This is a genomic window from Cellulomonas sp. Leaf334, from assembly GCF_001424195.1.
In the GTDB taxonomy this organism is placed as follows: Bacteria; Actinomycetota; Actinomycetes; order Actinomycetales; family Cellulomonadaceae; genus Cellulomonas.
Map to the genome: position 1 here is coordinate 853,245 of NZ_LMOO01000001.1, position 115,343 is coordinate 968,587.

Annotated in this window: 88 protein-coding genes and 1 riboswitch (2 of these 89 cut by a window edge); of the genes, 24 read left to right on the top strand and 64 right to left on the bottom strand. The window is 73.4% G+C overall.

What is annotated here, in order from left to right:
* The 21 genes from ASF78_RS03870 to hrcA all read right to left on the bottom strand — a co-directional run.
* On the bottom strand, window positions 1-152 hold the beginning of the coding sequence (locus ASF78_RS03870) for an isoprenyl transferase (RefSeq protein ID WP_056585012.1). 631 nt of this gene lie to the left of the window's left edge; only the first 152 of its 783 coding nucleotides appear in the window; it begins with the start codon at window positions 150-152; its stop codon lies off the left edge, out of view.
* Window positions 153-884, bottom strand: a complete 732-nt coding sequence (recO, locus tag ASF78_RS03875; RefSeq protein ID WP_056585013.1) for a DNA repair protein RecO — start codon at window positions 882-884, stop codon at window positions 153-155.
* Between the two features lie 268 nt (window positions 885-1,152).
* Window positions 1,153-2,898, bottom strand: coding sequence for a 2-isopropylmalate synthase (gene leuA / locus ASF78_RS03880; protein ID WP_056588103.1), 1,746 nt, complete (start codon window positions 2,896-2,898; stop codon window positions 1,153-1,155).
* Between the two features lie 174 nt (window positions 2,899-3,072).
* Window positions 3,073-4,575, bottom strand: a complete 1,503-nt coding sequence (locus ASF78_RS03885; protein WP_056585014.1) for a PQQ-binding-like beta-propeller repeat protein — start codon at window positions 4,573-4,575, stop codon at window positions 3,073-3,075.
* Between the two features lie 5 nt (window positions 4,576-4,580).
* Entirely contained in the window at window positions 4,581-6,038 is a 1,458-nt protein-coding gene (locus ASF78_RS03890; RefSeq protein WP_056585015.1) for a PQQ-binding-like beta-propeller repeat protein, read from the bottom strand.
* Window positions 6,039-6,047: 9 nt separating this feature from the next.
* Window positions 6,048-7,205, bottom strand: coding sequence for an RDD family protein (locus ASF78_RS03895; RefSeq protein WP_082494779.1), 1,158 nt, complete (start codon window positions 7,203-7,205; stop codon window positions 6,048-6,050).
* On the bottom strand, window positions 7,202-9,472 hold the full coding sequence (locus ASF78_RS03900) for a transglutaminase-like domain-containing protein (RefSeq protein ID WP_056585018.1): 2,271 nt from the start codon (window positions 9,470-9,472) through the stop codon (window positions 7,202-7,204). Before ASF78_RS03900 ends, ASF78_RS03895 begins: the two co-directional genes overlap by 4 nt.
* Window positions 9,469-10,617: a DUF58 domain-containing protein gene (locus ASF78_RS03905; RefSeq protein ID WP_056585023.1), complete on the bottom strand. Its 1,149-nt coding sequence runs from the start codon at window positions 10,615-10,617 to the stop codon at window positions 9,469-9,471. Before ASF78_RS03905 ends, ASF78_RS03900 begins: the two co-directional genes overlap by 4 nt.
* Window positions 10,618-10,619: 2 nt before the next feature.
* Window positions 10,620-11,576: a MoxR family ATPase gene (locus ASF78_RS03910; protein WP_056585025.1), complete on the bottom strand. Its 957-nt coding sequence runs from the start codon at window positions 11,574-11,576 to the stop codon at window positions 10,620-10,622.
* A 52-nt stretch (window positions 11,577-11,628) separates the two neighbouring features.
* Complete coding sequence (locus ASF78_RS03915) at window positions 11,629-17,727, bottom strand: fibronectin type III domain-containing protein (RefSeq protein WP_056588107.1); 6,099 nt, start codon at window positions 17,725-17,727, stop codon at window positions 11,629-11,631.
* Entirely contained in the window at window positions 17,724-19,286 is a 1,563-nt protein-coding gene (locus tag ASF78_RS03920; protein WP_056585027.1) for a serine/threonine-protein kinase, read from the bottom strand. The genes ASF78_RS03915 and ASF78_RS03920 overlap by 4 nt, the downstream gene beginning before the upstream one ends.
* The gene (locus ASF78_RS03925) at window positions 19,283-20,695 is read right to left on the bottom strand and encodes an FHA domain-containing protein (protein WP_056585029.1); all 1,413 of its coding nucleotides are present in this window, start codon (window positions 20,693-20,695) and stop codon (window positions 19,283-19,285) included. Before ASF78_RS03925 ends, ASF78_RS03920 begins: the two co-directional genes overlap by 4 nt.
* Window positions 20,692-21,597: a PP2C family serine/threonine-protein phosphatase gene (locus ASF78_RS03930; protein WP_056585031.1), complete on the bottom strand. Its 906-nt coding sequence runs from the start codon at window positions 21,595-21,597 to the stop codon at window positions 20,692-20,694. The genes ASF78_RS03925 and ASF78_RS03930 overlap by 4 nt, the downstream gene beginning before the upstream one ends.
* A 113-nt stretch (window positions 21,598-21,710) precedes the next feature.
* The gene (locus ASF78_RS03935; protein WP_369816300.1) at window positions 21,711-23,255 is read right to left on the bottom strand and encodes an alpha/beta hydrolase family protein; all 1,545 of its coding nucleotides are present in this window, start codon (window positions 23,253-23,255) and stop codon (window positions 21,711-21,713) included.
* A gap of 47 nt (window positions 23,256-23,302) precedes the next feature.
* On the bottom strand, window positions 23,303-24,217 hold the full coding sequence (era, locus tag ASF78_RS03940; protein WP_056585036.1) for a GTPase Era: 915 nt from the start codon (window positions 24,215-24,217) through the stop codon (window positions 23,303-23,305).
* Window positions 24,214-25,548, bottom strand: coding sequence for a hemolysin family protein (locus tag ASF78_RS03945; protein WP_056585037.1), 1,335 nt, complete (start codon window positions 25,546-25,548; stop codon window positions 24,214-24,216). Before ASF78_RS03945 ends, era begins: the two co-directional genes overlap by 4 nt.
* Window positions 25,545-25,997, bottom strand: a complete 453-nt coding sequence (ybeY, locus tag ASF78_RS03950) for an rRNA maturation RNase YbeY (protein WP_055913350.1) — start codon at window positions 25,995-25,997, stop codon at window positions 25,545-25,547. Before ybeY ends, ASF78_RS03945 begins: the two co-directional genes overlap by 4 nt.
* Before the next feature lie 7 nt (window positions 25,998-26,004).
* Window positions 26,005-27,003, bottom strand: coding sequence for a PhoH family protein (locus tag ASF78_RS03955; protein ID WP_056585039.1), 999 nt, complete (start codon window positions 27,001-27,003; stop codon window positions 26,005-26,007).
* A 98-nt stretch (window positions 27,004-27,101) separates the two neighbouring features.
* Window positions 27,102-27,860 (bottom strand): 16S rRNA (uracil(1498)-N(3))-methyltransferase, encoded by a 759-nt coding sequence (locus ASF78_RS03960; RefSeq protein ID WP_056585040.1) that lies wholly within the window; start codon window positions 27,858-27,860, stop codon window positions 27,102-27,104.
* A 22-nt stretch (window positions 27,861-27,882) separates the two neighbouring features.
* The gene (gene dnaJ, locus ASF78_RS03965) at window positions 27,883-29,010 is read right to left on the bottom strand and encodes a molecular chaperone DnaJ (protein ID WP_056585042.1); all 1,128 of its coding nucleotides are present in this window, start codon (window positions 29,008-29,010) and stop codon (window positions 27,883-27,885) included.
* A 55-nt stretch (window positions 29,011-29,065) separates the two neighbouring features.
* Window positions 29,066-30,088 carry a heat-inducible transcriptional repressor HrcA gene (gene hrcA, locus ASF78_RS03970; protein WP_056585044.1) on the bottom strand — a complete coding sequence of 341 codons (1,023 nt, stop codon included), beginning with the start codon at window positions 30,086-30,088 and terminating at the stop codon, window positions 29,066-29,068.
* Window positions 30,089-30,220: 132 nt separating this feature from the next.
* Here hrcA and ASF78_RS03975 point away from each other — a divergent pair, with 132 nt between their 5' ends.
* Window positions 30,221-31,078, top strand: a complete 858-nt coding sequence (locus ASF78_RS03975; protein ID WP_056585046.1) for a DUF3097 domain-containing protein — start codon at window positions 30,221-30,223, stop codon at window positions 31,076-31,078.
* Between the two features lie 49 nt (window positions 31,079-31,127).
* Here the strand turns inward: ASF78_RS03975 and ASF78_RS03980 are convergent, their stop codons facing one another.
* On the bottom strand, window positions 31,128-32,249 hold the full coding sequence (locus tag ASF78_RS03980; protein ID WP_056585048.1) for a hypothetical protein: 1,122 nt from the start codon (window positions 32,247-32,249) through the stop codon (window positions 31,128-31,130).
* 178 nt (window positions 32,250-32,427) lie between these two features.
* Between ASF78_RS03980 and ASF78_RS03985 the strand changes: the two genes are divergently transcribed.
* On the top strand, window positions 32,428-32,805 hold the full coding sequence (locus ASF78_RS03985) for a DUF4870 domain-containing protein (RefSeq protein ID WP_056585050.1): 378 nt from the start codon (window positions 32,428-32,430) through the stop codon (window positions 32,803-32,805).
* A gap of 34 nt (window positions 32,806-32,839) precedes the next feature.
* Here ASF78_RS03985 and hemW read toward each other — a convergent pair whose 3' ends face one another.
* Together hemW and lepA are read right to left on the bottom strand one after the other, a co-directional pair.
* Window positions 32,840-34,054 (bottom strand): radical SAM family heme chaperone HemW, encoded by a 1,215-nt coding sequence (hemW, locus tag ASF78_RS03990; protein WP_056585051.1) that lies wholly within the window; start codon window positions 34,052-34,054, stop codon window positions 32,840-32,842.
* Window positions 34,051-35,931, bottom strand: coding sequence for a translation elongation factor 4 (gene lepA / locus ASF78_RS03995; protein WP_056585053.1), 1,881 nt, complete (start codon window positions 35,929-35,931; stop codon window positions 34,051-34,053). The genes hemW and lepA overlap by 4 nt, the downstream gene beginning before the upstream one ends.
* A gap of 112 nt (window positions 35,932-36,043) precedes the next feature.
* Here lepA and ASF78_RS04000 point away from each other — a divergent pair, with 112 nt between their 5' ends.
* The gene (locus ASF78_RS04000) at window positions 36,044-36,742 is read left to right on the top strand and encodes a maleylpyruvate isomerase family mycothiol-dependent enzyme (protein WP_056585055.1); all 699 of its coding nucleotides are present in this window, start codon (window positions 36,044-36,046) and stop codon (window positions 36,740-36,742) included.
* Window positions 36,743-36,745: 3 nt separating this feature from the next.
* Here ASF78_RS04000 and ASF78_RS04005 read toward each other — a convergent pair whose 3' ends face one another.
* The 3 genes from ASF78_RS04005 to ASF78_RS04015 are packed head-to-tail and all read right to left on the bottom strand — an operon-like array spanning window position 36,746 to window position 40,094.
* Complete coding sequence (locus tag ASF78_RS04005; RefSeq protein ID WP_056585057.1) at window positions 36,746-37,585, bottom strand: transglutaminase family protein; 840 nt, start codon at window positions 37,583-37,585, stop codon at window positions 36,746-36,748.
* Window positions 37,582-38,511, bottom strand: coding sequence for an alpha-E domain-containing protein (locus tag ASF78_RS04010; RefSeq protein WP_056585059.1), 930 nt, complete (start codon window positions 38,509-38,511; stop codon window positions 37,582-37,584). The genes ASF78_RS04005 and ASF78_RS04010 overlap by 4 nt, the downstream gene beginning before the upstream one ends.
* Window positions 38,505-40,094 (bottom strand): circularly permuted type 2 ATP-grasp protein, encoded by a 1,590-nt coding sequence (locus ASF78_RS04015; protein WP_056585061.1) that lies wholly within the window; start codon window positions 40,092-40,094, stop codon window positions 38,505-38,507. The genes ASF78_RS04010 and ASF78_RS04015 overlap by 7 nt, the downstream gene beginning before the upstream one ends.
* A 105-nt stretch (window positions 40,095-40,199) precedes the next feature.
* Here ASF78_RS04015 and ASF78_RS04020 point away from each other — a divergent pair, with 105 nt between their 5' ends.
* The gene (locus ASF78_RS04020; protein WP_082494780.1) at window positions 40,200-40,703 is read left to right on the top strand and encodes a type II toxin-antitoxin system PemK/MazF family toxin; all 504 of its coding nucleotides are present in this window, start codon (window positions 40,200-40,202) and stop codon (window positions 40,701-40,703) included.
* A gap of 233 nt (window positions 40,704-40,936) precedes the next feature.
* Complete coding sequence (gene rpsT, locus ASF78_RS04025) at window positions 40,937-41,197, top strand: 30S ribosomal protein S20 (RefSeq protein ID WP_055913307.1); 261 nt, start codon at window positions 40,937-40,939, stop codon at window positions 41,195-41,197.
* A gap of 198 nt (window positions 41,198-41,395) precedes the next feature.
* On the opposite strand, the gene ASF78_RS04030 is transcribed toward rpsT, so the two are convergent.
* Together ASF78_RS04030 and ASF78_RS22240 are read right to left on the bottom strand one after the other, a co-directional pair.
* On the bottom strand, window positions 41,396-42,718 hold the full coding sequence (locus ASF78_RS04030) for a helix-turn-helix domain-containing protein (RefSeq protein ID WP_056585062.1): 1,323 nt from the start codon (window positions 42,716-42,718) through the stop codon (window positions 41,396-41,398).
* Between the two features lie 91 nt (window positions 42,719-42,809).
* Window positions 42,810-42,953, bottom strand: coding sequence for a hypothetical protein (locus tag ASF78_RS22240; RefSeq protein WP_156374026.1), 144 nt, complete (start codon window positions 42,951-42,953; stop codon window positions 42,810-42,812).
* 216 nt (window positions 42,954-43,169) lie between these two features.
* Here ASF78_RS22240 and ASF78_RS04035 point away from each other — a divergent pair, with 216 nt between their 5' ends.
* Entirely contained in the window at window positions 43,170-43,898 is a 729-nt protein-coding gene (locus tag ASF78_RS04035) for an EAL and HDOD domain-containing protein (RefSeq protein WP_056585066.1), read from the top strand.
* An 87-nt stretch (window positions 43,899-43,985) separates the two neighbouring features.
* Window positions 43,986-44,609: an EAL domain-containing protein gene (locus tag ASF78_RS04040; protein ID WP_056585068.1), complete on the top strand. Its 624-nt coding sequence runs from the start codon at window positions 43,986-43,988 to the stop codon at window positions 44,607-44,609.
* Window positions 44,610-44,624: 15 nt separating this feature from the next.
* Here ASF78_RS04040 and holA read toward each other — a convergent pair whose 3' ends face one another.
* From holA to leuS, 5 genes are all read right to left on the bottom strand, one after another.
* Window positions 44,625-45,644: a DNA polymerase III subunit delta gene (holA, locus tag ASF78_RS04045; protein WP_056588111.1), complete on the bottom strand. Its 1,020-nt coding sequence runs from the start codon at window positions 45,642-45,644 to the stop codon at window positions 44,625-44,627.
* Window positions 45,645-45,663: 19 nt separating this feature from the next.
* Window positions 45,664-47,295, bottom strand: coding sequence for a ComEC/Rec2 family competence protein (locus tag ASF78_RS04050; RefSeq protein ID WP_156374027.1), 1,632 nt, complete (start codon window positions 47,293-47,295; stop codon window positions 45,664-45,666).
* Complete coding sequence (locus ASF78_RS22690) at window positions 47,292-47,990, bottom strand: helix-hairpin-helix domain-containing protein (protein ID WP_056585071.1); 699 nt, start codon at window positions 47,988-47,990, stop codon at window positions 47,292-47,294. The genes ASF78_RS04050 and ASF78_RS22690 overlap by 4 nt, the downstream gene beginning before the upstream one ends.
* A gap of 624 nt (window positions 47,991-48,614) precedes the next feature.
* Entirely contained in the window at window positions 48,615-49,580 is a 966-nt protein-coding gene (locus ASF78_RS04060; RefSeq protein ID WP_082494781.1) for a DegV family protein, read from the bottom strand.
* Window positions 49,581-49,585: 5 nt separating this feature from the next.
* Window positions 49,586-52,480, bottom strand: a complete 2,895-nt coding sequence (gene leuS, locus ASF78_RS04065) for a leucine--tRNA ligase (protein WP_056585073.1) — start codon at window positions 52,478-52,480, stop codon at window positions 49,586-49,588.
* An 88-nt stretch (window positions 52,481-52,568) separates the two neighbouring features.
* Here leuS and ASF78_RS04070 point away from each other — a divergent pair, with 88 nt between their 5' ends.
* The gene (locus ASF78_RS04070) at window positions 52,569-54,317 is read left to right on the top strand and encodes a helicase HerA-like domain-containing protein (RefSeq protein ID WP_056585075.1); all 1,749 of its coding nucleotides are present in this window, start codon (window positions 52,569-52,571) and stop codon (window positions 54,315-54,317) included.
* Here ASF78_RS04070 and ASF78_RS04075 read toward each other — a convergent pair.
* The 5 genes from ASF78_RS04075 to ASF78_RS04095 form a co-directional block, all read right to left on the bottom strand.
* The gene (locus tag ASF78_RS04075) at window positions 54,255-55,487 is read right to left on the bottom strand and encodes an MFS transporter (protein WP_056585077.1); all 1,233 of its coding nucleotides are present in this window, start codon (window positions 55,485-55,487) and stop codon (window positions 54,255-54,257) included. The two genes, ASF78_RS04070 and ASF78_RS04075, sit on opposite strands and share 63 nt — an antisense overlap.
* A gap of 87 nt (window positions 55,488-55,574) precedes the next feature.
* Window positions 55,575-56,252 carry a metal-dependent transcriptional regulator gene (locus ASF78_RS04080; RefSeq protein ID WP_056585079.1) on the bottom strand — a complete coding sequence of 226 codons (678 nt, stop codon included), beginning with the start codon at window positions 56,250-56,252 and terminating at the stop codon, window positions 55,575-55,577.
* A 25-nt stretch (window positions 56,253-56,277) separates the two neighbouring features.
* Window positions 56,278-57,831, bottom strand: a complete 1,554-nt coding sequence (locus ASF78_RS04085) for a D-alanyl-D-alanine carboxypeptidase family protein (protein WP_056585080.1) — start codon at window positions 57,829-57,831, stop codon at window positions 56,278-56,280.
* A 100-nt stretch (window positions 57,832-57,931) separates the two neighbouring features.
* Window positions 57,932-59,548, bottom strand: coding sequence for a metallophosphoesterase (locus tag ASF78_RS04090; protein WP_082494782.1), 1,617 nt, complete (start codon window positions 59,546-59,548; stop codon window positions 57,932-57,934).
* A gap of 30 nt (window positions 59,549-59,578) precedes the next feature.
* Window positions 59,579-60,355, bottom strand: a complete 777-nt coding sequence (locus ASF78_RS04095; RefSeq protein ID WP_056585082.1) for an LLM class F420-dependent oxidoreductase — start codon at window positions 60,353-60,355, stop codon at window positions 59,579-59,581.
* Between the two features lie 80 nt (window positions 60,356-60,435).
* On the opposite strand from ASF78_RS04095, the gene ASF78_RS04100 reads away from it, so the two are divergent.
* Window positions 60,436-60,804, top strand: a complete 369-nt coding sequence (locus ASF78_RS04100) for a VOC family protein (protein WP_056585084.1) — start codon at window positions 60,436-60,438, stop codon at window positions 60,802-60,804.
* Here the strand turns inward: ASF78_RS04100 and ASF78_RS04105 are convergent.
* Window positions 60,791-61,228, bottom strand: coding sequence for a MarR family winged helix-turn-helix transcriptional regulator (locus tag ASF78_RS04105; RefSeq protein WP_156374028.1), 438 nt, complete (start codon window positions 61,226-61,228; stop codon window positions 60,791-60,793). The genes ASF78_RS04100 and ASF78_RS04105 overlap by 14 nt on opposite strands.
* A gap of 80 nt (window positions 61,229-61,308) precedes the next feature.
* Between ASF78_RS04105 and ASF78_RS04110 the strand changes: the two genes are divergently transcribed.
* Entirely contained in the window at window positions 61,309-61,488 is a 180-nt protein-coding gene (locus ASF78_RS04110) for a hypothetical protein (RefSeq protein ID WP_056588120.1), read from the top strand.
* Here ASF78_RS04110 and ASF78_RS04115 read toward each other — a convergent pair.
* Window positions 61,475-63,205 carry a hypothetical protein gene (locus ASF78_RS04115; RefSeq protein WP_056585087.1) on the bottom strand — a complete coding sequence of 577 codons (1,731 nt, stop codon included), beginning with the start codon at window positions 63,203-63,205 and terminating at the stop codon, window positions 61,475-61,477. The genes ASF78_RS04110 and ASF78_RS04115 overlap by 14 nt on opposite strands.
* 104 nt (window positions 63,206-63,309) lie before the next feature.
* Window positions 63,310-63,427: riboswitch (TPP riboswitch) on the top strand.
* 133 nt (window positions 63,428-63,560) lie between these two features.
* Between ASF78_RS04115 and ASF78_RS04120 the strand changes: the two genes are divergently transcribed.
* Genes ASF78_RS04120 through ASF78_RS04140 form a run of 5 tightly spaced genes read left to right on the top strand, consistent with a single transcriptional unit; the run spans window position 63,561 to window position 68,056 of the window.
* Window positions 63,561-64,166 carry a YkoF family thiamine/hydroxymethylpyrimidine-binding protein gene (locus tag ASF78_RS04120; protein ID WP_056585089.1) on the top strand — a complete coding sequence of 202 codons (606 nt, stop codon included), beginning with the start codon at window positions 63,561-63,563 and terminating at the stop codon, window positions 64,164-64,166.
* The gene (locus ASF78_RS04125; RefSeq protein WP_056585092.1) at window positions 64,163-64,777 is read left to right on the top strand and encodes an ECF transporter S component; all 615 of its coding nucleotides are present in this window, start codon (window positions 64,163-64,165) and stop codon (window positions 64,775-64,777) included. The genes ASF78_RS04120 and ASF78_RS04125 overlap by 4 nt, the downstream gene beginning before the upstream one ends.
* Window positions 64,774-66,348, top strand: coding sequence for an ABC transporter ATP-binding protein (locus tag ASF78_RS04130; protein WP_056585094.1), 1,575 nt, complete (start codon window positions 64,774-64,776; stop codon window positions 66,346-66,348). The genes ASF78_RS04125 and ASF78_RS04130 overlap by 4 nt, the downstream gene beginning before the upstream one ends.
* Window positions 66,345-67,142 (top strand): energy-coupling factor transporter transmembrane protein EcfT, encoded by a 798-nt coding sequence (locus ASF78_RS04135; protein WP_056585095.1) that lies wholly within the window; start codon window positions 66,345-66,347, stop codon window positions 67,140-67,142. Before ASF78_RS04130 ends, ASF78_RS04135 begins: the two co-directional genes overlap by 4 nt.
* A gap of 41 nt (window positions 67,143-67,183) precedes the next feature.
* Window positions 67,184-68,056, top strand: a complete 873-nt coding sequence (locus ASF78_RS04140) for a CHAD domain-containing protein (RefSeq protein WP_056585097.1) — start codon at window positions 67,184-67,186, stop codon at window positions 68,054-68,056.
* On the opposite strand, the gene ASF78_RS04145 is transcribed toward ASF78_RS04140, so the two are convergent.
* The 3 genes from ASF78_RS04145 to ASF78_RS04155 are packed head-to-tail and all read right to left on the bottom strand — an operon-like array spanning window position 68,053 to window position 72,025.
* Window positions 68,053-68,694: a hypothetical protein gene (locus ASF78_RS04145; protein ID WP_056585099.1), complete on the bottom strand. Its 642-nt coding sequence runs from the start codon at window positions 68,692-68,694 to the stop codon at window positions 68,053-68,055. The two genes, ASF78_RS04140 and ASF78_RS04145, sit on opposite strands and share 4 nt — an antisense overlap.
* Window positions 68,695-68,738: 44 nt before the next feature.
* Complete coding sequence (locus tag ASF78_RS04150; RefSeq protein WP_056585101.1) at window positions 68,739-71,285, bottom strand: ABC transporter permease; 2,547 nt, start codon at window positions 71,283-71,285, stop codon at window positions 68,739-68,741.
* Window positions 71,285-72,025 (bottom strand): ABC transporter ATP-binding protein, encoded by a 741-nt coding sequence (locus ASF78_RS04155; RefSeq protein ID WP_056585102.1) that lies wholly within the window; start codon window positions 72,023-72,025, stop codon window positions 71,285-71,287. Before ASF78_RS04155 ends, ASF78_RS04150 begins: the two co-directional genes overlap by 1 nt.
* A gap of 215 nt (window positions 72,026-72,240) precedes the next feature.
* Here ASF78_RS04155 and ASF78_RS04160 point away from each other — a divergent pair, with 215 nt between their 5' ends.
* From ASF78_RS04160 to ASF78_RS04170, 3 genes are all read left to right on the top strand, one after another.
* Window positions 72,241-73,620: a DEAD/DEAH box helicase gene (locus tag ASF78_RS04160; RefSeq protein ID WP_056585103.1), complete on the top strand. Its 1,380-nt coding sequence runs from the start codon at window positions 72,241-72,243 to the stop codon at window positions 73,618-73,620.
* Between the two features lie 130 nt (window positions 73,621-73,750).
* Window positions 73,751-74,353: a sulfite oxidase-like oxidoreductase gene (locus ASF78_RS04165; protein WP_056585104.1), complete on the top strand. Its 603-nt coding sequence runs from the start codon at window positions 73,751-73,753 to the stop codon at window positions 74,351-74,353.
* Between the two features lie 42 nt (window positions 74,354-74,395).
* On the top strand, window positions 74,396-75,142 hold the full coding sequence (locus tag ASF78_RS04170) for a ferredoxin reductase (RefSeq protein ID WP_056588122.1): 747 nt from the start codon (window positions 74,396-74,398) through the stop codon (window positions 75,140-75,142).
* 19 nt (window positions 75,143-75,161) lie between these two features.
* Here the strand turns inward: ASF78_RS04170 and ASF78_RS04175 are convergent, their stop codons facing one another.
* On the bottom strand, window positions 75,162-77,846 hold the full coding sequence (locus ASF78_RS04175) for a phosphoenolpyruvate carboxylase (protein WP_369816301.1): 2,685 nt from the start codon (window positions 77,844-77,846) through the stop codon (window positions 75,162-75,164).
* 117 nt (window positions 77,847-77,963) lie between these two features.
* Here ASF78_RS04175 and ASF78_RS04180 point away from each other — a divergent pair, with 117 nt between their 5' ends.
* Window positions 77,964-78,962: a ketopantoate reductase family protein gene (locus ASF78_RS04180; RefSeq protein ID WP_056585107.1), complete on the top strand. Its 999-nt coding sequence runs from the start codon at window positions 77,964-77,966 to the stop codon at window positions 78,960-78,962.
* A gap of 64 nt (window positions 78,963-79,026) precedes the next feature.
* Here ASF78_RS04180 and ASF78_RS04185 read toward each other — a convergent pair whose 3' ends face one another.
* The 4 genes from ASF78_RS04185 to ASF78_RS04200 form a co-directional block, all read right to left on the bottom strand.
* Complete coding sequence (locus ASF78_RS04185) at window positions 79,027-80,421, bottom strand: endo-1,4-beta-xylanase (RefSeq protein WP_056585109.1); 1,395 nt, start codon at window positions 80,419-80,421, stop codon at window positions 79,027-79,029.
* Window positions 80,422-80,687: 266 nt separating this feature from the next.
* Window positions 80,688-81,110: a DUF3237 domain-containing protein gene (locus tag ASF78_RS04190; protein WP_056585111.1), complete on the bottom strand. Its 423-nt coding sequence runs from the start codon at window positions 81,108-81,110 to the stop codon at window positions 80,688-80,690.
* Complete coding sequence (locus ASF78_RS04195) at window positions 81,107-82,021, bottom strand: alpha/beta hydrolase (RefSeq protein WP_056585113.1); 915 nt, start codon at window positions 82,019-82,021, stop codon at window positions 81,107-81,109. The genes ASF78_RS04190 and ASF78_RS04195 overlap by 4 nt, the downstream gene beginning before the upstream one ends.
* 35 nt (window positions 82,022-82,056) lie before the next feature.
* Window positions 82,057-83,082 (bottom strand): LacI family DNA-binding transcriptional regulator, encoded by a 1,026-nt coding sequence (locus tag ASF78_RS04200; RefSeq protein WP_056588128.1) that lies wholly within the window; start codon window positions 83,080-83,082, stop codon window positions 82,057-82,059.
* A gap of 233 nt (window positions 83,083-83,315) precedes the next feature.
* Here ASF78_RS04200 and ASF78_RS04205 point away from each other — a divergent pair, with 233 nt between their 5' ends.
* Window positions 83,316-83,549: a hypothetical protein gene (locus ASF78_RS04205; protein WP_056585115.1), complete on the top strand. Its 234-nt coding sequence runs from the start codon at window positions 83,316-83,318 to the stop codon at window positions 83,547-83,549.
* Window positions 83,550-83,613: 64 nt separating this feature from the next.
* Here ASF78_RS04205 and ASF78_RS04210 read toward each other — a convergent pair whose 3' ends face one another.
* From ASF78_RS04210 to ASF78_RS04235, 6 genes are all read right to left on the bottom strand, one after another.
* Window positions 83,614-85,353 carry a hypothetical protein gene (locus ASF78_RS04210; RefSeq protein ID WP_056585118.1) on the bottom strand — a complete coding sequence of 580 codons (1,740 nt, stop codon included), beginning with the start codon at window positions 85,351-85,353 and terminating at the stop codon, window positions 83,614-83,616.
* A gap of 1 nt (window position 85,354) precedes the next feature.
* Window positions 85,355-89,437 (bottom strand): hypothetical protein, encoded by a 4,083-nt coding sequence (locus ASF78_RS04215; RefSeq protein WP_056585120.1) that lies wholly within the window; start codon window positions 89,435-89,437, stop codon window positions 85,355-85,357.
* The gene (locus tag ASF78_RS04220; protein ID WP_056585122.1) at window positions 89,434-92,238 is read right to left on the bottom strand and encodes a hypothetical protein; all 2,805 of its coding nucleotides are present in this window, start codon (window positions 92,236-92,238) and stop codon (window positions 89,434-89,436) included. The genes ASF78_RS04215 and ASF78_RS04220 overlap by 4 nt, the downstream gene beginning before the upstream one ends.
* Window positions 92,238-95,675, bottom strand: a complete 3,438-nt coding sequence (locus tag ASF78_RS22245) for a DUF6603 domain-containing protein (RefSeq protein ID WP_056585124.1) — start codon at window positions 95,673-95,675, stop codon at window positions 92,238-92,240. Before ASF78_RS22245 ends, ASF78_RS04220 begins: the two co-directional genes overlap by 1 nt.
* Window positions 95,672-98,500 carry a hypothetical protein gene (locus tag ASF78_RS04230; RefSeq protein ID WP_156374030.1) on the bottom strand — a complete coding sequence of 943 codons (2,829 nt, stop codon included), beginning with the start codon at window positions 98,498-98,500 and terminating at the stop codon, window positions 95,672-95,674. Before ASF78_RS04230 ends, ASF78_RS22245 begins: the two co-directional genes overlap by 4 nt.
* Window positions 98,501-98,592: 92 nt before the next feature.
* The gene (locus ASF78_RS04235) at window positions 98,593-98,988 is read right to left on the bottom strand and encodes a hypothetical protein (RefSeq protein ID WP_056585128.1); all 396 of its coding nucleotides are present in this window, start codon (window positions 98,986-98,988) and stop codon (window positions 98,593-98,595) included.
* A gap of 45 nt (window positions 98,989-99,033) precedes the next feature.
* Between ASF78_RS04235 and ASF78_RS04240 the strand changes: the two genes are divergently transcribed.
* On the top strand, window positions 99,034-99,786 hold the full coding sequence (locus ASF78_RS04240; RefSeq protein ID WP_056585130.1) for a DeoR/GlpR family DNA-binding transcription regulator: 753 nt from the start codon (window positions 99,034-99,036) through the stop codon (window positions 99,784-99,786).
* 6 nt (window positions 99,787-99,792) lie between these two features.
* Here ASF78_RS04240 and ASF78_RS04245 read toward each other — a convergent pair whose 3' ends face one another.
* Window positions 99,793-100,410, bottom strand: a complete 618-nt coding sequence (locus tag ASF78_RS04245; RefSeq protein WP_056585131.1) for a GrpB family protein — start codon at window positions 100,408-100,410, stop codon at window positions 99,793-99,795.
* A gap of 111 nt (window positions 100,411-100,521) precedes the next feature.
* On the opposite strand from ASF78_RS04245, the gene ASF78_RS04250 reads away from it, so the two are divergent.
* The 3 genes from ASF78_RS04250 to ASF78_RS04260 all read left to right on the top strand — a co-directional run bounded on the left by ASF78_RS04250 (window position 100,522) and on the right by ASF78_RS04260 (window position 102,415).
* Window positions 100,522-101,100 (top strand): helix-turn-helix domain-containing protein, encoded by a 579-nt coding sequence (locus tag ASF78_RS04250; protein WP_056585133.1) that lies wholly within the window; start codon window positions 100,522-100,524, stop codon window positions 101,098-101,100.
* On the top strand, window positions 101,097-101,888 hold the full coding sequence (locus ASF78_RS04255) for an SRPBCC domain-containing protein (RefSeq protein ID WP_056585135.1): 792 nt from the start codon (window positions 101,097-101,099) through the stop codon (window positions 101,886-101,888). The genes ASF78_RS04250 and ASF78_RS04255 overlap by 4 nt, the downstream gene beginning before the upstream one ends.
* A 92-nt stretch (window positions 101,889-101,980) precedes the next feature.
* Window positions 101,981-102,415, top strand: a complete 435-nt coding sequence (locus ASF78_RS04260; protein ID WP_056585137.1) for a DUF6069 family protein — start codon at window positions 101,981-101,983, stop codon at window positions 102,413-102,415.
* 1 nt (window position 102,416) lies between these two features.
* Here ASF78_RS04260 and ASF78_RS04265 read toward each other — a convergent pair whose 3' ends face one another.
* From ASF78_RS04265 to ASF78_RS04300, 8 genes are all read right to left on the bottom strand, one after another.
* Window positions 102,417-103,031 carry a hypothetical protein gene (locus ASF78_RS04265; protein WP_056585139.1) on the bottom strand — a complete coding sequence of 205 codons (615 nt, stop codon included), beginning with the start codon at window positions 103,029-103,031 and terminating at the stop codon, window positions 102,417-102,419.
* Window positions 103,032-103,081: 50 nt separating this feature from the next.
* Window positions 103,082-104,335 carry a M15 family metallopeptidase gene (locus ASF78_RS04270; protein WP_156374031.1) on the bottom strand — a complete coding sequence of 418 codons (1,254 nt, stop codon included), beginning with the start codon at window positions 104,333-104,335 and terminating at the stop codon, window positions 103,082-103,084.
* Between the two features lie 277 nt (window positions 104,336-104,612).
* Window positions 104,613-106,556: a glycosyl hydrolase 53 family protein gene (locus ASF78_RS04275; protein WP_056585143.1), complete on the bottom strand. Its 1,944-nt coding sequence runs from the start codon at window positions 106,554-106,556 to the stop codon at window positions 104,613-104,615.
* 175 nt (window positions 106,557-106,731) lie between these two features.
* Window positions 106,732-107,757 (bottom strand): LacI family DNA-binding transcriptional regulator, encoded by a 1,026-nt coding sequence (locus ASF78_RS04280; RefSeq protein ID WP_056585145.1) that lies wholly within the window; start codon window positions 107,755-107,757, stop codon window positions 106,732-106,734.
* Window positions 107,758-107,808: 51 nt separating this feature from the next.
* Window positions 107,809-109,845, bottom strand: coding sequence for a beta-galactosidase (locus ASF78_RS04285; protein ID WP_235518375.1), 2,037 nt, complete (start codon window positions 109,843-109,845; stop codon window positions 107,809-107,811).
* Entirely contained in the window at window positions 109,815-111,950 is a 2,136-nt protein-coding gene (locus ASF78_RS04290; protein WP_056585147.1) for a beta-galactosidase, read from the bottom strand. The genes ASF78_RS04285 and ASF78_RS04290 overlap by 31 nt, the downstream gene beginning before the upstream one ends.
* Before the next feature lie 18 nt (window positions 111,951-111,968).
* On the bottom strand, window positions 111,969-114,974 hold the full coding sequence (locus ASF78_RS04295) for a glycoside hydrolase family 2 TIM barrel-domain containing protein (RefSeq protein ID WP_056585149.1): 3,006 nt from the start codon (window positions 114,972-114,974) through the stop codon (window positions 111,969-111,971).
* Window positions 114,971-115,343: the final stretch of a carbohydrate ABC transporter permease gene (locus ASF78_RS04300; protein WP_056585151.1), read on the bottom strand. Its footprint extends 440 nt past the window's final position; only the last 373 of its 813 coding nucleotides appear in the window; the start codon falls outside the window, past its right edge; its stop codon occupies window positions 114,971-114,973. Before ASF78_RS04300 ends, ASF78_RS04295 begins: the two co-directional genes overlap by 4 nt.

Genomic DNA, 115,343 nt, shown 5'->3' on the forward strand with positions numbered 1-115,343 from the left:
CCCGCGGCGTGACCGGCCGTCCGGGGCAGACCGCGCGCGTTGGCCCACCGGCCGTTGCCGTCCATGACGACGGCGACGTGCCGGGGCACGAACTCCTTCGGGATCGCGGGAGCGCGTTCGCCGCTGGGGTGCGGCGGGGGTGGGACCGGCATTCAGACCCTCTCGACCATCGGGAGCGAGCGCAGCTGGCGCTCGAGGTGGAACTGGCAGAACGCGGCGACCAGGCCGTTGCCCTCGCCGCGGTGCCGCTCGGCGCTCGCGTCGGCGACGGACCAGTCTCCCGCAAGCAGCGCCGCCAGGAGCGCGAACGTCTCCGGAGCGGGTGCGGCCGCGCCGGGGGGTCGGCACCTCCCGCAGACGGCGCCACCCGATGCCACCGCGAACGCGGCGTGGGGGCCGGGCTCCCCGCACCGGGCGCAGTCGGTGAAGCTCGGTGCCCACCCGGCGACCGACAGCGCCCGCAGCAGGTACGAGTCGAGCACCAGGCCCGGCGCGTGGTCACGGCCCGCAAGCGCCTTCACGGCACCGACCAGGAGCCAGTACTGCTGCAGGGACGGTTCGCGCTCGGCCTCGACGAGCCGGTCCGCGGTCTCCAGCATGACCGTGCCCGCGGTGTAGAGCGTGTAGTCCTCGCAGATCCGGCGGCCGAACGGTCCGAGCGTCTCGGCCTGCGTGACGATGTCGAGGTTGCGTCCCGTGCTCAGCTGCAGGTCGACGTACATGAACGGCTCGAGCCGCGACCCGAACTTCGACGACGTGCGACGCACCCCCTTGCCGACGGCACGGACCTTCCCGTGCGACCGGGTCAGGAGGGTGACGATGCGGTCGGCCTCCCCCAGCTTGTGGGTGCGCAGGACGATCGCCTCGTCGCGGTAGAGGCTCACGCGTCCATTGTCTCCCCCGCCACCCACACCTCGGTGTCCCGCGCCGTGGGCGCAGGCGTCCGATCCAGCCGCACCTGGGACGCGTGAGTCGGCCGTGGGCGGATGAGGCGCCACTCGTGCCACTCCTGACCCAGGTGCGGCTGGGTCAGCGACGGGTTCCCGGAGGAAACCCGGGGAGGAGTGCGGGCGGGATCGCCGGACGCACCCCTCCCCGGGGCACACCGACCGGGGGGGTGTCCGCCTGGTCGGTGGTCTGGGGCGGGAGCGCTCAGCGCTCGTGCCGGTTGACCGCCGAGATGATCGCCTTGAGCGAGGCGGTCGTGATCGAGGGGTCGATGCCGACACCCCACAGGATCTCGTCGCCGATCGCGCACTCGACGTAGGCGGCCGCGGTGGCGTCCCCGCCCGCCGAGAGCGCGTGCTCGGCGTAGTCCAGGACCGCGACGTCGACCCCGAGGGTCTTCACGGCCGCGACGAACGCCGCCACCGGACCGTTGCCGGACCCCTGGAGCGTGCGCTGCACCCCGCGGTCGACAAGGTCGATCTCCAGGGTGTCCGGCCCGTCCTCGACGCTGGTCCCGCGCGTGCCACGCAGCGAGAACCGGCCCCACGGCGCGAACGGGCTCCCCGCCTCGACCGGCAGGTACTCGTCGTTGAAGATGTGCCACAGCTCGTCGGCGGTGACCTCGGTGCCGTGCTGGTCCGTGTGCCGCTGCACCACCTGGGAGAACTCGATCTGCAGCCGACGCGGCAGGTCCAGGTCCTTCTCGGACTTCATCAGGTAGCTGATGCCGCCCTTCCCGGACTGCGAGTTCACGCGGATGATCGCCTCGTAGGAGCGCCCCACGTCCTTCGGGTCGATCGGCAGGTACGGGACCGCCCACACGATGTCGTCGACGGTCTTGCCCTGCCGCTGCGCCGAGGCCTCGAGCGCGTCCAGGCCCTTCTTGATCGCGTCCTGGTGCGACCCCGAGAACGCGGTGAACACCAGGTCGCCGCCGTACGGGTGCCGCTCGTTGACGGGCAGCTGGTTGCAGCGCTCGACGGTGCGACGGATGTGGTCGATGTCGGAGAAGTCGAGCTGCGGGTCCACGCCCTGGCTGAACAGGTTCATGCCCAGGGTCACCAGGCAGACGTTGCCGGTGCGCTCGCCGTTGCCGAACAGGCAGCCCTCGATCCGGTCCGCGCCTGCCAGGTAGCCCAGCTCGGCGGCAGCAACGGCCGTGCCGCGGTCGTTGTGCGGGTGCAGCGACAGCACGACGCTCTCGCGGTAGCGCAGGTTGCGGCTCATCCACTCGATCGAGTCCGCGTACACGTTCGGGGTCGCCATCTCGACGGTCGCCGGCAGGTTGATGATCACCTTGCGGTCGGGCGTCGGCTCCAGGACCTCCAGCACCGCGTTGCACACGCGCAGCGCGAACTCGAGCTCGGTGCCGGTGTAGGACTCAGGCGAGTACTCGTAGTACACGTCGGTGTCCGGGACGAGCTCCTCGTACTTGCGGCAGAACCGTGCACCCGACACCGCGATGTCGACGATGCCGTCCTCGTCGGAACGGAACACGACCTCGCGTTGCAGCGTCGACGTCGAGTTGTACAGGTGCACGATCGCCTGCTTCGCCCCCGCGATCGCCTCGTACGTCCGCTCGATCAGGTGCTCACGCGCCTGGGTCAGCACCTGGATGACGACGTCGTCCGGGATGCGGTCCTCCTCGATGAGCATCCGCACGAAGTCGAAGTCCGTCTGTGACGCCGAGGGGAAGCCGACCTCGATCTCCTTGAACCCCATCTGCACCAGCAGCTCGAACATCTCGAGCTTGCGGGCGGGGTTCATCGGCTCGATCAGCGCCTGGTTCCCGTCGCGCAGGTCCACCGCGCACCAGCGGGGAGCCTGGGTGACCCGGTTGTCGGGCCAGCGGCGGTCGGGCAGGTCCACCCGGATCTGCTCGTGGAACGGGCGGTACTTGTGCACCGGCATCGACGACGGCTGCTGTGCGCTCGTCTCCAGATAGGTCATGGTCTTCTCGTCCTTCGGGCGGTTCGGCGGGGAGTCAGCCGGCACACACGACACCGCGACGAGGATGCGGCCTAGAGGGCCTCGTCGCGGCAGCGAAGAAGGAGGGTGACTGCGAGCACGATGTCACCGTACCCCGAACGACCGGACGTTCCGCAACCTCGCGGGCAGGTCGTCTCACCGCAGGGCGACCAGGCGCGAGTCCCCGACCGCGTACAGGTGCGGGCCGAGCCGCAGCGGCCGGGGAGCGTCGACGGGCAGCAGCGCGTCCCAGACCGTCGCGCCGTCGGCGAGCGAGAGCGCCGTGAGCGACGGCAGCCCGCTCGGCGCCTCCCGCTCCACGACGAGACGCTCGCCGTCCGTGAAGGTGCGCCCGATCGTCGGGCCGAACGACCGGCGCCAGACCTGCTCACCGGTCCGCGCGTCCAGACCGACGAGCGCGCCACCGCCGCGCAGCACGACCCGGCCGGCGACGTCGGCGGCCACCTCGGGCGCCGGGACGAGCGCCCGCCAGACGGCCTCCGCGGAACCCGTCGCGTACGCCCGCACCCGGCCGCCCAGCGGCCCACCCGTCAGACCGCTCGCCGCGAAGACGAGACCCGACGTACCGTCGCTGACCCCGGGCTGGACCAGCGACCCGCGAACGCTGAACGACGGCTCGCGGTCGCCGGTGGACAGCTCGGAGACGGCGTCGACCCCCGCCTCCCGCACCCGGAACCGCGTGCGCACCAGGGTGCCGTCCTCGAGGAGCCGCACCTGGTCGGCGGCCGTCGAACCCTCGGGGCGCGGCAGCCGGTCCCCCGTCCGCGCGTCGAGCACCAAGGTGACCTCGTTGCCGGTGGCGGTCACGAGGTCACCCGCGGCGACGAGCCTGACCCTGCTGCTGCCGGCCGACTGGAAGGTCGACCACCGCTGCGTCGCCCACCGGGTGGCGCCGGTGGTCGGGTCCAGACGGCGCACGGCGAGCATGCCCCACGCGTACGTCGCGACGACGACGTCCGACCCCGCCTGCGCGGTCGCGACCACCCAGCCCTCCACGTCGCTGCGGGACAGGACCTCGCCGTCCCCCGGGTCGATCCGGAGCAGCACCGCCGTCCCCACCTCGGCCGCGGGGGCGTCCGGGCCGGCGGGTTCGTCCGGGACGAGCCTGCGTCCGTCGGAGGGCGGCTGCGCTCCGACGACGCACACGAGCTCCGCGTCGACCGGCCGGCACAGCACGGTGTCCGGGACGACGGCGTCGTCCAGCGGGACCTGCCACCGCTCGTGGCCCGCGACGACGTCCAGCCCGACGATCCTCCGGTCGGTCGTGGCCCCCTGCACCACCACGACCACGTCGCCCGAGACGACTGGTGCGACCGCGCCGTCGACCGTCGCCGACCAGCGCTCGCGCGGCGCCGTCTCGAGCAGCCGGACCGCACCGGGGAACGCGGCGGCACCGAGCACCGAGGCACGCTCGTGCCCGCTGACCCACGACGGCACCCCCACCGCCAGAGCCGCGGCGACCGCGACCGCGCACACCGAGGCGACTGCCGCACGAGCCGGGCGTCGGGCCGCCCAGGATTCGAGCCGCATCGCACCGGCCCGCAGTCGCTGCGGGCCCGAGCGGACGCGGTCCTCGGCCCCGACGCCGTCCTCGTCGAGCCCGACGCGCTGCATCACCGGCCGCAGAGCCGAGGACATGGTCGTCAGCCGTAGACGATCAGGTCGTTCTCGGTGCGGACGACGAGGTGACCGCCGACGGAGTCGACGGTGCGGACCCCCTCCGGCAGCGGGACCGCCCAGTACCGGACGCCGTCCTGGAGCCCCAGGCCCCACAGCTGCGGCCGACCGTCGGGGCCCGTGCCGGGACCGAGGACGAGCGTGCCGTCGGAGACCGGGTCCCACAGGAGGACGTCACCCGTGTCGACGTCCCAGAGCATCGAGCCGTCCGTCACGTCCATCACGCCGTAGCTGTCCTCGCCGGACATGACCATCCGCTCCGACACCAGGAGGCGCGGCTCGAGCTGGGACGGGGTCCGCCACACGAGCTCGCCGGTCGACGAGTCGACCGCGGACACCTGCGGGCCCTCGTCGACGATGATCGCGCCCGACGCCGACCCGTCGTCGGCCGACAGCTGTGCGGGCAGACCCTGCACGCCGAAGAGCTCCGCGCCCTCGGCGTCGTGAGCCATCCCCCCACCCACAGGAGCCCACGTCGCGAACCCGTCGCCGAGGGCCGCCACCTGGAGCCCACCGAACCGCGGCCCTGTCGCGAGCGTGTCGCCGTCCTCGATGTCGAGGACGATCGTCGCCCCTCCGTCGAGCAGGACCAGCCCGGGCAGCACCCGCATGGTGGCGGCGACGCTGATCACGGGGTCGTTCATCACGACCGGGGTGACCACCGACCAGACCACGTCCCCGGTCCGCGCGTCCCGCCGCTGCACGACCATCCGTCCCTCGGCGTCGAGGGTGCCGATCACGAGGTCGTCCTCGATCCGGTCGAACGCGACGAGCGACCCACGGAGGTCCCACTCGCCGAGGCGCTCGCCGTCCTGCGCCGACAGCGGCACGACCGACACCCGCGGCGGTTCCTGGATCGACGCGTCGTCGGAGTAGAGCACCGGCGGGTGCCGGACGAGGCACACGACGAGGTCACCGACGTCGGCGCGCAGGGGCGGGCACACGGCCGCGGTCGCCTCGAACCCGGACCGCGACACCGGTGCCAGGTCGATCGACCACCGCTGCACGCCGTTGCGCGCGTCGTGCGAGGTCACCGTCCACGCCTGCTCGCCCTCCGCGAGCACGACGAGGGCGCCGTCGGCCGCCAGCACCGTGCCCGGCAGCGTGGACCCCCGGGTCTCCCACAACGGCGTCGGCGCGGCGCCGAGGGGGCGGACCAGGCCCGGTACTCCGGCGATGCGGGCGACGAACGCGCGGTCCCGAGCGGACACGACGACACCGGCCGCCACGACCCCGAGCACGACGACGGCCGCCACGGGCCACCACCGGCGCAGGACGCGAGCGCCCGTCCGGGGCGGCTCGACGACGACCGTGACGCCGTCCGGGGGTGGCGGGTCGTCTGCCGGGCGCGACCTGTCCGCCGCGGTCGGGGCGTCCTCGACCTCGACGAGCTGCATCCGTGCAGCGGGGCGTCGGTCCGCCATGACCCGACCTTAGGCCATCGGGTCGTTCCCGGGCGCGCGGATCAACCGGAGGGAGCAGTCCCCGAAGGTCACCGTCGACCCCACCCGGAGCCGGACCTGCTGGTCCACCCGGCACACCACCTGGGCGCCGTCGGGCAGCGTGACGACCGTCCCGTTCGTCGAGCCACGGTCGGCCACCCACACCCCGCTGGGCTCGACCCCGATCTGGAGGTGGGTCTTGGAGACGGAGCGGGCCGGGTCGACCACCCGCACGAGCTGCACGTCCGCGTCCGAGGCCGGGTTGCGGCCGACCAGCGCGGTCCGGGCGATGACGACGTGCTGGCCGTCTCCCAGCTCGATCTCCGCGGCGGTGCGGTCCACCACGGTCGTGCCCGCAGGGGCGAGGAGCAGGTCGTCCCGGGGGCCGGCCGGACGGGTCATCTCCAGCTCGGGTGCGAGTCCGTAGCTGAGCCCCACCTGACGCACCACCGGGTTCGAGCGGGTGTCGAGGTCCGGACCGCTGCGCTGCGGTGCCAGAGGCGCGAGGACGAGCGCAGCCGGACGCGCCTCGTCGAGCAGGAGGTCGAGCAGCGCCGTCCCGTCAGTGGACGACCCGCGCTCGGCGACGGCCCAGCCGGGGACGGCGACCGGTCGGCGTCCCGCGCGCTGCGGCACGGGCTCGGAGCGCCGCACCCGCGGCGGCACGACCAGAGGCTCCGGCACCGCGCGGACGTCCAGCACCTCGTCGCGCGCCGCGAGGTCGTGCCAGCCGCGCCGCCGTCCTGTCCGGTCGAGGGCCGGCGACGCGAGGACGACGAGGAGCCCGACACCGAACGCGAGGACACCGGCGGCGATCACCGCGGACCGGACCAGCACCCGGACCATGCCGATGGGGTCGCGCGACTCGACGTCGAGCGTCCGGATCCCCACCGCACGACGCCCGACCGTCCAGCCCGCGAACCCGTGCGCCACCCACTGGAGCACCGACACCACCACGACGGACACGGAGCCGAGGACCACCAGCACGTCGTTGTCCCGGGCGACGCCCGCGACGAGGACCGCACCGCCGAGCACGAGCACCAGCAGCAGGTCGAGCAGACCCGCGCTCAGCCGGCGGGCCAGCGTGGCGGGCGACGAGTCGTCGCCGGTGCGGTACGGATCATGCACCTGGGATCGGTGACGTGTCATGACGTGCCCTTCGGGCGGCGGTTGCGGTGGTTCTTCAGCGAGGCGGTCGACACCCGCGCCCGCACCCGCCGGCGCCAGCCGACGCTGCGGTGCATCGCGTCGACCGTCTGCTGGACGTCGGCCCAGTATGCGGTCGCGTGCGCCCCGCTCGGCTCGTTCGCGCTGAACACGGCGTGGTCCGCCGAGCGCGCGAGCGCACCGACCCGGGTGGCGACCAGCGCGCCGTCGGGGACGTCGGCGAACGACGCGGCGAGCGCACGTGCGGACTCGTTGCGCGTCGCCAGGGCACCCGCCGGCCGCCGCAGGTCGCGGGCCGTGTCCAGCACCTCGTCCCAGCCGCCCGCCACGCGAGCCACCGGATCGGGGCTGCGGCGGCGACGACGCCGGCGCAGGGCCTTCAGCGCGACGACCACGAGCAGCGGCGACGCGAGCAGCAGCAGCGGGATCGCGGCGATCCCTGCCGCCCGGGCGATCCGCCAGAACAGCGCGCTGCCGTCCTCCGTCTCGTCCGGGTCGTCGGTCTGGGGCTGCTCGGTGTCCTCGTCGGGCGGCGTGACGGCGGCCGGGGGCGGGGGCGGCGGCTGCACGACCTGCGGGTTCGGCTCGGAGGGCTTCTCCTGGTCCTCCTCCTGCGGGGTCTGCTCGGGCGGGGGCGTCGGGTCGAACGGCACCCAGCCGTACCCCTGGAACGCGACCTCGACCCACGCCTGGACGTCTTTGCCCGTGACCTCGACGGGCCCGTCCGCCGCGCCGCCGTCCACCGACCGCTCGGGGACGAACCCCAGGACGACCCGCGCCGGCAAGCCCATCTCGCGGACCATCAGCGCCATCGCCGCGGCGTACTGCTCGCCGTCGCCCACCATGAGGTCACCGCCGAGCAGCGACGTGATCCGGTCGGCACCGTGGCCGGACAGCGACTCCGTGCCCGAGACCTGCACGCCGTGGCTGAAGTAGCCCTCCTGGGCGAGCCAGGTCTCCAGCTCCTCACTGATCTGCACCGGGCTGCCCGCGTCGCGTGCCACGTCCGCGGCGGTCGCGAGGGCGACGTCGGGAACGCCCGCGAGGGGTGGTTGGGCGATGTCGGACTTGGGAGCGTCCCCCACGTCCGTCGCGGCGGGCTCCCGCGGTACGACGACGTCGATGCCGTACTCGAGTCCCGGGCGGACACCGCCGGTCAGCACGGCCCCGCCCGTCGCGTCGTTGTAGCGCAGGGCGCTCGCCGCAGCAGGGTCGGAGATGTCGAACGCGGTCGCCTGACCGACCGTGGGGAGCCAGACACCGGCGAGCTGGTCGACGGTGAACTCGACGTGCGCCCGGTCGCCCCGCACGGTCGTGTCGATCTCGGAGCCGACCCGCCGGAACTCGCCCGACGCCTGCGCGGACCCGTCGCCCGCGACGTTCCACACGACACCGTCGTACCGGTCCATCGTCGCGAGCCGGACCCGCGCGTTCTCGGGCAGCCCGGTCACGGTGAACAGCGGAAGGTCCTCCTTCACGAACTCCCGGAACGCCGACAGCGGGCTCGGGTAGTCCCGTGGGTCGAACGGGGGAACCATCTCGTCGCGCACGACGAGACGGTCGGTCGCACCGACGACGACGGGGGCGCCGACGACGGCCGCGCCGACCGCCACCGCCACGAGCGCGCCGGTCGCCACGACGCGCCGAGCGCGCAGGAGCCCCGCACGCCACGCCGCCCAGGGCAGCAGGACGACCACGAGCACCACGCCGGTGACGACGGGCGCGACGACCGGGCGGCGGGTGCCGAGCACGATCGTCGCGACCAGCACCACCACGGGCACGATCGCCGCGGACGCTGCGGCGGCTCCGGTACGGGCGCGCAGGGCGACGGACACCGCGAGGCAGGACCCGACGAGCGCCAGGAGGTACGCCGCGACCAGCAGGGTGCCGTCCGAGCCGACCGGCGGCTGCAGCGTCAGGACCTGCTTCCAGGTCGACGCGGCGCCGCGCGCCAGGTCGAGCGGGGTCGACGGGGTGGGAACCACCCCCGCGACCGTCGTCGACGGCGCGGCGAGCGCTCCGCCCGCCAGCACGAACACCACGACGACAGCAGCGACGACCGTGATCGCGGACCAGCCACGCGCGGCACCCAGCACCGCGACAGTCGTGCCGAGCAGCAGGCCACCCGCCAGCGCGGGCAGCGCCGTCAGACCGCCGTACACCTGGAGCAGCGGCGTCAGGACGAGGGCGAGGGTGCCCACGAGGCACACCACGTCGACTGCGGCGCGGCCGGCCGGACGGGACGTCACGCGGTCACCCGCCGGAGCAGGCGTGGCAGGTCGTCCAGCTGCCCGATCGTCGCGAGGCTCAGCGATCCCTGGGTGCGCACCGACACCTCGGCGCCACGCTCGCACCGCACGACCACGGTCCGCGTCCCGGTCGTCACGTGCCGGGCACCGAGCCGCAGGTCGGCGTCGCTGGGCACCGAGCCCGTGACGAGCATCGCGACGGACGCCTCCGGGGCCTCGCGCACGACGCGGCGGCCGAGCAGGGTCACCCCGGCGCCGGCGCTCGACAGCGCGATGCCGGAGCAGTCGTCGAGCAGGAGCGGCGGCGTCTCGGCGCGGAGCTTGCCCGGGCCGGCCAGCACGACGAGGTCACGCTCCTCGCGGATCGTCTGGACCCCGACGGAGGCGATGACCGACACCGCGAGCTCCAGCTCGTCGTCGTCGGCGTAGTCCCGCGGGTCGGTGGCCAGGGCGAGTGCCGTCGTCGTCCGCCGCGTGTCCTCGAACTGCTTGACCATGAGGCTTCCGCGGCGTGCCGTCGTGCGCCAGTGGATGTACCTGCGGTCGTCACCGGCGACGTAGTCGCGCAGCGCGTGGAACGAGAGGTCCGAGTCGGACAGGTCACGCGTCGCCTGACCCTCCAGGTCGCGCAGGAGGCCGGAGCTCGCGCCCGCCAGGGACACGACGAGCGGGTGGACGAACACCTCCGCCGGCCGGGTCCACCGCACGCTGCGCCGCACGAGCCCGAACGGGTCGCCGCGGACCGAGCGCACCGGCCCGACCACGATCACCGCGCGGCGGGTCGTCGGGATGGCGAACAGGTCGTCGTGCTCGGCGCCCGGGGCGAGCGCCGGGACCGCGAGCTCGGCGACGACCGCACCGACGGGCAGCTCGACCCGGGAGGGCAGCGACCGGCGGCGTGCGACGTTGCGCACCTCGAGGCGGCCGAGCGCGCGCTCCCCCACCTTGACCCGACGATCGGCCATGTCGAGCGTCACGGCGTAGCGGGCCCGGCCGACGGTCATCAGCATCGACACGACGAGCACGGCGGTCAGCCCCGCACCGACCGCCGCGAGCTCCAGCCACCCGAACCACCGGCCCAGCACGAGGCCGAGGGCCGCCACGGCGACGGCCCCCCACCCGACCGGTGAGATCCGCAGACCCACGATCAGCCCACCCGCACAGCCGGCGGTGCCGTCGTCTCGAGGATCCGACCCAGGATCTCGATCGCGGTCACCCCGGCGAACTCCGCCTCCGTGTCGAGCAGCAGGCGGTGCGCGAGCACCGGCTGGGCGAGGTCCTTCACGTCGTCCGGGATGACGTACTCGCGGCCCGCCGCGGCCGCCCAGACCTTGGCGGTCCGCACGAGCGCGAGCCCGCCGCGCACGCTCGCGCCGATGGCCGTCTGGGAGTCGTCGCGCGTCGCCTCGGTGAGCCGGGCCACGTAGTCGAGCACGACCTCGTCGATGTGCACGGTCTGCGCGAGGTCGGCCAGCGTGCCGACCGCCTGCGTCGTGATCCGCGGCGCCAGGTTCGTGGTCCGGTCCTTCGCGCCCGCCAGGATCTCGATGGTCGACGCGCGGTCCGGGTAGCCGAGCGACGTCTTGATGAGGAACCGGTCCAGCTGGGCCTCCGGGAGGCGGTACGTGCCGGCCTGCTCGATGGGGTTCTGCGTCGCGATCACCATGAACGGCCGCCCCACGGGGTGCGTGACCCCGTCGACCGTGATCTGACCCTCCTCCATGACCTCGAGCAGCGCCGCCTGCGTCTTCGGCGACGCCCGGTTGATCTCGTCGGCGAGGACGACCGACGCGAAGATCGGGCCCGGGTGGAACTCGAAGCGGTGCGTGCTCTGGTCGTAGATCGTGACGCCCGTGACGTCGGACGGCAGCAGGTCGGGCGTGAACTGGATCCGGTGGTGGCTGCCCTGCACCGTGGCGGCGAGCGCCTTGGCCAGCGACGTCTTGCCGGTGCCGGGCGCGTCCTCGAGCAGCAGGTGCCCCTCGGCGACCATCGCGGTGAGCGCGAGCCGGACCGTGTGCTCCTTGCCGAGCAGCGCCAGTCCGACGTTGGCCACGAGCGCGTCGAACGTCTCCGCGAACCAGATGCTCTGCTCGGGGGTCATCGGGGGCTTCTCCTTCGGTGTCGGGGCGCGGGGCCCCTCGGGTCCAGGGGGGTCACGGGGCGACCGTGTAGGTGTAGGTCTCGGTGGCCGTCGGCCCGGCTCCACGGACGTTGCTGGGGGTCACGGTGACGGTGACGGTGCTGCCGGGGACGGGCGCCGGGAGCCCGATGTCGTCGAGGTCCGCGGACGCCGTGGTCCCGCCGGTGGTGCCGCAGCTCCCCGGTGTGCCGCCGTTGACCGCCCAGCACACCCGGTAGCCGTCCACGCCGAGGCCACCGTCGTTCGCGGGGGGTGACCAGACCGCTGACACGCGCGTCGGGAGCGTCGGGTCGTCCGGCGTGATCGTCAGGTTCAGGACGACGCTCGGGGGCTGACCCCAGGACACGTCCGTCGAGGCGTCGGCCGAGGCTGAGCCGAGCGCCGTGCTGGCGGTCACGGTCGCCGTGACCCTCGCCCCACTGAACGGGAGGCGCCAGCCCGAGACGTCGACGGTGGCCGTGCTCCCGCTGAACGTCCCCGACGCACGGTCGCCGCGGTCACCGGCCAGCGACCACGTGTAGGTCACCGTGCCCCCGCCGCCGTTGTCGACGTCGGCGCCGCGCCCGATCGTGATCTGGGTGGGCCGGCCGCCGTTGCCGTTGCCGGTCACCGCGACCGACGCGGTGGGCCGTGCGGGCGGGGTGGTCGCCGTCGCCGACGCCGCGGCGCTCCAGCCGCTGGATCCCGCAGCGTTCACCGTGCGCACCTGGTAGCTGTAGCTCGCACCACCGGTCAGGTTCTCGAAGGTCCACGAGGACCGGTTGCCGACGTCGAGCTCGCCCCCGTCGGGCAGCCGGACGACGTAGGACTGGATCGGGGTGCCGTTGTCGTCGGCGCCCGACCAGCGCACCTCGATCCGACCGGTCCCGGCGATCGCCGACGCGGTCACCGCGGTCGGCGCTGTCGGCAGCCCGAACGTCGACGCCGTGGTGGTGCCCGTCTCGCCCCAGCCGGCCTTGTTCTTCGCGCGCACCGAGACCCGGTACGGGTACTTGGTCTGCGCCTGGTCGAACGTCAGCTGCTGCGTCCCCGCGGCGACCGGGTACGTGCCACCGCCGGGTCCGTCGACGACGACCTCGTACTGCGCCACCGCGTCGCCGTTGTCGACCGGAGCGGTCCAGCTGATCGCGATGACCCGGCCGAGCGTCGAGTCGGTCGGTGTCGCGGTGACCGTCGGCGCCTCGGGGGCACGCGCCGGGACCATCGGCGCGGACGACGGCGACCAGGCGCTCGGCTCCGGCGCCTTGTTGTGCGCGCGCACCCGCACCGAGTACGCGGTGCCGTTCCGCAGGCCGGTGAACGTGTGGTTCGTCGTGGCGGAGTCCACCGAGGCCGGGCCGGACGGCGGCGCGGGCGAGATCTCGAGCGTGTAGCGGGTGACCGGTGAGCCGGTCGACGTGGGTGCTGTCCACGACGCCCGGACCGACCCGTCACCGAACTCCAGGGTGGGGGCGGCCGGTGCGTCCGGGACCGCGTCGGGCCGCGCGGACGTCGACGGCGCGCTGGGCTCCGACCAGTCGACCTCGTTCTGCGCGGCGACGGTGAACGTGTACTCGACATCGTTCGTCAGACCGTCGACGGTGCACGTCGTGCTCGCGCACTGCCGCACGATGTTGCCCGGGCTCGCCACGACGCGGTACCCGGTGATCGGGGCACCACGGTTGTCCGGCGCGTCCCAGGACAGCACGACGGTGCGGTCCCGCACCTCGCCGATACGTGGGGCGATCGGCGTGGCGGGCTTGCCGCGCACGATGACCGTGACCCGCCCTTCCACCTCGCGGTCCGGGTCTCCGGTGACGTCCCGGACCCGGAACCTCGTGACCATCTGCCCGATGAAGCCGTCGGCGGGGCGCACGCTCACGGTGCTCGACGTCGCCCCTGCCGTGCCGGCGCCCGGTGTCTCGACGGTGGCGCCGACGACGGTCATCGGCTCGGGCGCGAACGGGTTGAACGCACCCTCGAGCACGTCCACGGTGCTCTGACGTCCCTCGACCCCGTCCGTGATCGTCCGGTCGACGAGCCGCACCGTCGGCCTGGTGCTGGCGATCACCCGCACGTTCACGGCGGTCTCGAACGACCCGGTCCGGCCGTAGCCGACCCGGACGGCCAGCGTCTCCGTGCGGCCCTTCGAGGTGGTCGCGTCCACGGCGATGCTCAGCACACCGTCGTTGATGGCCCCCGAGAAGCCCGCGGGGATCGCCGAGACCAGCGTGTACGCGTAGCGGCCGTCCGTCGGGTTCGCCCCCTCCGGCCCCGTGGTGAAGGACCGGAGGTCGACGGCGAGCGCGGGCTCACCGGGGGCCACGTCGATGACGGACGGCTCGAACGTCGGGGGGTAGTCGTCGACGGCGTACACGGTGATCTGGAGCGTGATGACGGACGTCCGCGCGCTGGTGTCCCCCGGGGAGGATGCGTCCGTCACCGGGACCGTGATCGACGCCGGACCGGCGTACCCGGGCGCCGACGTGAACTGGAGCGTCTCGTCGTCGACGATCGGGCTCGTCCCGTCGGACCTCGTGGCGGACACACCCAGGGAGTCGGCGATCCGCGCCGTGCGCCCGGGCGCCACCTGGACCTGCTCACCGAGCGGGATGACGAGCTGCTCCCCCGACGCGACCCGCAGCTCGGGCGCCTTCGGGCGGGGCACGGGCCGGAAGAAGCCGAGCGCGGGCACCGTGATGAACGCGTAGGACGCGACCGGGGTGGGGCCGGACCGGTTGGTGAGCAGGTAGGGCACCGTCTGGGCGTGGTCGACGAGCGTCACGACGACCTCGCCGTTCTCGCTCACCCGCGCGACGTCGGCCTGCGACCCCGGCACCGACACCTCGAGGTCGCTCAGCGGCCCGCTCGGGTTCTGCGCGACCGCGAGCACGTCGACGGAGACCTCGGTGCGGTCCAGCGTGTCGGTCGCGGGCACGACGATGTCGCGGGCGATCGGGGGCAGCACCGGGGCGTCCGCGGACACCGTCACGGTGAGCACCCCGGTGTCCCGCCCGCCACGCTTGTTGGACGCGGTGTAGGCGATCTGGAGCACACCCGGCTCGTCGGGTGCCTGCACGACGATCCGTCGGTCCTCGACCGTCGCCTCGACGCCCTCGGCCATCTCCAGGTCGGGCTCCAGGGTGAGGTCGCCACCGCTGGAGTCGACGTCGTTCGCCAGGACGCGGACCTCGACGCGCTGACCCGGCTTCACCGTGACCTCGTCGTCGCGTGCCACGACCGTCGCCGAGTCGCCGGGCCGCGGGCTGATGCCGACGCGGATCGTGGCCACCGCACGCTGCCCGACCCAGTCCTCCACGGCGTAGGTGAACTCGTCCGTGCCGACCTCGTCGGGGAACGCCTGGTACTCCAGCCAGTCGGCGCCCGTCGCCGTGACACGTCCGCGGAGCGCCGACGACGCGATGCCGAGCAGCGTCACGCCGTCACCGTCCGGATCGATCCCGACGAGCGGGACGTAGATGCGGACCGTGTCGCCCTGGAAGACCCGCGCCACCAGGTCCTTCGGGCGTGGCGGGGCCTTCGCGCTCGCATCCGACGCGTGCACGCGGACGGTCACCGTGGCGGCCGTCAGGTTGCCCGTGGCGTCCTCCACCTCGAACGTCGCCCGCGCGGTGAGCGGCTCGTCGGGTGCCTGGTAGCGCAGCACGTCACCCGAGACGAACAGCAGCCCCTGCCCGCTGGGCAGCGGCTCGGCGAGCTCGCTGCGGAGCGTCAGCCGGTCGCCGTCGGGGTCGTAGGCGCCGTCGAGCACCGGGATCGTCACGACGCCGCCCGTCCGCACGTCCACCTCGATGTTGGGCACGACAGGGGGCTGGGACGTCGCCGACGGTGGCACCGGGTGCACGATGATCTCCCCGACCGTGCTGTCCTGACCGTTGGAGACCGTGTAGCGCAGCGCCACGGGAGCGGTGAGCGTCCGTTCGGACGAGATCTGCACCAGGTGGTGCTCCAGGATGGCGACCCGCAGCCCCTCGGGCGCATCGACCGACTGCAGGACGAGGACCTTGCCCGCGGGGTCGGTGTCGTTGGCCAGCGGGTCGATGGTGACCTCGCCGTCCGCCGGGAGGAACGCCTGGTCGCGGACCGCGATCGGCGGCTGGTCCGTCTCGGGCCAGACGCGCACGTCGATCCGCGCCAGACCGGTCGCCTGCTGCGGCGGGGCCGAGACCAGGAACTTCACGTAGAAGGTCTCCGCGCGCGCGGCGCTGAACGTGAACGTGCCACCCTGCAGGTCGGTCGTGATCGTGCCGCCGGGAACCTCCTCGACGCCCGCGAGGCGGGGCGGCTCGGCGGACGAGCTGCGTACCGCGTCGAGCGGATGGAGAGTCACCGGCTGGTCGACGTAGGTCACGGCGTGCACCGGGTCGATCTGCGGCGCGAGCGAACCCGCCGGTCGCACGTCGACGTCGAGCCGCCCCTCGGTCGTGGACGTCCCGTCGGACACGAGCAGGGTCACGCTGGTCCGGCCGAGCCGTCCGCCGTCGGCCCGGAACGTCACCGACCCGTCCTGCCGGAACCGGACCGATCCGGCGGCGGGGTCCGCGGTCGCGCCGACGAGCACCAGGTCGTCGCCGTCGGGGTCCAGGAAGTCGGCCAGGGCCTGGTGGTCGGACTGCCCGCCCTGCTCGACCTGCAGCGACCCGGTCCGCAGCTGGACCGGCGGCGAGTCCAGCGACGCGTCCCGCGCGGTGAGGACGACGCGCGCGGTCGACGGCGCGTTCGTCCCGTTGCCGTCGGTGATCGTGTACGTCAGCTCGGCGGTGCCGGTCGCGCCCTCGGCGACGGCGACCTGGAGGGCGCGCCCGCCGTAGATTGCCTCGACCCGGCCGAACTCGGCGGGAAGCGGGTCGAACTCGGAGATCACGAGGATCCCGCAGTCCGAGGAGGAGTCGTTGTCGATCACGGGAAGGATCGTCGTCCGGCCGGGTCGCACGCCGAACTCGTCGTCGGCGGCGGTCGGTGGGGCCGACTCGGTGGAGCACTCGGTGACCAGGTCCTGGGTGGTGTCCGACGCCTCGGTCTCCTCCTCGGCCTCGTCGGGCTGCTCCTCCGGCTCGATCTGCGTCCAGTCCGGCACCCGCAGGTCGGTGTCCTGCAGCGGCATCCAGACGCGGCCGCGCAGCGTGTCGTTCAGCACGACGACCTGCCGGTTCACGCGGAACTCGAGCACGTCCGCGCTGGACATCTCCTGGAGGTTCTTGACCTCGGCGTCGTCGCCGTCGCACAGCTCGACGTACGAGCCGACCGGTGACGCCCACGCGCCGAGAGCGCACCGACCGACCTGCACCGGCTCGGCGGGCACGCCCGACCCCTCGGTCGCGTGCTCCACCACGGACCCACCGTCGAGCGGCACCTCCAGCAGCGCCGTGCGGCTGGCCACGAGCGCACGGGAGGACTCCGGCCCCGGCTGCTGCAGCACGAGGCCCTGCCCCTCGAGCTCGGCCTCACCGTCCAGCGTCCGGACGGTGCTGTCGGACAGGACAACCGGCGCGTCGCCCACGGCGGTCAGGCCGTCGACCGGACCGGCACCGAGCGACCCCAGGGGCGTGCTGCGTGCCGTTCCGTCCACGACGTCGACCCGGGTCACCGCACCGTCCGCGGGGGCCACAGCCAGGACGGCGCCGCTGCGCGCGACCACGGCCGCACCCCCCGTCCCGAGCTCGACGTCCGGGGTGTCCGTCGCGATGCGCAGGGTGTCGAGGCCGTCGATCGGCCGGACCCAGACGTTCCCGTCGGGGTCGACGACGGCCACGACACCGGCGGCCATCGACACCTTCGCCCCGGGAACGGCGACCTGGGTGGTGAGCGTGACCGACGCCGGGTCGACCACCGCGATCGAGCCCGGCTCGACCAGCAGCACGTCGCCCTCGTCCTGCAGGACGTCGAACGTGGTCCCCGCCGCCGAGAGCCCGCCGTTGAGCTCCTCGACCTGCGCGTTGTAGCGCCCCAGCTGCAGCTTGCTCGTCGCGGTCAGCCACACGCCGCCGTCGTTCAGGTCCAGTCGCGCGAGCGGGAAGCCCTGGTCGAGCAGCGCCAGCACCAGCACGAGCACAGGGACGGTGACGACGGCCGCTGCCGTGGTCACCCGGGAGCGCGCCGACCTCCGCCTCATGAGGTGCACCCCTGCGCGGGCTCGGCCGACGCGCGGCGGTCCGCGCGCACGATCGCGACCTCGATGCAGACCTCCGGCGTCGTCGCCTGGTCGGCGGGGACCGTCACCGTCGCCGTGTCGATCCGCGCGAGCTCGGTCTCGCCCGTGGCCTGCAGGACGCCCCACACGTAGCTGTCGCCCTCCTGCGGCTCAGGGTTGTCCCAGGTGAACACGACCGACCCGTCCGCCTGTCGGGTGCCCTGCAGCCCGGACGGCGACGGGACGGGCTCCGCGACCGTGGGTCGGGCATCCTGCGTGAAGTCCGACGTCGCCGTCGGGTTGCCGTCGGTCCCGTCGGCGTCCCGGAGCGCCGCTGCGCCGATCGCCACGACTGCGGCGAGCACGACCAGACCCGACACGACACCCGCGACCAGCCGCGCGCGGCCGCGCTGGACGGTCTCGGGCTCGGCCTCCAGCAGCTCGGGGGGCGTCACGAACACCGGCCCGGGACGTTCCGTCACAGGCTCGGGCGGGACGTAGGTCACCCCGCGCAGGCGGGTCGCCTCGTCCGCACCCGGCGGCGGCTGCACCGGCACCGGCGCGACGGGTGCCGCCGGGGCGACGGTCACGATCGAGCGCAGCCGGGTCGCGTCGTCGCGGTCCAGGTCGTGCGACGGAGCCGGCGCGTCCGTCAGGTCGGCGTCTGGTGCGTCCATGAGGTCGAGCGGGGTGATCGGCAGCCGGAGGTCGGCCTCGACCTGCTGCAGCGCACGCGCGACGGCCGCCGCGGAGGCGAACCGGCGCGTCGGGTGCTTCGCCATCGCGCGCTCGAGCAGCTCCTGCAGGCTCACCGGCACGTCGTCGCGCCCCGTCAGCGGCAGCGGTGCACGCTCGATCCGGGCGACCAGCTGCTGCGCGGTGTTCTGCCCGCCGGCGACCTCGAACGGGGTCCGGCCGGCCAGCAGCGAGTAGATCGTCGCCGCCAACGAGTAGACGTCCGATCGCTCGTCGCCCGTCGGGTGCTCGCCCAGCAGCTCCGGCGGCGACCACGGGATCGACATGCCGACGGTGGCGCCCGCGCCGTGACCCGTCGTCGCAGCGATGCCGAAGTCGGTCAGCGCGGGCCACCCGAAGTCGGTGGTCAGGACGTTCGCGGGCTTGATGTCGCGGTGCAGGATGCCGGCACGGTGCGCCGTCTCGACGGCCGACGCCAGCCGGATGCCGATCCGCAGCGCCTCCGCGACCGAGATGCGCTCCTGCCGGTACCGCTCCGCCAGACCCGGCCGCGAGCAGTACTCCATGACGAGGAACGGGCGCCCGTCGGCGGCGATCGCCGCGTGGTAGATCGTGACGATCGACGGGTGGTGCGACAGCTGGGCCATGAGGTTGGCCTCCTGCTGGAACCGGCGGCGCACCCCGTCGTCGAGGCTGCCCGCCAGCAGCACCTTGACCGCCACCTCGCGCCGCGGAAGCTCCTGCTGGTACAGGAAGACGTCCGCGAAGCCGCCGAGCCCGAGGACCCTGAGGTACTCGTAGCCGGGCAGGCGCGGCGGCGTCGATGCTTCGCGGCGTGCGGTCACGAACCCCGCTCCACCGAGAACGTCACCCCGTCGCCGAGGTCGACGACCTCGTCGACACCGACCACGCTGGGCTCGCCCGGGTGCAGCCGCCGGGCGCCCTCACCGGGGCGCGTCACGTGGATGCCGTTCGTGGAGTCCAGGTCGGTGACGACGACGTGCTCACCCTCGACCCGCACCTCCGCGTGGGTGCGGGAGATGTCCTGCTGCGGGCTCGGCACCGTGATCAGGCGCGGGAGCTCGCGGTTGGTCACCCGGGCGACCTGCGGGGCGCGGCCCAGCAGCACGGCGCGGTCGAGCGGGACGACGAGCCCGGTCGACAGCACCAGTCGTGCGGACGGGCTCGCGACCGGAGGGGTCCGGAACGGTCCGGGGAGCTCGTCGGAGGCCCACGACGGCAGCTGCTCGCGGATCTCGGCGAGGTCCGTGGACAGGATGGTCAACCCGTCGTGGTCGTCCAGCGACGCGCCGCCGACCGGCAGCGGGGCGGCCGGCGCGTCGGTCCCGCGCGGGCCGAACGGCGAGGTCAGGAACGACTCCGCCGCGGCGACGACGCCCGACGGGTCCGGACGGTCGGGGCTCGCGTCAGCCTCGACACCAGACGCGTCGGCGTCGGAGCCGGCGACCGGGACGAGCTCGACCTGGGTGGGCTCGTCCCACGAGATGACGTCGACGATCCGGGCGGTCGGCACCGAGTCCGGGTCGTGCGACGTCGTCGCCCAGGGGACGGAGTCGACGATGCCGGTGGACGAGGACTCGACCTCGGCGGGCAGCTCCTCTTCCACGACGGCGGGCGCGACCGGCGTCTCGACCTCGTGGGGGACGACCTGCTCGTCGACGGCCTGCTCAGCGTCAACCGACTCAGCGTCAACCGACTCAGCGTCGACCGGCTCAGCGACGACCGGCTCATCGGCGACGACCGGCTCGACGCCGACCGGGTTCGTCGCGGGCGCGGCCGTCGGAACCACCTCGAGGACGTCACGCGCGGTCAGGGCGAGCCGCACGCGCGAGGCGGCGGCGACCCCGTCGGCGAGCGGGAGGCTCGCCGCGTCGACAGGTGCACCGTCGGCCTGCACCGCGACGTCGGCCACCCCGTCGAGCACCCGTTCGGTCCAGGTGCTCACCTCACCCGAACGCCACACCTCCTGCCGTCCGTCCACCTCGACGACGACCTCGACGTCACCGCGCAGCGCGGCGTGGACCCGCCGCCCGTCGACCGAGACGACGGCGAACGGCGGGAGGCCGCCGAACCCGTCCCGCGCGAGCAGGGCCAACGCCGCGAACACACCCTCGCCGCTGTCCTGCCAGAGCGCACGGACGGTGGACTCCGCGGCACCTGGACCGAGCAGCGCCACGAACCCGGGGCGCACCACGGCCGTCCAGTCGCCGGCGGAGTACTCGGGCACGCTCATGACGGGAGCTCCTCGTTCGATGGGTTCGGGTCCGGCGTGCCCGGTCCGGGGGTCACGCGCGGGATCGGCCGGGTGGCCGTCCGGGTGCGTCGTGGGACCGTGACGCCGTTGAGCATCTCGTCCCAGACGTAGGGACCCAGCTCCGCCCCGGTCCGGGGCACGGTGATGTGGACGTCGTCGTGCGCACCTGCGGACGTGGCGACGTCGACGACGACCGCGCTGACGTTGTCCCGGGCGCCGTGCTCGAGCGCGAGCCGGACCAGGTGGGCGGCGGCGTCCTGCGGGTCGGCCGTCTCCGCGAGCACACGGGCGAGGTCCTCGTCGCCGATCTCCCGCGTGAGCCCGTCCGTGCAGATCAGCAGCCGGTCGTGCAGGCCGGCAGGCAGCAGCCAGTACTCGGGCTCCGGTGGGTCCCCGGTGCCGAGGGCGCGCGTCAGGACGTGCCGCTCCGGGTGCGTCGCCGCCTCGGTCAGGTCGATCTCGCCCAGGTCCAGCAGCTCCTGGACTACCGAGTGGTCCACGCTGATCTGCTCGAGGACGTCGGCGGACCACAGGTAGACGCGGGAGTCACCGACGTTGAAGACGAGCCAGTAGGAGCCGCCGTCGTGCTCCGTCACCGCGACACCCGCGACGGTCGTGCCGCCCTGGCGTCCCCCGGTGAACTCGGTGCGGATCCGTGCGGCGGTCCGGTCGAAGCACGCGTGCACGTCGTCGGCCGTGGCCGCGGCCTGCCCGGCGAGCTGCGCGAACTCCTCGACGGCGATGCGGCTCGCGAGGTCGCCCGCGTCGTGGCCACCCATCCCGTCCGCGACGAGGAACACGGGCGGGTAGGCGAGGAGGGCGTCCTCGTTGACCTCGCGGACGAGGCCGCGGTCGGTGGCCGAACCCCACGACGTACGCACGCGACCCCCTCGTCCTGGGAACGGTCCTGGTGAACCGTTCAGATCATCGGCGCACATCGTGCCGTACGTGAGCGCTTCGTACACAACGCGAACCGCGGTGTGGTCGTCCCTGGTCAGATTCCGAGCTGGAACACGCCCCAGTAGGCCAGGATGACGAGCAGTAGGACGGAGCCTATGACGCCCGACCACAGCACGGTCGTCCGCACGACCCCCGGCGCCGGGACCTGTCCGGCGAGGCGGATCCGACGGCATCGTCGCAGCAGCAGGACCCCGACGACGACCGCCGCGATACCCATGACGCGCACCACCACCCAGCCGCCCTGGACGACGAGGTCGTTGCGCTGGTAGTCGAGCGCGAGGCGCGCGACGGCGACGAGGTACCACAGGAGCCCGAGCACCGTGCCGATCGCACCGGCGCCGAGGGCGACCAGCCGCGGCAGCACCCCGCGCGCGAACCGCGGCCCGGCGACGGTCACGGTCGCTCCGCGACGGCGCCGCACCCGGTCGGTCGCCTCCTCGGCGGCACGCGCGACCACGACGGCGAGCGGACCGAGCACGATCAGGGCGACCGAGGCGATCGCGAGGGCCAGGACCACGTCGCCGTCACCGAACCAGCGAGGCTCGGGGACGGGCTCCGCGACGTACGTCTGGACGGGCTGCGCCCCGGCGACCTGCGGTGCGGCGTCGCCGGTGGCGGGCAGGCCCAGCACCCAGCCGGACAGGTCGCGCAGGAACGCCGGGGAGACCTCGCCGCCGACGCGGATGCCGTGGTTCGCGCCCTCGTAGTAGCGCACGGTCACGTCACCGTTCCCGGCGACCGCGGTGTCCTGCAGGACCTGCTCGGCGCCCTGGATCACGGGCATCGACGCGTCGCCCGTGCCGTACACGACGAGGACAGGCTGACGCATCTCGCGCTGGAACGGGGCGACGTCGAAGTCGGCGTACTCGAACCCCCCGCCCGGCAGCGTCATGCCGACCGCGCGCGGGATCGCCCGGAACACCCCGTGGGGGACGCCGGTGTTGCGCAGGTAGGAGTCGACGGCGAACGCGGCCTGCTCGCGGGGCGGGACGACCGGGGAGGACACGAGGACGACGAACGCGATCGCCGGGTCCTGCGCGGCCATGACCGGCGCGATCCAGCCGCCCTCGCTCTCGGCGTAGATGCCGACGCCCTCGGGGTCGACCCCGGCGTAGGACTGCAGCACCTCGACCGAGGCCTCGTAGTCCGCGGCCATCAGCACGTAGTCACGGTGCCGGGTGGTGTACGTGTCGAGGCGCTTGTTCGGGACCATCGCGACGATCCCGGAGGCCGCCAGCGCACGTGCCTGGTCAAGGAAGGCCGTGTCGAACCGCCCGGTGCCGGCGCCGTGCACGAACACCACCCCCGGCTTGGGGCCGTCGAGCCCGACCGGCTCGCTGATCTGGGCCTCGACCGTCGCACCGTCGAGCCGGACCGAGACGACCGACGTGCGTACGTCGTACCGGGGCACGGGCGCCGCGGAGCCGATGGCGGTCGAGGACATCTCGACGACGAGCGGGTCGGCCAGCGGCACCGGGTCCCACTGCGGTCCCATCACGGCACCCAGGACCGCCAGGACGAGCACCCCGAGGGCCGTGCTCGCGGCGACCCGGTAGGACCGGCCGACGTGCCGGTCCACATCCCCTCCCACGCGTGACACCGCGCGTCCACCCGACCTCAGCATGCTCAGAAGCCCAGCTTCCCGAGCTGCTTCGGGTCACGCTGCCAGTCCTTCGCCACCTTCACGTGCAGGTCCAGGTACACGCGCGCCCCGAGCAGCGCCTCGATCTCGCGGCGCGCCTGGCTCCCGACGTCGCGCAGCCGTGCGCCGCCCTTGCCGATGATGATGGCCTTCTGGCTGTCCCGCTCGACGAAGAGGTGCACCCGGACGTCCAGCATCGGCACCCCGTTCGCGGCCGGCTGCTCCCGGGCGACGATCTCGTCCACCACCACCGCGAGCGAGTGCGGCAGCTCGTCGTGCACGCCTTCGAGCGCCGCCTCACGGACGAGCTCGGCGACCATGACCACCTCGGGCTCGTCGGTGAGCTCGCCGTCGGCGTACAGCGGGGTGCCCTCCGGCAGGTGCCCGAGCAGCACGCTCTCCAGGACGTCCACGTTGTACCCCGAGGTCGCCGAGACGGGGACGATGTCCGCCCACTCCCCCAGTGCCTGCACGGCCATGAGGTGCTCGGCGAGCTTTCCCTTGCCGACGAGGTCGGCCTTGGTGACGACCGCGACCACGGGCGTGCCGCGGCCGTCGCGCGCCAGCTCGGTCATCTGCTCGGCGATGAACCGGTCCCCGGGGCCCACCCGCTGGTCCGCCGGCAGGCAGAAGCCCACCACGTCGACCTCGGTGAGCGTGTCCTTGACCAGCGCGTTCAACCGCTCGCCGAGCAACGTCCGGGGGCGGTGCAGCCCCGGGGTGTCGACGAGGATCAGCTGCGCGTCGGGCCGGTGCACGATCCCGCGGACGGTGTGCCGGGTGGTCTGCGGGCGCCCGGACGTGATGGCGACCTTCTGGCCGACGAGCGCGTTGGTCAACGTCGACTTGCCGGCGTTGGGGCGCCCGACGAAACAGGCGAATCCGGAGTGGAAGGTCATCGGGTGGCTCCGTGGGTGTCGGTCGGGGCGCGGCCCGGGGTGGGGGTGTCCGTCGGTCGGTCCGTGCTCTCGGCCATGCTGACCAGCACGGTCGCGAGCCGGCGGCGCCGGCCCTCGACCCGGTCGGCGACCAGGTGCAGCCCGTGGATGTCGCCGGCGGAGCCCGGGAGCGGGACCTTCCCGAGCGCCTTGGCCAGCAGGCCGCCCGCGGTGTCGACGTCCTCGTCGTCGACCTCGAGGTCGAACAGCTCCCCCAGCTCGTCGCGGCCGAGCCGCGCAGGGACGCGGAAGACGCCGTGCCCCAGCTCCTCGACGACGGGGGCGGAGGGGTCGTGCTCGTCGGTCAGCTCGCCGACGATCTCCTCGAGCGCGTCCTCGATGGTCACCAGTCCGGCGATGCCGCCGTACTCGTCGACCACCATCGCCATGTGCGACGAGCCGCTCTGCAGCTCGCGCAGCAGCTCGTCGACGGGCTTCGACTCCGGCACGAACACCGCCGGGCGCGCGAGCGACGACGCGGGCGCGTCGAGCATCGCCTCCTGCTGCTGGCGGTCCGACCGACCCGCGGGGGCGATCGGCAGGCGGCCGACGACGTCCTTGAGGTAGAGCACGCCCCGCAGGTCGTCGACGGAGTCGCCCACGAGCGGCACCCGGGAGAAGCCGGAGCGCAGCAGCAGCGCGAGCGCCTTGCGCAGCGGCGTGTCCTCGGGTGCGGTCACCATGTCGGTACGCGGCACCATGACCTCGCGGGTGAGCGTGTCGCCGAGCTCGAGGACGGAGCGGAACATCTCCCGCTCCTCGTCCTCGATGACGTCCGACTCGCTGACCCGCTGCACCATGTCCCGCAGCTCGTCCTCGTCCTCCGCGGCCGAGCCCGCGCCGGGCCGTCCGACGGCGCCCAGCCTGCCGGCGACCGCGGTCACCGCCACCAGCACGCGGGAGAGCCGGGTGACCACCCCGACGGGGTGCCTCCGGCCCAGCGTGCGTGGACTGGCCCGCACCAGGAGGAACGCGACGAGCCCGCAGACCGCGACCGCGACGAGCAGCACGGCCCACCAGGGCAGGTCGCCCGACGCGACGACCAGCGTGATGCAGACGGTCGCCGTCATCTCCGCGAGCAGCCGCACGAAGGCAGCGGCCGACGCGACCCGAGCGGGGTGCTCGGCCAGGACGCGGACCCGGTGGGCCGCGGGGTTCCGCTCGCTGAGCAGCTCGGAGACCGCCGCTCGGGACACGCGCACGACGGCCACCTCGCCCGCCGACAGGGCCGCGGCCGTGGCGATGCCGAGCACCGCGACGAGGACCAGCAGCGCGACGGGGACGTCGGTCATCGGGACGCCAGGAACGTCAGCAGGAGCCGGCGCTGGAGGGCGAACATCTCCTTCTCCTCCTCCGGCTCGGCGTGGTCGTAGCCGAGCAGGTGCAGGATCCCGTGCGTGGTCAGGAGCAGGAGCTCCTCGGCGGTCGAGTGACCCGCGGTACGGGCCTGCTGCGCGGCGACCTCGGGGCAGAGCACGACGTCACCGAGCAGGCCGGCGGGTGTCACGTCGCCCTCGCGTCCCGGGCGCAGCTCATCCATCGGGAACGACAGCACGTCGGTGGGTCCCGGCTCGTCCATCCACTTGACGTGCAGGTCCGTCATGACGTCGGTCCCGACCAGCAGGATCGACAGGTCGGTCTGCGGGTGCACGTGCATCTCGTCCAGCACGTAGCGCGCGAGCGCGGCGAACTCCGCCTCGTCGACGTCGTACCCGGACTCGTTGTTGACCTCGACGCTCACGGCCGCCTCAGCTCCTGTCCCAGCGCGCGTACGCGTCGATGATCTCGCTGACCAGACGGTGCCGGACCACGTCCGAGGACGTCAGCCGGCAGAACGCCACGTCGTCCACGCCCTGCAGGATCTGCTCGACCACGCGCAGGCCCGACGTCTGGGACGACGGCAGGTCCACCTGCGTGATGTCGCCGGTGACGACGACCTTCGAGCCGAAGCCGAGGCGCGTCAGGAACATCTTCATCTGCTCGACGGACGTGTTCTGCGCCTCGTCGAGGATGATGAACGCGTCGTTCAGGGTGCGGCCGCGCATGTACGCCAGGGGTGCGACCTCGATGGTCCCCGCCTCCATGAGCCGCGGGATCGACTCGGCGTCCACCATGTCGTGCAGCGCGTCGTACAGGGGGCGCAGGTACGGGTCGATCTTGTCCGAGAGGCTGCCGGGCAGGAACCCGAGCCGCTCCCCCGCCTCGACCGCGGGCCGGGTGAGCACGATCCGGTGCACCGTGCGGTCCTGCAGCGCCTGCACGGCCTTCGCCATGGCGAGGTACGTCTTGCCGGTGCCCGCGGGTCCGATGCCGAACGTGACGGTGTGCCGGTCGATCGCGTCGACGTAGTCCTTCTGCCCCGACGTCTTGGCGCGGATGGTCCGGCCGCGGCTGGTGAGGATGTTGAACGACAGGACGTCGGCGGGCCGCGCGCTGGACACCGCCGTCAGCATGGCGACGGACCGCGTCACCACCTCGGCGGTGAGCGGGGTGCCGCCGGCGGCCATCTCGACCAGCTCGTCGACGAGCCGCGACACGAGCGCCACGTCTCCGACCGGACCGGCGAGGGTGACCTCGTTGCCACGGACGTGGATGTCGACGCCGGTGAACCCGGACTCGATGGTCCTCAGGACCTCGTCCCGCAGACCGAGCAGCTCGACCATCGAGACCTCGGAGGGGACGCTGATCCGGTGCTCGACGCGTGCGGGCGCGGCGGAGGTACGCGCTGCGGAAGTGGACTCAGCCATGTGCTCGGCGTGCGCCGTGCGCTCCTTAGGTCGTGACGGGTAGGGAAGACGGTCTCAGTCTACGAGGCGGCGCCCACAAGATTGCCTGCGGCGTGCGGTCAGCCCCAGCGGCCGAGCCGCTCGGCCAGCATCGCGAGCGCGACCGGTCCCGCCGTCGACGTCCGCAGCACGTGCGGCCCGACGCGCACGGCGCGTGCTCCCACCTCCACGAGACGAGCCAGCTCGCCCTCGCCGATCCCGCCCTCGGGACCGACCACGACGAGGCACTCCCCCGCCCCCGGCAGCCCGGTCGACCCGAGCGGCTCGGCGGCGTCCTCGTGCAGCACGAGGGCAGCCCCACCGGCGGCCACGACCGTGCGGACGCGCTCGACCAGCCCGCGCCCGTCCAGCGCGACCTCGACGTCGGGCACCCGGGCGCGGCGGGACTGCTTGGCCGCGGCTCGCACGGTCCCCAGCCAGCGCGCCCGGCTCTTCGCCGCCCGCTCGCCGCGCCACACGACGATCGACCGCTCGGCCTGCCACGGCACCACCGCGTCGACGCCCACCTCGGTGGCCGCCTCGATCGCCATCTCGTCCCGGTCGCCCTTGGCGAGCGCCTGCACGAGGACCAGCGCGACCGCGGGCGCCGGCTCGACGACGCGCTGCTGCACGTGCACGAGCACACCCTCGGACGTCACCGCGCCGACGACACCGAGCAGGCGCACCCCGGCACCGTCGACGACGTCGACCCGCTCCCCGGGACCGCGGCGCTGGACCACGCCCGCGTGCCTGCCCTCGGTGCCGTCGAGGAGGTACGTGGCGCCGTCGGTGACCTCGTCGAGCGTGCCGGGCTCGGCGAGGAAGACGGGCGCGCTCATGACGCCGCCGACCCCGTCACGCTCAGCGACCCGAGAGCTTGTCGCGCAGCTTGGAGAACACGCCCGAGGAGGACGCGGACAGGCGCGCCTCCGGACGCTCCTCGCCGCGCAGCGCGGCCAGCCGCCGCAGCAGCTCGGCCTGCTCGTCGTCCATCGCGGTCGGCACGTGCACCTCGACGTGGACGTGCAGGTCGCCGCGCCCGGCGGCGTGCAGGTGACCGACACCGAGGCCCTTGAGCGAGACGATCTGCGACGGCTGCGTCCCGGGCCGCAGGTCGACCTCGCGCGGGCCGTCGAGCGTGTCGAGCATGAGCACCGTGCCGAGGGCCGCGGCGGTCATCGGCACCTCGAGCGTGGCGTGCAGGTCGTCGCCGCGGCGGACGAACGTGTCGTGCTTGCGCTCCCGCACCTCGAGGTAGACGTCGCCGGCCGGTCCGCCGGCGGGACCGACCTCGCCCTGGCCGGTGAGCTTGATCCGCGTCCCGGTGTCGACGCCCGCGGGCACGTCCACGCTCAGGGTGCGGCGCGAGCGCACGCGTCCCTCGCCCGAGCACTCGGTGCACGGCTCGGGGATGACGGTGCCGAACCCGTGGCACGCGGCGCACGGCTGCGTCGTCATGACCTGGCCGAGGAACGACCGGGCGACGCGCTGCACGGACCCGCGCCCGCCGCACACCTCACAGGTGCGGGGCGAGGTGCCCGGCCGGCAGCACGAGCCGCTGCACGTCGGGCAGACGACGGCGGTGTCGACCGGGACGTCCTTGTGCACGCCGAAGGTGACGTCGCCGAGGTCGAGGTCGAGCCGGACGAGCGCGTCCTGCCCGCGTCGCGCACGCGGGATCGGCCCGCGCTGCGCGGCTGCGCCCGTCGCGGCGCCGAAGAACGTCTCGAAGATGTCCTGGAAGCCGAACCCGCCCCCCATGCCGCCGCCCGGGGACGACGGGTCTCCGCCCAGGTCGTAGGCGCGACGCTTCTCGGGGTTGCCCAGGACGTCGTAGGCACGGGACACGTCCTTGAAGGTGTCCTCGGAACCCGTGTCCGACCCCGCCACGTCCGGGTGGTGCTCGCGCGCGAGCTTGCGGTAGGCCTTCTTGATCTGCTCGGGGCTCGCGTCGCGCGGCACACCGAGGATCTCGTAGTAGTCGGTCACGGGAGGGTCTGCTCGCTTCCAGCGGTGGGTTCGTGTGGTGCTGTCTGAGGGCGTGTCATTGGGCGAGGATGCGCGTCAGGTACCGGGCCACCGCGCGGACCGCGGACATGGTGCCGGGGTAGTCCATGCGCAACGGGCCGATCGAGCCGATGCGTGCGACGGAGCCGCCACCCTCGTCGCCGTACCCGGTGGTCACGAAGCTGGTCTCGACGAGCCCGTCGTGCTGGGTCTCCCTGCCGATCCGCACCGCCACGGCCGCGTGGTCCTCGGCCATCTCGGAGAACAGGCGCAGGAGCACGACCTGCTCCTCGAGCGCCTCGAGCACCGGGCCGATGGAGCGCACGTCCGAGCTGCCGACCCGCGCGAGGTTGGCCGTGCCCGCGAGCACCACCCGCTCCTCGCTCTCCTGCGCCAGCGTCTCCTCGACGACGGCGACCACCGCGTTGACGAGGACCTGGTCCGTCGGCGCGAAGCCGTCGGTCAGCTCCCCCAGCGCCACCGGCAGCTCGGAGAGCCGTCGACCGGCGGCGCTCACGTTGAGCCGGGTGCGGAGGCGGGCGACGACGGACTCGTCGAGGTCGGTGCCGAGCTCGAGGGTCCGCTGCTCGACGCGCCCGGTGTCCGTGATGAGCACGACGAGCAGGTGCCTCGAGCCGACGGGCACGAGCTCCACGTGCCGCAGCGCCGAGCGCCGCAGCGACGGGTACTGCACGACCGCGACCTGCTGGGTCAGCTGGGCGATGAGCCGGACCGCGCGATCCACGACGTCGTCGAGGTCCTGCGCGGTCTCCAGGAACGTGCCGATGGCGCGCCGCTCCGGGCTCGACAGCGGCTTGACCGTCGAGAGCTGGTCGACGAACAGCCGGTAGCCCTTGTCCGTCGGCACGCGACCCGCCGACGTGTGCGGTTGCGCGATGTAGCCGCCCTCCTCGAGTGCGGCCATGTCGTTGCGGATGGTCGCCGGCGAGACACCGAGCGAGTGCCGCTCGACGAGCGCACGCGACCCGACGGGCTCCTTGGTGGCGACGTAGTCCTCGACGATCGCGCGCAGCACGTCCAGCCGCCGGTCCTCGCTCATGTCGCCTCCTCCGTCGTCGTGACTCGCGGCGGGGTAGCACTCCCCGCACGGGAGTGCCAATGCTACGCCGCAGCCGCGACACTCACGGGGCGGCAGCCGGTCTGTGCACGGTCCGGCCCCTAGGCTGCCCGGGTGAACGACGACCGCTACGGCTCGGACGTGCTCGGGGGCTCCGGCTCGACGCACCACCGACCCACCCGCACCAGCCGCCCGCAGCCCGCCGAGCCCGGCCTCGTCGTCGAGGAGGTCACCACCGGGTGGGTCGGCGCGGTCGTCCGCGTCGAGAAGTCCGGCGGCCAGCACGTCGTGGTCCTCGAGGACCGGCGCGGCAAGACCCGGACCTTCCCGCTCGGTCGTGGCTTCTGGCTCGACGGCGAGCCCGTGGCACTGACCGCGCCCGTGCGTGCCCCGGCGCCCGCGCGCCCGACGCGCACCGCGTCCGGGTCGGTCGCCGTGCACGACGCCCGCGCGCGGGTCGCCCGTGGCAGCCGGATCTGGGTCGAGGGCAAGCACGACGCCGAGCTGGTGGAGAAGGTCTGGGGCGACGACCTGCGGCTGGAGGGTGTCGTCGTGGAGCTGCTCGACGGCGTCGACAACCTCCAGGACGCCCTCCGCGACTTCGCGCCCGGTCCCGGACGTCGGGTCGGCGTACTGGTGGACCACCTCGTCGCCGGGTCCAAGGAGAGCCGGATCGCGGCCGACGCGGTCCGCGGCACGCCTCCCGGCTCCGTCCTGGTGCTCGGCCACCCGTACGTCGACGTGTGGCAGGCGGTCCGGCCCGAGCGGGTCGGGCTCGCCGCGTGGCCCGTCATCGAGCGGGGGACCGAGTGGAAGCACGGCATCCTGCGCGAGCTCGGCTGGCCCGCCGACGAGCAGGCGGACGTCGCCCGCGCGTGGCAGCGGATCCTGCGCTCGGTGCGCAGCTACGCCGACCTGGAGCCCAGCCTCCTGGGCCGCGTCGAGGAGCTCATCGACTTCGTCACCGCATGACGGTGCCCGGCCGTCGAGAGGACGACCGGGCACCGCGCACGTTGGCCGGTCAGGCGGCGATCGGGTCCCCGAGCAGCCGCTTGAAGAAGAACGCCGTCGCCAGCAGCACGACCGGCACGGCCACGAACAGACCGATGAGGCAGACGATCGCACCGCCGATGTAGATCGCGAGGCTCAGCAGGAAGAACAGGATCGTGACCGACAGGTTCCTGGTGACGAGGGCGTAGCTGGCCTTCAGGGCGTCCACCGGGGCGAGGTGCTTGTCGATGACGAACCAGAACGTGAACATCAGCAGGAAGCCCACGACGAGCGCGGCGATCCCCCCGAAGAACGGCACGAGGTTCAGCACCGCACCGATGAGCGCGAGGATCAGCGCGGTCAGGATCACCGGGCCGGGCTCGACGAACTTGAAGAAGTCCCCGAAGCCGAGCTGGCGTCCCTCGGCCACGTTCAGGGCGGCCCGGATGAAGGCCGCCTGGATGAGGTAGCCGACGATCCCGGCGACCGCCGAGAACACGAACCACCCGAACGAGAGCCCCATCCCGAACCCGGACCCGGGGCCGTCACCGTTGCCGTTGGTGAGCAGCGCGCCGAAGCCACCGAAGATGGCGCCCACGATCGAGAGCACGACCGCCGCGATGACGAACCAGACCAGCGCCGCGCCGATGAACAGGCCGCCGGACTTGGTGAACTTGTTCCAGCCCCAGGAGAACGCCTCACCGACCGGGGACGCCTGGACGGGCGGACCGTAGCCGCCGGCGGGCGGCGGGTAGGCGCCGGGAGGTGCCTGGCCGTAGGCGGGCGGCGGCGGGTAGCCGCCGGGTGCCGGCTGACCGTACGGCGCCGAGCCGGCAGGCGGCTGACCGTACTGCGGCGCAGGCGGCGGACCGGCCGGAGGCTGGCCGTACTGCGGCGCGGGCGGCGGACCGGCCGGCGGCTGACCGTACGACGGCGCAGGCGGGACAGGCGGTGCGGCCGGGGGCGCGGGCGGCGCCGCAGGCGGCGGCACGGGGGGCGCCGCGGGAGGCGGCACTGGGGGCGCGTCAGGTCCGGGCACCGGGTCCGGCGCGACGGGCGGCTCGATCGAGCCCGGGCCGGAAGGAGCGGCCGGCTCGGGCGCCTTCGCGGGGTCGTCGTCGCGCGGCGGGGTTCCGCCGGGGTTCTCGGTCATGTGTGGCCTCCCTGGTCACAGGGCGGTCGTCGCCCACGGAGCAGCGAACCGGGGCGGTGGTCACGTGTCAAGGAACTGGGGCGTTCCCGGCATGTCGACATGTCCGGCGTCTCCGCGTGTCGGTCGGTAGGCTGCGCTCGCCGTCAGGTCGGCGGCCCCCGGACGAGGAGCACCCACGATGTCGTACGAGCACCCGCAGAACCCCCCGAGCAGCACGGACCAGGTCCGGACCCTCGGCATGCTGGCGCACCTGGGCGGGATCCTCGCGTACTTCTACGCCGGCTGGGTGGCGGCGCTGGTGATCTGGCTGGTGAACCGCGAGAAGGCGAACGTCGCGGCCACCGAGGCGCGCGTCGCGCTGAACTTCCAGCTCACGGTCCTGATCGCGCTGATCGTCTGCGCGATCGTCCGCTCGATCCCCGTCATCGGGTTCGTGGGCTGGCTGGGCTTCATCGCGGTGAGCATCATCAGCCTCGTCCTGAGCGTCCTCGCCGCCGTCGCCGTGCAGCGCGGCGGCTCCTACCGCTACCCGTTCAGCCTGGAGCTGGTGCGCTGAACCACAGGGCCCCACGACGGGGGCTGCGAGTCCGTCAGCCGGCGAGGGTGCGCACGACGGCGTCGGCGAGGAGCCGGCCGCGGCGGGTGAGGACGATCCGTCGACCCCTGACCGCCTCGGTCCCGTCGACGAGCCCGTCGGCGACCAGACCCGCCACGGAGGACCGCGCGTCCTGCGGCAGGACGTCGAGCGGGAGACCTCCCACGAGCCGGACCCCGAGCATGAGGCGCTCCAGCAGCGCGTCGTCGCCGGTGACGGTCTCCCGCCCGGCGGCCGGGCTCAGCCCGCGGTCGAGCCGGTCGGCGTACGCACGGGGGTGCTTCACGTTCCACCAGCGCACACCGCCGACGTGGCTGTGCGCGCCGGGACCGATGCCCCACCAGTCGTCCCCGCGCCAGTAGCTGAGGTTGTGCCGGCAGGCGTCGGCGGGTGTCCGCGCCCAGTTGCTCACCTCGTACCAGGACAGCCCGGCGGCCTCGAACAGGTCGTCGGCCAGCTCGTACTTCGCGGCCTGGTCGTCGCCGTCGGGCAGCTCGAGCTCACCCCGCCGCACCTGCACGGCCATCCGGGTGCCGGCCTCGACGACGAGCGCGTACGCGGACACGTGGTCGACGCCCGTCGCGAGCGCGGCCTCGACGCTGGTGCGCCAGTCGTCGAGCGACTCCCCCGGCGTGCCGTAGATGAGGTCGAGCGACACGGCCAGCCCGGCGTCGCGTGCCCAGCGCACGACGTCCGGGATACGACGGGGGTCATGAGTGCGGTCCAGGGTGGCCAGCACGTGCGGCACCGCGGACTGCATGCCGAACGAGACGCGCGTGAACCCGGCGTCGGCGAGCGCGGTGAGCGACTCCGGAGTCACAGAGTCGGGGTTGGCCTCCGTCGTGACCTCGACGTCGTCGGCGAACCCCCACGCGTCGCGGACGCCGCCGAGCATGCGCGACAGGTCCGGGACCGACAGCACGGTCGGCGTGCCTCCACCGACGAACACGGTCTGCACCGGCCGCGGCGGGACCAGACCGGCGGCGAGCGCGATCTCCGCCAGCGCCGTGTCCGCGTACGCGTGCTGGCTCGCGCCACCGCCCAGCTCGGTCGCCGTGTAGGTGTTGAAGTCGCAGTACCCGCAGCGCACGGTGCAGAACGGCACGTGGAGGTAGACGGCGAACGCGCGTCCGTCGGCCCCCTCGAGGGCCGACGCCGGGAGCGAGCCGTCGTCGGGTGCCGCGTCTCCCTCCGGGAGCGCCGGACTCACTTCTTCTTCGCGTCCTTGCCGCCGGCCGACCCCGCGGGCTCGCTGGAGAGCGCGGCGATGAAGGCCTCCTGCGGCACGTCGACCCGTCCGATCGTCTTCATGCGCTTCTTGCCCTCCTTCTGCTTCTCCAGGAGCTTGCGCTTGCGGGTGATGTCGCCGCCGTAGCACTTGGCCAGGACGTCCTTGCGGATGGCCCGGATGGTCTCGCGCGCGATGATCCGGGCCCCGATGGCGGCCTGGATGGGCACCTCGAACTGCTGGCGCGGGATCAGGTCCTTGAGCTTGGCGGTCATCATGACGCCGTACGCGTACGCCTTGTCCTTGTGCACGATGGCACTGAACGCGTCGACCGTCTCGCCCTGCAGCAGGATGTCGACCTTGACCAGGTCCGCCACCTGGTCGCCGATGCGTTCGTAGTCGAGGCTCGCGTACCCGCGCGTCTTGGACTTCAGCTGGTCGAAGAAGTCGAAGACGATCTCCGCCATCGGCAGCACGTAGCGCAGCTCGACGCGCTCCTCGGACAGGTAGTCCATGCCCTGCAGCTCGCCCCGCTTGGTCTGGCAGAGCTCCATGATCGCGCCGATGAACTCCGACGGGGACAGGATCGTCGCCTTGACCATCGGCTCGTTGACGTCGCCGATCTTGCCCGCGGGAAACTCGCTCGGGTTCGTCACGACGACGACGCTCTTGTCCTCGAGCGTGACCTCGTAGACGACGTTCGGGGCGGTCGAGATGAGGTCCAGGTCGAACTCGCGCTCCAGCCGCTCGCGCACGATCTCCAGGTGCAGCAGGCCGAGGAAGCCGACGCGGAACCCGAACCCGAGCGCGACCGACGTCTCCGGCTCGTAGTTCAGCGCGGCGTCGTTGAGCTTCAGCTTGTCGAGCGCGTCGCGCAGGATCGGATAGTCGGTCCCGTCGATCGGGTACAGCCCCGAGAACACCATCGGCTTGGGGTCGGAGTACCCGCCGAGCGCAGCGGCGGCCGGCTTGCTGGCGTTGGTGACGGTGTCGCCGACCTTCGACTGGCGCACGTCCTTCACGCCGGTGATCAGGTAGCCCACCTCGCCGACGCCGAGACCCTTCGTCGGCACGGGCTCCGGGGAGATGACGCCGATCTCGAGCAGCTCGTGCGTCGCACGCGTCGACATCATCACGATCTTCTCGCGCGGGTTCAGGTTGCCGTCGATCACCCGGACGTACGTGACGACGCCGCGGTACGTGTCGTAGACGGAGTCGAAGATCATGGCGCGCGCCGGCGCCGTCGCGTCACCGGTGGGCGGCGGGACCAGCTCGACGATGCGGTCGAGCAGCTCTGTGACGCCTGCACCGGTCTTGCCGGACACCCGCAGGCAGTCCTCGGGCTCGCCACCGATGAGCTTGGCCAGCTCCTCGGCGTACTTCTCGGGCTGCGCGGCCGGCAGGTCGATCTTGTTGAGCACCGGGATGATCGTCAGGTCGTTCTCGAGGGCCAGGTACAGGTTGGCCAGGGTCTGGGCCTCGATGCCCTGCGCGGCGTCGACCAGCAGCACGGCACCCTCGCACGCGGCGAGAGACCGGGACACCTCGTAGGTGAAGTCGACGTGCCCAGGGGTGTCGATCATGTTCAGCGCGAAGGCCTTGTCGTCGACGCCCCACGGCATCCGCACGGCCTGCGACTTGATGGTGATGCCGCGCTCGCGCTCGATGTCCATGCGGTCGAGGTACTGCGCGCGCATCGCCCGGGAGTCGACGACGCCGGTGAGCTGGAGCATCCGGTCCGCCAGCGTGGACTTGCCGTGGTCGATGTGCGCGATGATGCAGAAGTTGCGCAGCAGCTCGGGCGCCGTGGCCGCGGGGTGGATGCGCGACGAGGCGGCTGCACTCGGGATCGGGGACAAGCGGACTGCTCCTGGCGCTGGAGTCGGGCGGCGCACGACGTGGCGCCTTCCCGACGGACGGTGACCGCGGCCAGCCTGGTCGGCTGTCGGTGGTCGGTCCCACCATGGTCCCATGACGACGGGCCACGGTCTCACCTCCCTGGACACGCTCGGCGAGCTCCAGGGCCAGTTCCTCGCGACGATCCCGCTGGTCGACCCGACCACCCGTGTCCCCTGGTGCGGCCGGTGGCGCGTCACGGACCTCGTCGTCCACCTCGCGCGCATCCACCACTGGGCCGCCGGGCAGGCCCGTCGGAAGCAGGAGACGCCGCTGGGTCGAGGGCCGTTCGACCTCGAGGACCTCTACGGCACGTGCGCCGCCGAGCTGCGGGACACCCTCACGGAGCTCGGCCCGGACGCCGTGGCGTGGACGCTCGTGGAGAACGGCCCGGCGTCGTTCTGGCACCGCCGCCAGACGCACGAGACCCTCGTCCACCTCTGGGACCTGCGGACCGCGGGTGGGCTGGACCTGACGGCCGACCCCGCGCTGTGGGCGGACACCGTCGACGAGGTGGTCACGGTCATGCAGCCGCGCCAGGAGCGGATGGGCCGCATGGACGCGCTGCCCGCGCCGGTCGGACTGGTGGCGGACGACGTCGGGCGGTCCTGGCTGCTGGGCGGGTCGAGCGACCCGTCCGTCAGCGTGACCGGCCCGGCCGAAGCGCTCGCGCTGCTGCTGTGGGGACGCACGACGCCCGCCGACGAGCGCCTCACGATCGACGGCGACGCGGCCGCGCTCGTGGATGCGCTCAGCCGACGCCTGACGCCGTGAGTCTCAGGCCTCGCGCGTGATCTGCACCTGGACCTCCGCGGCCTGGGTACCCGCACCGGCGTAGATGCCCCGCAGCGGGGGGACGTCGTCGTACGACCGGCCGCGCGCGAGCACCACGTGGTGGTCGCCCGCGACGACACGGTTGGTCACGTCGAACGCGAACCACTCGCCCACCCACCACTCGACCCACGCGTGCGAGTCGCCGAGCACGGTCGTGCCGACCGGCGCCTCGGAGTCGGGGTGCAGGTAGCCGGAGACGTACCGTGCCGGGATCCCGATCGCGCGCAGCGCCCCCGCGACCAGGTGCGCGATGTCCTGGCACACCCCCGCCCGAGCGGTCCAGGCCTCGGTGGCCGGGGTGTGCACCGTGGTGACCCCGGGGATGTACTCCATCTGGTCGCGCAGCGCGGACGAGACGGCGAGCGCGGCGTCCGCGGGCTCGAGGTCTCCCGCCACCCGCTGCGCCAGCTCCACGACGTCCTGCGGCGGCGCGGTCGTCGGCGTGTCGGAGAGGAACTCCGCCAGCCGGTCGCGCAGCTCCGCACCGCGCAGGGTGTCCCAGGTCGCCGGCGACCGCAGCGGCGCCCGCTCGGCCACCTCGACCAGGTGCTCCGCGGTGACCACCATCGACTCGTGCGGGGTCAGCACCTCGAACGCCGAGACCGCCGTCCCCCAGTAGTCGCGGTACTCGTACCAGCCGGTGTGCGGCTGCACGTCGATCCTCGTCTCCAGCACCGTCTGCCCCTGCTGGGACAACGGCGTCATCCGTGCCTCGTTGTACGACGCCACGACGGCGCTGTCATACCGGAACGTCGACGTGTGCACGACCCGCAGGCGACTCACAGCGCCTCCCCCACCCAGTTCGTCGACGATGCGCTCGGGAAGTACCGGCCACGGATCGCGTCCGAGGCCGCCGAGCAGGCACGCTGCACCCGTTCCATCTCCTTCGGCAGGGAGTCGAGGACCTCGATCAGCGGGCGGTACTCCAGGTTGGTGCGCACGTACCCGATGTGCCGCCGGGCATCGTCGACGGCCGCCCGGTCGGACGTGCCCTCGAGGTTGGCCAGGCACGCCTCGGCCTGGTTGAGCGCGAAGACGATGGACCGCGGGAACAGCCGGTCGGTCAGCAGGAAGCCCGCGGCCCGCTCGTCGGACGCCGCACCCCGGTACATCCGCAGGAAGGCCTCGTGCGCACCGCAGGACCGCAGCAGCGTCGTCCAGCTCGGTCCCGCCGAGCCGGCGAGCGCCCGGGTGGTCAGCAGGCGCGCGGTCATGTCGGCCCGCTCGATCGACCGGCCGAGCACCATGAAGTTCCAGGTGTCGTCGCGCGACGTGGCCGAGTCCATGATCCCCGCGACGATGGCCGCCCGTTCCCGCACCCACGTGAAGTAGTCGTGCGGTCGCGCCGGCCTCATGTGCGAGGGCAGCTGGTTCCAGGTCGCGTTGAGGCACTCCCACAGCTCGGTCGAGATGATCTCGCGCGCCCGGCGGGCGTTCTCGCGCGCCGACACCAACGACCCCGCGATGGACGACGGGGCGAACCGGTCGTACGCCAGCATGTCGAGCACGAACTCGCGGCCGACCTCGACGTGCGCGGGCGGTGCGGCGCGGTCCATCACGGACAGCAGCGACCGGCAGGCGAGGTCCTCCTCCGCCCACGGGTCCTCGAGCAGGATCTGCACGTGCACGTCGAGCAGGCGGGCGGTGTCGTCCGCGCGCTCGACGTAGCGTCCGATCCAGAACAACGACTCCGCGATCCGGCTCAGCACGGGGAACCTCCTGCGGTGGTCGTGCGGCCCTGCTGCTGCTGCATCACCTGGGCGCGCACGTCGTTGGGGTTGGAGTCGATCGGCACCGCCGCGTCCTGCGCGACGGCCTGCGGGAGGTCGGACTGGTGCCGCACGGCTCGCCGTGGCACCGCACCGCCGAGCACCCAGGTGTCCTTGGACCCGCCGCCCTGGGAGGAGTTGACGACGAGCTCGCCCTCGGGGAGCGCCACACGCGTCAGCCCGCCCGGGAGCACGAACACGGACTCGCCGTCGTTCACCGCGAACGGGCGCAGGTCGGTGTGCCGCGGTCGCAGGCCGTCCTCGACGAGCGTCGGCACGGTCGACAGCTGGACGACCGGTTGCGCGATCCACCCGCGCGGGTCCTCCCGGAGCCGCACCTTGAGCGTCGCCAGCTCGGCCGCGGAGGCCTTCGGTCCGACGACCAGACCCTTGCCGCCCGACCCGTCGACGGGCTTGACGACGAGCTCGTCGAGCCGGTCCAGCACCTCCTCGAGCGCGTCCGGCTCCTCCAGCCGCCACGTGTCGACGTTGCGCAGGATCGGCTGCTCGCTCAGGTAGTACCGGATCAGGTCGGGCACGTAGGTGTAGACGAGCTTGTCGTCGGCCACCCCGTTGCCCACCGCGTTCGCGATCGTCACGGTGCCGTTGCGCGCGCACGTCATGAGCCCCGGGCTGCCGAGGTAGGAGTCGTTGCGGAACACGACCGGGTCGAGGAAGTCGTCGTCGACCCGCCGGTAGATGACGTCCACCCGCCGCCGGCCCTGCGTCGTGCGCATCCAGACGCGCCCGCCGGAGCAGAACAGGTCGCGACCCTCGACCAGCTCGACACCCATCGTCCGGGCCAGCAGCGAGTGCTCGTAGTAGGCGCTGTTGAACACCCCGGGCGTCAGCACGACGACCGTCGGCTCGTCGACCCCCGACGGGGCCGCCGCGGTCAGCGCGGCGAGGAGCCGTCGGGGGTAGTCGGCGACGGGCCGGATCCGCAGGGCGGCGAACAGCTCGGGGAACGTCTGGGCCATCGCCCGGCGGTTGGAGAGCACGTAGCTCACGCCGCTCGGTACCCGGACGTTGTCCTCCAGCACCCGCCAGCCGCCCAGGCTGTCCCGGACCAGGTCGATGCCCGAGACGTGCACGCGGACGCCGTTCGGCGGGTTGATGCCGCGCGCGGCACGCAGGAAGTTCGTCGACGAGACGACCACGCTGCGGGGGATCACCCCGTCGGCGATCGCCCGCTGCGGACCGTAGACGTCGGCCAGGAACGCCTCGAGCGCCCGCACGCGCTGGGCCACCCCGGGGGCCACGTGCTCCCACTCGTCGCCCGCGAGCACGCGCGGCACGACGTCCAGCGGGAACGGGCGTTCCTCGCCGGCGAAGTCGAAGGTGACGCCCTGCGCGAGGTAGGACCGGGCGAGCGTCTCGGCCCGCGCCCGCAGCTCGCCGGCACTGAGCTGCGCCAGCGCGCGGTGCAGCCCTTTATACGCCGCGAGGGAGCCACCGCCGTCGGGATCGATCATCTCGTCCCACGCCGGTCCGGTCGGGTAGTCGTCGAACAGGTCGGCCATGATCCGGACAGTATCCGTCTGGTGATAACGCCGCGTTACGTGGAGCCGCACCGGCGGGTCCACCTACCGACGGCCGGGTCGCCGCGCGCCCGGTACGGTCACCCCGTGACGACGACCTCGCGCTGGACCCGGGTACGACGAGCGCTCCGCGACGGTGTCGCCCGCCTGACGGGCACGACGTCCGGGCCTGCCCCGGCACGGGCGACGCTGCCCGACCACCGCGGGACCGTCCGGCTCCAGTACGCCCCGGCGCTCGACGGCGACGGCGACCCCGGCGAGATCGTCTGGGCCTGGGTCCCGTTCGAGGACGACCCGAGCCAGGGCAAGGACCGGCCGGTCCTGGTGATCGGCCGCGACGCCGACGACCTGCTCGGCCTGATGCTCACCAGCAAGGACCACTCGCGCGACGCCGCCGCCGAGGCCCGCCGCGGCCGGGTCTGGATGGACATCGGCGCGGGGGCGTGGGACTCCCGACGGCGCCCCAGCGAGGTCCGTCTCGACCGCGTGCTCCGCCTGCGACCGTCCGCGGTCCGCCGCGAGGGCGCCATCGTCGATCGGGCCCTGTTCGACGAGGTGGCCACGGAGCTGCGCCGCACGCAGGGCTGGTGAGACGCCGCGAGGCTCCATGCAACCCTGTGAGGCTCCATGCAGCCCCGTGAGGCCCGTCACGCCGTTCGGCTGCGGGCCTCTCGCCTGCTAACATGGTGATTCGCGTGTCCGCCCGGGTCGGCGGGCACAAGCCCAGTTCCTCTCCGCGGGTATCCCCACGCCCATGTCCCGGAGCTGTGCGCGCCCTCTAGACCTGTCAGATCGCTTCGGCGAACGCACAAGAGAGTCCACACGTGGCCAACATCAAGTCCCAGATCAAGCGCATCACGACCAACGAGAAGGCGCGCCTGCGCAACAAGGCGGTGAAGTCCGAGCTCAAGACGCACATCCGTCGCGTCCGCGAGGCCGTCGCCGGTGGCGACAAGGAGGCCGCATCGACGGCTCTCGTCGAGGCGTCGCGCAAGCTCGACAAGGCCGTCTCGAAGGGCGTCATCCACGAGAACCAGGCCGCCAACAAGAAGTCGGCGCTGGCGAAGTCGGTCGGCGCACTCTGATCTACCGCTGAGCGGGTCACGGCACTGCCGGGACCGCCGGTCGCCGCGATGAGCGGCACGAGCACCAGCGAAGGCGTCACCCCCGCGGGGTGGCGCCTTCTGCTGTTGTCCCGCGCGTCGGCCCACCAGTGGGCGTGAACGACAGTGAAGGCGTCACCCCCCCTGCGGGGTGACGCCTTCGCTGTTCTCCGACCTCGATCAGATCAGCGACCAGGTCTCCCAGGAGCTGAGCGGGATCGTGGGACGGAAGCCTGCCTCGCGCAACGCGCGGTCGTACGCCTGTGCCGCTGCGGCACTGTCGCCGTGCATGGCGTACCGGTCACCGAGGTCACGCCACGCGGACGCGGACTGCCGGGACGCGGACATCATGCCGAGCAGGTCGGCCGCCGACTCGTACGCCCGTGCGGCACCCACGACGTCGCCGCGTGCGTGCAGCGCGTCGCCCCGGGAGAGCTGTGCGAAGGCCGTCTCGAGACGGGGCGGGTCGCCCAGCCGCTCGAGCGCGGCGTTCGCGAACCGCTCGGCGGCGTCGACGTCGCCGAGCAGCAGGTGCGCGCGCGAGCTCTCGACGTCGACGCGCGACAGGTCGAGCTCGGAACCGAGGACGGCGAGCCCGGGGGTCGCGCGCTCGATCTGGTCCAGCGCACCACGCGGGTCCACCGGGTCGGAACGCAACAGCAGCCACGCATAGTTCAGCCGCAGCCGAGGGAGGTCGCGGTCCGCCTCGCCCTCGGAGAGGAGGCCGAGGGCCCTCTCGGTGTACCGCTGGGCGAGCTCGTAGTCGCGCCGCTGCTCGGCGACGAGCGCCGCGTTCCAGTAGACGCTGCCACGACCACGCGGGCTGCCGAGCGACTCCGCGAGACGGACGAGCTCCGCGGCGCGGTGGGTCGCGTACAGGAGGTCGCCCCGCTCGACGTACGCCCACAGCACTGTGGACGCCAGGCGCAGGTGCTCGTCCGTACCCGTGAGGTCGGCCGCCTCGAGCTCGTCGAGCGTGCGCTCACCGACCTCGACGCTGCGGTGCAGGTCGCCGGCCTCGAGGTACGCCGCTACCAGCGCGTTGGCCAGCTTGGCCGACTCGACGTGGTGCGTGCGGCCCCGCGAGTCCGCAAGGAGCGGCTCGAGGATGGCGACGGACGACTCGAGGTCACCCAGGACCTCGAACGAGTGCGCCAGCGTCGTCAACGCGTCGACCCGGACCGACGGCGAGACGATCTCGAGGTCGAGCGCCTCGAGCCTGCGTCGCGCGCCGACGGCGTCGCCCTGCGTCATGTCGAGCTTGGCGTAGTCGATCTCGAGGCGTGTGCGCGCCTCGTTGGGACCGTCCTCGCCGTGCTTCAGGTATTCGAGGGTCGTGCCCAGGCGTGTAGCCAGCACGGCGAGCGCGGAGTCAGTCGGTTCACGATGACCCGCCTCGATCAGGGAGATGTAGCTGGGTGAGAACGCGGAGCCCGCGAGCGAGGTCTGGGACAACCCAGCGGCGAGCCGAGCGTCGCGCACCCGGTCAGCAATCGTGGTCATGGTCAGTCATTGTATGTGTGACGTCCCCCAGATGCACCACCCCCCGCAGAGACGGCGTGTTCGTGCCTCTGCTGTGCATCTGGGGAGAGGGTCAGTTGATGATCTTGCAGCAGCCGCTGGCGCCGCCGGAGGTCACCGTGTTGGTGGGACCTTCGGCAAGTGCTGAGCTCGGCGCGACGGCCAGTGAGCCGAGCACGGTGAGGACCACGAGCGCGGACTTGAGCGGTCTGGGCATGGTGAGGTGCTCCATCTTCTTGTCGTACCGGTGTGCAGGTGGTGCCCATGATGGCCTGTGACTCGCATCGTGTCTCCCGTTACTCACCGGTCCGACCCTGAAAGGGTGAAAGATCCCGGTTCGCGGCCACCTCGCGAGCGGCGCCCGGTCGACGCTCCAGAATTCCACCCGCCCACGAGCGGTTCACAGGACCGAACTTGTGGTGTCATAGATCCCATGACACCCGACGACGCCGACGGGCGGCTCGCTCATCTCGCAGCCGCGGTGGAGGACGCCATCCCTCTTGCCCTCCGGCAGGAGTGGGCGCAGCGGATCTCCCACGAGCCGGTGCTCGTCGCGCGGCAGGGCATCTTCTCGGAGCACGGGCGTCCGTTCGCCTACCAGCTCTCGTTCCGCTCCCCCGACCAGCTCACCGCCAGCGCGATGTCATGGAGCTCCCACCAGCACGAGCGGGCCACCGCCCACGTGCTCGGCGCCACCTTCGGCCGGGCCGATCTCGAGCACGTCGCCAACGGCCGGCTGCTCTTCGTCCGGTGCCCCCGGGCGTACCTCGTGGGCGATCTGCCCATCCCGCGCCGGCCCGACCGCCTGGTGATCGAGGTGAACGACGCCGTGACGGTGGACTCCGCGGTCCTGTCGGGCATCCGACGGCTGCGTGAGGAAGGCTTCCGGATCGCGGTCCCGGCCTTCGTGAGCAACCCGAACCAGCGGCGCCTCCTGCCGCACGCGGACTTCGTGAAGATCGACGTGCGCGACCTCGACGTCGAGGGGCCGCCCGTGGTCCACCTCGCCCGGTCGTACGGCGCGCTGCTCGTCGCCGAGTACGTCGAGACCCCGGACACCCTCCGCCACGCGCGGGACCTCGGGTTCACGCTCTTCCAAGGAAACCTGCTCGAGCGTGCCGGTGTCCTCGACCGCGCGGGCGCTCGCCGGGTCAGCCTGTAGCACCTCCGCCGACATGCCCCGTCACAGCGTGTTGCTCCGGTCGGGTGAACCGCGTCATGAACCCGCACCGCGCCGCTCTCATCCAGTGTGACCGCGTCCGTCGTCTCCCCCGCCCTCCCGTCAAGGCTGCCCATCGCCTCCCAGCCGATCTGGACGACGGACGGCCGGCTCTTCGGCAACGAGTTCCTCTACCGGTCCCGTGACGGGCTCCCCGCGCAGGTCGACCGGTGGCGCTCCGACCGTCAGGACGTCGCGACCGCGTCCGTGCTCGAGGCCCTCTTCGGGGACGGCCCACCTGCCGCCACCACCTACGCGTTCGTGAATATCACCCGCTCGTTCCTGGTGGACGACCGACCGCTCCCCGCGCACGCAGGCCGACTGGTGCTCGAGATCGTCGAGTCCGTCGCAGCGGACGCCGAGGTCATCGCCGGCCTGGAGCGGCTCCGGCTGCGCGGGTACCTCATCGCGATCGACGACTTCGCGGCCGAGCCGGACCAGGTCGCGATGATGCCCTACGCCGACTTCGTGAAGATCGACTGCCGCGACGTCCGCCGGCAGGGGCCCTCGCTCGTGCAGCTCGCGCGACGGCACGGCGCCCGGCTCGTCGCGGAACGGGTCTCCGACTCGCTGCTCGTCGAGGAGTGCCGAGGCTGGGGGTTCGACCTGTTGCAGGGGGACGTGCTCGGTCCGGCGGTCACCCTGACTGCGTAGGCCGCCTCGACCGCCTCACGATCCGACGGCGGCGGCGACGCGGAGGACCGCCCGCTCGACGGCGAACTGAGGGTCGCGTCCCTCCCCCTTGACCTCCGCGTCTGCCTGCGCGACGGCGGAGATCGCGCTGGCCAGCCCCTCGGGCGTCCACCGACGCAGGTCAGCCATCGCCCGGTCCGTCTGCCACGGAGCCAGCCCCAGGTCACGGACCGCCCCGGCGCCGCGGCCACGCACCGCCGCCACCTTGGCCAGGACGCGCAGCTTGGCAGCGAGGGCCGCGACGACCGGGACCGGGTCCACGCCGGTCGCGAGCGCGTGCCGCAGCAGCGCCACGGCCTGACCCGACTGCCCGGCGACCGCGGCGTCCGCGACGCGGAAACCCGTCGCCTCGATCCGGCCCCCGTAGTAGCGCTCGACAGCCTCCGGACCGATGAGGCCGGTGGTGTCCGCGACGAGCTGCGCGCAGGACGCGGCGAGCTCGCGCAGGTCGCTGCCCACGGCGTCGACCAGGGCACGCACCGCTTGCGCGTCGGCCCGACGGCCGGCCCGCCGGAGCTCCGCGGTGACGAACGCGCTCTTGTCGCCGTCGGACTTGATCACGTCGCACGCCACCGTGGGGACGCCCGCCGACCGCAGCGCGTCGAGCAGCTTCTTGCCGCGCTGGCCGCCGGCGTGCCGCAGGACCAGCACGACCTCGGGCGGGGGCGCCGCGAGGTACGCCGCAACGTCGTCGAGCAGCTCCTCGCCCGCGCGCTCGAGCCCGTCGACGACGACGACCTTGTCCTCGGCGAACAGGGACGGGCTGCTGACCACACCGAGGGTGCCGGCGGAGTAGTCGGCGGCGTCCAGCCGGGTGACCTCCACACCGGCGTCCGCGGCGCGTGCGAGCGAGACGACCCGGTCGACCGCACGGTCCGCGAGCAGCCCTTCGGCACCGCTGACCAGCAGGACCGGCGCCAGCTCGACCGCCTCCCACGAGACACCGACCGTGCCCTTCGTGGCGCGGGACGCTGGTCGGCGAGTAGCAGGAGGCACGGGCACAGCCTGCCAGACGTCACCGACGCGACCGCTCCGACGCCTCGCGGCCGACGACGAGCAGCCGGAGCACGCACGCTCCCGCCACCGCGAGCAGCACCGCACCCGTCCACCCCGGGAGCCAGGCGACCTGCGAGCCCGGTGCCGCCGCGGCGACCCGAGCGACGGCCCCGATCCACCAGCACGCCGCACCTGCTCCGAGCGCCAGCACCTCGGCGCCCGCGGACCACCAGGGCGCCACACAGCCCGCCGCCAGGCCGAGCACCGTCGCGGGAGCGACGGCCGGAGCTGCCAGGACGTTGGCGGGGACCGCGTAGAGCGACACCGCGGGGGTCAGCAGCAGGATCACCGGGGCGCACACGAGCTGCGCGGCGACCGGAAGGGCGAGCGCGGTCGCGACCGGCCGGCCGAGCACCCCTGCCCCGCGATCGGCGAGCGGTCCGCCCAGGAGGACCAGCGCGGCGGTGGCGAGCACCGAGAGCACGAAGCCCACCTCACCGGCCAGCCACGGGTCCGCGACGAGCAGCAGGACGACCGTCGCCCCGAGCGCGGCAGGTGCTCGGTGCGGGCGGCCGAGCAGGAGCCCGAGCAGCGCGACCGCCCCCATCGCCGCCGCCCGCAGCACGCTCGGTGACGGGTGCACGACGAGCACCAGGGCACCCATCGCCGCGACCGTGAGGCCCGCTCGGGCGGCCCGAGGCAGGCGGATCGCCGCCGCGAGCGTCAGCACCAGCGCGGCGACCAGCGAGAAGTGCGCACCGGACACCGCCGTCACGTGGGTCAGCCCCGAGGCCCGGAGGGCGACCCCGAGGTCGTCGGGGACCGCCGACGTGTCACCGACCGTGACGCCCGCGAACAACGCTCCCGCGTCCCCTGGGAGCGTGGCGCCGAGCGACCGCACCCCGTCGCGGAACCGCGACGCTGCCGCCTCCGGCGCGGGTGGCTCCGACACGACGTCCGGGGCTCCGCTGCTCAGCAGGACCGCGACCGTGCGCCGGCCTGTCTCCCCCGGGCGCACCCGCCCCGACGCGGCCACCCGGGCACCCGGTGCCACGGTGCCCCACGACGACGGCCCGAGCATGAGCACGTGCCCCGTGGCGCCGGACTCCCGGCCTCGTGCGGACACCCGATCGACGGCGACCAGCGTCCGGACCCGCTCCGGAGCCCCGGGCCACGCCGGTGGGAGGACGGTCGGGTCGCCGACGACGACGCCCTCGACCCGGCCCACCGCACCGGTCTGCGCGAGCCCCGGGAGGAGCCCGTCGTCGCGGGCGGACGTCTGGCTCGCGCCCGCGCCGAGCACCGCCGACGCGACGACGAGACACAGGGCGACGACCGGACCCACCGGACCGCGCCTCGGCGTCCGTCGCACGTGGGGCTGTTCGTCGCGACCCGCTCGACGGCCCGATGCCAGCACGCCCACCCCGACGACGAAGCAGAGGAGGGCCGTGAGCAGCGCGGCACGCGGGGGCACACGAACCACCAGGAGCGCCACGATCCACGCGACCGCGGCAACCGGCAGGAGCCGCACGTCGACCGTGCTCGGCGGGTCGCCGACCTCGTCCAGGGCGGGCACCGTCGGCGGAGGCGCCGGTACCACCCCCGCGTCCGTGTCCGGGGCCGTGCCCGGGCGCGCTCGGAGCGCTGTCATACCCGGACCAGGTCGCGCAGGCGCTCGAGCAGCGTCGGGCCGATCCCGGTGACGTCCGCGAGCTCCTCGACGGTCGTGAAGGGGCCGTCCTCCCGGTGCGACACGATCCTGTCCGCCAGCACCGGACCGATACCGGGGAGGGCGTCCAGTGCTGCGGCGTCGGCGGTGTTGATGTCCACGAGGTCGTCCCCGCCGGCCGGCGGGGACGCAGCCGAGGGCGGTGCCGGTCCCTCGCCCGACCGCGGTACGGCGATCTGCTCGCCGTCGACCAGGAGCCGGGCGAGGTTGAGGGCACTGACCTCGGCCTCGGCGGTCGCGCCACCCGCCGCGGAGATCGCGTCGACCACGCGGGATCCCTGCACGAGTCGGACCACACCCGGCGCGACGACGGCACCGACGACGTCGACGACGACCTCCGCCGAGCCGGTCGGGGACGCGGGGGTCACCGGACCGCTCGGCGCCGGTGTCGGGAGGACCACCGCGGGGCCGGGCGCGACCGCCGCCGCGCGCAGCGCGACCGCACCGGCCACCAACAGGAGTACCGCCCCTGCCGCGGCGGCGAGCCGCCACGAGACCGCCCACCGGACGCGGCGTCGAGGTGTCGACGCTCGGTCCGCCGGGTCACCGTGCGTCGCGACGTATCCGGCGGCAGCGATCTGCAGTGCTGCGGTCGTCAGGTTCGCCGGGCCGAGCACGGACGGTTGCCGCGCGGACGGCGGTGCAGCCGTCCGGAGACCCCCCGCGCGGTGCCGGTCAGGCGCATCGCCGAGCGCGACGCCCCCGAGGTCGAGCGGGCGGTCCGGCTCTGCCGGAGGTGCACCTGGGACCCAACCGGCCTGCCGTGACGCCTGTCGGTCGACGGCGGGAACACTCGCGGGACCGTGATCCGCTGGTCCTGGGGTGTCGGTGGTGCGCTCTGCCTCCGGCTGTCGGACCGGAGCGGTATCGCGGGCCGGGTCGATCGCGGCAGCGCTCGCACGCGCCCCGAGGGGGTCGCTCGTGGGATCCGGATCCTGCGGTCCGCCGGGCGCGCGGACGGCCGTGAGGGCAGCCAGGCGATGCCGGGCGATCCGGGCGAGGTCGCTGTCACGGCGGTGCACCCGGCGAACGTACGGCCGGGGACAGGGCCTCATCGCCGGGCCGTCGCCGGTGGCGGACACGACCTTGCCGGGCCGGGCTGTGGGCGGTTCACCGGCACGCGGCACCGGTCACGCCCGACGACGACCGCGGAGGCCGCCGCCCGGCCGCGACCACCGCAGGCGGTCACGCGGCGGCGATCACGCGGGGGCGGTCACCCGGGGGCGGTCACGCGGCGGACGTCAGGCGTCCGAGACCACGATCGCCAGGAGACCGGGACCGGCATGCGCGGCGAGGACGGCGCTGGACTCGCAGACCGCTGTCTCCGCGAGGTGGTCGCCTGCTGCGTCGACCAGCTCGCTCGCGAGCGTCGCAGCCAGCTCCGGCTGACCGAGGTGGTGCACGGCGGCCCGCGCGGAGGGTCGCCGTGCGACGTCGGCGACGGCGAGCGCGACCAGTCGGTCGCGCGCAGCGCGCCGCGTGCGGACCTTCTCGATGACCTCGATCCGACCGTCGTCCAGCGTGAGGATCGGGCGCAGCCCGAGCACGATGCCGATCGCGGCCGCAGGGATGCTGAGACGTCCGCCCCGGCGCAGGTGGTCGAGGGAGTCGACGAGGAACCAGACGCGCGTCGAACCCGCGACGGCTCGGCCGCGCTCGGCGACCTCGGCACCGGAGGGGAGCCGGGCCTCGACACGTCCCCGGGCGCGCCACCACGCACGCGCCGCTGCGACCGGTCCGGCGGCCGACGGGGTGGGCTCAGCCGGCGGCGGAGGTCCCGCCGAGAAGCGCGCCGCGTCCAGCACGGCGAACCCGAGCGCCATGGCGACCGCTCGGGAGTCGACCACGTGGACGGGCACGGGCGACGACTCCGCCGCGAGCTGGGCCGCCCGGACCGTGCCCGACAGGTCACCCGAGAGGTGGATCGAGACGATCTCCCGCGCACCGGAGGCCGCCGCACGGTCGTACGCCGACGCGAACGCGGCGGGCGGCGGCTGCGACGTCGACACCTTGACGTTCGCCGTGAGCGCGGCGAGCAGGTCACCCGGCGTCAGGTCGACACCTTCGACGTGCCGCACGCCGTCGACCACCACGTCCAGCGGGACGACGCCGATGCCCCACCGCTCTGCCGCTCCCTCGGGCAGCGACGCCGTCGAGTCCGTGACGATCGCGACCGACGGCTGCTCGACGTGGCGACGGCCGGGCATGCCGGTCAGGCCGGGACGACGTTGACGAGCTTCGGAGCCCGCACGATCACGGTGCGGATGTCGCGGCCGTCGAGCGCACGCTGCACCCCGGCGTCGGCCAGGGCAAGTGCACGCAGGTCGTCGTCCGAGGCTTCCGGTGCCACCTCAGCCCGGCCGCGGACCTTGCCCTGCACCTGGAAGATGCACGTCACGGTGTCCTCGACCAGGTATGCCGGGTCCGCCACGGGGAACGGCTCGTGCGCGAGCGAGCGCTCGTGACCCAGCCGCGACCACAGCTCCTCGGCGACGTGCGGAGCGACCGGGGCCGTCATCAGCACGAGCGCCTCCACGGCCGCCCGCGGCGTCGTCGGCAGCGTGGTCAGGTGGTTGTTCAGGACGATCAGCCGAGAGATCGCGGTGTTCACGCGCATCGCAGCCATGTCCGCGGTCGTGTCGGCGATCGCGCGGTGCAGGACCTTGAGGGTCTCGGTGGACGGCGCCTCGTCGGACACGACGGTCTCGCCGGTGCCCTCGTCGACGACGTTGCGCCACAGCCGCTGCAGGAAACGCTGCGACCCGACGACCGCGCGGGTCTCCCACGGGCGGGACAGGTCGAGCGGACCCATCGACATCTCGTACACCCGCAGGGTGTCCGCGCCGTACTCGGCGTACATGTCGTCGGGCGTCACCATGTTCTTCAGGGACTTGCCCATCTTCCCGTACTCACGGTGGACGGGTTCGCCGTCCCAGCGGAAGCCGGTCTCCGACGTGGCGTCCTCGACGACCTCGTCGGCGGGCACGTGCACGCCACGGGCGTCGGTGTAGGCGTACGCCTGGATGTAGCCCTGGTTGAACAGCTTGTGGAACGGCTCCCCGCTGGAGACGTGGCCCAGGTCGTGCAGGACCTTGTGCCAGAAGCGTGCGTACAGCAGGTGCAGGACGGCGTGCTCGACGCCGCCGACGTACAGGTCGACACCGCCCAGGGAGCCGGGCTTCTGCTCGCCGTGCCCCGGGCCCATCCAGTACCGCTCGAGCTCGGGGTCGACCACCACGGTGTCGTTGGTCGGGTCCAGGTAGCGCAGGTAGTACCAGCAGGAGCCCGCCCAGTTGGGCATCGTGTTGGTGTCCCGGCGGTACTGCTTCGGGCCGTCGCCCAGGTCGAGCGTGACGTTCACCCAGTCCTCGTTGCGGCCCAGGGGCGGCTCGGGGGTGGAGTGCGCGTCGTCGGCGGCGAACGTGCGCGGCGAGTAGTCGGGCACGTCCGGCAGGTTGACCGGCAGCGCGGACTCCGGGACGGCCAGCGGCAGGTCGTGCTCGTCGTAGACGATCGGGAATGGCTCGCCCCAGTAGCGCTGGCGGCTGAACAGCCAGTCGCGCAGGCGGTAGTTGATCGTGCCCTCGCCGACGCCCTTCGCGGTCAGCCAGTCGGTGATCGCCGCCTTGGCGTCGGTCACGCCCAGACCGTCCAGGCTGATCTCCTCGTTCGAGGAGTTGATCGCCACGCCGTCGCCGGTCCGGGCGCCCGGCTCGGTGCCCTCCGGTGCGTCGATCGTGTAGACGATCGGCAGGTCGAACGCCTCGGCGAACGCGAAGTCGCGCGCGTCGCCCCCGGGGACGGCCATGATCGCGCCCGTGCCGTAGCCCATGAGCACGTAGTCGGCGGTGAACACCGGCAGCAGCTCGCCGTTCACCGGGTTCTTCGCCAGGTGGCCGGTGAACACGCCGGTCTTGCGGCCGGCGTCGGCCTGGCGCTCGACCGCGGTCTTGGCGGCGGTCTCCGCGCGGTACGACGCGACCGCGTCGACGGGGCTGCGGTGCCCGGCCGTCCAGACGTCCTTCGTCCCGTCGGGCCACGCCGTCGGGACCTCGTCCAGCAGCGGGTGCTCGGGAGCGACGACGACGAACGTGGCGCCGAACAGGGTGTCGGGGCGCGTGGTGAACACCTCGACCTGCTCGCCGCCCTGGACCGCGAAGCGCACGCGGGCGCCCGACGAGCGACCGATCCAGTTGCGCTGCATCGCCTTGACCTTGTCCGGCCAGTCGATGTGCTCCAGGTCGTCGATCAGCCGGTCGGCGTAGGCCGTGATGCGCATGTTCCACTGCCGCAGGCTGCGCTGGAACACCGGGAAGTTCCCACGCTCGGACCGGCCGTCCGCGGTGACCTCCTCGTTCGCCAGGACCGTGCCCAGGCCGGGGCACCAGTTCACGGGCGTCTCGGAGACGTAGGCCAGGCGGTGGGTGTCCAGCACGCGCCGGCGCTCGACGGGATCCAGCGACGCCCACTGTGCGCCACGTGCCCCGGACTCGTACTCCGCGACCAGCTCCGCGATCGGGCGGGCGCGCCCGACGCCACCGTCGGGCCGGGGAGCGGTCTCGTCGTACCAGGAGTCGAAGATCTGCAGGAAGATCCACTGCGTCCAGCGGATGTAGTCCGGGTCGATCGTCGCGAACGTGCGGCGCGGGTCGTGCGCCAGACCCAGCCGACGCAGCTGGCGCTGCATGATCACGATGTTCGCCTCGGTGGTGGTGCGCGGGTGCTGGCCCGTCTGCACGGCGTACTGCTCGGCGGGCAGGCCGAACGCGTCGAAGCCCAGCGTGTGCAGCACGTTGTCGCCCTGCATGCGGCGGAACCGGCCGACGACGTCCGTGGCGATGTAGCCCAGCGGGTGACCCACGTGCAGGCCCGCGCCGGACGGGTACGGGAACATGTCCATCACGAAGTACGCCGGCTGCGCGGGGTCCGCGTACCGACCCTCACCGTCCGTGAGACCACCCGCGGGGTCGGCCGCGAAGAAGGTGCCACGGTCCGCCCACGCGTCCTGCCAGCGCAGCTCGATCTCGCGTGCGAGCTCGGGGGTGTACCGGAACGGCACGTCGTCGGTGGCGGCGGTGGTGGCGATGGGGGCGTCCTGCGAGGTCACCCGGCGAGTTTACCGACCAGGAGTCGAGGAGCCGTACGCGACTGCGCTCGCCCAGGTGCCCCGGGACCCACGGTCGTATGCTCCGGACATGTCGGACAGCACCCCGTCGAAGGTCCCCTCCTCGTCCGCCGACCTCGCCGCCCTGCGCGCCGCGGCCGCGCAGGCCGCCGCCGAGGCAGCGGAGGCGAAGGCGCAGGCCGCCGCTTTGGCGCTCGCTGCGGCGGAGGCGGCGGCAGCGGAGGGCGCGACGCCCGCGGCCACACCCGCGCCGGCCGCAGACGTGCCGGCTCCGGCGCTGTCCGAGCACGCCGCGCAGATCGTGGCGGGTTACACCTTCACGGGACCGATGCTCCCGGTCGGTGCCCTGGTCGAGGACGACGTCGCGATCCCCGGCGCCCCGGTCGGCATCCCGCTCGCGATGATGAACCGCCACGGCCTGGTCGCCGGCGCGACGGGGACCGGCAAGACCAGGACGCTCCAGGTGCTGACCGAGGGCCTGTCGGCCGCGGGGGTCCCGGTGTTCGTCGCGGACATCAAGGGTGACCTGTCGGGCCTGGCCGTCCCCGGGACGTCGAGCGAGAAGCTCCTGGCGCGCACCGTGAGCCTCGGGCAGGAGTGGGTGGCGACCGCGTCGCCGGTCGAGTTCTACAGCCTCGGCGGTCTCGGTGAGGGGACACCGGTGCGCACGACGGTCACGGACTTCGGGCCGCTGCTGCTGGCCAAGGTGCTCGGGCTGAACGCCACGCAGGAGTCGAGCCTCGGCCTGATCATGCACTGGGCGGACACGCAGGGGCTGGCGCCGCTCGACCTCAAGGACCTGCAGGCGACGATCGCGTACCTGGTCAGCGACGAGGGAAAGCCGCTGCTCAAGGGCATCGGCGGACTGTCGGCGTCGACCGCAGGCGTGATCCTGCGGGAGATCGTGTCGCTGCAGGGTCAGGGGGCCGACGCGTTCTTCGGCGAGCCGGCGTTCGACGTCTCGGAGCTGCTGAGAACCACCCCCGACGGCCGCGGCGTGGTCAGCGCGCTCGAGCTGCCCGCGGTGCAGGACCGACCGGCCCTCTTCTCGACGTTCCTCATGTGGCTGCTGGCCGAGCTGTTCCAGGAGCTCCCCGAGGTGGGCGACCCCGACAAGCCCAAGCTCGTGTTCTTCTTCGACGAGGCGCACCTGTTGTTCACGGGCGCGTCGGGCGACTTCCTCACGCAGGTGACCCAGACGGTCCGGCTCATCCGGTCGAAGGGCGTCGGCGTCTTCTTCGTCACGCAGAGCCCGAAGGACGTGCCCGGGGACGTCCTGGCCCAGCTGGGCAACCGCGTGCAGCACGCGCTGCGGGCGTTCACCCCGGACGACGCGAAGGCGTTGCGGGCGGCGGCGCGGACGTTCCCGACGTCGCCCTACGACCTGGAGCAGCTGCTGCAGTCGCTGGGTACCGGCGAGGCCGTGGTGACCGTGCAGTCGGAGCGCGGGACGCCGACCCCGGTGGCGTGGACGCGGTTGCGGGCACCGCAGTCGTCGATGGAGCCCATGCCCGCCGCCCAGCTGACGGCGGCGGTCACGGCCTCACCGCTGTCCGGCCGGTACGCGGTCGCGGTGGACCGGGAGTCCGCGTACGAGCTGCTGGCGGTGCGGGCGGAGAAGGCGCAGGAGGCGGCACGCAAGCAGCAGGAGGCCGAGGAGGCGCAGGACCGCGCGGACGAGGCGGCACGGGAGGCCAAGCGGGCCGCTCCGCGCAGGTCGACCAGCCGGACGAGCCCGTTGGACAGCCTGCTGCGGTCAGCGGGCACTCAGCTCGGGCGTGAGATCACGCGCTCGATCTTCGGGACGCGTCGGCGCTGACAGGACGGGCACCGGTCCGCGCCCGAACGCCAGCACGACCACCAGGCCGACCGCGGTCAGCCCGGCACCGACCCACGCCGGGGCGAGGTACCCGAACCCTCCGGCGATGACGAGCCCTCCCGCGAACGCCCCGGCGGCGTTGCCCAGGTTGAGCGCGGAGTGGCAGAGCGCCGCACCGAGGGACGGCGCCGCGGGCGAGACGTCCATGAGCCGCGTCTGCAGCGACAGCCCCAGCACCTGCGACGTGACGCCGAGCAGCACGAGCGCGAGCACGGCGGGCACCGGGGATGCGCCGACCAGCGCGATGGCGACGAGCACGACGATGGTCGCGACCATCGAGCCGATCACCGTGCCGAGCACGGACCGGTCGGCGAGCCGGCCGCCGACGAGCGTCCCGATCGTCATGCCGATGCCGTACAGCGCGAGGACCAGCGGCACGAGCCCGATGCCCAGGCCGGTGACCTCGGTGAGCAGCGGCTTGACGTAGGAGTAGACCGCGAACATGCCGCCGAACCCGACGGCACCGGCGCCGAACGCGATCCAGAGCCGCCGGTTGCGCAGCGCGGCGAGCTCGGTGCGGACGGTGGTACCGGGGGGCGACGGCAGCGACGGCGTCCACGCGTGCAGGGCCGCGAGCGTGATCAGGCCGAGCACACCGACCCCGACGAACGCCCAGCGCCAGCCGACGGCCTGCCCCACGATCGTCGAGAGCGGCACCCCGACGGCACACGCCACGGTGAGGCCGGCCATCATCGCGGCGACCGCCCGACCCCGCCGCTCGGGTCCCACGACCGCCGTGCCCATGACCGCACCGACCCCGAAGAACGCTCCGTGCGGCAGCCCGGCGAGGAACCGGGCGAGCACCAGCCAGCCCATGCTGGGCGCGAACGCGGACAGGACGTTGCCCACCGTGAACGCGACCATGAGCAGCAGGAGGAGCCGGCGTCGGTCGAGTCGTGCGCCGAGGGCCGCGAGCGTCGGGGCGCCGACGACGACCCCGAGCGCGTAGGCCGTGATCGCGTGCCCGGCGACGGGGATCGACACTCCCAGGTCGTCGGCGATCTCGGGCAGGAGGCCCATCGTCGCGAACTCGGTGGTGCCGATGCCGAAGCCACCGAGGGCCAGGGCGAACAGTGCGGCGCGGGAGCGCGCGGGCGACAGCGTGACCAAGCGGGAGCCCTCCGGACGAATCGATTCGATCACGATGCGGAGTGCGCCGTCGTCAGCTCCGGTGGATGCCGCCCAGCGTACGGGGTGTCAGGCGGCGGGGACCAACCAGATGGCCCGCGCCGCGATCTCGCCGAGGTCGACCGTCGCCCCGGCGACCCGCACCGAGATCACTCCGGCGACCGTGCGGCGCTCGACCACCGTGACCGGCGCGTCGAGCAGCAGGTCGACCGACTCGAGGTAGCGCAGGAGTCCGGGGTCCGCGTCGGAGATCCGCGCGACCGCCCACTCCCCCGGCGCCACGTCCCACAGCACGCTGGCCGCGGGGATGTCGAGGGAGCCGTCAGGGCCGGGGATCGGGTCACCGTGCGGGTCCCGCGTGGGGTGGCCGAGCCGGGCGGAGAGCCGCTCGACGAACAGGTCGGAGACCGCGTGCTCGAGGACCTCGGCCTCGTCGTGAACCTCGTCCCAGCCGTAGCCGAGCATCTCCACGAGGAAGGTCTCGACGAGCCGGTGCCGGCGCACGACCGCGAGCGCATGCCGCTCGCCGTCGGCCGTGAGCTCGACGGCGCCGTAGGGCTGGTGGGTGACCAGGCCGCTGTCGGCGAGCCGCCGGACGGTCTCCGAGACGGTGGACGCGCCGACGCCGAGGCGGGTGGCGAGCATCTTGGTGGTGACGGGCTGCTCCGACCACTCGCGGGCCGACCACACGACCTTGAGGTAGTCCTGGGTGACGGCGCTCAGCTCGGGGGTCGTCGGAGTGCTCACGGCGTCAAGCCTAGGGCTCGGACGCTCACCAGCCGTCGACGCTCCAGTGCCACGGCTCGCCGGGCAGGTTCTCCAGCCCGTAGTCGGCTGCGTGCTCGGCGAGCCAGAGGACCGCGGGCGATCCGGCGCGCAGGACCTTCCCCTCCACCGTGAAGTCGAGCGCCAGGCCGCGCTCGTGACGCGAGGTCCCTGGCGGCGCGGTCTGCGGGCGGCACGTGACGACCGTGGGGTCGGCCTCGGTGGGGCTGCAGTTGGCGGCGCGCAGCGCGATCTGCTGGCTGGAGCTGCGCCAGCCCCAGGCGCGCAGGTCGATGCCGTCGACCCGTGCGGCGGTCATGAGGGCGTCCAGCGCGTCGGCGAGGCACGGGTGCACGCGCACCCCGGACGCGGTGACGACCGTGTCCTCCTGCGGGACGGGCGCGGTGACGTCGTCGCAGTCCGTCGCCACCTGGCTGCGCGTGAGCAGCTCCGCCGGCACGTCGACGCGCCACAGCTCCTGGCCCGTCGTCGCGCTCAGCAGCAGCGCGGCCTCCTCGAGGCGGAGCGTCGCGCCGGGGTGGCCCGGTGTCGCGCTCGCCCACAGGACGCCTCCGTCCGCGCCGGTCAGCACCACGTTCCCGTCGTCCTGGACGGCGAGGGCCGTGGCGCCGGGGGCGTCCGCGGTCCAGACGACCGTGTCGTCGTACGCGAGGGCGAGCCCGTCGGGTCCCAGCCGCAGGTGCAGGTGCCCGTCCGGGGAGCTGAGCTGCGCACCGAGGGCGACCGGCGTGCCGCTGACCAGCGAGGACGGGCCGATCACGGTCCCGGTGCTCCACACCGGCGCCCCGGCCGCGTCGTACAGGACGAGGTCGCCGTCGTCCTGCAGCACGAGCGACGACCCGGGGTGCCCGGCCGTGCGGCTGCGCCAGACGCGGTCGCCGTCCGGGTCGGTGACGACGAGGTTGCCGTCCTCCCGCAGGGTCAGTCGCGAGCCGGGTCGTCCGGTGCCCGTGGACCAGCGCGTCGTGGCGTCCGGGCCGAGCAGGGCGACGTCACCGTCGTCGAGCACGAGCAGCGTGTGGCGGCCGTCGGGCGAGGACAGCGCGTCGCCGGGTGCGAGCACGCCGCCCGACGGCAGGATCGAGGGCTGGACGGCCGTGCCCGACTCCCACACCTGCGTACCCTGCGGGTCCAGCACCACGAGGTTGCCGTCGTCCTGCAGGACGAGCCTCGACCCGACCGTCGCGGGCGCCTCCGGCCGCCAGCCGACGGTTCCGTCCGGGGCGGTCAGCGTGACGTCACCGCTCTCCCCGACGACCAGGGACGAGCCGGGCGCGGCGGGACCGGAGACCCAGCGAGGATCTGCTTCGGCCCCGAACAGGGCGAGCACCCCGTCGGGCTGCACCACGAGCGTCTGCGACCCGTCCGCAGAGACGAGCCCCTCGCCCGACAGCAGCGACTCGCCGGGTCGCAGCTCTCCCTCACCGGACGAGGCGGAGGCCGACGGGGCGAGCACGAGGGTGCCGACGAGCACGCAGGCGCTGACCAGCGCGGTGCGGACGGCGGGACGCGCCCTCGCGTCCCGCTCCCGACCGCTCACGACGCGGCTCCCCGGGCCACCTACCCACCCCCTCGCACGGACCGACCTGACAGCTGCTCAGGTCGGCACGCCCCTCCACCCTAGGTCAGCGTGACGCAGATCACACGGGTGAAGGACCGATGGCCGGCGGCACGATCGCGGCGGGCCACTGCAGGCGGGGCGAGACGGTGGCGGTCGTGTCCGGTCGCACCTGGACCAGCTGGTAGTCGACGAACCGCCGCGTGTCCGGGTTCCACCGCAGGACCGTCATCTCGGCGACCCCGTTCAACGGTCCGACGGTCGGCTGGCCGAGCGTCGCCCCCGCGGTGCTCGAGCTGATGTACCGCACGGCGCGGCCCACCCGCTCGGGACCGTACCGGCGGTGCAGGTGGCCCGAGATCTGCGCCGGCGCGCAGCCGTCCTCCAGGGCCCGCTGCCCGACGGCCGGCGTGTGGATGAGAAGCAGGTCGACACCGTCGTCGTCCTCGCAGGCCACGTCGGCGAGGCGCTGCGCCTGCTCGGCCGCGGTCTCCTTGCCGGCCTGCGCGGTGCCTCCGGCGCCGACCCTCGTCTCGTTCGGGTCGCTGTCACCCAGGATGCGCAGGCCGTCGACCTCGATCACGGAGCCGTCCAGCACGGTCGCGCCGGCCCGCGCGTAGTTCGTCGACGTCTCGGCGGAGTCGTGGTTGCCTGGCGACGTCACGAGCTCCACCCCGTCCGGCACCGCCCTGGCGAACGTCGTCACGCAGTACTGCTCGACCGAGGTGCCGTTGATCGTCGTGTCGCCCGCGTCGAGGACGAGGTCGGCGTCCGCACCCTCGACGACGGTCCGGATCAGGGGTGCCATCCCCACGTTGCAGTGCAGGTCGGAGACGACGACGACGGTGAGCAGGTCCTCGTCGCCGGCCGGCTCGCTCGCCCCCGGCGACGGGCTGCCGGTCGCGGACGGTTCCTCGAGGAGCGCCTGCCGCTCGTCCCAGGCCGCCTGCAGCGACGTGTTCGCCTCCGCGTAGAACGTCTCGTTCTTGCGCAGCTCGGCGATGACCTGCCCGCCGTACGTGTCGATGACACCACCGAGCCGGCCGGTCACCCGGGCCCCCTCGAGCGGCGTGCCGTCGAACACCGACGATGCGCGTTGTGACACCGACGGCCGGTCGCGCCGCCCGAGGCTCGACGTCAGGACGGTGCCGACGAGCGCGACCACGACGACCCCGACGACGACCGCCCGCAGGTGCGGCCGCACACGGTCGTGCAGCTCCGCCCGGCGTGCGGCACCGACCAGGAAGCGGACCAGGTACCACCCGCCGACCAGCGCGGCGAGCGCCAGCACGGTCCGCTCGAGCGCCTCCACGCCCAGCGCCCGGGCCACGTCCTGGATCGTCGCCTCCGGTCCGGAGAAGAACTGCAGGTAGCTCTGCAGGTCGCCGCTGAGCGCGGCCAGGGTGCGGGCCTGGTTCAGCTCCGTGACGGACGCCGGGATCTCCTGCACGGTCACGCGGGCGCCGAGCGTCAGCGGCAGCGGGGAGTCGATCTCGAGCGTGCCGAGCGGGCCGAGGTCGATCGTCACCGTGTCGTCGGTGGTGACGTCGTACCGGGCCTCGTGCGGGCCGAGGCTGCTCTCGACGGACGCCGTCGTGATCCCGAACGTGAGCGCGAGGAGCACGGCGGCGACCAGCAGGAGGACCCGCGGCCACCACCGACGCTCGGGGCGCACCTCGGGGCTGCTCGGGTCGCTCATCGCACCCGAGCCTATGCGGCGAAGGCCAGGTCAGCCCTGCGCGTCGCGCCAGGCCACCCACTCGGCGGCCAGCGCCAGGTCGTAGTCCGGCCCGCCGGTGCTCACCGTGAACAGGGTCACGCCGGCTGCGACGAGAGCGTCGGCGACCTCGCTCGGCGGCGCGCCGACCCCGACGGACCGCTCGACGAGCGCGGCGGTGTCCCGGCCGACGTCGGCGCCGTGCTCGTCGAGGATCGCGCTCTTGCGGACGAGTGTGTCGACGTCACCGAACGAGTGCCACACGTCGGCGTGCTCCGCGACGACCCGCAGCGTCTTGCGCTCGCCACCGCCACCGATCATCACGGGGATCTGACGCGTCGGGACGGGGTTCGACGCCGCCCAGCGCGCCGTGATGCGCGGCATCGCCTGCGCGAGGTCCGCGATCCGGGAGCCCGCCGTGCCGAAATCGTACCCGAACTGGTCGTAGTCCTTCTCGAACCAGCCCGCACCGATGCCGAGGATCAGCCGGCCGCCGCTGATGTGGTCGACCGTGCGGGCCATGTCCGCCAGCAGCTCGGGGTTCCGGTAGGAGTTGCACGTCACGAGCGCGCCGATCTGCACCCGGCTGGTCTGCTCCGCCCACGCGCCGAGCATCGTCCAGCACTCGTAGTGCTTGCCGTCCGGGTCCCCGCTGAGCGGGAAGAAGTGGTCCCAGTTGAAGATGATGTCGACACCGAGGTCCTCGGCGCGGCGCACCGCGTCGCGGAGCTGGGCGTAGTCGGCGTGCTGGGGCTGGAGCTGGACTCCGATGCGGATGGGGTGCGTCATGGGTCGAGCCTAAGTTGGTCGGACAGGAGCTGACCTCTTCTGCGACGAGGCTGGGTCCACGACTCACCGAAGGAGTTCTCATGGACATGAAGCTGGAGCTCGTCCCCGTCCCGGTGACGGACATCGACCGAGCGAAGGCGTTCTACGTCGACCAGGTGGGCTTCGTCGTCGACCACGACGTCCCGGTCGACGAGAACCTGCGGTTCGTGCAGCTGACCCCGCCGGGCTCGGCGTGCTCGATCGTGCTCGACGTGAACCTGACCTCGATGCCTGCCGGGGCGCAGCAGGGCCTCCAGGTGGTCGTCGACGACGCCGACGCCGCCTACGAGTACCTGGTCGGGCGCGGGGTCGCGGCCGAGCCGGTGGTCGACTACCCGTGGGGGCGGTTCACGTTCTTCGCCGATCCCGACGGGAACCGGTGGTCGATCCAGCAGATCATCCGGAGGTAGGTGCCGTCGCCGCGATCAGCAGCTCCGCCGCCGCGCGGATCTGCTCGATCTGCTCGGGCGTGAGCCCCAGGCCCTCCACCATGGCGGCCGGGATCCCGACCGCGGAGGCCCGCAGGGCACGGCCGGCGTCGGTCACGACGATGTCGAGCGCGCGCTCGTCGTCCGTGGCGCGCTCGCGACGCACCAGTCCCATCGCCTCCAGCCGCTTGACCAGCGGCGACGCGGTGGCGGGCTCGAGGTGCAGCAGCGCGGCGAGGTCCTTGAGCGAGAGCCGGCCGTACTGCCAGAGCGCGAGCATCGTGAGGTACTGCGGGTGCGTCAGACCGAGCGGCTCGAGCAGCGGACGGTAGAACGCGACGAGGCCGCGGGCCGCAGCGGACATGGTCAGGCAGACCTGGGCCTCGACGGCGAGCGGATCGTCCATGCGCCCATCGTAGATCGTGGGCATATAGTTAGGGCACGAACTACTGAGAGGTGCTCGTGCCGAAGAAGAAGCGCCGTGACATGACCGAGTGGTGGCTGACCTACCTCGGCCCCGCGCAGGTGGGCAACATCCGCGGGCCGCGCAAGGTGCTGACCGACGACGAGGTGGCCCGCGACACCGAGCTCCAGCAGCAGTTCGACCGCGTCGTCGACGCCTCCGGCCGGACGTTCCTGGTGGAGCGCGGGACTACTGGTACGTGACCAGGTCCGGCACCGGCTGGACCTGGTACGTCTGCGTCGGGTCCAGCATGGGGACGTCCTCGTCGTAAAAGTTCTTCCACCCCCAGTGCACCGGCGGCGCGTCCGTGCGCAGCGCGTTCCACGTCCCCGCCTTCGCCGGCTGCGAGCCCTGCCCGTCGACGTGGATGACGATCGCGAGCTCGTCGCGGGACGTGTCGAGACGGGCGCGGTCCTGGATCATCCGGCCCGCGAACTGGTGCAGCACGAACATCTTCTGCGGCAGGGCGCGCTGGGCCGTGAAGTCCGCCAGCCACGCCGACACACCGTTCACCTCGTCGATGCCGACGGAGCCGATCTGGCGCAGGTGCACCTGGTCGGGGGCGAGGCGCCACTCCGGGTCGAGGGCGAGCCCGACGTACGGGAGCGCGAGGAGGTCGGCGTACCGCTGCGCCTGCGTGAGGAAGTCCGTCCTGCCCGGCTGCAGGTCGAGGACGACCGCCATTCCCGCGGCACCGGCGGCCTCCACCAACGGGCGCAGCTCCTCCACCGGCCGCTCCGTGGAGTAGTTCCCGTCGTCGCCCGGACCGGCTGACGCGATCGTGGCGATGATCTCCACCGCCGGCACGACGGCGTCCGCGGTGAGCGTCCGGTACGGCGCCGCGGTCCCGTCGGCGCGGGCCAGCGTCGCGGGCACGTCCTGCTCCCCCAGCACCCCGAGCGCCTTCGACCCCGGCGTGCCGTAGAGCGCGACGTACTTCTTGCCCGGCACCCCCGGGACCTGCGGGAACACGAGCTGGCCGCCGCCCCCCAGGAGGGTGCCGGTCGCGGCGGTGGCGACGCGGCGGGCCAGTCGGTCGGCCGGTCCGAACGCCGCCCCGAGCGCGATCGTGCGGTCCGGGGCGGCCGCGGCGATCGCCTGGACGCCGGGCGTCGTGGCCCGCGGGTCGCCACCGGGCGTGTCGATGACCGGCACCCCGGCAGCCCGGAGCGTCGCCAGCGCGGCGATCGGGTCGACGCCGACACCCGTGAGCGCGACGGTGCCGGCGACCGCGGCCGGCGGACGGGTCCGCGGGAGCGTCGCGCCCGGCGAGGGTGACGAGGTCGACGACGGGGTCGGTGAGGCGCTCGTCGTCGGGGCCGGCGGCGCACCGGGGACGACGAGCACCACCGGTCGCGGTCCGGTGAGCGCACGGACCGCGCCCGGTTCTCCTCCGGCGGGCACCTCGGCCGGCGCCCCGAACGTCGCCCCGGTCACCGACCGCAGGACGTCCACACCCGCGCCGGCGGGGACCGGGACGACCGTCGTCCCGCTCGGAGGCTGCAGCGTGACCGGTCCGACGACGAGCACCGCGGCGGCGTCGAGCCGCTCGAGCTCGGCGACCAGCGGCGCAGGGTCGGTCCCCGGGCCGGTGAGCAGCACCGGTGCGCCGAGCGCCACGGCCGCCGACGAGGCGGTGAGCTGGGCGACGACGTCGTCGACGGGTGCGACGACCACCACCGGGGCGCGCACGAACACGGCGCGCGACGCCTCGAGCGCCGCGTCCGACGCGGTCGCTGCGGGCAGCACCGTCACGACCTCGGCCGGGGCACCGACCTGCGCGGAGACGGGCGTCGGGGTCGGCGTCGGGGTGGGCGAGCTCGTCGTCGGGGTGGGCTCGACCGCACCCCCGTCGTCCGTGCAGCCTGCGAGCGCGAGCAAGGTCACCACGGAGACCACCGCGGCGGCACGTCGGCCCATCGGCACTCTCTACCTCCAGGTCGCGGTCGACGGACAGCATACGAGGGGACCACCAGGCGGACCACGTCTCCCGCACCGCCGCCGACGGTCTAGGTTCGACGACGACATAGCCCCCGGGGAGCGCAGGAGCGCTGAGAGTGCGGCCGGACACCACGTCCCACCCGCAGACCCGTGGAACCTGATCTGGTTCACGCCAGCGTAGGGAGCAGGGCACTGTCGTCGGCTGCGTGCCGGCGGTCGGTCGTCCTCCGGGTTCGGTCGCGCCGCGGCGCGCCCTCCTGGCGGGCCCGTCCGTCCCGCGACGCCGGCGGCCTCGTGCGGCTGCCCGGGGGTCCGCGCGCGACCGGAGGACCCGATGAGCACCCTGACCGACCGACGAGCCACCGAGCTGGGCGTCGGCGCCCGCCTCTCGCTGCACCCGCACTGCGACGACTACGTGGAGGTGATCCTCAGCGCGCTCGCCGCCGCGGACGCCTCCCGCGTGACCGTCAGCACCGACGACGTCTCGACGTTCGTGCGCGGCAGCGAGGCCGACGTCGTCCGCTACGTGTACGAGGTGCTCGCCGCCGCGGGCGAGACCCGCTGGCACGTCGTCGCGCACGTCCTGCTCTCGCGCGGCTGCCCGGGCGAGGTGGCGTGCGAGCTGCCCGACGGCGCCCTGCTCGACGGCGTCGCCGTGCCCGACCTCGACCCGACGGGGCTCTCCGCGAGCGCGCACTGGGCGCTGTACCCGCTCGACGACACCGGCGGCGACCACCTCGCCCACATCATGACGGCCATCGGAACCGCGGGGTCGGCGGCCACCACCTCGCCCGAGCACTTCGTCACGAGGCTCGACGGCGACCTGGCCGACGTGCTGACCGCCGTCGCGGCGGGCTGGCTGGAAGCGGCGCGCCACGTCCGGCACGTGGTCACGCACGTCACGGTGTCGATGCACTCACCGTCGGCGGGTGCCCGGTGAACCGCCGTCGCATCTCCTTGTCCGAGCTGGTCCTGCTCGCGGTCCTCGCGGTGGTCTCCGGGTTCGTCTACTGGGCGCTGGTGCAGGCATGGATCGCCCTGCAGATCGCGATGGGTCCGTTCGGCGACCTCGCGCAGCACGTGCTCATCGGCGGCTGGATGGTCGCCGCGCCGCTCGCCCTGTACATCGTGCGGCGGCCCGGGGTCGGGATCGTCGTGGAGCTGGCAGCGGCCCTGGTCGAGGTCGTGTTCCTGGCGTCGCCGGTCGGTCCGATGCTCCTGGTGGTCGGTCTGGTGCAGGGTGCGGGCGCCGAGGCGGCGTTCGCCCTGACGCGGTACCGCCGGTACGACTGGGGCGTCTTCGTCCTGTCGGGGGCGCTGGCCGGACTGGCCAGCACCGTGCTCGGGATGGTCCGGTTCGGCTGGCTCACGCAGGACTGGTTCGCGTGGCGTCTCGGCCTGCAGGTGGCCAGCGGGATCCTGCTGTGCGGGATCGCGGCCAAGGTCATCGGCGACGCCCTCGCCCGTACCGGCGTGCTGGACAACACCCCGCTGGGCCGCGCGCGCCGGGAGACCACCTCCCCCGACACCGAACCGGTGCCGGTCGCATGATCGAGGTCCGCGGTCTGGGCGTCACCTTCCCCGGCACCCCCGCGCCCGTGCTGCGGTCGGTGGACCTCGACGTCCGCCCGGGTGAGCAGGTGCTCGTGCTCGCGGGTTCGGGCGCCGGCAAGAGCACGCTCCTGCGCGTGCTGGCCGGGATCGTGCCGCAGGTGGTCGACGCCGAGGTGACGGGCGTCGCCCGGGTGGCCGGGCTCGACGCGACGACGACCCCGACCGCGGACCTCGCCGCCCACGTCGGCACCCTCACCCAGGACCCGACGGACCAGCTGTGCCTGCCGACGGTCCTCGACGAGGTCGCGTTCGCCCTGGAGAACCGCGGCGTCGACCCGGGGCTCATCGGCCCTGCCGTGCACCGCACGCTCGCGTCGGTCGGTGCGGCGCACCTGGCGGGTCGACGTACCGCGGAGCTGTCCGGCGGCGAGGGGCAACGCGTCGCGCTGGCCGCCGCGCTCGTCGCGGACCCGCAGGTGCTCCTGCTCGACGAGCCGACCGCCCTGCTCGACCCCGCGGCCGCGCGCGGCGTGGCCCGTGCGGTGCGCGGCGCCGTGGGCGACGGACGGGCCACCGTGATGGTCGAGCACCGCCTCGACGAGCTCGGGCACCTCCCCGCGCGGGTGCTCGTCCTCGGTCCGGACGGCCGCGTGCGCGCCGACGGGCCGACGGAGCGCGTGCTGCACGACGACGCCCGATCGCTCGCCGGCATGGGCACGTGGCTCCCGCTGTCCGCCGAGCTCACCGCCGCCGGGGTCGGGTCGCTCGAACGGCTCACCGTCGATCCGGTCCCGACGTCCGTGCCGGGGGTACGGGTGCTGAGCGCTCGCGGGCTGAGCGTCCGGCGCGGGCAGCGGACGGTCCTGGACGGCGTGGACCTGGACGTCCACGCAGGCCGGGTGACCGCCGTGGTGGGCCTCAACGGGTCCGGGAAGAGCTCGTTGCTCCTCGCGCTCGCCGGGCTGCTCCCCGCCGGAGGGACGGTGACGGGCGGCTCGGTGGGCTTGGTGTTCCAGCACCCGGAGCACCAGTTCCTGGCCCGCAGCGTCCACGACGAGCTCGCGTGGGGTCCTCACCGTGCGCGCCTGCCGGACGTCGACGAGCGCGTGTCCGCCGGCCTGGACGACTACCGGCTGCGGGGCCTGGAGGACCGCGACCCCTTCCGGCTGTCCGGCGGGCAGCAGCGGCGCCTGTCGCTGGGGGCGATGGCCGTGTGCGGGCACGACGTGCTGCTCGCCGACGAGCCGACGTTCGGGCAGGACCGGCGCACGTCCGCCGCCTGTGCAGACGCTCTGCGCCGGCTCGCCGACGAGGGCCGGGGCGTCGTGCTCGTCACGCACGACCTGCGGCTCGTGGGCGAGGTCGCCGACGACGTGCTGCTCCTGCGCGCCGGGCACCCCCTGGCGCTCGGGCCGGTCGACGACGTCCTCGCTGACGACGCGCTGCTCAGCCGCGCCGGTCTGCCCCTGCCCGCGGTGCTCGCCGCCTCGCGGACCACCGGCCACCCCGTCCGCGCCGTCCTGCGCGCTCTGCGCACCGCCACCCTCCCGGCACCGGTGCGCGCATGACCGCCCTCGGGCAGGCGTTGCCGCACGACTCCGTCCTGCACCGCCGCAACCCCACGGTGAAGCTCGCCGTGTTCTTCGTGGTGTCGGTCGTCGTGCTGGTGCCGGTGGACCCGTGGACCCCGCTGGCCCTGCTCGTCGTCGCCGCACCCGCCGTCGTGCACGCCGGTCGGATCCCGTGGCCGACCCTCGGCCGGGCTGCGCTGCTCTTCGGTCCGTTCGCGTTCTCGCTCCTCGCCGTCAACGCCGTCACGCGCGACGGGCCCGTCGTCGCCGAGGTCCTCGGCCTGGAGGTCACCCGCACGGGGCTGACCGTCGGGGTGGCTCTCGCGCTGCGCACGGTGCTCGTCGGCACCCTCGCCGTCGCGTTCACGCTCACCACCGACGGCGCCCGGCTCATGACCAGCCTGCACCAGCACGCCCGCCTCGGTGCGCGCCCCACGTTCGCCGTGCTCGCGGGCTACCGCGTGCTGGAGGACCTGCCCGGGCGGTGGACGACGATCCGGCAGGCACAGTCGGTGCGCGACCCTCGCCACCGCCGCGGCACCCTCCCCCGTGACCCCGGGTCGCTGTCCCGGGCCGCGTTCGCGCTGCTCGTCGTCGCGCTCCGGCAGGGTGAGCGGATGGCGATCGCGATGGAGACCCGCGGCCTGGGCTCCGGTCCCCGGACGGTGCACCGGCCCGTCGCGCTGGACCGTCGGGACGCCGTCTTCGCCGCGCTCGTGCTGGGCGTGTGCCTGCTCGTGGTCCTCGTGACGTGGCGTGCCGGCCTGCTGCGGACGTGGTCGACGGTCTGACGTGCCGCGCGGGACGTCGGGCGGCGTGCCAGGCTCGACGGATGGGATCCGCGGGCGACGTCGTGCAGGGGTACGTCACGGCGCAGGTCGAGCGGCTCCTCGCGGCCGTGCCGGGGGTCCGGGCCGGGGACGACGGCGCCGTGCACGACGCCCGGGTGGCCACCCGCCGGCTGCGCGCCGCGCTGTCCGTGTACCGCCCGGTGCTCGACCGCGAGGTCACCGACCCCCTGCGCGACGAGCTCGCCGAGCTCGGGCACGTGCTCGGCGCCGCCCGGGACGCGTACGTCGAGGGCCACGCGCTCGGGAGCAGGCTCGCACGTGAGGACCCCTCGCTCGTCGTCGGGCCCGTCGAGCGCCGGGTCGAGGAGGACCGCTCGGCCGCTCGCCTGCTCGCCCAGGACCGCGTGGACGCCTGGCTGGCGTCGGCCCGGTTCGACGAGCTCGTCGCGACGCTCGCCCAGGAGCTGCCGGCCGGCCCGCGAGCGTCCCGCTCGCCCGGCAAGCTCCTGCCACGCCGGGCCCGGCGGGCGTGGGACCGCCTCGACGGCGCGATGGAGCTCGCGGCGACGGCCCGCGCCGAGGACCGGGACGAGGCGCTGCACGAGGTCCGCAAGGCCGCGCGACGCGCCCGGTACGCGAGCGAGGTGGCGGCCGCGGTCGTCGGCGCCCCCGCGCGGCGCAGTGCGAAGCGCGCGCACCGCGTGCAGGAGATCCTGGGGACGCAGCACGACGCCGTCACACGGCAGGAGACCCTGCGTCGGCTCGCCCACCAGGCCGACCTCGACGGCGAGAGCACCTTCACCTACGGCCGCCTGCACGCCCTGGAGCAGCGCGCCGGCCAGGCGGCGCTGGACGCCGCCGCGAAGCCGCTGCGACGCGTGGCCGGAGGCGGGCACCGTCGCTGGATGCGCTAGTCGGAGGGCTCGCCCGTGCGGTGGTTATGCCCGAGGCTCTCCAGGAACCGCGGACCGCGGGCGGCCAGCTCCGACTCGTACGCGGCCGACCAGCCGGCGTAGGGCGTACCGGCCAGCGAGTCGTTGGAGAACCGGGGGTCCGAGGTCACCTCGGTGACGCAGAAGTCGGGGATGGTCAGGTCGGTGACCGGGCCGCCGCGCTCCACCTCCGCGATCATCAGCGGCGCGTTGCCGCCCGCGAACGTGTCGACCACCCAGCCGTCGTCGCCGAGCCACACCGAGTGGCGCGTCTTGGCCACGCGGGCGCCACCACGACGCACCAGCTCGATCCCGACGGAGACGTCGAGCTCGCGCTCGGCCTCGTAGCGGGTGCCCTCGTTCATGGGCCCCTTCACGGTGATCGCGCAGAAGTCCATCCGGTCGGCGTACCGCTCGAGGATCGCCAGCTCGTCCAGGCCGCGGTCCAGGACCAGCCCGTCGACCGTGGCCTGCACCCGGACGCGGATGGCGAAACCGGCGTCGGCCAGGACGTAGCTCTGGACGATGAGGGCCGGCGAGGCGTCGAGCAGGTCCGCAGGCACGTCACGCGCCCAGAAGCGACGCTCGAACTCGAAGTCGCCGTACCCGGTGTCGCTCACCCTGCGAGCGTATCGGCCGAGGTCACCGCAGCGACGCTCATCGGCTACTCAGTGCTCACCGCGTCGAGCACGGGCAGCCGCGCCGCCCGGACCGCGGGCCACAGCGCCGCGACGACCCCGACCACCACGGCGAGCGCGAGCATGAGTGCCAGGCTCGCCCACGGCACGGCGAGCGTCCGCAGTCCGACGTCCGCGAACACGGTCGGCAGCGTCGCAGCGAGCGCGACCCCCATCACGAGCCCGACGGTGGTGCCGAACACCGCGGTGAGCACGGACTCCAGGGTGATCGTGGTGCCCAGCTGGAGCCGGCCCAGGCCGACCGCGCGGAGCAGCCCGATCTCCCGGGTCCGCTCGATCACGGACAGGGCGAGCGTGTTCACGATGCCGAGCACCGCGATGACGACCGACAGCCCCAGCAACGCGTAGAGGATCACGAGCACCCGGTCCACCTGCGCGGCCAGGTCGGACACGAACTCCTCGCTGTCCATGACGGAGACGACGACGTAGGGGCGGACCGCCTCGGTGAGCTCGTCGCGGAGCGCCGCCACGTCCGCCCCGTCCACGGCCGTGACGAAGATCGTGGTCACGCGCTGCTCGTCGTGCGGGAACAGCGGGTCCAGCACGTCCTGCGAGACGACGAACGGCACCCCGAACGCGGGCGAGTCGATGACCGCGCCGATCCTGAGGGTCTCCGCCCCGGAGGAGCCGACGAGGTCCAGCTCCTGCCCGAGCGACCAGTCCTCGTCGTCCATCGTGGTCCGCTGCACCGCGACCTCGCCGGCAGCGAGCGCGGCGGGGAAGTCGCCCTCGACCACCTCGGTCCGGATGCTGCGGCCGACGGCGGTCGGGTCGATGCCCGTGACGGCGAACGCGGTGTCGCCGACGAGCACGCTGGCCGTCGCGAACGTGTCGGCGGCCCGCACGTCGGGCAGCGCGCGCACGTCGGTGACCGCCTGCTCCGGCACGGTGCCCTGGGCGGCCCCGCGCAGGATGTAGTCGGTGGTGGCCTCCTGCGTGACGATCGCGCTGGTCGACGCCTGCGTGGTCGCCGCGATCACGGCGGCGGCACCGACGAGCGCCATCCCGACCATGAGTGCCCCCGCGGTGTTCGCCGTGCGCCGGGGGTTGCGCGTGACGTTGCCGCGCGCCAGCGGTCCCACCGGGCGCCAGGCGGCGACCGGCGCGGAGACCACCCGCAGGAACCCGCGTGCCAGCACCGGCGAGGCGGCGAGCACCCCCAGCACGATGGCGCCCGCGCCGATCCCGAGCACCGCGCCTGCGTGGTCCGCCGTCGGGTCGAGGAGCGCGACGACCACCGCGGCGAGACCCAGCACGACGAGCACGATCCCGACGACGGCGCGCCGGGTCAGGGAACGCTCCGGCAGCGTGACCTCGTCGCGCAGCGCCTCCACCGGCGGCACGAGGGCCGCCCGCCGGGCCGGCAGCGCGGCGGCCAGCACGCTCACCAGCGTCCCGACGAGCACGGAGACCACGAGGGTGAACCCGTCCAGCGGCACGCGCCCGGTGAGCTCCATGCCGAACCGGCCGAGCACCTCGCGCAGCACCACGACGAGCCCCAGCCCACCGGCCACGCCGAGCACCGCACCGACCACCCCGACGATCGCGGCCTGCAGCACGATCGACGTGAACACCTGCAGCGGCGACGCGCCCACCGCGCGGAGCAGGGCCAGCTCGCGCGTCCGCTGCCTGACCCACATGGAGAACGTGTTGGCGATGATGAAGCCGCCGACGAACAGCGAGATCCCTGCGAACACCAGCAGGAACGTCGTGATGAACCCGAGCACGGTGAGGATGTTCGCGGTCGACTGCTCCCGTACCTCGTCCCCGGTCACGGCTTCCGCGGGTACGCCCGAGGACGCCAGGACCGGTGCGAGCCGGTCGACCAGCTCCTGCTCGGTCAGCCCGTCGGCCGCGAGCACGGCGATGGTCGCGACCGCGCCGTCCGGCGCGAACACGGCCTCGGCGGTCTCGGGGTCCAGGAAGACGACCGTCGCACCGGCCAGCGCCGCACCCAGCCCCATCTCACCGACGACCGTGACCGGACGGACCTCGCCGCCGACGACCACGCTCGTCGCGTCACCGACCACCAGCCCCGACGCGGCCAGCGACGCCGACTCGACCCCGATCTCGTCGGCCGCTGCGGGTGCCCTGCCGTCGACCACGTCCACCGCCGGGTCCCGCGCGTCGTAGGAGAACGCGAAGCTCGGCGCCTGCGTGCTCTGCACCGCGGTGCCGTCGGCACCGACCAGAACCATCGGTCCCTGGACGTCGGGGAGGACCGCGGCCACCCCGTCGACCGCCTCGAGGTCGTCGACCAGGGTCAGCGGCACGGGGTTGCGCACCTCCGGGCTGATCCGGTCCGGCCCACCCGTGCCGCCGGCCTGCTCGGAGCCGCGGACGTAGGCGTCGCCGAGGGTCGTGGTCGCGACGATGTCCGTGAACGTGCTGCTCAGCATCGTGCGCAGCGCGAACGTCCCGGCGACGAACGCCACACCCAGCGCGACCGCGAGCACCGAGAGGCAGAACCGCACGAGGTGCGCCCGCACCCCGCGCAGCGCGACACGGACCATCAGGCGGCGCCGACACGGATGGCCGTGAGCGCCGCCAGCACGCTCTCCGCCGTCGGGTCCCGCAGCTCGCCGACCAGCCGCCCGTCCGCCAGGAACAGCACCCGGTGGGCGTAGGAGGCCGACGTCGGGTCGTGCGTGACCATCACCACGGACTGGCCGAGGTCGTCGACGCTGCTGCGCAGGAACCCGAGCACCTCCCCCGCGGACGTGCTGTCGAGGTTGCCGGTGGGCTCGTCGGCGAACACGACGGCGGGCCGCGCGACGAGCGCCCGCGCGCACGCCACGCGCTGCTGCTGCCCGCCGGAGAGCTCGCTCGGCTTGTGCCCGAGCCGGTCGGTGAGCCCGAGCGTCCCCACGACCAGGTCGAGGTGGGCCCGGTCCACGTGCCGTCGGGCGATGTCGAGAGGCAGGGTGATGTTCTCCAGGGCGGTCAGCGTGGGCACCAGGTTGTACGCCTGGAAGACGAACCCGATCCGCGTGCGGCGCAGCGCCGTCAGCTTCCGCTCGGACATGCTGCTCACCGTCTGGCCGTCGACCACCACGGTCCCGGACGTCGGCCGGTCCAGCCCCGCCAGGCAGTGCATGAGCGTCGACTTGCCCGACCCGGACGGCCCCATGATCGCGGTCAGCTCCCCGCGGACGAGCTCGACGTCGACCCCGTCGAGCGCCCGCACGGAGGTCGCGCCCGCACCGTAGACCTTGACCAGGTCGTGTGCGGAGGCGATCACAGGAGCTGTCATGCGGGGGCGTTCCTCCTCGTCAGACCGGTGTCTGCCACCGATCGTGCCTTGTGACGCTCACCACCGCGAGCCGCTTGTCGGCATCCGGTGTGAGAGGGTAGGAGCACCAAGGGCTGCGCGAACCTGCGCGCCCCGCGTCGTGGAGGTCCCCCGGAGCACCCGCTCTGGTTGCTCTGGCGGCGGACCCCGACCAAGCCCCGAGAGGCTCTCTTTCTATGACTTCGTTCACCGATCTTGGCGTGCCCGCTGCCCTCACCGCAGCCCTGACGGCACAGGGCATCACTGCCCCCTTCCCGATCCAGACCGCCACGCTGCCCGACTCGCTGGCCGGCCGTGACGTCCTCGGCCGCGGCCGCACGGGCTCCGGCAAGACGCTCGCCTTCGCGCTCCCCCTCGTCGTCCGGCTCGCCGCGACCGCCGGGAAGGGCAAGGCCCCCCGCCGCCCCCGCGCCCTGGTGCTCGCCCCGACACGTGAGCTCGCCTCGCAGATCGACGCGACCATCGCGCCGCTGGCCAAGGTGCTCGGCCTGAACACCACCGTGATCTTCGGTGGCGTCTCCCAGGGCAAGCAGACCTCCGCGCTCAACGGCGGCATCGACATCGTCATCGCCTGCCCGGGCCGCCTCGAGGACCTCCTGAACCAGAAGGCCCTCACGCTCGACGACGTGCAGATCACCGTGCTCGACGAGGCCGACCACATGGCCGACCTCGGCTTCCTGCCCGGCGTCAAGCGGATCATGGACAAGACCCCGAAGCAGGGACAGCGCCTGCTCTTCTCGGCCACCCTGGACAAGGGCGTCGACCAGCTGGTCAAGCGGTACCTGAGCTCGCCGGTCGAGCACTCCGTCGACAGCGCCGAGTCCCCCGTGGCCGCCATGACGCACCACCTGTTCGAGGTCCGCGACGCGGACGCCAAGAAGCAGGTCGTCCACCACCTCGCCTCCGGCACCGGCCGGCGCGTGCTGTTCATGCGTACCAAGCACCAGGCCAAGAAGCTGGCCAAGCAGCTCACCATGGACGGCATCCCCGCCGTGGACCTGCACGGCAACCTGGCGCAGGGCGCCCGCGAGCGGAACCTTGAGGCGTTCTCCTCCGGCGCCGTCCGCGTCCTGGTCGCCACCGACATCGCCGCGCGCGGCATCCACGTCGACGACATCGAGCTCGTCGTGCACGTCGACCCGCCGGCCGAGCACAAGGCGTACCTGCACCGTTCCGGTCGCACCGCGCGGGCCGGGTCGGGCGGCGACGTCGTCACGATCGTCCTGCCCGAGCAGCGCGGCGACGTCCGCCAGCTCACGCGCGCCGCCAAGATCACCGCGACGCCGAAGCCCGTCTTCCCCGGTGACGCGACGCTCACGCGCCTCGTCGGCGAGGTCGCTGCGCCCGTGAAGTACGTCGCACCGCCCGCGCAGCCCACCAGTGGTGGTGGCGGCGGTGGCGGGCGTGGCCGTGGTCGCGGACGCGGTGGCGCACCCGCGGCAGCCGCTCCGGCCGCCGGCTCCGGCCAGCGTCGCCGTCGCGGCGGCAGCGGTCGCGGTGCCGGCTCGGGCGCCTCGACGTCCGGTGGCCCGCGCGTGGTGTACTCGCGCGGCTGACGAACCTGCAGTTCAGGGGCCGGTCCGAATCTCGGGCCGGCCTCTGGCGTATCCGCGGGACGTGGCCGCATGATGATCCGGAGCGTCTCCGACACCCGGGAGTGACCATGCCGAACCGCACGGCCCGCTGATGGCGATCATCTCCCGCGGCTTCCGCGGCAAACGCGAGGTCGACCCCCGGATCCCGCCCGGCCAGTACCTCGAACGCGGGTTCCCGGTGCTGTCGGCGGGGCCGACGCCGCGCGCCGACCTGTCCACGTGGACGTTCTCGATCACCGCGGGCGGTGCTGCCCGGGCCAGCTGGACGTGGTCCGAGCTGACGCACCTGCCCCACGACGACATCGTCAAGGACATCCACTGCGTGACCAAGTGGAGCAAGCTCGACTCCGCGTGGCGGGGCATCTCCCTGGACACGCTGCTCGACGGCGTCGAGATCGCGCCCGAGGAGCAGTACGTCATGGCGCACTGCGACGGCGGCTACACGACGAACGTCCCGCTGGCCGACCTGCGCGGCGGCAAGGCCTGGATCGCCTACCAGTACGACGGAACCCCGCTGCCCCCCGAGCACGGTGGCCCGGCGCGGCTGCTCATCCCGCACCTGTACTTCTGGAAGTCCGCCAAGTGGGTGCGCAGCCTCGACCTCATGGCCGAGGACACGTGGGGGTTCTGGGAGCGGCTCGGGTACCACTCCTACGGGGACCCCTGGAAGGAGCAGCGGTACTGGGGGGACTGAGCAGTGTCCGACGACGCACCCTCGCTGTACGCCCTCCCCTGGATGGTCGGCACCCTCGTCGCCCGCACCGCCGAGACACCGACCGCGATGACGCTCGAGCTCGACGTCCCCGGCTGGCGCGGCGCCCTGGCCGGGCAGCACGTCGACGTCCGCCTGACCGCGGAGGACGGCTACTCGACGCAGCGGTCCTACTCGCTGGCCTCCCCCGGCACGATGGGGCTGCCCGGGGTCGCCCCCGATCCCGCCGCGCACGACAGCCGGATCGCGCTCACCGTCCAGGTGGTCGACGACGGCGAGGTGTCCCCGTACCTGACCGAGGACCTGCAGGTCGGCGACGAGATCGAGCTCCGCGGACCGGTCGGCCACTGGTTCGTCTGGCAGCCCGCCGACCCGCATCCCGTGCAGCTCATCGGCGGCGGGTCCGGGCTGGTGCCGCTCATGTCGATGCTGCGCACCCGCTGGCTGGCCCGCAGCCGTGCCCCGTTCCGGCTGGCCGTCTCGGTGCGCACCCCGACCGACGCGATCTACGCCGACGAGCTCGACGCTCTCGGCAGCGACGTCGACATCACCCGCGTGTGGACCCGCCAGGGTCCCGACGGCTGGACCGGTCGGGTCGGACGGGTCGACGCCGAGCTCCTCGAAGCGGTCTGCTTCCCGCCCGACGAGCGCGCGCACGTGTTCGTCTGCGGGCCGACGCCGTTCGTCGAGTCCGTGGCCGACACCCTGGTCGACCTCGGCCACGACCCGGAGCGGATCCGCACCGAGCGCTTCGGACCGACGGGACCCTAGGACGGCCCGCCGGGCCGTGTCAGCCCGTGTTCTGCAGGCCGGCGGCCACGCCGTTGACGGTGAGCAGCAGGAGCCGGCGCAGGTCGTCGGCCTGCTCGGGGGCGTCACCCGTGCGCAGCCCACGCAGGGCGCGCAGCTGGAGCAGGGACAACGCGTCGACGTACGGGCTGCGCAGCTGGACGGCACGGCCGAGGATCCGGCGGCGGGACAGGATCGCCTCGCTCTGCGTGATGTCCAGCACCCACTGCCGGGTCAGGGCCATCTCCTCGAGCACGAGCTGCGCCAGGTCGTCGCGGTCACCGAGGGCGAGGTACCGCTCCGCGATGCGTTCGTCGGTCTTGGCCAGCGACATCTCGACGTTGTCGATCATCGTGGTGAACAGGGGCCACTGGGCGTACGCCTCACGCAGCTCGTCCAGGTCCCCGGTCGCCGCCAGCGCGGTGCCCAGGCCGTACCAGCCGGCCAGGTTGATCCGCGCCTGGGACCAGCTGAACACCCACGGGATCGCCCGCAGGTCGTCGAGCGACTCGACCGACAGGCCGCGCCGGGCGGGACGGGAGCCGATCGGCAGCAGACCGACCTCCTCCAGCGGGGTGACCTCGGCGAACCACTGCGGGAAGCCCGGAGCCTTGACCAGCTCGTGGAACCGCGTCCGCGATGCCTCGTCGAGCTGCGCGGCGAGCGAGGTGAAGCGCTCGGTGGCCGCGGAGTTGCGACGCTCGACCGAGGGCGCGCCCGCCAGGAGCGTCGCCGCCGCGACCTGCTCGATGTGCCGCGCGGCGATCACCGGGTCGCCGTAGCGGGCGAAGATGACCTCCCCCTGCTCGGTGAGCTTGAACCGGCCGTCGACCGACCCCGGGGGCTGCGCGAGCAGCGCACGGTTGGCGGGGCCGCCCCCGCGCCCCAGGGCGCCACCGCGACCGTGGAAGAGCGTGAGCTGGAGGTCGTTGCGGCGGGCCCACTCGGTGATGCGGCGCTGGGCCGTGTCCAGCGTCAACGTGGCGGAGACCGGGCCGACGTCCTTGGACGAGTCGGAGTAGCCGAGCATGACCTCGACCCGGCGGCCGTTCTCCGCGAGCCGGCGCTGCACCTGCGGGAGCGCCAGGGCGCCCTCCAAGATGTCGACCGACGCCTCCAGGTCCGCAAACGTCTCGAACAGCGGGATCGCGTCGATGACAGGTGCGTCCACCCCGGCGAACGCGATCTCCGCGAGCTCGTAGACGGCGGCGAGGTGCTCCGCCGACTGCGTGAACGACACGATGTAGCGACGGGCGGCCAGCACCCCGTACCGGCGCTGGACAGCCCCGATGGCGCGGAACGTGTCGATGACCTCGACCGTGCGCGGTTCCAGCGTGCCGTCGACGCCGTTCTTCGCCAGGTCCGCCAGCGCGCCGGCGTGCACCTGCGAGTGCTGCCGCACCTCGAGCTCGGCGAGGTGGAACCCGAAGGTCTGCACCTGCCAGATGAGCCGCTGCAGGTCACCGTAGGCCGCACGCGTCGCGCCGGCCTCCGCCAGGGAGCGCTGCACGACGTCGAGGTCGGCCTCCAGCTCCGCGGCCGCGGAGTACCCGAGGTCGGCGTTGCGCGTCCGTGTCGCCGCGATGCGCTCGGCGAGGAAGTAGACGACGCGGCGGTGGGGCTCGTTGGGCGCGTCACCCGCGATCCGTGTGGCCAGCGACGCGGAGAGGCCGCGCTGACGCTGCCACAACGCGCTCAGCTCGGCGGAACCGGGCGTGCCGGACGCGTCGAGCGTGAGCCCGTGCGCGGTCTTGCGGGCCGACGACTCGAGCTCCAGCAGGGCGTGCTCGGAGGCCATGGCCGCGGCGGTCTCGGTGATCTCGGCGGTGACGTTCGGGTTGCCGTCGCGGTCCCCGCCGATCCAGGTGCCCAGCCGCGCGAACGAGCGGACCGCCGGAGCGGTCGTGCCCGCGGCGTCGGCCAGCAGCCAGTCGTCGAGACGCCGGTAGACCGCCGGCAGCACCTCGGCGAGCGTCGCCTCGAACACGTTGATCACCGTGCGGACCTCGTCCAGCACGGACGGCTTGGCCTCACGCAGCGGGGCGGTGCGCCAGAGCGTGTCGATCTCGCTCAGCAGGCGGCGGTCGTTCTCCGCCAGAGACATCCCGCCGGTGTGGCGCAGGTCGCGCTCGGCGACGAGCTCCGCGATACGGCGGATGGCGCTGGAGACCGCCCGGCGACGCGCCTCGGTCGGGTGCGCGGTGAACACGGGCCGGAACTCGAGCTCCGCGAGCCGCTGCCGGGCGACGTCCTCCCCCACCTCGTCGGCCAGCTGAGCGACCGCCGACGGCAGCGAGTCGTCCGGCGCCAGGTGGTGCGGCAGGAGGTTGGCCTCGCGGTCCCGCAGCACGCGTACGCGGTGGAACTCCTCCGCGGTGTTCGCCAGGTGGAAGTAGCACGTGAACGCGCGCGCGACCTCTTCGGCGCGAGCCAGGCTGAACCCGGCGACGAGCTCCTCGGCCTGGGCCAGGGCTCCGGCGTCAGGCCCGTTGTGCGCACGGATCGCCAGCTCGCGCAGGTGCTCGACGTCGGCCAGGAGGTCGTCGCCGCCCGCCTCACGCAGCACCCGGCCGAGGAACTCGCCGAGCACCCGGACGTCGTTGCGCAGGGGCTCAGGTACCTCGTGGCTCACCGGGCTCGTCGCAGCGCTCGGCACGGTCTCGCTCGGGGGCAGGGGTGCGGTCACGGGCCAAAACTAAGGCACGTGGCGGGATCGGGTCCCGTGAGTCCGAGCGATGGGCAGTGTGACGTACTCGACGCCGTCCGCAGGCCAGGGTGCTCGACGTCGTGCGACGGTGTTCCGGTGCGCTACATCATCATCGGGACGGGTGCGGTCGGGGGGGTCGTCGGTGGGCTCCTGGCGGGCGCGGGGAAGGACGTCGTCCTCGTCGCGCGCGGGGCACAGCTGGAGGCGCTGCGCACGGGTGGGCTCGAGGTCACCACGGCTGCGGGCACCGTGCGCGTGCACCCGCCGGTCGCCGGAGGGCCGCGAGACGTGGACCTGCGCCCGGACGACGTCCTCGTCCTCGCCGTCAAAAGCCAGGACACCGCGACAGCCTTGGACGCCTGGGCGGACCGCCCCGTGGCCGGTGGCGGGTCCGCGGCCGACCTGCTCCCCGTGGTCTGCGCGCAGAACGGCGTGGACAACGAGCGGGCGGCGCTGCGCCGGTTCGCGGAGGTCGTCGCGATGTGCGTCTGGCTGCCCGCGACCTTCCTCGAGCCCGGCCGGGTCTCCGCAGGCGGCACCCCCGTGCCCGGCGTCCTCACCCTCGGCCCGGCTGCCCCGTCGGCCGCGGACGACGACCAGCTCGCCGCCATCGCCGGTGACCTCACGGACGCCGGCTTCCGCGCACCCGTGGACGCCCACGTGATGGCGTGGAAGTACCGCAAGCTCCTCTCCAACCTGGCGAACGCGGTCGAGGCGCTCTGCGGCACCGCGCGCGACGACAGCGCCTCCGAGCTCGTCACCCGGGCCGAGGCCGAGGGCCGCGCGACGCTGCGTGCTGCCGGGATCGCCGTGCTCGACGAGGACACGCACGACGCCGCGCGCGCCGACTTCCGGATGAGCCGGCTGCCCGGGCTCGAGCACAGTGGCGGGTCGTCGTGGCAGTCGCTGGTCCGCGGCACCGGGTCGATCGAGGCCGACCACCTCAACGGCGAGATCGTGCTCCTGGGCCGCCTGCACGGCGTCCCGACCCCCGTGAACGCGGTGCTGCAGCGGCACGCCCGGCAGGCCGCCGCGTCGGGAGCGACACCGGGCTCGACCGGTGCCGACGCGCTCCTGCGCGAGGCGACCGGCTGAACGACGGAGCGGGCACGGCCCCCCGCCGGGGGTGCCGTGCCCGCTCCGCTCTCGTCTCAGCAGGTCAGGAGGCTGAGCACGTGACGCTCGGCCACGCCCAGTTGCCACCGTGCTGGACGGTGAAGCCGAACGACGTCGTCTGACCGGCCGAGAGCGCACCGCTGCCGCTCGGTCGCATGGTCATGACGTTGCCCGAGGAGTCCCAGGACGGGGACCCGCTCCACGTCGCGATGATCCGCTGCGGGCTCCGCACCGTGACGGTGGACTGCCAGCCGCTGATGTTGGTGTTGGCCCGGATCGTCACCGTGCCGTTGAAGCGGTCGTTCCACTTCTGGCCCTCGGAGTACGTCGCCGTGCAGCTGCCGCCGCCCGTGGGCGGGGGCGTCGTCGGCGTCGGGTTGGGCGTCGTCGGGTTCTGGGTCGGGGTCGTGGTCCCACCGGCGTTCAGCTGGTTGAGCACGCTGGTGTAGGCGGCCTTCTTGTTGCCGGAGCCGTCGAAGAGCAGCGGGGTGCCCGACGCACGCCACGAGTCGGAGTCACGCACGCCCCACACCGTGATGCCGGTGCAGCGCGCGACGGACAGGCACGCCTGGACGACGCCCTGGTACTGCTGCGCCTGGGAGCTGCCGGAGCCCTCGATGTCGAGCTCGGTGATCTGCACGTCCACGCCGAGCGCGGCGAAGTTGCGCAGGGTCACGTCGTAGTTGGACGGCACCGGGTTGCCGGAGTTGAAGTGCGCCTGGAAGCCGACGCAGTCGATGGGCACGCCGCGGGACTTGAAGTCCCGGACCATGTTGTAGACACCCTGGGTCTTGGCGTGGGACCAGTTGTCGGTGTTGTAGTCGTTGTAGCAGAGCTTGGCGTTCGGGTCGGCGGCGCGGGCGGCGCGGAAGGCGGCCTCGATCCAGTCGTTGCCGGTGCGCTGCAGGTTGGAGTCGCGGCGTCCGCCGGAGCTGCCGTCGGCGAACGCCTCGTTGACGACGTCCCACGAGTGGATCTTGCCGCGGTAGTACGTGGCGACCTGGGTGACGTGGTTGAGCATCGCGTTGCGCAGCGAGGTACCGGACATGTTCTGCATCCAGCCGGGCTGCTGCGAGTGCCACGCGAGCGCGTGACCGCGCACCTGCTTGCCGTTGCTGCGAGCCCAGTTCACGATCCGGTCGGCGTTGCCGTAGCTGAACTGGTTCTGGTTCGGCTCGGTCGCGTCCATCTTCATCTCGTTCTCGGCCGTGATCATGTTGAACTCACGGTTCGCGATCGTCGAGTACGTCGAGTCGCTCAGCCGGTTCGCGGCGATGGCGGTGCCGAAGTAGCGCCCGCTCTCGCCGGCGGCTGCCTGCAGGGTGCTGCCCGCGGCCGCGGCCGGGACGGCCAGCGCCACGGTGAGGGCGGTGACGGCGAGGCCGCTCACGGCGGCGCCGAGCCGTCCGCGTCGGTGCCTGAGTCGTGGGGTCGTCATTGATCCTCCTGGGGGTGCATGCGTCGGCTGATCGCCGGCGCCACACCCTCGACCGGTTCCGAGAAGCAGGTCAAGAGGCGAAGGCCCATCGGTAGTTTCGATACTTGTTACGAAACGATTTTCCACTCGTATGGGTGATCTACACCGGTGTATATGGCATTGATATCGATATCGAAGGCGTCGACCATGAGCGCGCTCTCACCATTAGCGGCGGGGATTCCACGCAAGTATCGGAGCGCTCTCACGAGCGCGTGCGGCTCGACGCGTCAGAGGTCCGCACGCAGACGGTGCACCTCGATGCGCACCCGGCCCTCGTCCAGACGTGGCGTGAGCAGTCCCACGTACGCCCCCGTGCGCAGGTCCACCGGCCCGTCGGCACCGACGTCGAACCGCGGGGACGTCAGGATCGGTGCCGAGGCGCCGGGCGCGTGGACGGCCGTGTTGGTGACCGAGACGACCGCCCCGTCGACGAGCCGGATCTCGTAGCGCGCCCACAGCTCCGTCGACCCGTCCGGACGCTCGAGGTTCCAGTCGGCGCCGCCGGGCAGCACAGTTCCGATCATCCCGTCGGACACCGTGCCCCCGACGACGGGGATCACGCGACGGTGGCCGGTCGGCGTCTGGCCGACGTCGACGACCGGTCCCAGGAGCGCGTCGATGGTGAACACGTGCGTCCCCCGGACCCTCACGGCCGCTCCCCCGCGCGCTCGTCGGCCAGCACGCTGCGCAGGAAGTCGGCCATGCGCGCCCACGCCGCGACGGCGTGCTCCTCGGGTCCGACGTGGGTGAAGGCGTGCCCGCTGTCGGGGACGACGACGTGCTCCACGTCGACGCCCGACGCCCGCACGCGCGCGGCGAAGAGGTCGCCCTCCGCACGCAGGAGGTCGTGCTCGGCCGTGATCACGAGCGTCGGCGGCAAGCCCGACAGGTCCCGGGCCAGGACCGGTGACGCGAGCTCGTCCGAGCCGTCCGCAGCGGTCGGCAGGTACCAGGCGTTGAAGCGCGCACCAACGCTCGCGAGCCCGGTGGCATCGGGACCTGCCCCGTCGGCGAGCTTCTCGCTCGGCGGGGTGGCCAGGTCCAGCGGGGCGTAGTCGACGATCAGACCCCGCGGCCGAGGTTCGCCGTGGCGTGCGGCGAGGAGGCAGGCCGCCGCGGACAGGTTCCCCCCCGCGCTGTGCCCGCCGACGGCGATCCGGGTACCGTCGGCGCCGATCGTCGACGCATCGGTCCTCAGCCACGCCAGCAGGGCCGCGGTCTGGTGGACCGCCGCAGGGAACCTGTGCTCGGGCGCCAGCACGTAGTCGACGTTCACGACCACGCAGCCGGCCACGTCGGCGAGGTAGCGGCAGTACGGGTCGTCGTCCTGCCAGTCACCCAGGACGAAGCCGCCGCCGTGGAGGTTGACGAACACACCCGGCACCTCGGGTCCCCCGGCGGGCCGGTAGACCATGAGCTGGTGCCCCGGGACGCTCACCTGCTCGTACGTGCCGAGCGGCAGGTGAGGCAGCGCACGCGGCTGTCGGCGGGCATGCTCTCGTGCGCCCTTCCGGAACGTGGCGATGTCGTCCTCGATGGTGGGCTGCGCTTCCGGGTGCACGGCTCCCCTCCTCGTCGTCGAATGAGGTTGTCGGGTCAGCCGGCGCGACGCGGCGTGCTCTCCCGCTCCACGATCCGCATGCCGGCCAGGTACAGGACGGGAGAGCCCCGCTCCGCACTCGAGCCCTGCGGCTCCTGCAGGCGGCGCCGCAGGATGTCGACCGCGACGTTCGCGATCTCTCGCCTGCCGGGGTCGATGGTGGTGAGCGTCGGCACGGAGTAGCGGGAGTCCTCGATGTCGTCGAAGCCCACGACGCCGACGTCCTGCGGGATCGCCAGCCCTCGCGCCTGCAGCTCGTACATCGCGCCGATGGCCAGGGCGTCGTTGAACGCGACCACGCCGTCGACGCGCACCCCGGAGTCGAGCACGGCCGCCATCGCTCGGGCACCGTTGGCCCGGTGCCAGGCGTCGTCCGCCCAGCCGAGCAGGCGGGTGTCCACCTCGATCCCCCGCGCTTCCAGCGCCTTGCTGTACCCGGTGTAGCGCAGCCACGCCGACCCGGCCGTCTCGGCGTGCAGCATGCCGATCGCGGCGATCTGCCGCCGACCGGCGTCGAGGAGCAGGTCGGTGGCCGCCTGCGCGCCGTCGATGTTGCGCATGGTGACGTGGTCGACGCTGGAGGAGAACATCTGCTCGCCGAGCAGCACGAGGGGGTAGCCCAGCTCGTCGAGGAGGTGCGCATCGGCCTGGACGAGGGCGGCGGGACTGAAGATCAGGCCGTCGACGAGTCCACCGCGCGGCACCCGCAGCGCGGCCAGCTCGCCGTCCCGGGTGAACCCGGTCGGCTCGATGAGCACCTGGAGCCCGTGGCGTCGGGCGGCCGCGAGGATCTCGTCGGCCAGCTCACCGAAGTAGGGCTGCCCGAGCTCGGGGACCGAGAGTCCGACCACGCCGCTGCGACCGGACCGGAAGATCTTCGCCGTCACGTTGATCTCGTAGCCGAGGGCGTCGACGGACGCGCGCACACGTTCCCTCGTCGTCTCGCGGACGTGGGGGTAGCCGCTGAGCACGTTCGAGACCGTCTTCACGGACACGCCGGCGTGCCGTGCGACGTCGGCCATCGTCGCCACAGGCCCTCCTCACCTCGCCGCGTCGGGATCGTGTGCCGCTCGCAGCGAGCACCGTGACCTCGGCGGTCGCAACATACCGGACAGTCGCGGTGAGCGGTCCCGTCGCCCGTCTACACCGGTGTAAATCGTTTCGCAGCCTGGAGGACACCCCCGTGCGCGGGCAGTGTGAACGATCACCGCCACCCGCCTGCCGACGACGTCAGGCGCCCGAAGAGAGGTGCCGCATGACCACCACACCACGGCGAGGTCGGCGCGTCCTCGTCGCCGCGACGCTGGCCGCAGCGACCGCCCTGACAGGTCTCGTCGCGGCCATGCCCGCGCAGGCTGCCGCCAGCACCCTGGGCGCCGCCGCTGCGCAGAGCGGTCGCTATCAGGGCATGGACCCCGACGCGTCGGCCGAGTACAACGAGCTGCCCTGGCGGCTCGGCCTGCTGACGCAGACGAACTCGACCTGCTGACCGCGCCCCCCGCTGAACTCCGTGCCCGACCGTCCGTGCAGGGGGCGGTCGGGCACGGATCCGGCTACTCCACCAGGAAGTCGTAGCGCACCCCGCTGGGCGGCAGACCGGTGCTCACCCGCGTCCGGTGCGCGGCCCACACGTGCAGCGACCCGTCCACCCAGCGGGCCGACTGGTAGGTCCGCTGGACGACGAGGCCACCGCTCGGCACCTCTTCCTCGGGGATCAGCAGGGCGCCGTCGGGACCGCCGCCCAGCAGCGCGGTCACGCTGCTGACGACGCGACGACCACCGGACAGGTCCAGCACCGACCCGCGGGCCAGCGCGACCTGCTCGGTGCCGTCGACCCGGACGGGGAGCAGCGGGATCCAGTGCGGGGGCGGCGCCTGGGCCAGGTGGTAGTCGGGGGCGACGTCCGGGTCGCCGGGCGGCTCGGGCGGTCGGGCGGCGGACAGCTCGACGCCCACCTGCAACGGCGACTCCCGCAGCTGCTCGACGGCCCAGCCGAGGTTGGCCTGCTCGTCGCGGGCGAGCACGACCTGCTCGACCACGGGCCCCACGACGGGCTGCGTGAGCCGCGGTGCGAGGTAGAGCAGGTTGGTGATCGGGACGCCCTCCGGCTCGTCGCGGTCGAACGGCATCGCGTGCTGGAAGAGCCCCCACCGGACGGTCGTGCCGAGCCGGTGGTCGCCGTGCGGTCGCAGCAGGGTCCGGGCGCCGAACGTGTCCGTGACCACGAGCGACGTCGCGGACACGAGGTGGCCGACGGGCAGCTCCACCCCGATGACGAACCAGTCGTTGCCGAACCCGGAGAGGGTCTCGATGAGGAGGAGCTGGCCCAGGTCCGTCTCGGCGGGCCGGAGCGCGGCGAGGTTGAGGCGGCCGTCCTCGAGCTCCCAGAACCGGCGGGCGGGCAGCCCCGGCGCGGTCACGGGCGACGGCATCACCGTCCGGGTGACCGCCTGGCCGGCCTCCGCGGCCGTGGTGCCCAGGTTCACCTCACCGTTGACGTCGAGCTCGTACCAGTCGAGCGTGTCGCTGTCGTAGCGGTGGGCGGTCAGGGTCGTCTCGCCCGTCGGCTCCGCGGACAGCCGGCCGGCGAACGAGGCGGTGTGCTCGAACCGGGCGGGCTGCCAGCTCGCCGCGCCGGGATCGGCGTCGGCGAACAGGCCGGCGACGAGCCGCAGCCAGTCGGCACCGGCCGCCCGGAGCTCGGCGCGGTCCCCCTGGGCGATCTCCACGTCGAGGCGCAGGAGGTCACGGGCCGACAGCTCGCCGCGCAACCGGCGACCGTCGAGGCTGCGACCGGCGTGCAGGCGCGCGTAGCCCGCGGTCGCGGGGTCGAGCGTCGCCAGCGCGTCCGGGGCCACCTCGGGGACCGCGAACGCCCGGACGACGTCGGGCCCGTAGTCGCGGGACGTGCTCTGCCGGGCCAGGACCCGCAGGAACAGCCGCCCGGTGTCGACGGCCAGCCGCAGGCCCTCGACGGAGTCCGCCGTCGAGGGCAACGGCGCGCTCGCGCGCTCGAGGAGCGTCTCGAGCGGGGCCGCCATCGCGTCGAACCGCGGCGCCTGCATCGGTGTGTCCGGCGGGATCGGGCCGGCCACGAAGCGGGTGGGTCGTGCGGCGACGCCGCGCCAGCGCGCCAGCACAGGGGTGCCGCCGTCGTGCCCGGCGAACTCCCCGAGCTGCCACTGGCGGGCCAGCAGCCACATCGGGTCCTGCACGGGCGCCGCCGCACCGGCGCTGACGTCCGGTCGGTGCGGATCGGGCTCCAGGCGCGAGAACGTGGTGATCGAGGCCATGTCAGTCCACCGCCGGTGGGGTCAGGGCGTTCGGGTTGGTGGACACCGCGTCACGGTCCGCGTTGAACGCGAGCACGGTCGCGGGCAGGTACTGCCGCACCGCGCCGAGCGCCGCCGGTGGGACGGCGCGCAGGTGCACCTGCTCCAGGGTCTCGATCAGCACCTGGTTGAGGGTGCCGACCGTCCACGGCTCGCCGACGACGGGCGGCACCGCCAGCAGGATCGCCTGCGGTGCCATGAGGTCCGGCGGGTCGTACCGGAACGCGATGCCCGTCGTCTCGGTCGCGGACGGGATCACCTCCGTCCACTCGTCGACCAGGAGCCCGGCGACCTCGCGGCCCGGCGCGACGAGCTCGGCACCGGACAGCGCGAGCGAGACGGCGCCGTCCACGTGGTGGTCGGCCGGCAGCGCGTTCCAGACGTCGCCGGGCCGGTAGGGCACCTGCGCGACGCCGAGCGAGAGCGGTGGCCCGCCGAGCGCCTCCGCCTCGCGCAGCGCGATCCCCAGCCGCCCGACCGGCTCGCGGACGCGCTCCATCCGCGTCAACCAGACCTCCGCCGCGAGCGCGTCCTCGCCGACCAGCGCGGGGTCGTCGCGCGATGCCACCAGGTCGGCCGTCGTCGGGGGGACGAAGCGGGGCAGCGCCACGAAGCCCGGCCCGAGCAGCGCCCGCAGCCGCCGGATAGCGGGCGTCCACGCCGCGGCCGACGGTTCCGCCTGGATGGCGTCCGCCTCGACGAGCCGGCCCTGCAGCTGGTCGCGTGCCCGGGCGGCGGCGGCCGTCCAGCCGGTCTCGGTGGTGTCGGCGGGGACCGCGGCGTCGCCCACGCCGAGCGACCAGCTCGTCACCACGGCGTCCCGCAGTCGCGTCGGGTCGGCCAACGCCTCGACAGCGTCCCGCACGAGCGTCAGGGCTGAGGCTGCCCGTGCGTCGAGCTCCGCCACGTCGACCCCGGGTTCGCCGTCGGCGTGCGGCGGCTGCAGCGTCCTGCCGTCCAGCGGCGTGGCCGGACCGATGAGCACGGACAACGAGCGACCCACCTCCAGCAGGTCCAGGAGCGGGGAGTCGAGCACGACGACGGGCCGCAGCAGGTCGGCACCGGACGCCACCGCCGCGCGGGCCGCGAGCTCCGCCAGCCCGTGCTCCCCCGCACCCGCGATCCGGACGACGTCGCTCGCCGACACTCCCAGGTCCGTCAGCGGCACCGGCACGAGGAGCTCGCCGACCGCGTCCCGCACGGTCACGGTCCGCCCGGTGGCGGCACCGAGCATCCGGCCCAGCCAGGCGTCCAGCCCCGGTTCGGCTGCCGCGTACGGCGAGCCCGCCGGTCCGGCCCATCCCCCGGTCGTCGTCGCGGCCGGGTCGAGCAGGATCCCCACCCGGTGCGTGACGCCGACGCCCGTGCGCGGGGTCTGCACGACGTCCAGGTTCGCCGGCGGCACGAGACCACGGTCGAAGTCGGTGACGGAGCTGACCGCCCGGTCGAGGTCCCCCAGCGCGAACTGGTGCACCTGCTCGGCCTGGAGGAGGTCGGCGGCGGCGTCCACCGCTGTGCCGAGCCGCCGCAGGACCGCCTGCGCGGCCTTCCGGTCCGCCTCGCTCGGGTCGCCGCCGACCAGGTGGTCGAGGGCGTGGTCCTCGCTCTGCGCCCAGAGCCGGTGCAGGCTCAGCCCGTCCAGCCGCCGCGCGGCGGGCGGGAGGTGCTCCTCGCCGGGCAGCGGTGACACCTCGCGGGCGTTGTCGATCGCCTTGTCCAGGCCGAGCTCGTGGAGGTCCCGCTCGACCAGGTAGCCGAGCACGACGTTGACCGAGCGCCCGGCGCGGACCCCGTCGAAGACCGTCCGGGCCAGCCGGACCCGCTCGGACGTGAGGCTGACCGCGAAGGGGGTGTCCGTGCCACCGCCGTGCGCGAGGTGGGCGTTGCGCAGCAGCGCGGAGACCTGGGCCTGGTGGATCGACGGTGCGTGCAGGAACCCGGGGTCGTCGACCGCGGACAGCAGCGGACCCGGCTCGCCGGGCGGGGTCTCGGTCAGCACGTCGACGGCGGACGGCGCGAGCCGCTCCGACCAGCCGTAGCCCCCGACGAGGGCACCCTGCGCCTCGTCCGCGCGGAGCTCGGCCAGACGGCGGCTCGCGAGCGACGTCGCCCACGCGTCGAGGCGGTACGTCGCGGCGTCGAGCGTGCCGAGCAGGTGCCGCTCCAGGTCGCGGGCGTCGACCGCCGCGAGCGTCTCGACGGCCACGCGGAACGCGGTCAGGTGCGGATCCGTGCCGGCGGCCAGGCGCTCGCGCACCGTGCCGCCGTCCGGCAGGGTCGCGTCACGCTGCGCCCGCCACCCGGTGGACGGTTCACCGAAGCCGTCGAGCTCCTCGTCGGTCACGTCGGGGGTGTCGGGTCCGAGCAGCCGGGCCGCCGCGGTCGCGTGCTCGCGGAGCCACGCGTGCCGGACGAGCGCGGCCAGCAGCGACGGCGGCGGGTCGTCCCCGCCGGCGGCGAGCTCGTCGACGTCGGTCGTCAGCAGGTCACGCAGGTGTCCCGGGTCGCCCACCAGGGGAACCGTGACCGGGGCGCTGTCCGGCTCGTGCACGGTCAGGGCGCCGGGTCGCAGCCCGACACCTGCCGCGGCGGCGACCGGCAGCGCCCGGTCCCCCGCGACGTCCCAGAACCCGGCGCTGCCGAGGCTGCGGCCCAGCAGGAGCTGGACGTGCTCGGCGAACCGGGCGCCGAACGCCCGCCGGACCCGCACCCGGTCGGACCGTGCACCCAGCCGCAGCACGTCGACCAGGTCGGCCGCGACGTCGCCGCGCCCGACGCGCGGTGCGCGTGCGAGCGAAGGTCGCCAGGCACCGTCGACCAGGCCGGTCAGCACCCGACGCAGCCGCTCCTCACGCGGGTCACCGGTGAACCGCCCGAGCGAGGTCACCGGGAGCAGCCCGTACGGCTGCCGGCCCACCCGCAGGGTCGGCAGCGGGCCACCGGGGCGGACGAATCGTCGCGCGTGGTCGCGGACCCAGTCCGTGTCGGCGAGCGCGACCCCCGCGAGCTGCGGCAGCCAGTACCCCCACGTGACCGGCCACAGGACCGTGCTCATGGCCTCGGCCAGGAGGTCGTCGGTCGACCCGCCCGCCGGCAGCGGATCGAGGTCCGCCCCGAGCGCGGTCGCCGCGAGCGCGTCGGACGTCCCCGGCGCCGACGGCCCTGCCGACTGCGGCCAGGAGCCCGGGGTCGCGCTGGACCAGCCCGCGGCCTCGTCCTCGGTGTTGTTCGTGAGCGTCTCCGGGTCGAGGAACGCCAGGCCCTCGCTGTAGCGCTGCGCGTCGAGGAGCGGGGCGACGCCCTCCTGCGTGCTCCCCTCGCGGACCCCGGCCACGAGCAGCAGGTCCACGGGGCCGGAGACGGGGAGCCGCAGCGCCATGCCGACCTCCTCGGCGGTGTCGAAGTCGACGAGCCAGCTCATCGCCTCGTCGACCGCCGCCACCTCGTCGTCGTCCTCGTCGTCGACGAGCGGCGACGACAGGTCGGGACCGACGGCGAGGTCCGTCGTGATCGGCCGACCGGCCGCGACCGCCACCACCGTCCCCTGCGCGTAGGCGGTCGCCGTCCAACGGGTGGGCAGCAGGCGGGCGACGGGGGTGCTCCGTTGCTCGCTGGTGGCCACGGCGGGGAAGCCGGGCTGGGACGTCAGAGGTGCGTCGTCGGCGATGCCGGTCTCCGGGCGGGCCTGCGGGTTGGTGGGCGTGGTCGCCCGGACCACCCAGGCGGCTCGCCCCGGTCCGTACCGGTCCGCCAGGGCGGTGTACGCCCGCTGCGCCCGCTCGCGGTCGGCGCCCGTGCGCCACTGCGCGCGCCAGAACTCCTCCCCCGCGGCGACCTCCGCGGCGGACAGCCGGGGGTCGTGGGCGTCGACGTGCAGCTGGTCGGGATACACCCGGACCAGCAGCTCGCCCGTCTGGAAGCGGGTCTCCAGCCGGACGGGGAGCAGCACGACCGGGTGCCGGGACCCGCCCACCTGCGCGGTGAGCCGGGCGTCGGCGGCGGCGGCGTCCGACGTGAGCGCGGCGAGGTCGAGCGGTTCGGTCATGGCGTCGGCTCCCGCAGGAGCACGGCCACCGGGATGGTGATCCGGGCGGGCAGCTGCCGCAGGCGGGCGGCCTGGCGGGCCGACGTGGCCTCGGTCGCCGGGGCGTGGCTGACGCCGGCGGGTGCCTCGCCCACCTCGAAGCCGAAGCGCGGGGCTCCGGGCTGCTCGGCGATCACGATCGACCAGTCGTCGGCATCGGCCAGCGGGACGGTGAAGCCGAAGAAGCTGATGTCGGGGTCCATCGAGCCGCGGAAGACCGGCAGCAGCCGTTCGACCGGCGGGCCCGGCTTGGTCGCGGACACCAGCGCGTCCGGGAAGCGCTTGATGAGCTCGCTGCGCAGGAGCAGGACGAACCGGTCCTCCACGACCGTCGGGGCACCGAGCGCCCGGTCCCCCCACGAGTCCAGCGGTGCGACGTCCGGGGGTGCTCCGGGTGCCACGGCCGCGTCCCAGAACCGGTCGAAGAAGGTCGCGGTCATGGGCGTCGGGAACTCCCGCCACAGCAGCTCGCGCCCCAGCTCGTGGTTGAGGCCGACCAGGAACGCCTCGACGAACTCCCCGTGGGTGCGCAGGCCGAGGGCCGTGTCCGCCGGGACGCCGTCGAGCCCGGGGAGCAGCCAGTGCTGACCGAGCTCGGCCAGCGAGCGGGACATCGGGGTGTCGAACCGTGGTGCGAAGCGCAGCGACGGCACCGGGTCGTCCGAGGCCGGGGGCACGGGCACCTCGAGGAGGCCGTTCACCCGGGCGCCGAAGGTGCGGGTGGGCGTGGTGAGGGCCAGGGCCTCGGCGAAGATCGCCTCCGCGGCCAGGCTGCCGAGAGAGGTCCCGCCGGTCGGTGCGGTGGCCAGGAACGCGGCCAGGTGCCGCGCCGCCGTAGCCCGGAAGGCGGATGCCGCCTGGTTGTCCTGGCGCGGCGGGCGTGGGTCGGGATCCGGCTCGGGCTCTGGCTCCGGCTCGGGGTCCGGGTCGAAGGGGTCGTCGGGGTCGAACGGGTCCCGTGGCCGACGGAGCGCGAACGGGCGGTCCCGGTCGGTCCGGGTGAACCGCCCCGGGTCGAGCACACCGCCGCCGAACACCCCTCCACCGATCGGGGGCAGCGGCCCCGGTCGGGGCGACGGCGCGGGCATCGGGCCGATCGCGAACCCAGGTCGCGGCGGTCCCGACAGGACGGCGTCGGCGTTCACCGCGGCCCAGGTCAGGTTCTGCGGGCTCGGGAGCGCCGCGCCTCCCGCCTCGAACGTCAGCGGGCCGGCGGGGATCGTGAGGTCGCGGTTGATCCGCGAGATCGGCCCCATCCGGTCGAGGATGTCGAGCCGGGCGGTCGGTGCGGTACCGCCCAGCCGTCGCACGGCCGGCCCGCGGGACCGGGTCACGCGCCGGACCACCGGGCTCAGCGCCTGGTCCGGCAGCTGGGCCTGCGACCACTGCTGGGCGAAGCTCGCTCCCCCGGTCGCCGGTGACCGCAGGAGCCGGGCCCGCAGCGGCGCGAGCACGAAGAGGCCGTCCTCCGCAGGCAGGGGCACCACGTGCCGCCGGTGCAGGCTGTCGGCGAGCGCGAGGCCGAGCGTGGCGAGGCCGAAGACCCGGCCCGCGGCGTGCAGGTCCGCCGATTGGTCCCACGCGGCCGCGACCAGCGTCTCCTGCTGCTGCTGCACGACGAGGGTGCCGAGCGCGGCCGCGACGCGGTGCGCGGGGTCGTTGTTGAGCTGCTCGTACCAGCGCGTGGTCGTCGCGAGGTCCAGCGACCGAGCCGCGGCGTACGCCTGGCCGTAGCGCGGGGGCGCCAGCAGGGGGTGGCTCGGTGGCATCTGGTCGGGCGTGTTGAGGACGTCGACGAGCGCCGTCGCGAACCGTCCCTCCATCGCCGGGTCGGACCACCGCTCGACGGGTGCGTCGAGCGCGAGCAGGGCGCCGGCCAGCAGCACCTGGGTGTCGTCGGCGCCGGCGATCCCCAGCCCCGACGTCGACAGGTCCACCGCGCGGGTGCCGAAGCCGTCGGCGACCGGACGTCCGCGGATCGCCAGCGCCAGCGACTGGAAGTCACCGGCAGGGCCCGTGGCGAACCGCCAGTGGTGCAGGACGGGCAGCTCGACGGGCGCCATGTCGGGCGCGCGCCGCCAGGCCGGCCCCTGGGCGTCGCCGGGGTCGTCGCCCAGCCCGGTGAGCCGTCCCGCCTCGAACGTGGGCACGACGCACGCGAGGTACTCGGTCTGCTCGGCCAGCAGCCGCCCGCTGACCAGCCGGGACAGGCTGCGGGTCGGGTCGGCGGCGAGCGCGTCGGCGAGGGCCGCGTCGGTCATCGCCGCGTCGGTGGCGATCTGCGCGTGCGCCCAGGCCCAGCTGTCGTCGAGGTCGGGCAGCTCCACCTCCGGGCGGGCCGGGGCCCCGATGGTCAGGACCGGGAGCGCGCCGCGCGTCGGTGCCGCCAGCTGCACGCCCGGCTGCTCGCGCACCACGACGAGGCACATCCACGGCCGCAGTCGGCCCGCCGACGCCGAGGCCGGGGTGAAGAGCCACGGCAGGGCCGGCTCGTCGAGCTCGACGAGGGCCAGGTAGTTGGACTCGAACGTGCGCGTTCCCGGGGCCGGGTCGGTGCGGATGACCTGCTGCGGGGCCAGCATCGTGACGTCGCCGGGGCCCATCAGCCGGACCTGGACGGTTGCCGGACCGACCCCGTTGACCCGCACCTCGGCGGTCGCGGCCGCCTGGCTGGCCGGGTGCCCGTCGCGCCGGTCCTCCGGCAGGTCGAGCGGACCGCCGCGGCGCGCCCACGGCAGGAGGACGAGGTTCGGCTCGGACATCAGAAGCGCACCATCCCGGCCAGGCGGGGCGCGTCCGCCCGCTCCTGGGCGTACCGCTCGGCGACGGCGGTTCGCGTGGCGGCCCGCGCAGCCGCGGCGAGCCGCAGACCCGCGCGCAGGTGGCCGGGCTCCGCCGGCGTCGGGTCCGGCAGCACGACGGGCACGCCGTCCGGGCCGACGACGATCTCGGTGTAGCGGAACGGCTCCGCGACGCCGGCCGAGGCGTCGGAGGCGTACCGGTCGCTGCCGAAGCTGACCCCCGCCTCACGCACCACGACGCCCGGCGCGGCGAGGCGCTCCGCGTCGCTCATCTCGAAGAACTGGGAGTCGGGGAACTCGTCGCCCACCGGCGAGACGCTGGGGGTCGCCCCGCCGATCAGGGGGTCGGTGATCGCGAACCGGCGCGCGTCGCGCGGCACGAACCCGCCGACCCGGTCGATCTCGCGTGCGGTGTTCAGCGGGACGAGGCCCTGCTGCACGACGAGCCTGCCCAGGGGGTGCAGGAGCAGGGTGTCGCTCCGCGGGACGCCCCGGACGCCGGCCACCTGGGATGCCGAGGCCGGCAGCTCCGTCATCCAGCTGCGCGGGTCGCCCAGCCGGGTGAGCAGCTCGGTCACGACGTCGATGGTCTCGGTGACGGGTGAGCCACCCCCGCCGATGAGGGTCTTGTCGAACGAGACGGTGTAGTCCCACCAGAGGATGCCGAACGTTGCCCTGCCGGCGACCCGGAGCGGGATCGGGCCCTCGAGCATGCCCTTGACGTCGATCTTGAACAGGTTCCTCGAGCCGCGCTTGAGCTGCACGCCCGCGGCGAAGTCGGCGATGAAGTGCGGCGGCCAGAACGTGACCAGCACGTCGAACCCGATGTACCCCTCGAGGCTGAAGCCGTAGGCAGCGGCGTACAGGGACGCCTTCGCGCCGAACTGCAAGGTGTTCGTCGTGATCGCGAGGTACGCCTCGATGACCAGCCGCGGGTTGTCCCCGGTGGTGAGCGCCACCGTGACCCGAGGCAGCACCGGGAAGCTCGCCGGCGGGCTGAACCGCGGGTTGAACCCCCCGACCGCGAGCGCGAACCCCTGGCCGCGCTCGCGCCGGAACGCGGCGGCGCCTGTCAGCACGAAGCGGCCGCACAGCTTCGAGTCGTACAGGACCGCGTCGAGGGCCGCGGACCCGGTGTCGAGGTCGAACACGCCCACGACGTCGAGGTTCAGGGTGACCAGCGGGTTCTCGTCCTGCGGGAGGACCGACGAGACCCGGCCGAGGACGAGGAGCCGGCTCGTCTCGGCGACGGAGTCACGCTCGAGCATGAGGGCGAGGTCGGCGCGCAGCAGCGGGTGCCCGCTGCCGAACGTCATCTTCACCAGGAAGCCGTAGACGTGGGTGCCCTCGCGCAGCGGGAAGAACGTGCGCAGGGCCGAGACCAGCTCGGGGAGGTGCTTGACGGGGTCGGCCGGGAAGAGGATGTGCTTGAGCCGGCCCGAGGGCAGGGCAGCGCGGACCGCGGCGACGTCGAGGGTGCGGTCGGCGGCGTAGAGCAGCCCGAACCCGTCGAACGTGATGAAGCCCGCCTGCAGGCCCAGGTGCTCGACGGTGCCGATGAGGAGGAACGACGTGACGTCGTTGCCCTCGCGGTCCTTCGTCGACGCGAGCCCGACGCACGTGATCGTGACGCGCTTCCCGACGCGCAGGACCAGGGCGCCGACGTAGTCCCCCGTGGCCGGGTCGAACTGGATCGTGCCGCCGCCGCTGACCGGTCCGGTCCGCAGGTCCAGCGCGATCCCCGTCGGGCGGGTCGCGTCGACGTGGGCCTCGACGAGCCGCAGGTTGCGCTCCTCCGACGGGGTCATGGTGTCGACGGCGGCGAACAGGCCGAGCCGGTCGACCCGGACGTAGACCGGGCCGAGCTGCGTGCTGAACGAGACCAGGGCGCCGACGGCCACCGCCCAGCCGGTCTCCGGCTCCTCGGCGCGGTTCCCCGCCAGTCGCAGCACCACCTCGTGCACGTTGATCCCGAGGAGCCCGCCGCCACCCAGGGGCAGGGTCTTCTCGAGCGCGGGCGGACCGGCCGGACCGGAGGAGTCGAAGGGCGGCTCGGGGCCGGTCGCGTCGACGGTGGGCGGGACGTGCAGCTCGTGGATGAACCCGGCCTCGGCGTCGTAGCCCAGGCCGAGGGAGAACACCTTCCGGATCGGCCGCCCGCCCAGGAGCTTGCGCAGGAAGCTGTCCTTGTCGGCCGAGTCGATCACGAGGGCGCAGTGGTCCAGCCGCAGCAGGACGCGGGCGCCCGTCCCGCTGATCGTGAGAACAGCCGCGATCTCGCCGAGCTCGACCCGTGACCCGGTCGCCCGCGGTAGTGCGTAGCTGATCCCTGTCTCGTCGGGCTCGGCGCGCCACCCCACCGACACGGACGAGGTCGCCGCCTCGGCGTTGGCCTGCACGCCGTCCTTCCCGCCGATGAGCAACGCGGCCCCCGCGTCGCTGCGGATGTCGACGCGGAACCGCCAGGTCGGGCCGTCGGACCCCGGGTTGAGCACCTGGTCGAGCGTGAGCGTGCCGCCGAGCGCGAGGAACAGCTGGTGGGGCCGCGCCGGGGTGCCCAGCCGCCGCGGCAGGTACATCCAGGTGACCCGCAGCTGCTCGGAGTCGGTGTCGCCGTCGCGGCGCAGCGCGAGGGAGACCATCCGGCCGGCCAGGACGTCCGCCGCGGTCGGGCGGGCCGGGGAGTCCACGTCGAGCGCGGCGGAGTCCCACCCGACGATCACGTCCCCGAGGGCGTTCAGCGCCTCGTGGTCCTTCGTCTGGTCGATGACGGCGATCGCCGCGACGATGCCGCGGATCAGCCCGTCCACGACGAGGAACGACGTGTCCCGGCCGGTGTTCAGCGTGCTGCCCTCGGCGCCCGGGAGCGTGTCGTCGAGGTCGTCGAGTGTCCGCCCGGGGTTCCAGACGAACGAGAAGATCGTGCCGAACGCGTTCAGGAACCGGGTGTGGGCCTGGTCGCCGGGCGCCAGCGACCCGGTCAGCTCCGTGGTGATCGCGACCGCCTGCATGACCAGGAACCACGCGGGCTTGCGACGCCGGAAGTACGTGCTGGCGAGCAGGTCGAGCAGGCTGGTCGCCAGCGTGTCGGCCTTGCCCCACGTGTCGGAGCCCTGCCAGGACTCGACCTGGTCGATGATCGCCCCGACGAGCAGGGCGAGGTTGCCGAGGGCCTCGAGGTCCGCCTGGAGGTCGGCGTCCACCTGCGCGCGGTACTCCGTGATCGCGGCGAGCGGCGCCTGCGGCAGGGCGAGCGGCTGGGTGGCCGTGCCCGGCGGGGCACCGAGGTCGGCCAGCACCGCGCTGCGCGCCTCCGGCCGGCCGAGGAGGTCCGCGGCGAACGTGACGAAGTCGAAGACCTCGCCCGCGACCGCGCGGAGCAGCGAGCCGGCGCTCACTGCTCGGGCCCCGGGACGGGCACGCGGCTCAGGACCGCCTCGCGCAGCTGCTCGGGCGGGTCCTCGTCCTGCGGGCCAAGCGACGCGCGGTGGACCATGTACGGGCCGAGCACCGGTTGCTGCGTCTCCGGGTCGGGGGCCGACGTGTAGACCTCGCCGACCGCAGTCACCACCCCGTCGTCGTCCTGCTCGAACCGGCAGATCCCGAAGTTCGACCGGAACATCATCTGCCGGGTGTTCCGCATCCGGTCCAACGCGGCCTGGTGCCGTGCGGCGACGGCCTGCATCGCCGCGAAGGCCGTGGCGGGGTCGGCGAGCTGCGCCTCGATCGCCGCGTCGTCCAGGGGCATCGCCCGGATCGGTGCGGGTCGCTCGGCGTCCGGACGTCCGTCGACCAGCGGTGTCACCTTCCAGCGCCAGTCCGGCGGCTTGGCCGGGTTGAGCCGCGACGTGAACCTCTCCTGCGGCTCCTCGCCGTCGGGGTTGTCGTCCAGCCAGCCGTGCGTCGCCAGCAGCACCGGGCTGCGCAGCAGCCGTGCCCGCGTCGTCGCCACGAGGTCCGCCTCGGTGCGCCCCTCGGGCAGCAGCACGAGGTCGGCGTCCGGCCGGGTCCAGCCGAGGCGCTCGACGCCGAGCTTCGCCCGCAGGAGCTCCTGCAGGAGCATCGCGCTGCGGTCGAGCGCCCGCAGGTAGACGGGCATGACGTTCTTGAACCCGCTGGACGTGAACTGCGCGATCCGGGCCGGCTGCTCGGCGGCACCGCGCCAGTAGCTCATGACGTTCGAGGCCGCGTTGTGCACGTCGCCCGACAGGACCACGACCCGCTGGTGCTCCGCGAGCCTGGCCAGCAGGTGCTCGAACGTGATCGGGTCGAACGCCCACGTCTCCAGGGCGTCGGGGTTCGTGCCGGGCATCAGGCGGTTGCCGGTGACGGACGCCGTGTCGGTCAGCCCCTCCCGCTTCGCCATGTCGAAGATGCGGTAGATGGCCTTCGCGACGACCTCGTCGATCACCGGCGGCCCGATCACCTGGAGCGGCGCGACCACCACCAGCACCTCGCGCCCGGCCGGCAGCGGCGGCCGCGGGATCTGGTCGACGAGCGCCTCCGTCGCGACGTTCCCCGGCGGACCGATCTCCGCGACGTAGCTGCGCCGGGTCCGGTTGTCGAGGGCGACCACGACGTGCTTGGGGCCGTCGACGGTGAAGTGCCACGTCATCGGTGCGTCGACGGTGCCGAACCGACCATCGGCGACCGGCTGGTTGTCGAGGTTGTGCCCGAACATCCGGCCGATCTCGGCGAACGCCGTCGCGTCGGGACCGGGAGCCGACGCCGGGAACAGCCTCGTCGCCTTCTCCAGCAGGTCCCCCGGGAGCTGTCCGCCCAGGTCCGGCCGCTCGGGGGTGGTGACCTCGTCGTACCGACGCGGGTCGTTGCCCCAGTCCTGGAACAGCGCGTACGCCAGCATCCCGTTGGTCAGGATCACCTGCCCGAGCGCCGTCCCCTGCACCCGCCGCCGCCACATCGGGTTGAGGAAGAAGTCGTCGGTGACGTCGTGGTCGTCGAACATCATGTACGTCGGCACGTTCGCCAGCACGCGCTGCACCCGACCGAGCCCGAGCAGGAAGTCGCGGTGCACCCGGTGGCTGCGGCGTCGGGCCCGGAACTTCTCGGCCGCCTTCTCGACCTTCTCCTTCTCCCGCTGCGCGATGGTCGCCGCGTCGGAGTACAGGTGCTGCGGGACCCGCTCCGGGAAGACCTCCAGGGGCAGGTCCACGTCCTGCTCGCCGGTCGGCGTGTCCAGCCAGCGCAGCGCCGACCCGATCGCGTCGCCGGGCGCCACGAGGCGTGCCCCCGGAACCTCGTCGCCCCAGCAGGCGGGCGACCAGGCCATGACGTAGGCGGCGGCGAACTCCCCCAGGGAGATCAGGTGGTTCGCCCCGTCCCCGCTGGTCAGTTGGGCGCTGACCTGGGTGAGCTGGAGCCGGTCGCCGACCGGGAACTGCGGGGGTCCCGCCGGCAGGTCGCCCGCCGCCTCCGTCTGCTGCGGCGTCTCCGGGGTGTAGCTGGCTCCCGGGTCCAGGCGGTTCGGCTCGGTGGCCTCCGGTCGACGCAGGACCTGACCGACCTTCACGCGCTCGAGGGGCACTCCTTCGTCGGTGCCGATCAGCTCCACGCCCAGCTCGGCGGTCCGCAGCATCATGATCGAGTCCACGTCGTCGGCGTAGATCTGGTCGCCGCCGAGGAAGAGCTGGTGGATCCGGCCCCGCGGGTCGTCGAACCGCTCGTTCAGGTACTCGTCCATCCACGCCAGGGCGTCGCCGTCGTCGTACCCCGGGCGACGGCACGAGCCGTACGCGAGCCGCAGGTCGTCCAGGGTGGTCGGAGGCAGGGCGAAGCTCGGCAGCATCCGGTCGGCGTAGCCGAGGGGTCCCACCTCGACGCCGCTGACCGTGTGCGTGCCGAGCAGACCGAGCCCCGCCAGGTCCGTCCTGTTCCGGGCTCCCGTGATGGTCACGTCGTAGGAGTAGAGCCGGTCGGGCTGGAAGACCTTCCCGGACGCCGGGGCCAGCCGCACGGTGACCAGGCCGAGGTGGAGCTGCTCGCCGATCCGCACGGTCTTCTCACCGGGGTGCGGCTCCGCCACGTTCGGGTCGGGAGCGTCGCCGCTGGTGGCGAAGGGCGGGTTGGTCGTGTCGGCGGCCACCCGGCCCTCGAACACCCTGATCCGCACGTCGGCCGGTTCGCTCAGCACCACCTGGACCGCGACGAGCCCCGGGTCCACCCGACGCAGCAGAGGACCAGCAAGGAGAAGCGGCAGCTGCATCGGCACTCGCCTGCCCCCACTGACGAGACGATTCGGGACATCTCGGACCGTAGCCCTCATTCACCCGTTCGGACCAGGGCCCACCCCCGCTCTCACCCGGCGAGCTCGACCTCCTCGACTGGGACGAAGCCGGGGATGTCCTCGACGCGGTGGTAGACCGGCAGTCCGCGTTCTTGCGCGATTGCGACGTCCTGGTCGGCGCCCGTCGATGCGCCCTCCAGTCGCAGGACCGCGTCGCAGTGCTGGAGCAGCCGCTGTGCGGTCGGGTACATCACCCGCTCCGCCAGCGGGCTCAGCGGGCCGTCGGCACCGGCGCTGCTCAGCACCGGGAGCGCCACCCACTCCCCGATCATCGGGATGTGGCCCGCGCGGAAGATCGGCCAGGCCGCCTCCTCCAGGCGTCGGAGGTTCAGGGCCATGAGGTCCGGGTCGTCGCCCGTCCCGGAGCGGTAGGGGCCGGCGATTAGGATCAGCAGTGGAGTAGTCATAGGGGCATACTATGCATTACTCGGCACAAACATGGAGGATCGCGCATGCTGGCAGCGCAACGCAAGGAACTGCTGCTCGACCGGCTCCGCACCGACGGCCGCCTCGTCGCCAAGGACCTTGCGACCGAGCTCGACACGTCCGAGGACACGATCCGCCGGGACCTGCGCGAGCTGGCCGTGGCCGGGCTGTGCCAGCGCGTGTACGGCGGGGCGATCCCGGTCGCGCCCGCCGCGGCGAGCTACGCGAGACGGCAGGAGATCGCGACGAGCAGCAAGCGGCGCGTCGCCGCCGCCTGCCTCCAGCTGGTCCAGCCGGGCAGCACGCTGATCCTCGACGGCGGCACCACCGCGCTCGAGGTCGCCCGCGCGCTGCCACGTGACGACGGGCTCACCGTGATCACCCACAGCCCGACGATCGCCGTCGCGCTCGTCGACCACCCGGCCGAGGTCTTCCTCCTCGGTGGCCGGCTGTTCAAGCACTCCGTCGTGACGTCCGGCGCCGCCACCGCGGAGGCCGCCGCCCTGGTCAGCGCCGACCTGTTCCTCCTGGGCGTCACCGGCGTCCGGCCGGACACGGGCCTGACCACCGGCGACGCCGACGAGGCCGCGACGAAGCGCACCCTCGCGCGTCGGGCCGCGCAGACCTGGGTGATGGCCAGCGAGGAGAAGATCGGTGCGGCATCGGCCTTCCCCGTCCTGCGCCTCGACGAGGTCTCAGGGATCGTCAGCGACGCCGGCGAGCAGAACCCTGTCGTCGCCGAGCTCGAGCGCACCGGGGTGCAGGTGCTGCGCGCCTGACGGCCGTCACCGCCCGGACGCGTCCCCGAGGAGTGCGTGCGCCCGGAAGATGCGGTCCAGCAGCTCCCGGATCGCCGGAGCCTTGAGATCGTTGTAGTCGTTCACCGTCCCGCCGCCCACCTGGCGCAACCGGTCCGCCGCCGCGCGCTTGGCCGCCGCGTAGGCGTCGCGGTCGTCCGCGTGCGTGCGCAACCAGTCGCGCAGGAGCACGTGACGCGCGGCCTCCGGGCTGTCCGGGCTCCAGACGTGCAGGTTCGCGCGTGGCCGGTCCCGGGTGAACAGCCGGTGCTCGTGCCACGCGCGCTCGCGCAGGACGAGCGTGAAACCCGCAGCCTCGAGCCTGGGGCGGTAGCTCGGCTCGTCGGTCGAGTCGGCCACCGTGAGGTCCACGTCGATGATCGGCTTGGCCGTCAGACCCGGGACCGAGGTCGAGCCGACGTGCTCGAGAGCGAGCACGTCGTCGCCCAGCGCCTCCCGGAGGCGGTCGGCCAGCTCGGCGTACGCCGCAGGCCACGAGGGGTCGTACGCGACGACGGTGACCTCGACAGGCTGCTGGGGCACGAGCCACTCGGCCCCGTCGGGGTCGACGGGATGGTGACGGACGATCTCCTCGGCGCTGGACACCGTCCGAGGCTACCGAGCCCCTGGGGCGCGGCAGCAGCGGGTGGCGGGGATCCCGTCACCCGCTGCGCAGCATGTCTTGACAATATTTATTGTCAATGCGACGGTGGCCGCATGCAGGACATCGAGGTCATCGAGAACGCCGACGCAGCCGTCGTCGCGCTGGACCCCGTCCGGGCCCGGCTCCTCGGCGAGCTGGCCGTCCCGGCGTCCGCCGCCGGGCTGGCCGCCCGCGTCGGCATCGCGCGCCAGAAGGTCAACTACCACCTCAAGGCGCTCGAGGCGCACGGCCTGGTGGAGCTGTCCGAGGAACGCCGCCACGGGGGCATCACCGAGCGGGTGCTGCAGGCGTCGGCGGCGTCGTACGTCGTGTCACCGGCCGCGGTCAGCGTCACCGCAGCCGACCCCGACGCCACCGCCGACCACCTGTCGGCCGCCTACCTCGTCGCCCTCGCCGGCCGGCTCGTCCGCGAGGTCGGCGCCCTAGCCCGTCGCGCCGGCGTGACGGGCAGGCGGCTGCCGACGCTCACGATCGACACCCAGATCGGCTTCCGCTCGGCGGACGACCGGGCCGCCTTCGCCGACGACCTCACGTCCGCAGTGCTCGACCTGGCCGCGCGCTACCACCACGACGACGGGATGCCGCACCGGCTCGTCGTCGCCGCCCACCCGATCCCCGAGGAGCGCCCATGAGCACCGACCTGAACGTCCCCTACCGCCTCGAGTTCAGCGTCGAGGTCCCCGGAACCGCGGAGCAGGTCTGGCAGGCCATCGCCACGTCCACGGGCCTGAGCTCCTGGTACCTGCCGACCGAGATCGAGGAGCGCCAGGGCGGCTCCGTGCACTTCACCATCGACCCCGGGATGGGTTCCGACGGCCACGTCACGGGCTGGGACCCGCCGCGCCGCATCGCCTTCGACGAGGACTGGGCCGCCCTCATGGGGACGGACCCGGACTCGCTCAGCCCGCTGACGACGGAGTTCCTCGTCGAGGCGCGGTCCGGCGGCACCTGCGTCGTGCGCGTCACCAGCAGCGGCTTCGGCACCGGCGCCGACTGGGAGTCGCAGTGGTGGGACACCGTGGCCCCCGGCTGGCTGCCGTTCTTCGACAACCTGAGTCTCTACCTGGCGCACTTCCCCGGCCAGGAGGCCACGCGGCTGGAGGTCACCGCCTCCCACCCCGGCGACGCCGACGCGCTCTGGGCGACCCTGCACGACGCGCTCGGGCTGGACGACGAGGGCGCGACGGTCGACGTGCGCGGCGCGACCGGCACGGTCGAACGCGTCGGTGAGCGCCAGGCGCTGATCCGGCTCACCGCACCGGTGCCCGGGATGCTCAGCGTCTTCACGCACGGCCAGGGCGACGGCACCGCGACCGCGGGCGTGCAGGCGTACCTGTTCTCCCCCGACGCCGCGGACCACGTGCGCCGCGAGGAGCCGGCCTGGCAGGACTGGCTCCAGAACCTCGCCGTCCGAGCCTGACCTGCCCCCTCGCCCACCGGCACCGCCGTCCGACCCGCTCCGTCCGGAGCGCCGGACCGTGCTGCCACGCGGCCATCACCCCGGAGGAACGCATGGACAGCACCCAGGACACCGCCGTCGGTCGGACGGGCTACGGCCACCGGCTCGGCCGCCTCGTCGGCACCGGCCTCGTCGCCACCGTCGCGGCCATGGTCGCCACCACGCTCGCCGCCGCGCTCGCCCGGGCGCTGGGCGTCGGCTTCGAGATCCCCGACGGTGGCGAGGCGATCCCTCTGCCCGGGTTCGCGTCGGTGACCGGGCTCTTCTGCGTCGTGGGCATCGTCATCGCCGCCGCCCTCCTCCGGTGGAGCGCCCGGCCCGCCCGGCGGTTCGTGCAGACGGCCGTGACCCTGACCGTGATCTCGCTGGTCCCGCCCCTCCTCGCCGGGGCCGACGCCGCGACCACCGCCGCACTCGTGGGGCTGCACCTCGTCGCGGCGGCAGTGATGATCCCCAGCCTCGCGCGGAGCCTGCGCAGGCCGACCTAGCTCAGTCGACGTAGGCCAGCAGGACGGGCGCGTCGAGGCCGGACCACGAGCCCGTCAGGGTGGACCCGGCGGCGGCGGTGGGCGCCGGCCCGTCGAGACGACGTCGGACGACGATCCGGAGGGCGCCGGCCTCCACCAACGTGGACGAGCCGTCCGAGGACGTCCGCACGTCGTCGACGAGCGGGACGTCGCCCGACGGACTGCCGCTCCCGGTGACCCGTGCGCTCGGTTCGCGCGGGGCGTCGGCACCCTCGACCAGCTCGGCGGCCTGGCCGACACCGGCCAGCAGGACGGACGCGAGCACCCGGACGTAGACGGGATCGCCGACCGCGTCGTAGATCCAGCGCGGCCCCAGCACCGAGTGCTCCATGGTGCAGATCAGGAACTCGTCCGCCCCGGTCAGCGGGGCGCCGCGATAGGTCAGCGGGACCTGGAGCAGGTGCCCGCCGGCGGTCACCACGATGTGCGTCTCGAGACCGACCTCACCGTCCGGGTCGTCGAAGCGGTAGGCACCGACCAGGTCGACCCCCGGCTCGCCCCAGGGCTGCGTGGGCACCCAGTCGGTGAGCAGCTCGAGCTTCGTCGGACGGATGGTCGCGCGGTGGAGCAGGGCCATCGGCCGACCCTAGCGCGAGTCGTCCGGTCTGGGGTGCGTCTCGCTCCACGTCACGGAGCGGGCGGCTCGGTGGACGCGCTCGGGCTGCTGCTCGGCGTCGGCGTCGCGGCCGGCGTGGCGGTCGGGCTCGGAGCCGGGTCGGCCGGAGCGACGCTGGGCTGCTCGACCACGGGCGGTGCGGGCGAGGTCGGCGGCGGGGTGGTCGGCGCCGGGACGCCCACGGTGATCGGCACCGACGTGCCGGTGCCGACGTCGTCCGACGTGCCGAACTCCCAGTGCCACGGTTCGTGGGGTCCGCGACCGCCCTCGTCCATGTAGACCGGGTGGTGCCACCCGTAGGCCATCGCGTTGGCCTTGAGCCAGACGTACTGCGCGGACCGGTAGCCCTTGACCTGGTCGAGGTCGATCGCCAGGCCCCAGCCGTGGTTGGACGTGCCGGGCACCGCGGCCATGGTCCCCTTGGCCGCCCGGGTGCTGATCTGTTCGGCGAGCGTGCGGTACGAGCCACTGATCCTCAGGTCGTGGCCGAAAGCCACCCGGTAGGCCGCGTTGAGCCGCGCCAGCGCCTCGGCCGCGTCGCAGCGCAGGTACTGGCTCGGCGCGAACGCGACCGGGCAGAGCACCTTCAGCGGGATGTTCCCGTTCGTGTAGCCGTCGGTCGACCGGGCCTGCGCCTCCACCTTCGCGACCGCCGCCTTGGCGTCCTCGTCCCCCGTCACCGCGATCTGCTGCGCCGCGACCGTGATCCCGGAGGCGGCGTCCCGGGCCTGGACCGCGGAGACGGCGGCCGCGACGACGTCGCGGACCTCGGCGGCGGCGTGCGTGGCCCCGACAGCCGCGTCGAGCAGCGCGACCTGCGGGTCCGCGGAGACCAGCAGGCGGGTCATCGCGACGTTCTGCGCCGACTGGTCGCCGAGGTCGAGCGCGACCAGCAGGACGTCGGTCTCGACGCCCTCGACCACGCGCGTCGCCGCGGCGACGTCACCCGTGGCCACCTGCTCGCGCGCGCTCAGGACCCGTTCCGGGAGCTGCTCGGCGGTCAGCCCCGACATGACGGGCGCGGCCGGGACGTCGACCAGGTCACGACGGAACTGTGCCCGCGAGGCCTTCGTGGTGTCGACCAGCGGGTACCCGACCAGCGTGACGGTCGCCGCCTCGACCGCCGCCACGCGGTCGTCGAGCCGCGTCAGCGCCTGTGTGTCCGCCGGTGCGGTGGGTTCCCGCGAGACCGGCGCCCGCTCGACGTCCGCGGAGTGGGAGGTGTCGACGGGCGGCGCGGCCAGGACCGCCGTCAGGAACACCATCGACGCGAGGATCGCGACCGACTCCCACGGCCGCCGCCCCCGCCGCGGGCGCGCCGAACGACGACCCTGGGTCGTCGTTCGTGGTCCGAGCACTGGTGTGTCCTCCGCGGTGCGTCGTCCGACGATCCCACCGCGACACCGTGTCCGTCGACCCGCCAGATGGGGGGACTCGGGCGGACGGCACCTACGCGATCAGCCGACGAGCGCGCACCAGCACGAACGCCACCGGCGGTGGCCCACGAGGGACCACCGCCGGCCGGGCGCCGGGAGCGAGCGCTCAGGAGGGGCCGTGCGCTCCCCGGACGACATCGACGATCGCAGTCACCGGACCGTGCGCGGCCGTGGTGCCGCTGACGACGACCTGTCCGGGGCGGGACGGGGCCCGGGCCGGGACCGCGTCCCAGGTCACGCGCACCGCGTGGAGCGTGCCGTCGGAGTCGAGGACGTCGACCTTGGCCGGCAGCTTGATCGGGCTCGACGTGCGGACCGTCCGGTAGACGGTGTCGGCGACCACGAAGTCGGCGTCGCTCGCCTCGTAGACCTCGATCGTCTCGTGGAAGGTGATCACCGGCCACGCGCTGCTCGACCAGTCGATCATCTCCTGCCAGTTAGCGGGCTCCCAGACCAGGACACCGGCGCCGCGGTTGTCGGGCAGGTCGTTCGCGATCCGGAAGACGTCCTGGAGGAAGAGGCCTGCGCCCTCCGCCGTCTTGGGGTAGGGCGAGTTCGGGACCGGCAGGCCGTCGTAGTCGTTCGACTGGTGCGACGTCTCGGCGATCTCCATGGCGTAGCCCGGGTGCGCCGCGGCCACCTGGTGCAGGTTCGCCTCGTAGTGCTCGGGCGTCCCGTGCCAGTCGGGGTAGTAGGAGTGCGCGATCACGTCGATGTCCTGGCCCTTGGCCTTCAGCCGGGAGAGGAACTGGTCCCAGAACTCGAGCGTCTTGTCGACCTTCCCGTTGTCGATGATCACGTGGGTCTCCACCGGGATGTCCTCGCCGTGAGCCGCCGCGACGTCGCGGACGGCCTCGATGCCCGACGCCTGGAGGGTGGTGAACCGGTCCCAGGCGGCGTCGTAGGCGGCCTGCTCGGCCGGGTCGTCCGAGCCCCAGTAGTCCCAGAGCAGGGCGCCGCCGGGCTGGGAGACGAACGACGGGTCCTGGTTGAAGTAGCACGTGCCGCACCACGCCGCGTCGTCGAACCAGGGCAGCGGACGCTCGCTCCCCCACATGAACCCGTTGATGAGCTCGTTGCCCACCGCGACCTTCTCGGGAGTGGTGCCCTGGGCGACGAGCGCGTCCACCGTCGCGTAGGTGTAGTCGTAGACCGCCTGGGTCAGCTCGTCGAAGGGCAGCTCGCGCCACGCGGTGGGCTTCGCCTGCTTGCTCGGGTCGGCCCACGAGTCGGCGTAGTGCAGGTCGATGCCCAGGCCCATGCCTTGCTCCACGACCTTGCTCGCGACGTCGAGGGTGCGCTCCGGGCCCTGGTACGCGGGCTCGAGGTACTCACCCGTCCGCTCGTCACGCGGGTCGTTGAAGACGCGCAGGCGGGTGTACTCCATGCCGGCGTCGGCCGCCGCCTCGAGGATCGGCACCGGAGCGGCGCCCTCGTCCACGACGTAGGTGAGGCCCTGCGCGTCGTTCTGGTCGGCGTACGAGATGTCCGCGCCCAGCACGACGTCGTCGCGCAGGTAGTTCCACACGGACACCTCGCTGATGCCGGCGACGGCGCCCGGGGACACGTCGGTGATCGTGACCCGCAGGAAGGAGATCCCGGCGCGAGCGACGAGGTGCTCCTCGCCGCGACCGTCCACCTTGTGCTTCTTGCGGTCGACGAGGGTCTTCCACCGGTGACCGTCCGCGGAGCCCTCGACCACGTACCGGTAGGTGCCGTGCGCGTCGGGGAAGACGAGACCGACCTTCCGGATGTTGTCGTACGCGCCGCCGAGGTCGAGGACGAGGGAGTCTCCGCGCTTGCCGCCCTTGTTGCGGACAGTCCACGCGGTCGTGGGGTCCCCGTCGACGGCGAGGCCCGCACGATCCTGCGCCGTGCTGGTGCTCACCGTGACCCAGGGCTTCGCGGCGAGGTTGCTGCGGACGGGTGCGAAGTGGACCGTGCCGTCAGGTTCCTCGGCCGCGGCGGGGGCCGCGCCGGTGAGGGCGAGTGCGCCCGCAGCGAGGAGGGCGAGCGTGGAGGTTCGGCGTCGTCTGATAGGGGGCTGCATGGGACGTCCTTGTCTCATCGGAGTGTGCACGTGCACAGCACTCGGTCACCGTAAATCGCACGAAAGAGCCCGTCAAGATGTCCGCGTCTGTCCTCTCCTACTGGGAGCGTGCACAGTCATCAGGAACGGACTGCCCGACGGCGTGTCCATGTCCGCCGGACGGGGAGCCACGATGTCAGGAGGGGGTACCGGTGCTGGCGCGCACGACGAGCGAGGTCGGCAGCGTGACGGCGGCCGGCTCCCCGCCCTCGACCACCTCGATCAGCAGGCGCACCATCTCACCGGCGATCCGTTCGAGCGGCTGCCGCATGGTGGTGAGCGGCGGGTCGAGCGTCGCTGCGAGCCCGGAGTCGTCGAAGCCGCCGACCGCGACGTCCTGCGGGACGCGTCTGCCGGCCTCGCGGAGCACCTGGAGCGCGCCCGCAGCCATCAGGTCGGAGCCCACGAAGACCGCGTCGAGGTCGGGTCGGCGCTCGAGGAGCGTCCGCATCCCCTCCTGACCGCCGTCGCGCGTGTAGTCGGCGTGCGCCACGAGCGACTCGTCGTAGAGCGACCCGAGCTCGTCGCGATAGCCCTCGAGCCGGAGCCGGCCCCCGGGGGTGTCGAGGGGCCCGGTGATCGTCGCGATCCTGGTGCGGCCGATGTCGAGCAGGTGCCGCGTCATCCGCCGCCCGCCACCGAGGTCGTCGGCGGCGACGTAGCCGAGGCTGCCCTCGAAGCCGAGCGGGATACCGCAAGAGATCATCGGGATGCCCTGCCGCACCAACGCGTCGAGCAGGGGGTTGCCGCTGTGCGACGAGATCGCGAGGACGCCGTCGACGTGCCCGGCGCCGACGTAGGACGAGACCTGCCTCTGCTCCTCGGGGGTGCCCGCGACCATGAGCAGGAGCGGCATGCTGCGCGCGGCCAGCGCCCGGGCGGCCCCCCGCAGGAGGATCGAGAAGTTCGGGTCCTCGAACAGCAGGTGCTGGGGTTCGGTGAGCAGGAACGCCACCGAGTTCGACCGGCCGGTGACCAGGCTGCGCGCGTGCTGGTTCGTGGAGTAGCCGGTGGTCCGGATCGCCTCCTCGACGGCCGCGAGCGAGTCCGGGGACACCCAGTGCCCACCGTTGATCACACGCGAGACCGTGCCCCGGGACACGCCAGCCGCAGCCGCGACGTCCCGGATCGTCGGGCGCTTTCGCGGCGCGGTCGGTCCCATCGGGGGAGACTCTAGGGGAACGGGATCACAAACCACGCCTCGATCGCCGGCTCAGTCCTCCCGGACGACGACGACACCCCGTGCAGGGACGTCCGAGCCCGCCTCGTGACGTCGGTCGGCCACGAGGTCGTGCCCGGAGACGTGCAGGGGCAGGTCCGTGCTGGTGTGGTTCAGCGCGAACAACCAGCTGCCGGTGGCGCCCGTCCGGCGGACGACCTCCAGGCCACCTGGCGACGGGACGAGGGACGACACGCCGGCCGCCGCGAGCACGCGTCCGAGCAGGTCGGTGAGGGACGGGTCGTCGAGGCGCGTCGACAGGTACCACGCCGCACCGCCCGACCCGGTGTCCCGGCGCGTGACCGCAGGACCGCCCGCCGACGGACCGTCGAGGTAGGTCGCCAGGACCTCAGCACCCGTCGAGGTCATCCGTTCGGTCCAGACCTCCCCGGTGCTCCCGTCGCTCAGCGTCGTGGTCCCGTCGGCCGCCAGCGGCGCGAACTCCTCCACACGCACCCCCAGCAGGTCCCGGAACGCCCCCGGGTATCCCCCGACCAGGACCCGGTCGAACGCGTCGACGATGCCGGAGAAGTACGAGACGAGCACCTGCCCGCCGCGGGCCACGACCTCGGTCAGCCGGTCCGCGAGGTCCGGCGGTGCGAGGTAGAGCGTGGGCACCAGGACGACGTCGTACCCGTCGAGCGGCGACCCGGCCGGAAGGACGTCCACCACGACGCCCGCATCGAGCAGCACGCCGTGCATGCGCTGCGCGAGGTCGAGGTAGCGCAGGTCGACCGTGGGGTGGGCCTCGAGCTCGGCGGCCCACCAGGCCTGCGTGTCCCACAGGAGCGCCACCCGAGCCTGCTCCACCCGGCTCCCCCGCACCTCGGCGAGGCGGCCCAGCGTCGCGCCGAGCTCGACGACGTCCCGGAACAGCTGGGAGTCCCGTCCGGCGTGCGGGACCATCCCGGAGTGGTACTTCTCCGCGCCCGCGCGGGACTGCCGCCACTGGAAGAACAGCACCCCGTCCGAGCCGCGGGCGACGTGCTGCAGCGCGTTGCGCAGCATCTGTCCCTTCTCCTTGGCGATGTTGCGCGGCTGCCAGTTGACCGCGCTCGTGGAGTGCTCCATGAGGATCCACGGGTCACCGCCGGACAGACCGCGGACGCGGTCGGCGCTGAACGCCAGCTCCGCCCAGCCCCGAGGGTTCTCGGCCCAGAGGTAGTGGTCGTTGGAGACGATGTCGACCAGGGGCGTGGTCTGCGTGTAGTCGATCTGGTGGAAGTCGCCCATGACCATGTAGTTCGTGGTCACCGGCAGGTGCGGCGTGACCTCGCGCAGCACGGCGGCCTCGGCCTCGAGGTGCGCGACGAACGCGTCCGAGGAGAACCGCTCGAAGTCCAGCCGCTGGCCCGGGTTCGGGATGGTGGTGGACCGACGGGGCGGCAGGATCTGGTCGAAGCCGGCGTAGCGCTGGCCCCAGAACGCCGTCCCCCACGCCAGGTTCAGCGCGTCGATGTCGGCGTACTCCTTCCCCAGCCAGTCCCGGAACGCGGCCGCGGACACGTCGCAGTAGCAGCGCCCGTTGTGGCAGGCGAGCTCGTTGGAGACGTGCCACATCTTCACGGCGGGGTGGTGGCCGTACCGCTCGGCGACGACGCGTGCGATGCGGGTGGCGTGGTGCCGGATCACCGGCGACGAGACGCACCAGGACTCGCGGCTGCCGTGCGTGTACCGAAGCCCGTCGGCGTCGACGGGCAGCATCTCGGGGTGCGCGAGGTGCAGCCACACGGGCGGTGCCGCGCTGGGGGTGGCCAGGTCGACGCCGATCCCGGCCTCGTGCAGGAGGTCGATGACCCGGTCGAGCCACCCGAACTCGAACACCCCCTCCGAGGGCTCCAGCTGCCCCCAGGAGAAGATGCCCAGGCTCACCAGCGTCACGCCCGCCTCACGCATGAGGGCGACGTCCTCGGCCCAGACCTCCTCCGGCCACTGCTCCGGGTTGTAGTCCGCCCCGAAGGCGATGCCGTCGGTGGGCCACGGGCCGGTCCAGCGCGCGCTCACCGGGTCACCGCCACGAGCACGTCCCACGCGCCGAGCGTGACGGTGTCGCCCGCATCGAGTCGACCCGGGGGCGATATCGGGTTCGATGACGACCCGTCCGGTGGCGCGACGACGTCGAGGTCGGTCGGGACGGTGACCACGGTGGCCTCCCAGGACCAGTTGTGGACGACGTGCACGCGCACGCCGTCGGATCGGGTCGAGCTGTGGACGGTGACGCTCGGTGGCAGGTCGGACCAGCCGGCGAGCGGGGTCGGCACCAGCCAGCGCGCGAGGTCGCGGGCGAGCGTCAGGTCGGGGACGGTGCCGACGACGGTCACCCGACCGGCGCCGTACGCCCGCGTGGTGACGGCCGCCCAGGCGCCCAGGTGCGGGTGGACATAGGTGGCGAGGACGTCGGCGCCGTCCGCGACGAGGCACTCGGCCCAGGCCGTCGCCGCCGCACCCTCGGCGAGCGGGAGCTCGGCGGACCCGCGCACCGGGACCGGCTCGTCGAGGTTGGCGAACTCGTCGTACCAGGCTCCGGCCGGCTCGGACAGGCGTGCGGGCTGGGTCTCTGCCCGAGCGCGTGCCTCGTCGTCCGCGTACCCGGTGCGGGGCCCGACGACCAGGTGCCCGCCGGCCTCGGCATACCGGCGGAGCCAGTCGAGGTCGCGGTCGGAGGCCGGGTAGAAGCCCGCCGCCACGAGGACCGGGTGCGTGCGGGCAGCCTCCGACGGCTCGTCGTCGAAGAGGTACCGCGGACGTACCACGCGCGCCTGGAGACCCGCATCGAACGCGCCCCGGTAGAAAGCCGACACGATCCTCGGGTAGCTGTTGCGGTCCGGCGTGCCGTCGGCGAGCTGCAACGGCGGCTGGGCCGCGAGCGCGAACCGCGCCTTCGTCGAGCTCAGGATCGCGATGTCGGCGTCGGGCGTCGTACCGGCGATCTCTCCGCCCGCGCGGGCGAGCTCGGCACCCAGGCGGGCGATCTCGTCGTAGGCCCGACCCGGACGCCCGCTGTGCGGCAGGACGCCGCCCCAGTACGTCTCGGCGCCGTAGTGCAGCGTGTGCCAGTGCCAGTACTCGACCATCCGCGCGCCCCGCGCGACCAGCGCCCAGGCAGCCTGCCGCCACTGGCCCGGGTAGGCCGGGTAGTTGGTGCTCGGCCCACCGATCGCCTGGGCGTCCGTCTCCGTCACCAGGAACGGCTCGCCGCGGCTCGAGAACATCACGTCGGCGGTCTGGAACAGTGCCCAGGTTCCGTCTGTCGTCCAGTACTGCGGCACGACGGCGGTGCTGGGGTGGGCGAGCCCGTCCTGCATGCGGTAGTAGGGGTTCCCGCTCGTGATGTCGAGGACAGAGGCGAGATCGGCGTCCTCGAGGGCCGGGCGCTCGTAGGAGATGCAGGTGGTGACGAACTGGTCCGGCCGGGCGAGCTCACGGACCGCACGGGCCTGCCAGTCGATCAGCTCGGTGGTCAGGGTCGCCTGGAACTCGCGCCAGGCCAGGTCGTACTGCGGCTGGGCGTTGCCGTCCGGGGTCCACAGGTCCGCCCACGAGGACAGCCGGTGCGACCAGTAGACGAGCCCCCACTCCCGGTTGAGGGTCTCGACGTCGCCGTACGTGTGCCGCAGGTGGTCCACGAACCGCTGGAACACCCCGTGGTTGTGCAGGAGGTGCAGCCCGGGCTCGTTGTCCACCTGGAAGCCGATCACGGCCGGGTGGTCGCGGTAGCGCTCGACGATCCTGCGCAGGACCCGGTCGGCGTGGAACCGGAACACCGGGTGCGTGAAGTCCGCCTCCTGCCGGGCTCCCCAACCCATGCGGCTGCCCGTGCGGTCCTCACCGGCGACCTCGGGGTAGCGCCGGACCATCCACAGGGGCAGCGCGTAGGTCGGCGTACCGATCACGACGTCGATCCCCCGGGCCAGTGCTCCGTCGAGGACGGGCTCGAGCCAGTCCAGCTCGAACCTGCCCTCGTCCGGCTCCCACGTGGACCAGACCGACTCCCCCACCCGGATCACCGAGAACGCCGCGGCCTGCATGAGGTCGAGGTCACGCACCAGCGTCTGGGGCGTCGGGTCCTGCCCCGGACCCGCGTACTCGTAGTAGTACGCCGCGCCGAAGCGCACGCGGTCGTGCTGAACTGCCATGGGTATGTCTCTCCGCGCCTAGAGGAGCCCGCGGAAGGCGAACCGGAACGTCAGCTCGGTGTCCGTGGGCAGTCGGTACTCGGCATGGGTCTGCGCGCCCCACGAGTCGTCGCCACCGACCCCCCGACGCTGGAGCGCCGGCCGCAGGACCGTCTGGTAGATCGGCGGCAGCTCGGTGTGGTGCGCCGCGTTCTCGATCTCGAAGGGCGTCCACGGCAGGGCCGACAGCTCCATGCCCTGGTCCGACTCCAACCGCAGGCCCGCCCCCCGCTCGTCCGTCACGGTCGCCCAGCGCACACCCGTGCGGCTGCCCGCCTCCTGCGGACGCAGGTAGGGCGTGAGCGCGGTGCGCACGTCCGTCTCCCACACACCCAGCCGCGCGCCTGCCCGACGGTCCACGTACGACTCCTCGGGCCCGTCCCCGTACCAGCGCAGGCGGTGGAACGCGCGGTCGGTCGCGAGGAGGAGACCGAGCTCGGGCATGTCCGACAGCCCCGCACCGGGTCGCACCGTGAGGGTCACCTCGACGCGACCGTCACCGTCCACGAGGTAGGAGAGCTCGCACTCCCCCGCGGGTGCGGTGGGCAGCTCGTACCGGAAGCGGAGGAGCACCCCCGCGTCCGTCTGCTCGACGACGGGGTGGTCGGGGCCCCGCACGGCCGTCGCGTACCGGCTGGCGACCAGCCACGCGCCGTCCAGCGCAGGGGCGCCCCACCCGTGCTCGTTGGAGGTGGGTGCGTGCCAGAACGACGGTCGGGGCACGGAGCGCAGCAGCTCACGGCCGCCGTCCCCCGTCAGCCCGTAGCGGTAGGACTGCAGACCCCCGTGCAGCCGCGAGAACAGGGCGGTGAAGTGCCGCCCCCGGACACCCACGTTGTGGATGCCGTGGACGACCTCCGGCGCGGCGGTCCGGCGGGCCGGAGCCGTCGTGGGCACGACCACGACCGTCTGCTCGTGGGCGACCTCGTGCCCGGCCGAGGCCCAGCGGGTGCTGCGACGCAGCCGGAAGGACACGTCGACCGTGTACTCGCCGGGTGCGGGCGGCACCGCGACCGGGAGCGCGTAGACCTGCGAGTCCCCCGGCGCGACGTCGGTCTCGAGCACCTCCTCCTGGAGCACCCGGCCCTCCCGGGCGACGGTCACGACGCACTCGTGCGCCGACGACGACGTGGCGAGGTGACGGTTCTCGACCGTGACCTTGTCGCTGCCCACCGAGAGCCGGTAGCCCTGGTAGAGGTAGCGCACCTCCTGGGCGAGCGGCTTGAGGGACCGGTCGGCGAAGACGATGCCGTTGCCGCTGAAGTCCGAGTCGTGCGGAGCGTCACCGAAGTCGCCGCCGTAGCCGAAGTACTCGCGGCCGCCGGGGTCCGTGCGCCGCAGCGCCTGGTCTGCGAAGTCCCAGATGAAGCCACCCTGGAACAGCGGCTCGCGGTAGGCGAGGTCGACGTACTTGTGGACCGCCCCGAACGAGTTGCCCATCGCGTGGGCGTACTCGCACAGCACGTAGGGCTTGTCGCGGTGCGTCGCGAGGAACTCCTCGATCTCGCTGGCCGGCGCGTACATCCGCGACACGACGTCGGTCGTCTGCGGGTACCGCGGGTCCCAGTGGACGCCTTCGTAGTGCACCGGCCGGGAGTCGGCGCCACGGAAGTACTGCGCGACCTCGAGAATGCCTGTCCCACCGAACGACTCGTTGCCGCACGACCACATGACGACGCTCGGGTGGTTCTTGTCCCGCTCCAGCATGCTCGTCGCGCGGTCGAGCAGGGTGGGCAGCCACTCGGGACGGTCCCCCGGCAACGCCACCTCGAGCCCGGCGCCGGCGAACCTGATCAGGTCCCACATCCCGTGCGACTCGAGGTTCATCTCGTCGATGACGTACAGCCCGTACTCGTCGCACAGCTCGTAGAAGTAGGAGTTGTTCGGGTAGTGGCTGGTCCGCACGGCGTTGATGTTCAGCCGCTTCATGAGCTGGATGTCGGCCTCGGTCTGCGCACGGGTCATCACGCGACCCTGGAGGCCGAAGTCGTGCCGGTTGACGCCGTTGAAGACCACGCGGGACCCGTTGACCTTCAGCAGGCCGTCCTCGATGCCGAAACGGCGCACGCCGACCCGTACGGGGACGTGCTCGGTCAGAGCGCCCGACGCGTCGTGCACGTCGAGCGTGAGGTCGTACAGGTGAGGGTCTTCCGCGCTCCACAGCCGCGGGCTCTCGATGCGGACCACGAGCTCGTCGTCGCCGGTGAGCTGCCCGGCCCCGGCGATCCTGGCGTCCACCCGGCCTTCGCCGGACAGGACGACGCGCACGCGCACCGTCGCCTCGGAGAGGTCGTCGGCGACGTCGGTCACCACCCGGACGTCCTCGACGTGCACGGTGGGGCGGCGGTACAGCACGACGTCCCGGAACAGGCCCGAGAACCGGAAGAAGTCCTGGTCCTCGATCCACGACCCGGCACTCCACCGGACCACCTGCGCCACGAGGACGTTCTCGCCGTCGACCAGGGCGTCGGTCAGGTCGAACTCCGACGGGGTGAAGGAGTCCGTCCCGTAGCCCACGTAGGCGCCGTTCAGCCAGACGGCGACGGCGCTCTCCGCACCGTGGAAGCTCACGCTCAGCCGCTCACCGGGCTCGAGCGGGTGCTCGAGGGTGAACGTCCGGCGGTAGGTCGCCACGGGGTTGTACCGCTGGGGGACCTGCCCTGGCTCGACCTGCTCGTAGCCGTCCCACGGGTACTGCACGTTGGTGTACTGCGGGCGGTCGTAGCCGAGCAGCTGGATGTGGGCGGGCACCGGCACGTCGTCCCAGCCGGAGTCGTCGACGTCCACCCGCTCGAACCCGGGGACGACGAGGGCGGGGCTCTTCGCGTAGTGCAGCTTCCACAGCCCGTTGAGCGACTGCTCGAAGGAGCTCGTCCCGGTCGCCGCCTCCTGCGGGGAGGCGAACCACCGGTGGTCGGAGTGCGCGTCGAGCCGGTTCTCCCGGACGAGTGCAGGGTCGGCGATCCGGTGGAGGTCGAAGGTCACTTGATGGCCCCCGTGACGCCCTCGGCGAAGTGGCGCTGCAGCGCCAGGAACACGACCATCGTCGGCACCGACACGATGAACACGGCGAGCATGAGGCTCCCGTAGTCGGTGACGTACCCGGCCCGCATGTTCGAGAGCAGCATCGGCAAGGTCTGGTAGGCGTTGTCGACGAGGATCACCTTCGGCCACAGGAAGTTGTTCCACGAGAACAGGAAGGTGATGACCCCCGCGGCAGCAAGGGTGGGCTTCATCGTCGGCAGGTAGATGCGCGCGAAGATGCTCACCTCGCCCAGCCCGTCGAGGCGCGCCGCCTCGATGATCTCGTGCGGGAACGACCGCGAGGCCTGCCGGAACAGCAGGATCAGGAAG

Coding starts and splice junctions, on each gene's coding strand:
- ASF78_RS04250 (WP_056585133.1), top strand. CDS start 100,522: ATGCAGGACATCGAGGTCATCGAGAACGCCGACGCAGCCGTCGTCGCG.
- leuA (WP_056588103.1), bottom strand. CDS start 2,898: ATGACCTATCTGGAGACGAGCGCACAGCAGCCGTCGTCGATGCCGGTG.
- ASF78_RS04215 (WP_056585120.1), bottom strand. CDS start 89,437: ATGACCGAACCGCTCGACCTCGCCGCGCTCACGTCGGACGCCGCCGCC.
- ASF78_RS04205 (WP_056585115.1), top strand. CDS start 83,316: ATGACCACCACACCACGGCGAGGTCGGCGCGTCCTCGTCGCCGCGACG.
- ASF78_RS04000 (WP_056585055.1), top strand. CDS start 36,044: ATGACGACGGGCCACGGTCTCACCTCCCTGGACACGCTCGGCGAGCTC.
- ASF78_RS04120 (WP_056585089.1), top strand. CDS start 63,561: ATGAGCACCCTGACCGACCGACGAGCCACCGAGCTGGGCGTCGGCGCC.
- ASF78_RS04220 (WP_056585122.1), bottom strand. CDS start 92,238: ATGTCCGAGCCGAACCTCGTCCTCCTGCCGTGGGCGCGCCGCGGCGGT.
- ASF78_RS03985 (WP_056585050.1), top strand. CDS start 32,428: ATGTCGTACGAGCACCCGCAGAACCCCCCGAGCAGCACGGACCAGGTC.
- ASF78_RS04115 (WP_056585087.1), bottom strand. CDS start 63,205: ATGGGCCGACGTGCCGCCGCGGTGGTCTCCGTGGTGACCTTGCTCGCG.
- ASF78_RS04165 (WP_056585104.1), top strand. CDS start 73,751: ATGGCGATCATCTCCCGCGGCTTCCGCGGCAAACGCGAGGTCGACCCC.
- ASF78_RS03925 (WP_056585029.1), bottom strand. CDS start 20,695: ATGAGCGTGCCCGAGTACTCCGCCGGCGACTGGACGGCCGTGGTGCGC.
- ASF78_RS22240 (WP_156374026.1), bottom strand. CDS start 42,953: ATGCCCAGACCGCTCAAGTCCGCGCTCGTGGTCCTCACCGTGCTCGGC.
- ASF78_RS03960 (WP_056585040.1), bottom strand. CDS start 27,860: ATGAGCGCGCCCGTCTTCCTCGCCGAGCCCGGCACGCTCGACGAGGTC.
- ASF78_RS04035 (WP_056585066.1), top strand. CDS start 43,170: ATGACACCCGACGACGCCGACGGGCGGCTCGCTCATCTCGCAGCCGCG.
- ASF78_RS04130 (WP_056585094.1), top strand. CDS start 64,774: ATGATCGAGGTCCGCGGTCTGGGCGTCACCTTCCCCGGCACCCCCGCG.
- era (WP_056585036.1), bottom strand. CDS start 24,217: ATGACCTTCCACTCCGGATTCGCCTGTTTCGTCGGGCGCCCCAACGCC.
- ASF78_RS04155 (WP_056585102.1), bottom strand. CDS start 72,025: ATGACAGCTCCTGTGATCGCCTCCGCACACGACCTGGTCAAGGTCTAC.
- ASF78_RS03895 (WP_082494779.1), bottom strand. CDS start 7,205: ATGACACGTCACCGATCCCAGGTGCATGATCCGTACCGCACCGGCGAC.
- ASF78_RS04290 (WP_056585147.1), bottom strand. CDS start 111,950: ATGGCAGTTCAGCACGACCGCGTGCGCTTCGGCGCGGCGTACTACTAC.
- ASF78_RS04100 (WP_056585084.1), top strand. CDS start 60,436: ATGGACATGAAGCTGGAGCTCGTCCCCGTCCCGGTGACGGACATCGAC.
- ASF78_RS04280 (WP_056585145.1), bottom strand. CDS start 107,757: ATGGGACCGACCGCGCCGCGAAAGCGCCCGACGATCCGGGACGTCGCG.
- ASF78_RS04090 (WP_082494782.1), bottom strand. CDS start 59,548: ATGAGCGACCCGAGCAGCCCCGAGGTGCGCCCCGAGCGTCGGTGGTGG.
- ASF78_RS04230 (WP_156374030.1), bottom strand. CDS start 98,500: ATGCAGCTGCCGCTTCTCCTTGCTGGTCCTCTGCTGCGTCGGGTGGAC.
- ASF78_RS04240 (WP_056585130.1), top strand. CDS start 99,034: ATGCTGGCAGCGCAACGCAAGGAACTGCTGCTCGACCGGCTCCGCACC.
- ASF78_RS04070 (WP_056585075.1), top strand. CDS start 52,569: ATGTCGGACAGCACCCCGTCGAAGGTCCCCTCCTCGTCCGCCGACCTC.
- ASF78_RS03890 (WP_056585015.1), bottom strand. CDS start 6,038: ATGGCGGACCGACGCCCCGCTGCACGGATGCAGCTCGTCGAGGTCGAG.
- ASF78_RS04200 (WP_056588128.1), bottom strand. CDS start 83,082: ATGGCCGACGTCGCACGGCACGCCGGCGTGTCCGTGAAGACGGTCTCG.
- ASF78_RS04060 (WP_082494781.1), bottom strand. CDS start 49,580: ATGCCCGGCCGTCGCCACGTCGAGCAGCCGTCGGTCGCGATCGTCACG.
- ASF78_RS04185 (WP_056585109.1), bottom strand. CDS start 80,421: ATGACGACCCCACGACTCAGGCACCGACGCGGACGGCTCGGCGCCGCC.
- hrcA (WP_056585044.1), bottom strand. CDS start 30,088: ATGAGCGAGGACCGGCGGCTGGACGTGCTGCGCGCGATCGTCGAGGAC.
- ASF78_RS04160 (WP_056585103.1), top strand. CDS start 72,241: ATGACTTCGTTCACCGATCTTGGCGTGCCCGCTGCCCTCACCGCAGCC.
- ASF78_RS03915 (WP_056588107.1), bottom strand. CDS start 17,727: ATGAGGCGGAGGTCGGCGCGCTCCCGGGTGACCACGGCAGCGGCCGTC.
- ASF78_RS03910 (WP_056585025.1), bottom strand. CDS start 11,576: ATGACCCCCGAGCAGAGCATCTGGTTCGCGGAGACGTTCGACGCGCTC.
- ASF78_RS04210 (WP_056585118.1), bottom strand. CDS start 85,353: ATGGCCTCGATCACCACGTTCTCGCGCCTGGAGCCCGATCCGCACCGA.
- ASF78_RS03955 (WP_056585039.1), bottom strand. CDS start 27,003: ATGGCTGAGTCCACTTCCGCAGCGCGTACCTCCGCCGCGCCCGCACGC.
- ASF78_RS04050 (WP_156374027.1), bottom strand. CDS start 47,295: ATGACAGCGCTCCGAGCGCGCCCGGGCACGGCCCCGGACACGGACGCG.
- ASF78_RS04235 (WP_056585128.1), bottom strand. CDS start 98,988: ATGACTACTCCACTGCTGATCCTAATCGCCGGCCCCTACCGCTCCGGG.
- ASF78_RS04260 (WP_056585137.1), top strand. CDS start 101,981: ATGGACAGCACCCAGGACACCGCCGTCGGTCGGACGGGCTACGGCCAC.
- ASF78_RS04030 (WP_056585062.1), bottom strand. CDS start 42,718: ATGACCACGATTGCTGACCGGGTGCGCGACGCTCGGCTCGCCGCTGGG.
- ASF78_RS04150 (WP_056585101.1), bottom strand. CDS start 71,285: ATGGTCCGTGTCGCGCTGCGCGGGGTGCGGGCGCACCTCGTGCGGTTC.
- ASF78_RS03945 (WP_056585037.1), bottom strand. CDS start 25,548: ATGACCGACGTCCCCGTCGCGCTGCTGGTCCTCGTCGCGGTGCTCGGC.
- ASF78_RS04140 (WP_056585097.1), top strand. CDS start 67,184: ATGGGATCCGCGGGCGACGTCGTGCAGGGGTACGTCACGGCGCAGGTC.
- ASF78_RS04105 (WP_156374028.1), bottom strand. CDS start 61,228: ATGGACGATCCGCTCGCCGTCGAGGCCCAGGTCTGCCTGACCATGTCC.
- ASF78_RS04270 (WP_156374031.1), bottom strand. CDS start 104,335: ATGGTGTTCCTGACGGCGGTCCTGGCCGCGCCGCCCGTCGACACCTCC.
- ASF78_RS04255 (WP_056585135.1), top strand. CDS start 101,097: ATGAGCACCGACCTGAACGTCCCCTACCGCCTCGAGTTCAGCGTCGAG.
- ASF78_RS04275 (WP_056585143.1), bottom strand. CDS start 106,556: ATGCAGCCCCCTATCAGACGACGCCGAACCTCCACGCTCGCCCTCCTC.
- ASF78_RS04110 (WP_056588120.1), top strand. CDS start 61,309: ATGACCGAGTGGTGGCTGACCTACCTCGGCCCCGCGCAGGTGGGCAAC.
- ASF78_RS04265 (WP_056585139.1), bottom strand. CDS start 103,031: ATGGCCCTGCTCCACCGCGCGACCATCCGTCCGACGAAGCTCGAGCTG.
- ASF78_RS04095 (WP_056585082.1), bottom strand. CDS start 60,355: ATGACGCACCCCATCCGCATCGGAGTCCAGCTCCAGCCCCAGCACGCC.
- ASF78_RS04135 (WP_056585095.1), top strand. CDS start 66,345: ATGACCGCCCTCGGGCAGGCGTTGCCGCACGACTCCGTCCTGCACCGC.
- ASF78_RS03980 (WP_056585048.1), bottom strand. CDS start 32,249: ATGACCGAGAACCCCGGCGGAACCCCGCCGCGCGACGACGACCCCGCG.
- ASF78_RS04170 (WP_056588122.1), top strand. CDS start 74,396: ATGGTCGGCACCCTCGTCGCCCGCACCGCCGAGACACCGACCGCGATG.
- ASF78_RS03885 (WP_056585014.1), bottom strand. CDS start 4,575: ATGTCCTCGGCTCTGCGGCCGGTGATGCAGCGCGTCGGGCTCGACGAG.
- ASF78_RS04015 (WP_056585061.1), bottom strand. CDS start 40,094: ATGGCCGACCTGTTCGACGACTACCCGACCGGACCGGCGTGGGACGAG.